The sequence below is a fragment of the Pseudomonas sp. MWU13-3659 genome, from assembly GCF_023757525.1.
Taxonomy (GTDB): domain Bacteria; phylum Pseudomonadota; class Gammaproteobacteria; order Pseudomonadales; family Pseudomonadaceae; genus Aquipseudomonas; species Aquipseudomonas entomophila_E.
In genome coordinates this window covers 1-115,343 of sequence record NZ_JAMSHW010000003.1, presented here as the reverse complement: position 1 = coordinate 115,343, position 115,343 = coordinate 1, and the positions used below count along the sequence as shown (strand labels likewise).

Here is a 115,343-nt window from a genome sequence, read left to right as displayed (position 1 = left end):
GCTACGACTACAACTTCGCCGCCCTGGGCATCCCCGGGCTGACGGCGACGGTGCGCTATATCACTGGCAACAACGTCGACACGGGGCAGGGTTTCGAGGGCAAGGACCGTGAGCGCGACATCGACCTGGGCTACGCGGTGCAGAGCGGGGTGCTCAAGGGGCTGGGGATCCGGGTGAGGAACGCCATGGCGCGGTCGAACTACCGCAGCGATATCGATGAGAACCGCTTGATCCTGGTGTACACCTGGCAGCTGTTCTGATCCGCTCGGCCCTGCTCGCCGGCTCGCCGGCGAAAGGGCCTTCACGGTTTACCGCGGCTCCCCTCGCGCCCCATCCCCTCCGAGCCGCTGTCATCCATCCCCGGCAAGTCACGCCCATCGTTCTGCCGCGCCGCGGGGTTGTCCGGGTCGCCGCCCTGGATCCGTGGGTCGGTATCCCGTGGCATGGGCTTTTCGATGGGGTTGAGGGTGCTGTCCACGCCGGGCTGCGGCGCCGGGCTGTGGGGGTCGTCCGGGTAGGTGGTGCCGGTCCCGACCGCCAGGGCCAGCGGGGAGGCGAGCAGGGCGGCCAGCAGGAAGTAGGGTTTCATCGGGGCAGGCTCCTGTACAACAGCAAGAAAAAGGCCCTGCCAGCGCAGGGCCTCGGTCTCACTTGGGCCACATCCGTGTCGATAAGGTGCGATCACCCCGATGAACGGTCAGACCACCATCGACAGCAGCATGATGAAGATGATGCCGACCACCGAGAGGATGGTCTCCATCATGCTCCAGGTCTTGAAGGTTTCGGCCACGGTCATGTTGAAGTACTGCTTGACCAGCCAGAACCCGGCGTCGTTGACGTGGGACAGGATCAGCGAGCCGGCCCCGGTGGCCAGCACCAGCAGCTCACGGTTCACGCCGGGGACCAGGTCGATCACGGGGGCGACGATGCCGGCGCCGGTGATGGTGGCCACGGTGGCGGAACCGGTGGCGATACGGATCACCGCCGCCACCAACCAGGCCAGCAGGATCGGCGAGATCTCTGCCTGCACCGCCATCTGCCCGATCACGTTGCCCACGCCGGTGTCCACCAGCATCTGCTTGAAGCCGCCGCCGGCACCGACGATCAGCACGATCGCGGCGGTGGGCGCCAGGCTCTGGTCGAGCATCTTCATGATCTGCTGGCGATTGAAACCGCGCGCCGAGCCGAAGGTGTAGAAGGCCAGCAGCAGGGCGGCGAGCAGGGCGGTGATCGGGTGGCCGATCAGGTCCATCCACTGGCGGACGATATGCTCGGCCGGCAGCACCACGTCGGCGAAGGTCTTGAGCAGCATCAGCGCCACCGGCAGCAGCACGGTGAGCAGGGTTACGCTGAAGCTCGGCAGGTTGTTCTGGTTCGACTCGCGGGCGATCTGGTCCATCAGTTCCTGCGAGGGGTTGCCGGGGATGTAGCGCGAGATGAAATTACCGAACAAGGGGCCGGCGATCACCGCGGTAGGCAGGGCCACCAACAGGCCGTAGAAGATGGTCTTGCCAATGTCGGCGTGGAAGATGCCGATGGCCAGCAGCGGGCCCGGGTGCGGCGGCACCAGGCCGTGCACCACGGACAGGCCGGCCAGCAGCGGGATGCCGATCTTCACCAGCGACACACCGGAACGGCGGGCGACGATGAACACCAGCGGGATCAGCAGCACGAAGCCGATCTCGAAGAACAGCGGGATGCCCACCAGGAACGCGGCGAACATCATGGCCCAGTGCACTTTCTGTTTGCCGAAGGCGCGGATCAGGGTCTGGGCGATCTGGTCGGCGCCGCCGGAGTCGGCCATCAGCTTGCCGAGCATGGTGCCCAGGGCCAGGACGATGCCGACGAAGCCGAGCACGCCGCCGAAGCCGTCCTGGAACGACTTCATCACCTTGGCCACCGGCATGCCGGAGGTCAGGCCGAGAAAGCCCGCGGCCAGGGTGAGGGCGACGAAGGGGTGGACCTTGAAATGGGTGATCAGCAGGATCAGCCCGACGATGGTGACCATCGCGTCGAGCAGCAGGTAGGTATCAGTAGCCAGTCCGAACATGGTTCGTAAGCCTCGGTCTTGTCGTTGTTGTTTTGGTGTTGCTTGCAGGTTCAGCGTCAGCTGGGGTCAGTCATCAAGACAGCGCTGTCTTTGGTGAGCCGGAAAACCACCGGGTCAGGCGGTTCGCGCCAGGGGCCGCTCACCGCAAGGCTTTAGCCAGGCATCCACGGCCTCGGCCAGGGCCGCGACCGGGCGGGTAGCGTCCAGGGCCAGGGTCAGCGGCTCACCATGCGGGGCCTCCAATGCGGCGAACTGGCTTTCGATCAGGCTGGCGGGCATGAAATGGCCGGGGCGGGCGAGCACGCGTTTTTCCGCTTCCTGGGGGGTGAGTTCGAGGAACACGAAGCCCAGGGTCGGCACGGCAGTACGCAGCGTGTCGCGGTAGCGGCGCTTGAGCGCGGAGCAGGTCAGGATGGGGCGTTCGCCGGCAGCGATGGTGGCCTGCAGTTCCTCGCCCAGGCGTACCAGCCAGCCAGCACGGTCGTTGTCATCCAGGGGGATGCCGGCACTCATCTTGCGGATGTTCTCGGCGGGGTGGAAGGCATCGCCTTCGATCAGGCGACCGCCGCTGTGGGCGGCAATGGCGGCACCGATCGAGCTTTTGCCGCAACCAGCCACGCCCATGACCACGAGTGCGGACAGGGAAGGGTTCATCTGTACCTCCTGCTGGGTGAGATAGCGCTGTCTTGGTGATGACGGGTCTAGCCCGCCAGCGCCACCCTCCCGGGTGTTATTGATCTTGTCCTAGGCAGTATGGACGCATCGCACACGGCTGCTACCAAGATTGCATTGCCTGCGTCCTGAGACAGCGCTACCTTAGTGACCGTTCCCTATTCCTGCAAGTAGTAAAATTACAACACTCATGTCTCGCATCGGCTCGCGCACCACTGGTCGTCCCACCCTGGCGGAAGTCGCCAGGCTTTCCGGGGTTTCCCCCATCACCGCCTCCCGCGCCTTGCGCGGCGTCAGCACGGTTGCGCCTGAGCTGGTGGAGAAGGTCAAGGCCGCCGCGGCCAGCCTGGGCTATGTCGCCAACCCTGCGGCACGGGCCCTGGCCTCGGCGCGCAGCCAGTCGGTGGTGGTGTTGATTCCGTCGCTCTCCAACCAGTTGTTCATCGATACCCTTGAGGCGATTCACGAGGTGATGCGCCCGCGCGGGCTGGAAGTGCTGATCGGCAACTATCACTACGATGTTGCCGAGGAAGAGAACCTGATCCGCAACTACCTCGCCTATCAGCCCTGCGGCATGTTGTTGACCGGCTTCGACCGCAGCGAGGCGTCGCGGCAGATGCTGGCCGCCAGTGGCGTGCCATGCGTGCACATGATGGAACTGGGTGGCGGGCAGGACGCGCTGTCGGTGGGGTTTTCCCAGCATGAGGCCGGGCGCGCCGCTGCGCGTCACCTGATCGAGCGTGGCCGGCGGCGCCTTGCGTTCATCGCCGCCCAGCTTGACCCGCGGGTGATGCAGCGGGCCGAAGGTTTCCGCCAGGCCCTGGCCGATGCCGGCCTGCAGGCACCGGAGCTCGAGGTGCTGGACCCGCTGCCGTCGTCGATCGGGCTGGGCGGGGCCTTGTTCAGCCAGTTGTTGGCCCGGGCGCCGGACGTGGATGGCATCTTCTTCTGCAACGACGACCTTGCCCAGGGCGCCGTGCTGCAAGCTTTGCGCGAAGGCATCGAAGTGCCTCGCCGGGTAGCGATGGTCGGCTTCAACGACCTGCCGGCCTCGGCCTACATGGTGCCGCCACTGACTTCGATTCGTACTCCGCGTGCCGCCGTCGGCCGAGGGGCCGCACAGGCACTGCTGGCGTTGCTCGACGGCAAGCGGGTAGGGGTTGAGCAGCAGGACATGGGGTTCGAGCTGGTGGTGCGGGAGAGTTCTTGAGGCAGGGCGGTGATGGCAAAGATTTGGCTCGATTTCTGTAGGGGCGGCTTAAGCCGCGATCACCCGCGAAGCGAGTACCAGGCACCGCGTTGTCTGCATCGCGGCTGAAGCCGCTCCTGCAAAGCGATCTCCAAACCGCCCCATCGGATAAACGGCCACAAATGCTTAATCCCAAAGTGATAGCAATTCGCTTGCACGGCTAAAACGCCGATCTATGCTCAGGAACATCCCGTGGACACAAGGAGTCCTGGCCCATGTTCGAGTACCATCGCAAGTCCGATCTGGTCGAGATCCAACGCGCCCGCCAGGCCCTGGCCGGCATGGAAGCGAAGCTTGCCGCGATCAGCCGTTCCATGGCCATGATCGAGTTTGCCCCCGACGGCACCATCCTCGATGCCAACGACCATTTCTGCCAGACGATGGGCTATAACGCCGACGAGATTCGCGGCAAGCACCACCGGTTGTTCTGCGACCCGACCTACGCCAAGAGCGCCGAATACCAGCAGCTGTGGCGCGAGCTGGGCCAGGGCAAGGCCATCAGCGGCACCTTCGAGCGCCTGGACAAGGCTGGGCGCGAGGTGTGGCTGGAGGCCAGCTACATGCCGGTGCTCGATGAGCGGCAGCAGGTCACCAGCGTGATCAAGGTGGCCTCCGACATCACCCGCCATGTGATCGAGGAGCACGAGAGCGAAAGCCTGCTCAAGGCCATCGGCCGCTCCATGGCGGTGGTCGAGTTCACCCCGGCCGGGCGGGTGATCAAGGCCAACCAGAATTTCCTCGACACCATGGGCTATCGCCTGGAGGAGGTGGTGGGGCGCCACCACGGGCTGTTCTGCCTGCCCCACGAGCGCGAGTCGGCGCAGTACCGTGATTTCTGGGCCTCGCTCAATCGCGGCGAATATCACTCGCACCGTTTCGAGCGCGTCAACAAGCAAGGCCAGACGGTCTACCTGGAAGCCTCCTACAACCCGATCTTCGACAACAAGGGCCGGCTGTACAAAGTCGTCAAGTTCGCCAGCGATATCACCCACCAGGTCAGCACCCAGCAGACCGCCGCCGACGCCGCCCACGCCAGCTCCGTGCAAACCGACGCCTGTGCGCGCAAGGGCACCCAGGTGGTGCAGCAGACAGTGGCGGTGATCGAGCAGATTTCCGCCGAGCTCAACGAGGCTGCGCGTAGCATCGATGCGGTAAGCAAGCAGTCCGAGGTGATCGGGCAGATCGTCCTGACCATCCGCGGCATTGCCGACCAGACCAACCTGCTGGCGCTCAACGCGGCGATCGAAGCAGCGCGTGCCGGTGACCACGGGCGTGGTTTCGCGGTGGTAGCGGACGAGGTGCGCAGCCTGGCCGCGCGCACCAGCAAGGCGACCCTGGAAATCGTCGACGTGGTTCGGCAGAACCACGACCTGTCACTGACCGCGGTCGCCAGTATGCAGTCGAGCCTGACCCGCACCGGGCGGGGCGTGGAGCTGGCCAATGAGGCCGGCACGGTGATCATGGAGATCCAGCAGGGCTCGCGTCACGTGGTGGATGCCATCAGCCAGATCAGCTCGACCCTGCAATTGCACTGAGGCCTTGGCGCAGTTCGCGCTCCAGGCTTTGCAGGCTGTCGCGCAGCCGTTCGAGCGCCGGGTCGAGGGGCTGTTGCCGGGCAATGGCCTGCTCGAGCGCTTCACAGTCCTGAACCACGGTCCTGACCTTGAGCATCCTGGCGCCACCCTTGATCCGGTGTACCAGTGGCGCCAGGGTCGCCGGTTCAGGGGTCGCCCCCAGGGCAAGCAGTGCCTGCAGGTCTTCGCCATTGCTCTGGGCCAGTTGCTGGAGCAGGCTGCGGGTCAGTTGCGCATCGTCCTGGGTCAGGTGGCGCAATTGCTGAAGGTCGAACCCACTGGCGCGAGCCTGGACGTTGGGTTGTGTGGGCGTATTGGCGCTGGCGTGAATCAGGCCCGCCTTGAGTGCCTGCAGGCCGATGGGCTTGAACAGGCATTCGTTCATGCCGCTTTCCAGGCAGCGTTGCCGCTCCTCGGCCTGGGCATTGGCCGTGACGCCGATGATACGGCAAGCGGGCAGCTTGCCTTCACGTTCCAGCCCACGAATCCGGCGGGTCAGCTCATGGCCATCCATCACGGGCATGCTGCAGTCGGTGATCACCACATCGAAGTGGTTTGCCTGCCATAGCGCCAGAGCTGCCTCGCCTTGGTCGGCCAGCGCGACACGGTGGCCGAGCGAACGCAGCTGTTTGTCGAGCAGCAGCAGGTTGGCGGGATAGTCGTCCACTACCAGCACATGCAGCGGGCCGCTGCCGGACGTGGACACGGTGACTGCCGCTGACTCGATGGGCGGGGCGTCGGCGGTTGCCAGGCTGAGGTGGACATCGACCTGGGTGCCCAGGCCCTCGATGCTCTGCAGGGTAAGCTCGCCGCCCATCAATGCACACAGGTTGCGGCTGATCACCAGCCCCAGCCCAGCACCCTGTCGGGTCTGTTGGTCCCCCACCTGGGAGAAGGCGCTGAACAACCGAGCCTGGTCGCTGGCGCTGATACCCTTGCCGGTATCCTTCACCTGCAACGCCACCTGCAGGCCATGCTTGCTGGAGGCGCTCGTTGTCAGGGTGACATCGATCTGACCCTGGTCGGTGAACTTGATCGCATTGCTCAACAGGTTCGACAGCACCTGTTTGAAGCGCAAGGGGTCGACGGTCACCCAGCAGGGCCTGTCAGGCAGGGTCGCGCGCAGCTGAATACCTTTGATCCGTGCGTTGCCCTCGAATACCCGCACGGTGGCCTTGACCAGGCCGGTCAAGTCGGTGGCCACCGCTTGCAAGGTCATGTGCCCGGATTCGATGCGTGAGATATCGAGCACATCGCCGATCAGGTCGAGCAGGCCGATTGCCGACCCGTGGGCGGTTTCCAGCGCCTGGGTATCGCTGCGGCCTCGACGGCTGTCTTCCAGGGCCAATTCAAGCAGGCCGATCACTGCGTTCATCGGGGTGCGGATCTCGTGGCTCATCACTGCCAGGAAAGTACTTTTCGCCTGGCTGGCCAGCTCTGCATCGTTCTTCGCCTGGCGCAACTGTTCGAGCAGACCACGGCTGAGCGCAAGCTGCTGCTGCAAGGCGCGTTCGGCGTCGGTTCGCTGGCGGATCAGCTTGCGCAGGTAGGTGTTCCAGAACACCACGCCCGCCAGCAGCACGCCTGCCAGCACCAGCACCTGGAGGGCCAGTGTGCGGTAGTTGCGCCAGGGGCTGTCACTGACCACGGCATTGGTGCGCCAGCGGGTGACCAGTTGTTCCTGCTCGTCGGGGGGGATGCTCAGCAGGGCTTTGTCGAGGATGCCCTGCAGTTGGGGCAGCGCGGGATTCACGGCAAAGGCGGCAAGTGCTGGTTCATCGCCTTGAAGCCCGGCGACCCGCAGGCGGCCCTTGAACACCTGGTTGATGAAATAGACCGCGTTGATTTGCGAGCTCAGCGCCACATCGGCATCGCCGTTGGCCACGGCCTCCATCAGTTGCAGTGGGTTCTCCGCTTCGAACACACGCACGCCGGGCGCGTCATGCAGCAGTTGCTCGGTCAGCGGAGAGCCTCGCAACAGGGCAACGCGCTGGCCGCGCAAAGGTTGCGTCGCAGGCAGCGGCGCGGCGTCCTGGCGCATCACCAGGACGCGTGGGCTGATCATGTAGGGGCGGGTGTAGCGAAGGCGTTCGGCGCGGTGGTTGCCGTAACCGATGGCGCCGATCATGTCGACCTTGCCCTGGGTGGTGGCGTCGACCATATCCTCGAAGGACTCGGACTCGACGAACTGGAAGTTCAGGCCGGTGCGCAGGCTGATCCGTTCCAGCAGGTCGAGGGCAATGCCGCGAGGCTGCTGCTGGCTGTCGGTGAAGCTCAAGGGGGCCAGGGTCGTGTTGATCATCACCCGAATGGTCGGGTGGGTGGCGATCCAGCCGCGCTCCTCGGCGGTGAGCGCGTCCAGCCGGCGGTCGAGCAACAGGCTGGTGCTGCCGCTGGTCCAGCGTCGCAAGATGTTCAGGCGCTCACTGTCGGCGACACGGTTCAGGGCTGTATCCACCAGGTGCAGCAAGCGTGTGTTGTCGCGCGCCAGGGCAAAGGCGAAGGTGCTGACTGGCACTTTGACGAAGTGATCGACCTTGACCATGCCCTGGAAGCCTTTGCCGATCATGTAGTCGCTGCTGATCGCGTCGCCCAGGTAGGCGTCGGCCTGGCCCAGCGCCACCGCGGCAATACCGGCCAGGGTGGAGCGATAGAGCGTGACCTGGGCCTGGGGGTACAGTTGCTGCACGGCCTGCAGTGGCAGGTAATGGTCGACCATGGCCAGCTTGCGCCCGGCCAGGGTATGGTCCTCGCCGAGGGGGGAGCGTTGGCGCGACACGATCACCGCCAGGTCGTCGGCATAGGGCTGGCTGAGGGCGAGCTCGGCATCGTTGGCCTCGAAGGCATTGGAGGTGCCCAGCAAGTCGATCTCGCCGCGCCGCAATGCGGCGATGGCCTGCGCGCGATTGGCGTAGCGGCGGATCTCGATGGGAGTGCCCAGTTGTTCGGCGATCAGGCCGGCGTAGTCGGCGCTGAGGCCTTCGTAGTCGGCCTGGCTGGTGTTGATGTCGAAGGGGGGGTAGTCGGGGCGTGAACTGCCGAGCACCAGGGCCTTGCGCGTATCGAGCCACTGACGGTCAGGCGCGTCGAGGGTCAGTGGCGGCGCGGCGCTCAGCGCACGCGCCAGCAGGTGGCGGCTTTCACCAGAGGGCTGTGCCGAGGCTGGGAGCGGTAACAGCGCGGCCAGCAACAGGCACAGCAGGGTGCGCCTGATCATTGGTCAGACCACGTTGTTGCGTTTGGCCAGGTCGACCATTTCCACCAATGACTCGGCCTTGAGTTTCTCCAGGATCCGGCCACGGTAGGTGCTGATGGTCTTGGCGCTGAGGTTCATCTGCTCGCCGATCAGCTTGTTGCTTTGCCCGGCGCAGAGGCGGCGCAGCACTTCCATCTCGCGGTTGGACAGGCTGCCCAGGCGCTCGTTCTCGCTGTCCAGGGTGTTGGCGTTTACTGCCATCTGTGGAAAGGTCGAGTAGCCTTTCACCAGTGCCTTGAGGGCGAAGACCAGGGCGTCGAGGTCCTCGTCCTTGTTGACGAAGGCGCTGATGCCGGCATCCATGCAGCGGCGTACGTACAGGTCGGCGGGTTGGCCGGTGAGGACCATGATCCGCGGCGCGGGCTCGAGCAGTTTGAGGCGCTTGATCACTTCCATGCCATCAAGGTCGGGCAGGCCAATGTCGAGAATCACCACCTCTGCCTTGGTGTCAGCGGCAAGGCGCGCAGCGTCCTTGCCTTTTCCAGTCTCCCCGACCACGGTGAACCGCTCGCCTTGGAGCAGCATGCGCACGGCCAGCCGGACAATATGATGGTCATCGACCAACAGCACGGATGTCATGGGTAACTCCTGTTGAGATGGACCCGCTTCCTGTTTCTGGTCGAATGTCGGTTCGCGGGTCAGCTGTAGGCAGCGCGCACCTTACGGGGATTCAGGTTCCTTGGTAATAGGCGAGTATAGGTGTGTTGAATATGCGCAGCTGTTTTGTTGAAAAGTCCTACAACGAAGGCTGGGGCACACCTTCGTTGAGGCTGTCTGGGAAGGGGGTTACGCGCAAGCTGCGTGCTTTTTGACCACCCGTAGGGTGGAGGCTGGGTTGTTGCCCAGCGCCTTGCCGGTGCGGGTTGGTCGCGAGACGAGCTGGCCGCCGCAGTTCGGGCACTGGTTGTGGAAGTGCTGCTCATTGCACGCGCGGCAGAACGTGCATTCGAAGGAGCAGATCAGGGCGTCCGGGCTCTCGGCCGGCAGGTCACTGTTGCAGCATTCGCAGTTGGGGCGCAGTTCGAGCATGATGGGGATTCCGGTATGCGTGGAAAGCCCCAGTGTGCTACGGCGCGAGGCGAGAGGGCAATCGGCTCACGGGCCAGGTCGGTAGAGGTGGGCGTGCCCGGCGCGGTAAAGGGCCGAATCGGCGAAGGGGGCATCCCCCAGTACATGGCCGACGAGGATCAGCGCGGTGCGCCGGAAGCCTTTGGCCGCCACTCGCTCGACGATGTCCGCCAGGGTGCCCCTGGCCCAGTCCTGGTCTGGCCAGGTGGCGCGGTGCACTACCGCGACAGGGCAGTCGGCACCGTAGTGGGGCAGCAGCTCGGTGACGATACGGGCGAGGTGCTTGACCCCCAGATGGATGGCCAAGGTGCTGCCGTGCCGGGCCAGGTCGGCCAACTGCTCCCCGGGAGGCATCGGCGAGCTGTCGCCGTAGCGGGTGAGAATCACGGTTTGCGCCACGTTGGGCAGGGTCAGTTCGCAACCGAGCAGGGCGGCGCTGGCAGCCGTCGCGGTCACGCCGGGAATGATCTGGTAATCGATGCCCAGTTCGCGCAGGTGGCGAATCTGTTCGCCGATGGCGCCGTACAGGCTGGGATCGCCACTGTGTACCCGGGCCACATCGTGCCCGTCGGCGTGGGCCTGGCGCATGGCCTCGACAATCTGCTCCAGGTGCAGCTCGGCGCTGTTGATCACGGTCTGGGCGGTGTGCCCTTCGAGCACCGCAGGGGGCACCAGGGAGCCGGCATAGATGATCACCGGGCACTGGCGAATCAGGCGCTGGCCTTTCACCGTGATCAGTTCCGGGTCGCCGGGGCCGGCGCCGATGAAGTAGACCGTCATGGGGATTCCTTGCAGGTGAAAGGGCGGATTATCCGCCGATGGCCAGGGCCAGGGTAGCGCCGGCCAGGGTCTGTCTCGGGATATGCAGGCGTGGCGGCGTGAACGCCTGGCCGGCCAGGGCCAGTGCCGCGCTTTCGGCGACGCCCCAGCAGCCGGTCTGGGCGTAGGCGGCGGCGGAGCGCTGGGTGAGTTGCGCTTCGAAACCGAGCAGGTGCGGGGCATCGAAACAGATGAACGGCAACCCCAGGCGTTCTGCCAAGGCCAGCAGGCCGGGCTCGCGCGCCTTGGGCGTGATGCTGGCGATGCCGCGCAGGCAGGAAAGCGGCAGGGCATTCTGGCTCAAGGTCTGGCGCAGCAGCACCGACAACGTTTCGACCGGGCAGCCGCGACGGCAGCCAAAGCCGGCGTACAACGCCGGCTGAGCGGGATGCAGGGACATCAAGCGTGGCTGGAGCGACGGTAGAGCCAGGCGCTGAGTAGCCCCAGCGCCAGCCAGAAGGCGGCATTGGTGAGCCAGGAGGCGATCTTGAACTGCGCCTCAAGGGCTTCCGGCGCCAGGCTCTCATGCACGGGCGGTTGCGGCGCGCCGATGACATGGGGGATGACCAGCAGGGCGACGCCGATCACCTTGAACAGCCAGTGACGGGCGAATACCAGCAGCGCCAGGCCTGCGGCAGTGGCGGCGGCGGTGCCGACCCACCAGGTCTGCCGTTGGCCCAGGTCGGCGGCTGCGGTACCGGGCAGTTCGGGCGGCAGGCCCAGGGTCGGCGCCAGGCAGAACACGGCGAAGCCGGCCAGGCCCCAGAGCGCGCCGGTGCTGACGCGGCCAGGCTCGCGCAGGCTGTACAGTGCGGCCAAGACCAGGGCGAAGCCTATCGCGACCACCAGGTTGCCGCCTGTGGTAGACAGCACACGCTGCCAGCCGTCCTCCGGTGCCCAGGCTTCGGCGTTGTGCTCATGTTCGTGGGGCGTGGCGGCCTCGCCATGCTCGTGGTGTTCGGCGGCGGGGGCGGCGTTCTCGTAGGTTTCCGCCTGAAGAATCAAGGGGGCCACCCAAACGCTTTGCAGGAGGGTCAGCAGCAGGGCAGCCAGCAGCCCGCTGAAGCCCGCGGTACGGGCGATGCGCGTGATCATGCGGGCGTACTCAGTGGCAGGGGAAGGCGGCGCTGTGGCGGGTGTCGTGCGCGGCGTTGTGCACCGCTTCGATGTGCGAGAAACCGGCGAAGTAGACCAGGCACAGGCCGAGCAGGCTGGCGCCGACGGCGACGATCATGCGCTGGCTGAGGCTGACGGGGGTGGCGATGCTGTGTTTCGTGCTGGTGATGGGCATGACGCGTTCCTCTGCTGTTGCTTTTGTCGGGCATTGGGGCAACGGGCAAGCGCGGCGACCCCGGACGAAGCTCGCCCAGGTATGCGACAGCGCCCGCCCACCGCGGGGTGTTCATGTGGTGTCAGGCCGGTCTCCGGGCTGGCGAGGTGGAGCAGGGCTCCGTTGTTGGCGTCACCTTCCCATGCCGAGTCGACGGGCACAGTGGTCAAGACGCTTCACTCGCTTACCGTTGCGGGGGCAGCACCGGCATTGTCCGGCCTCTAGTAGAGAGAGGCGTGACGCACCGGTTTCCCGTTTCACCCCAAGGGGGCACCTGAACGCAATGCGCTAGCAAATCATGGGGCGAACCATTGCGTCAATGGCGGCGGCGGTTGACCGCAAGCCAGGCTCTGCGTAGCCTTGCCGCTTCGAGGTTCTCCGGCGTTGGCCGGAGCTAAGACGGGAACGCGGTCGATGCCGCGGCTGCCCCCGCAACTGTAGGCACTGGAACGGATCGGCACAGCCACTGCGCACGCGCGGGAAGGCGCCATCCCGCTGGCAATCCTGCCGGCACAGTGCGAGCCAGGAGACCTGCCTCGCGACGTTTTCGACTTTCAACCGGGCGGGGTGATCCGGTGGCGAACCAGCCAGGCCGACAGGGCCCGTGGCTATCGTCCTGCATGCCCGCGCCACAGCCGCCAAGGGCACCGCGACATGAAAACACTGGCCAAGCTCCCCGTCACCATCGTTACCGGCTTCCTCGGCTCGGGCAAGACCACCTTGCTCCGCCATATGCTCGACAACGCCCAGGGCCGCCGCATCGCGGTGATCGTCAACGAGTTCGGCGAACTGGGCATCGATGGCGAAATTCTCAAGCAGTGCAGCATCGGTTGCAGCGAGGAAGAGGCCAATGGCCGCGTCTATGAGCTGGCCAACGGTTGCCTGTGCTGCACCGTCCAGGAAGAGTTCTTCCCGGTGATGCGCGAGCTGGTGGCCCGCCGTGGCGACCTGGACCACATCCTTATCGAGACCAGCGGCCTGGCGTTGCCCAAACCGTTGGTCCAGGCCTTCCAGTGGCCGGAAATCCGCAATGCCTGCACCGTCGACGCGGTGATCACCGTGGTCGACAGCCCGGCCGTGGCCGCAGGCACCTTCGCCGCGTATCCGGACCAAGTCGATGCCCAGCGTAAGCTCGACCCCAACCTCGACCACGAGTCACCCCTGCACGAACTGTTCGCCGACCAGCTGGCCAGCGCCGACCTGGTGGTGCTGAACAAGGCCGACCTGATCGACGCCGAGGGCCTGGCCAAGGTCCGTAAAGAGGTGGCCGAGGAACTGCCGCCAGCGGTCAAGGTGATCGAGGCCAGCAGCGGTCGCCTGCCGCTGGAGGTGCTGTTGGGCGTGGGGGCCGAGTCCGAGGCGCATATCGATGGCCGCCGCACCCACCACGACTCGCATCACGATGGCGATGACCACGACGACCATGACCACGACGCCTTCGACTCCATCTCCATCGACCTGCCCGAAGCCGACGAGAGCCTGCTGCTCGACGCCCTCACGCAACTGGTCACCGAGTTCGGCATCCTGCGCGCCAAGGGCTTCGCCGCCATCCCCGGCAAGCCGATGCGCCTGCTGATCCAGGGCGTGGGCACCCGCTTCGACAAGCACTTCGACCGCGCCTGGCGCAGCGAGGAGCCGCGCATCACCCGCCTGGTGCTGATCGGCCAGGACCTCGACGCCGCGCAACTGGAGGCGCGCCTGCGCCAGGCCCTGGGCGCCTGACCCATGCACCTGCTGCGGACCCAGCCCGGCGGCTTCGTGCCGGACGACAGCATCGCCGACCTCGGCCAGACCCCCGCCGAGCTGGTGATCCTCTGCAGCGGTGATTCGCACCTGGCACTGCTCGCCGAAACCGCCGAGCAGTTGCCGGAGGACTTCCCCAGCCTGCGCCTGGCCAACCCCATGCAGGTGCAGAACCATGCCTCGGTCGACCTCTATGTCGACGAGGTGCTGCGTCACGCCAAGGTGATTCTGGTCTCGCTGCACGGTGGCGTCGGCTATTGGCGCTATGGTGTCGAGCAACTGGTGGAACTGGCCAACCGAGGCGTGCAACTGATCCTGGTGCCCGGCGATGACCGTCCCGATCCGGAACTGACCGACCTGGGCACGGTGCGCGGCGAGCAAGCCGAGCGGCTCTGGCACTACCTGCGCCAGGGCGGCAAGGCCAACGCCGTCAACCTGTTCAACTGCCTGGCCAGCCTATGGCTCGGGCGTGACTACCCGTGGCATGAGCCGCAACCGTTGCCGCGCACTGCGGTGTACCACCCAGGCAAGGTCAGCGCGGTGCTGGAGGACTGGTACGCTGAGTGGAACCCGGCGTTCCCGGTGGCACCATTGCTGTTCTATCGTTCGCACCTGCAAGCCGCCAATACGGCTTTCATCGATGTGTTCTGCCAGCGCCTGCAAGCCTGCGGCCTGAACCCATTGCCGATCGCCGTGGCCAGCCTCAAGGAGCGTGCTTGCCTCGATCAGGTTGAAAGCTGGCTCGACGAGGTCGAGGCCGAAGTGGTGATCAATACCACCGGTTTCGCCTTGTCCAGCCCCGAACAACCCAACCTGCGCCCGCTGCGCCGCGACGTGCCGGTGTTGCAGGCGATCTGCGCCCAGGACAACCAGCCTGCCTGGGAACAGAGCGAGCAGGGCTTGGGCGCCCGCGACCTGGCCATGCATATCGCCTTGCCGGAACTGGATGGGCGCATCATCACCCGGCCGGTCAGCTTCAAGGACCTGGCCTGGCGCAGCGAGCGCAGCCAGTCCGATGTGGTCTGCTACCGGGCCCACCCCGAACGCATGGACTTCGTCGCCGAGCTGGCGCGGCGCTGGGTGGAGCTGGCACGCCTGGACAACCAGGAAAAGCGCATCGCCCTGGTACTGGCCAACTATCCGACCCGCGATGGACGTATCGGCAACGGTGTCGGCCTGGACACCCCAGGCGCTGCCTTGAACATTCTCCAGGCTCTGCAGGCACAGGGCTATCCGGTGGCCGGCCTGCCGGGCAGCGGCACCGAGCTGATCCACCAACTGCTCGGTGGGGTGACCAACGACCTCGACCACCTGGACCAGCGCCCCTGCGCCCAGAGCCTGAGCCTGGCGGACTACCAGATTGCCTTCGGCGCATTGCCCGAGGCGAACCAGCGCGCTGTGCGCGAGCGCTGGGGGCCACCCGAACAGGACCCGATGTTCCGCTCGGGGCGCATGATGGTCGCCGGGCTGCGCTATGGCCTGACCTTCGTCGGCATCCAGCCGGCCCGAGGCTACCAGGTCGACCCCAGCGCGGTGTACCACGACCCGGACCTGGTGCCGCCCCATGGCTATCTGGCATTCCACTTCTGGCTGCGCAACGGCTACGCGGCCGACGCGGTGATCCATGTCGGCAAGCACGGCAACCTGGAGTGGCTGCCGGGCAAGGGCGTGGGCCTGTCCAATGAATGCTGGCCGGATGCGTTGCTCGGCCCGCTGCCGAACATCTACCCGTTCATCGTCAACGACCCGGGCGAGGGCGCCCAGGCCAAGCGGCGTACCCAGGCGGTGATCATCGACCACCTGATGCCGCCGCTGACCCGCGCCGAAACCTACGGCCCGTTGCGGCATCTGGAACAGTTGGCGGATGAGTACTATGAGGCCCAGTTGCTCGACCCACGCCGTGCCCGCGAGCTGCAGCGCGACATCCTGGAACTGGTCAAGGCCAACCATATCGACCGCGAGTTGCAACTTGAAGGGCAACTGGACGACGCCGCGGTATGGCTGCCACGTCTGGACACCTACCTGTGCGACCTGAAGGAATCGCAGATCCGCGATGGCCTGCATGTGTTCGGCCAGTCACCCCAGGGGCGCTTGCGCAGCGACACCTTGCTGGCGCTATTGCGGGTCGAGCGGGGGGACGGCAAGGGTGGCAACGCCAGCCTGATCCGCGCCCTGGCCAAGGCGCTGGCGCTGGGCTTCGACCCGCTCGATTGCGACCTGGGCCAGGCCTGGGAAGGGTCGCGCCCGGCATTGTTGCAGGCCTGTGATCCCGGGTTGTGGCGCACCCAGGGCGACACCCGCGAGCGACTGGAACTGCTGGCGGTCACCTTGATCGAGCAAGCGCTGGCGGGCGAGGCCGGCTTGCCGGATGCACCGTGCTGGCAGCCTGTGCGGGAAGTGCTGCGCGCCCTGTGCGAAGAGGTCGCGCCCAACCTGGACGCATGCGGCGGCGCCGAGATCGATGGCCTGCTGGCCGCCCTGGCCGGACGTTTCGTGCCTGCCGGCCCCAGTGGCGCGCCCAGCCGTGGGCGGCTTGATGTACTGCCGACCGGGCGCAACTTCTATACCGTCGATGTGCGCAACCTGCCGACCACCACGGCCTGGCGCCTGGGCTTCGCCTCGGCCAACCTGATCCTCGAACGCCACCTGCAGGATCACGGCGACCACCTGCGCCAGCTGGGGCTGTCGGTGTGGGGCACGGCGACAATGCGCACCGGTGGCGACGACATCGCCCAGGCCATGGCGCTGATGGGCGTGCGCCCGGTGTGGGCGACGGGCAGCCAGCGGGTGGACGACTTCGAGATCCTGCCGCTGAGCTTGCTCGACCGCCCGCGGGTCGACGTGACCTTGCGCGTTTCGGGCTTCTTCCGCGATGCCTTCGGCAACCTGATCCGCCTGTTCGACGCGGCGGTGCAGGCGGTGGCCGCGCTGGACGAGCCGGACGATCTCAACCCGCTGGCCGCCCGCGTGCGAACCGAACGAGAAAAACTGCTGAATGACGGCGTGGACGCCGAGCAGGCCGCCCGCCAGGCTGGCTGGCGGGTGTTCGGCGCCAAGCCCGGTGCCTACGGCGCGGGCGTGCAGAACGCCATCGACGGGCGCCTGTGGCACAGCCGCGACGACCTGGCCGAGGTCTACCTCAACCACGGTGGCTACGCCTATGGCGCCAGCGACGAGGGCACCCCGGCCCGCGCCCAGTTCGCCCAGCGCCTCAGCCAGGTGCAGGCGGTGCTGCAGAACCAGGACAACCACGAGCACGACCTGCTCGACTCCAACGACTACTACCAGTTCCAGGGCGGCATGCTGGCCGCCGCCGAGATCCTGGCCGGCAGCGCCCGGGCCAGTTATCACGGTGATCACAGCCAGGCCGACCGGCCGCGCATCCGCACCTTGAAGGAAGAGCTGAACCGGGTGATTCGCGCCCGCGCCCTCAACCCCAAGTGGATCGACGGCGCCAAGCGCCATGGCTATAAAGGTGCGTTCGAGCTGGCCGCGACGGTGGACAACCTGTTTGCCTTCGACGCCACCACCCATCTGATCGACGACCATCATTACCAGGGCCTGGCCGACGCCTATGTGCTCGACCCGGCCACCCGTGACTTCATGCGTGAGCACAACCCCGAGGCCCTGCGTGACCTCACCGAACGCCTGCTGGAAGCCCAGCAGCGGGGGCTGTGGCAGGAGCCGGGCGACTACCGCGACAGCCTTGAGCAGCAGTTGCTCGACGGCGAGGAAGACAACTGAACATGAGCGAACCCGTGCAATTCCCCCTGGCGGCCGTGGTCGGTGCCGACGAACTCAAGCTGGCCCTGTGCCTGACGGCCATCGACCCGAAGATCGGCGGCGTGCTGATCGAAGGCCCGCGCGGCATGGCCAAGAGCACCCTGGCCCGCGGCCTGGCCGACCTGCTTGGTGATGGGCCGTTCGTGACCTTGCCGCTGGGCGCGACCGAGGAGCGCCTGGTCGGCACCCTCGACCTGGATGCCGCCCTGGGCCAGGGCCAGGCGCGCTTCTCGCCGGGGGTGCTGGCCCATGCCGACGGCGGCGTGCTGTACGTCGACGAGGTCAACCTGTTGCCCGACCCGCTGGTGGACCTGCTGCTGGACGTGGCCGCCAGCGGCACCAACCGTGTCGAGCGCGATGGCATCTCCCATCGCCATGCCGCCCGTTTCGTGCTGATCGGCACCATGAACCCGGAAGAAGGTGAGTTGCGTCCGCAGTTGCTCGACCGTTTCGGCCTCAATGTCGCCCTCGACGGCTTGCCGGCACCCGACGCCCGGCAGCAGATCATCCGTCGACGCCTGGCGTTCGACAGCGACCCCGAGGCATTCTGCGCCGAGTGGGCGCAAGCGCAGGCACAACTGCGTGAGCGCTGTCACGCTGCGCGCGAGCAATTGGCTTCGATTCCCCTGGATGACCAGGCCCTGGCCTGGATCACCGAACGCTGTTTTGCTGCCGGCGTCGATGGCCTGCGTGCGGACCTGGTTTGGCTGCGCGCTGCCCGGGCCCATGCGGCCTGGCGCGGCAGCGCGGCCATCGAGGAAGCGGATGTCGAGGCGGTGGCCGAGTTCGCCTTGCGTCACCGACGGCGCGCCGATGCACAACAACCGGCGCCGGCCGGCGCCGCTGAGCCGTCGCGGGGGCAGGAGCGTGAACAAGGGCAGGGCGACTGGGGGGCATTGCCGCCACAGCCGGTGGCCGGCGGTGCGCGGCGCGAGGTGCCGAACTGGGCAAAAAAGCCCTGAGCATCCGCCCGCGCGACACCCAGGCGGCGGATGCCAGGCCCCGCGCAGGTCAGCTGAAGGGGGCATCCCGTGGCCGCCCGCGCGTGGCCAATGGCGGGCGAGTCGCCTGGTTGCCCACATTGCTCAAGGGCCTGCCTCGTCAGCGTCAGGATCTCTGCTGGCAGCAACGTCAGGCCGACGGGCCCGCGTTGTGGCTGGTGATCGTCGACGCGTCGGCCTCGACTCGCCGCCATCAGGCGCTGGCCCAGGCCAAGGGGCTGCTGGCCGAGCTGTTCGACCAGGCCTACCGGCAACGGGCGCGCCTGGCGCTGCTCACCGCAAGCGGCAACCGGCCACACTGGCAGCGCCACGGCCTCAAGGCCTCGGCAGCGTTGCAACCGTGGCTGCAAGGGCTGGGGGCGGGGGGGGGCACACCCTTGTTCGCCGCGCTGGAGGAGGCGCGCCACTGGTTGCTGGCACGACGCAAACGCCTGCCGCAAGAAGTGCAACGCTGCCTGGTACTGACCGACGGTCGGTTGCGTCAGTGGGCCACGCCACAGCCATTGCCGTGCGCCACTTTATTGGTGGACATGGAACTGGCGGCTGTACGCGTGGGGCGGGCGCGGCAACTTGCCGAACAACTACAGGCCGAATATCGGCATATAGACACGTTCACGCAGATCAATTAAGTGGGGTGTGCGCGACAGTATGTCGCACCCGCAAGAAAGTTATAAAACGGCCATGCGGGAATTGCACAAGTGCGCGAACTGCGCGCACCGGTGTTTATTTCGGCATCGACCAGGGTTGCAGGTCGTAACCCTTCTGGCACAGTTCCGCGCGTACTTCCTCGATCAGGCTGGCCCATTGCGCCGGGTCGGAATACACCCGCGAGGAGACTTGCTTGGCGCCGATTCGGGTGCTGGTCCGGTCGATCACCGCCAGGCTCAGCTCGCCCGTGCCGTTGGGGGCATCCCAGGCGACGCACTGGAAGGGTTCGAAGGCGTGGTCGGCGATCAGCAGTGCTTCGTTGACACGGAGCGGGGCATTCATGGTTCGGTCTCTCTATGGTCCCAAACAGCGAAATATAGGTTCCGCGGTGTTATGCCAGGCAAGGGTACAGCGCGGGGTTATTCGTACTGATGCTCCAGATCAGGGTTGGAGTCACACGGCGCTTGAAAATATTTTATAGAAGTCCCGTTATCCGTTTATCCGCGTCGCCGGATGTGACGTCGATAGTTAGCGATAATTCCAAGGTGTGACGCAGTGTTACGGCTGGGCTGACCAACGGTAGTGGGGGCTGTCAAGTTCGTTGCTACTGTTAAGTCGGGCGTCGCAAAGTACTGTTTCTTCGGAAAAAACCATTATGTGGCGCCAAGGAATGGTCATGCCTGAATCTGCATCCCAGCGCCGTTTGCTGATCGTCGACCCGTGCGACGAGTGTCACCAGCTGCTTCCGGGCCTGCGCGACATCGGCTGGGAAGTGCGCAGCAGTGTCCTCGACACCGCCCTGGAGCACCCATGCGATGTGGGCGTGCTGCGCTTGCAGGCGCAACACCTGCGTCACCCCGACGCGGTCAAGGACATGATCAAGCGCAGCAACACCGAGTGGATCGCCGTGCTCAGCGCCGAGGAACTGCGCATGCAGAACGTCGGCGATTTCGTCTGTGAATGGTTTTTCGACTTCCACACGCTGCCGTTCGACGTGTCGCGGGTCCAGGTCACGCTCGGGCGGGCCTTTGGCATGGCGCGCTTGCGCGGCAAGGGCGCCATGCACCTTGACGAACCCCAACACGAATTGCTGGGCGAAAGCCGGCCCATCCGCGAACTGCGCAAATTGCTCGGCAAGCTCGCGCCGACCGAATCCCCGGTGTTGATCCGTGGCGAAAGCGGTACGGGCAAGGAGCTGGTGGCGCGAACCCTGCACCGGCAGTCGCAGCGCTGCGACCAGCCCTTCATCGCGATCAATTGCGGCGCCATCCCCGAGCACTTGATCCAGTCCGAGCTGTTCGGCCATGAGAAGGGTGCGTTCACCGGAGCCCACCAGCGCAAGGTGGGGCGTATCGAGGCGGCCAATGGCGGCACCCTGTTCCTCGACGAAATCGGCGACCTGCCCTTGGAACTGCAGGCCAATCTGCTGCGCTTTCTGCAGGAGAAGCACATCGAGCGGGTGGGCTCCAACCAGCCGATCCCCGTGGATGTGCGGGTCCTGGCGGCGACCCATGTGGACCTGGAGAAAGCCATCGAGCAAGGGCGTTTTCGCGAAGACCTGTACTACCGGCTCAACGTCCTGCAAGTGGTGACCGCGCCGCTGCGTGACCGGCACGGCGACATGCCGATGCTCGCCAGCCATTTCGCCGACTTCTACAGCCTGGAAACCGGCCGGCGTGCGCGCTCGTTCAGTGACAGCGCGCTGGCCGCCATGGGCCGGCATGACTGGCCAGGCAATGTGCGCGAGCTGGCCAACCGGGTGCGGCGTGGCCTGGTGCTGGCCGAGGGGCGGCAGATCGAGGCGAAGGACCTGGGGTTGCACGAGGTTCGCGAGTTGGAGCAACCGTTGGGAACGCTCGAAGATTACAAGCAAAGGGCCGAGCGGCAGGCGCTTTGCGATGTGCTCAACCGCCACAGCAACAACCTCAGCGTAGCGGCCAGGGTGCTTGGGGTTTCGCGGCCGACCTTCTATCGGTTGCTGCACAAACATCAGATTCGCTGACGAAACCCTGTAGGAGCCGGCTTGCCGGCGAACCCGGCGACGCGGTGGATGGCACCGGCATTGCCGGTGTTCGCCGGCAAGCCGGCTCCTACAAGGGATTGCATTCAACGCCAGGGAAATTTCAGCTCCCAGCGCCAGGCATGGGCCACGATCTGCTCCAGTGAATCGAACTGTGGTGTCCAGCCGAGCACCTGCCTTGCCTTGCCGGCATCGGCCACCAGCCTGGGCGGGTCGCCAGGGCGGCGGGGCGCATCGCTGATATCGATCGGCCGCCCCGTCACATGGCGTGCGGCATCGATCACCTGCTGCACCGAGAAACCCTGGCCATTGCCGAGGTTGAACGCCGTGCTCGCGCCACCGGCGACCAAGTAGTCCACCGCCAGGGCATGGGCCGAGGCCAGGTCGGCGACATGCACATAGTCGCGAATACAGGTGCCATCCGGGGTGTCGTAGTCACGCCCGTATACCGTGATGGCCGGGCGTCTGCCCGCGGCGGCCTGCAGGATCAGCGGGATCAGGTGGGTCTCGGGTTCGTGGCACTCGCCCAATTGCCCCTCCGGGTCCGCGCCAGCGGCATTGAAATAGCGCAGGCACACCGACCTCAGGCCATAGGCACGGTCGAAATCCGCAAGCAGTTGCTCGACCATCCATTTGCTGCGCCCGTAGGGGTTGATCGGTGCCTTGGGGTGTTCTTCATCGATGGGCGTTGCCATCGGGTCGCCATACACGGCCGCCGTGGAGGAGAACACCAGTTTATCGATGCCAGCCCGCACCATGGCCTGGAGCAGCGTCAGGGTGGCCGCAACGTTGTTCTGGTAGTACTTGCCGGGGTCCGCGACGGATTCGCCCACCTGGATGTACGAGGCGAAGTGGAACACGGCGTCGAAGCGGTACTCGGCGAGCAGCGTGTCCAATGCGTGGACATTGGCGATGTCCAGTTGCACCCAGTGGATCCCCGGACGGGTGGGCGCCGTGTCCGCCACTACCACCTGATGGTTGGCCCACAACAGGTGCTTGACCATGTGCGAACCGATATAGCCTGCACCGCCGACAACCAGAAAATTCATGCAAACCTCCTGGATTCCTTTGCCTGTGCAACCTTCCCTGACGCGCGCTGGGAGCGGTGGCTTGTCGGCGGGCCCGATCACAGGCTGCCAGAACAGGTCTGTTGTGACTCTAGATGGCTATTTCAGGAACAGCCAATTGGTCATCCGCTGGCCGTCGAGGCGCAGGTTGTAGCGGCCATCCTTGTAAGTCACAGGGAGCTCGCTCTGCTTGCCGGCAGCGTCGCGGCTGTAGAGCTTCAGACCCTGGACAGCCTTGATGGACAGCGTGCCTTCGAGGGGTTCGACATGGAAAGGCGTCTTGTCGTCCGCCTTGGGCACCGCCCGGCTGCCCAGCGAAACCAGCAGGCTACGAGATTGAGCGAGGGGCTTGGCATCCAGGCTCTGCACCACGACGCTGGCATAAGGGGTTTTCAGCTGTACCTGGATATCCCTCAGGTTGACCGACTGGCCGCCAAGCCAACCAGTGGCCGCCTGGGTCAGGGGCGTGTCGATTATATAGAGCCCTTGCTGCCAGTTGCGCTTGAGCTCGCCGGTGTCGGTGATCGCCTCGGTGGCGTTGGCGTCGATCAGTGACTGGTCGGGGTCGCGCAGCACCTTGGCATCGGCCGGTATCGTGCTGGGTTGCAGCCAGGGCAGAACGGGCGTGGCGGGCATGGCGACCTGCAGTCGTCCTTTGGTCATGGCGGTGCGCAGCAACGCTGAGTTGGCGGGGGTGATCTCCTGGCCGAACAGCATGTTCGATGGCGGCGCGAAGACATAACGGGTACGTGCCGCCTGCACGTCGCCTCGACGGTAAAGCAACGCGGCGGCGGGGAGGGTGGCGAGCATGGCCGGGTCGTTGTAGGCGTGCCAGTTGTCGGCCGTACGCCAGCCTTCGGTCAAGGCCTGCTGGCTGTAGGCGTACTGCATCAGCGCATCCCAGCCCTGGTGCCGGGCGGTCGCCGCCACATACAGCGGCAGCGAGTGGCGGTCGGGGGTGGGGAAGGGCTCGGCGTTCCATTCGGTGACCGTCAGCGGCATGCCGACCACCTGGGCGGCGGCAATCCAGTTGATCATGCCGTCGCTGGTCAGAGGGTTCCTGTCGAGCTGGCCGGCGCCGCCATAGCTGTGCGCATCGATCACGTCGCCGGCGGTCAGCGCCGGCAGGGCGCTCAGGCCGTTGCCGCCCCAGGTGCTGGTGGTGACGATCGGCACCTTCACCCCCAGGCCGCGCAGGTGCTTGATCATGTCGACGTTGAAACGGTGCTCCAGGTCATTGAGGAACAGTTTCGAGGGGCCATGTTCCCAGGCGTGCCAGATAGTCTCCGTGGGCAGTTGGTTGCGCAGCGCGAACACTTTGGCGTCGTCCATGTAGAGTTTGCTGTGCTTGGGTACGTTCTTGTCTTCGAGCAGGGCATTGCCAAAGTGTTGGGTGATGTCGTTCTCGTTGGTGATCAGCATCGCGGCGATCGCCGGATCATCCTTGTAGGCGAGGCCGGTGTAGGTGTTCACGTGGGTCAGGTACTGCTCGGCGAAACGCTTCATCGCTTGCTGGATGGTCGGGTTTACATAGGCATAGCCTTTGAGATCGATTGCCCGGTCGCCCCTGGCCACTTCGTCGAAGCCATAGATCCGGTCGGCGGCGGCGAGAGGGCGCTGTACGTGCAGGTCGAGCCAGACATAGACCCCTTCCTCCTTCAGGCACTTGATCCACCAGTCGATCTTGCGCAGCGATTCGGCGCTCAGTTGCTGGGTGTCGCGCAGGGCGTTGACGTCGCCGAAGATGTTCGGGCTGACCCAGGGGGAATCGTGGTGGTGGATGCGCACGAGGTTGAAGCCCAGTGCCGACAGGCGCTTGGCCTGTTGCCTGATCTCGTCGTCAGGGGTCTTGAAGATCGCATAGGCCGACAGGTTGGTGCCCCAGAAACGGGCCGGGGTGTTGTCGGCGAACACCAGCTGCTCGCCGGCGGCCTTGACGAAGCCACGCTTGCCGGCCGGTTTTTCCGCCTCGTTGAGGAACGACAAGTCGACCGGCGAGGTACGCCAGTCGAGCTGGTCGTCCGGCCAGCGCGTGGGGTCGGCCAGGCCGAAGCGTTCAGTCGGTGTCGGCCCAAGGGTGATGTCGCCGCTGACTTCGAGGGTGGCCTTGATCTGCTGCCTGCCGGGCAGGATCGGGTCCTGATAGAAAAAAGCCCGCACTTCGTTGGTGTTGCCGCGTTCGAAATACACCCTGGCCAGCGCTGGTTCGAAGCGCATTTCGATACGCCGCGCCCGCCCATTGCCGCCCCAGGCCCAGCCACGGTTGTCGGGCAGCAGCACCGGGGCGCCCATTTCCCCGTCGATCAGCGCCTGGTCGAACTGGAAGGTGATACCGCCGCCCATGACATTCGCCTTGCGGCTGCGGGCGTTCAGGTCGAAATTCCAGGTCAGGGTATTTGCAGAGGTCTTGCGGATGTCGGCTGAAAGATCGAAATCAAGGTCTTTATTCTTGCCTTGGAGCAGGTAGTCATAAGCTCCGTTGACCTTGAACGACGTGTAGAAGCTTGTCCAACTCCATTCCTTGGCCCAGAAGTCGAACTTGGATGCCATGGTCGGCCCGCCACCCCGTGTGAGGGCCGGCAGGCCATTGCGCTCGTCGACGCTGACGTTCCAGGCCGCCGCCCAGCCCGCCAATGGCAGCAACACCAGGCCAGCGCATGCCGATATCCCTATGAAGCGGCGCAGAAAACCTCGTGTCATGGCGTTTACCTGGGTTGAAGGCCTGCATTGGAGATCAAGGTGTCCTGAGCGTAGCGCTGTTGGCGGACCATCTGGATGTAGGCCACGCCCAGTCCGCCCACCGACCAGTACACCGTGGGGATGACGGTGATGCTGCTGACGGTGAAGATGATCACCATGATGCCGATCAGCGTTGCCAGCAATGCCCGCCCGAGTTGTCGTCGCGGGTCATCCTTGTCCGGGAAGGCGTGCATGGATTTACGGATGCCGACCAGAATGACCACGAAGAACGCCACGAACAGCGCCAGGCCCACCAGGCCGACCCTGAGCGCCAGGTTCACGTAGGTGTTGACGATGTCGATGATGCCGTCACCCTGGATCATCGATTGCATTTCCGGGGTGTTGCGAAAATCGAACGAGCCGAACAGCGGGTTGCGCTGGATGACGATCCACGAGTTGTCCAGCAGACGTTCGCGGTAGGTGATGTTTTCTTTTTCGATATTGCCGATGAACGGTAGCAGGTCGAGCACCTTCTGGCCGCCGGGCACCACCGTGAGCAGGGGCAGGGCCAACACGCCGGCCATGCCCAGCAGCATCAGGCGCTTGATGGCGTTCCTGCCGGTGGCGATGAACGTCACCAGGATGATCCCCGCGCCGATCCACGGGCCACGCGACAGTGGCGCGACCAGGCCGGCCGCCAGCAGCAAGGCACCCAGGGCGCGCTGCATCCCGCTGCGCACGAAGCCCTGCACGAACAGGTACAGGCCGGCGGCCACGCTGATGACATAGCCCAGGGCGATGGCCTGGCCGGTGGTGGCGCTGGCCCGCAACGAGCCGCCGCGGCTGAGGTAGCTGGACATCTCCCAACGCACGCCCATGGCATCGAGCAAGGCGTCATAGAGCAGCCAGTGGCGCAGGAACTCGGCCACCCCGATCAGCGCCAGGACGAACGAGGCGAGCACGAAGGCCAGCAGGGCGTCCTTGAAATCCTGAAGGGTCTTGAGCGCGCGGCTGGCCACGTAGTACGGCAGGACCACGTCGACATACAGGTAGAGCGCCTGGCGCAGGGTGTCGGTGAGGGTGGTGTCACGCAGGTACAGCAAGGCCAGGAGCACGACGCCCGCCAGCAGCAGCTTGTCCGGCCACAGCCGCCCCAGGCGCACGGTGTCGCCCTGGCGGCTGAGGCTCAGCGCCGCCGGCAGCAGGATGCACAGGCTCAGCAGGCGCAGGTGGTTGAGGTCGAGCAGGTAGTTGATGACGCCGAAGCCCGGAATCTGTACTGAAGCTGGCGGAATGAGAAACAACAGCATGAAGAACAGCGCCATGGTGTTGCGCTCGCGCCTTCCGGCCAAGTACATGACCAGCGCCGCGGCGGCGGCATACACCCAGAAGCTGAACGAGAAGAATGCCACCAGCGTCAGGGCGAACCACAGGTTGCGCCGCCGCTTGAAGTCGCTGTAGGGGATCAGGTCTGCTGCCGGGCGGCGGGCGAGCGTGAAAACGACGCCGGCGGCAAACAGGATGACGATCAACGCACGAATATGTTCAGGCATTGGCGGTGTTCACCTATCCGGTGGTGGACGACGGCTAGCATCATGGCTGATTGAAACTATAGTGACTTCTAGCCATCCAGTCAGGGATCGAACTCATGCCGTCAGTTGAAGCGTCTGCATCGGGGAGCCTTCGTAGGCGGGCGTTAGGGGCCGGGGCCTGGAATGTGTTCTCCCTGGTCGCCTCACAGGTGATGCGCCTGGGCGGCAACCTGATCATGGCTCGGCTGCTGTTGCCGGAGATGTTCGGGATCATGGTCATCGCCACCACTGTCTCGGTGCTCCTGCACCTGCTGTCCGACGTCGGCCTGCGCCAGAACATCATCCAGAGCCCGCGCGGCGACGACCCGCTGTTCCTCAACACGGCCTGGACCGTGCAGATCATCCGCGGCTTCATCCTGTTCGTCCTGACCTTGCTGCTGGCGCTGGGCGCGTGGCTGTCCCAGCTGGCCAATCTGTGGCCGGCGGGTTCCACCTACGCGGCGCCGGAGTTGCCCATGATCCTGGCGGTCACCGGCCTGTCGGCGATCATCTACGGGTTGCAGTCGACCAATATCGACGTCGCCTTGCGCACGTTCCAGCAGAAGCGCGTGGTGATGGTGGAGCTGGGCTCGCAGCTCGTCGGGCTGATCACCATGCTGGTGCTGGGTTACTTCACCCGCTCCATCTGGTCGCTGGTGATCGCCGGCCTGGCCGGCGCCCTGGCGGGCACCTTGCTCGGGCACCTGGCGATCAAGGGGCCGGTTCACCGCCTGAAGTGGGACCGCGAGGCGCTGGCCGAGCTGGTGGTGTTCGGCCGCTGGATCCTGGTCTCGTCGATCGTCGGTGTGCTGGCGATGTACGGCGACCGCATGTGGTTCGGTGCCAGCATGACCACTGCGGAGCTGGGCGTGTACTCCATCGCGGTGCTGATTCTCGGCTCGCTGCAGACCGGCTTGCTGAAAGTGGTCGGCACGGTGGCGCTGCCGGCCTTCAGCGAGGCCACCCGGTCTGGCGACAGTGAACGGCTGAAGGCGTTGTACCACCGTTCACGCCTGCTGGTGGACCTGGTGATGTTGTTCACCTGCGGCGCGTTCCTGACCGCGAGCCCCATGCTGATTGGCTGGTTGTACGACGAGCGCTACGCCGCTGCCGGGCCGATGCTGGCTATTCTGTCGTGGTCGTTCTTCACGTTGCGCTACACCCTGGCCCATCAGGTCTGGATTGCCCTGGGGCATACCAAGTACCAGGCCATGGACAACATCATCCGGATGGTCGCGCTGTGGGTCGGGTTACCGCTGTTGCTGGCCATCGGCGGCGTGAAGTACGCGATCTGGGGCGTTGCCTTGCACTCCTTCCCGACCCTGGTGCTGATCGTCTACGTCAATTGCAAACTGGGCATGTTCAACCTCAAGCGCGAACTCGTGGTGCTGCCGATGATTGCCGTCGGCGCAGCCTGCGGCGCGTTGGCGACGAGCTTCTTCAACTGGCTCTGAGACCATTTCGAGTGTTTCGGCGCAGGGGCGCCGGGGGCAGTGCCGCGCAGGCAGGGATCGAGGCGCGATGTGGGCACTGTGATTCACGCAGTCTATGGCATGGGGCTTGGATCATGGGGAAGTTTCAGTTCTGCACTCCGTCTTCTGGTCGTAGGGGCTTTATTCGTGGATGTGTCTTGCTGGGCGCGGGGGTGGCGGTATTGGGTACAGGGACGGTCGTTGGGCGCAAACCGGCTGAGCAAGGCGGCTTCGTCATCATCAACGGCTGGGTGTTGCCTTCTCAGTATTTTCGGGACGGGCAGGCATGATCAGGGACTATCAGACCGAGAAGGCGCTGCGCGGCGCCTATGATTTCTGCATCGTCGGTGGCGGACCGGCCGGCATCACGCTGGCCTTGCGCCTGGCCAAGGCCGGGTGGAGCGTGGTGCTGCTGGAGGCTGGCGGACAAACTTACTCGGACAGTTCGCAGACCTTCTACGACTGCTCCTCGACGGGCCTTGAACTCTACCCCCATGACACGCGCCTGCGCTTTCTCGGGGGGACTTCCAACCACTGGGCGGGCCGCTGCCGTCCGTTCGATGCAACCGACTTCAGCACCCCGCCCCAGGGGGGGCTGCCCGGCTGGCCCATTGCCTATGCCGAGGTCGAACGCTACCTGCCCGCGGCGATGGACATCGTCGACATCGGGCAAGGCGCGGACTTCCGGGCGGTGAATGCCGACCTCGGCGGCGGTGAGTTCAACGCCGACCGCTTCCTGCTCAGCCCACCCACACGGTTTGCCCAGAAGTACGACACCGAGCTCAAGGAAACACCGGGGCTGGATGTCTTCATCAACTGCAACTGCGTCGACCTGCAGTTCGACAAGGCCAGCGGCGGCCTGGCTTCGGTGGTGGTGTCCGATTACGAGCGGCGCCGAGAGCGGGTAGTGGCCAAGCATTTCGTGCTGGCGATGGGTGCCATCGAGAACGCCCGGCAACTGCTCAACAGCGGTTCGCTGTCGGCGGCCGGCATCGTCAACAAGGACGGGATGGTCGGGCGTTGCCTGATGGACCACCTGAACATCGAGATCGGCACGTTCATTCTCAAGGAAGGCCAGGATACCGGCCTGCGCTCGTACTACACCACCGATGCTTTCGCCGACAAATACCGCTCGGGCAAGGGCAATGTGTCCGCCGCGGTGATGTCCGAAGTCAGGACCTACGGCAGGACCGCCGAGGTCAAGGACTTCCTGGAAAACCTGGCCTGTGAATGGGGTGTCGCCGGCAAGATCGACTTCATCGCCAAGTTCAGCTGCCCGGGCGATGGCATTTTCGGCACCATGATCGAGCAGTTCCCCAACCCGCAGAGCCGTATCACCCTGCGCGATGAGAAGGACGCGCTGGGGGTGGCCAAGGTCAATGTCAACTGGGCGTTGGCCCCCGAGGACCGGCACACCATCAAGTGCATCGGCACCGAACTGGCCAAGCAGTTCGCCGATAGCGACCTGGGCTTCGTCAAGCTCAATGATTTCGTCTACGACACCAGCCTCCCGCTCAAGCTCGAGCCCCATGCCCACCACATGGGCACCACGCGCATGGCCGCCAGTGCCGAGCATGGCGTGGTCGACAGCAACTGCAAGGTGTTCGGCGTCAACAACCTGTACGTCGCCGGCAGCAGCATCTTCGCCCGGGGTGCCGCGGCCAACCCGACCATGCCCCTGCTGCAGTTCGCCGTGCGCCTGGCGGATCACCTGAATGAACGGATGAAGTCGATGAACGGCGTGGTCGTCGCCAAATGAGGGCAAGGGCAGGGCGGTAACCGTAATACCGTGGTTGAAACGGTTCGTGGGCGGCAAGGTCGACATCGGTAGTAACAGGCCCCATTCGCCTCAGGAACACTCCAGGATCGAAAGACTCGCGAGGTGTGCACTATGTTCGGATGGATACGCAGGGCGGTGGCCTACTACGCCAACAAGACCGGCCGGGCGGGCGGGACCTACAAGAAACTGTGCAACCCCAATGCGCAGGATTGGGGGGCCTACCAGACCCGCTGGGGCAAGTTCTACTCGGTGGGGCACAACGTCCATATCAACCCCGGCTGCAACGTCACCGACCCGACCCTGGTGCGCCTGGGCAGCAATGTCGGCCTGTCGGACTGCACATTGATCGGGCACGACAGCGTGGTCGCGCTGATCGAGTACGCCCGCGGCAAGCACCTGGACTCGGTGGGCTACATCGACATCAAGGACAACTGCTACATCGGCCATGGCGCGATCATCATGCCCCGGGTCACCATCGGCCCCGACGCCATCGTGGCCGCAGGCTCCGTGGTCACCAAGGACGTGCCGCCCAACAGCGTGGTCGGTGGCAACCCGGCGAAATTCATCTGCACCATGGACCAGTTGATCGAGCGGGTGGAGGCACGCTGCGCCGCCTACCCCTGGATCCACCTGGTCAGCGAGCGCAAGGGCGGCTACGACCCTGAGCTGGAGCCGCTGCTGGCGGCGGCCAGGCGCGAGTACTTCTTCGGGGAGGGCAGCAATGGATAGCAAGCCCGTCGATGTGATGGTGGTCAACTTCAACACCGCATCGCTGTTGCAACCGATGTTCGATGCGTTGCGCCAGGCCGGTGGCGAGACACTGGCCAAGTACCTGGTGGTGGACAACGCCTCGGTGGACGACTCGGTGGAACGCATGAAGCGGGTCTGCCCCGAAGCCGTGTTGCTGAGCAACACGCAGAACGTCGGCTTCGGCCGGGCCAACAATCAATTGCTCGATTACCTGCAAGGCCGCTATGCGTTGCTGCTCAATACCGATGCTTTCGTGGCCGCCGACTCACTCGCCAAAACCCTCGAGTACATGGATGAGCATCCGGACTGCGGCGTGCTGGGCGTGCGCCTGGTCGGGCGCGAGGGCGACCTGCAGCCGTGCTGCCGCTACTTTCCGACGCCATTGAACGTGTTCGTCGCGCGCACCGGGCTCGGGCGCTTTTTCCCCGGCCTGAAGATGGTCGACGAGATGGCCTGGGACCACGACGCGGTGCGTGAGTGCGACTGGTTGCCCGGCTGCTTCTACCTGGTCCGGCGGGAGGTGCTTGACCAGGTGGGGCTGTTCGACCCGCGCTACTTCCTCTACTACGAAGAGGTCGACCACTGCAAACGGGTCAAGGAAGCGGGCTGGAAGGTGGTGTTCTACCCCTACACCACGGTCGTGCACATCGGTGGTGAAAGCTCCAAGTCGGTGGCCGAGCTGGAGGCGGCCAGCCGGCAGATCAGCGCCTACCAGATCGAGAGCGAGCTGCTGTACTTCCGCAAGCACCACGGTGTGTCGGGGCTGGTCCTGCACATGGCGCTGGTGTGCCTGGGCGACCTGGTGCTGGCCCTCAAGGCCTTGCTCAAAGGGCGCGGCTGGGCCGCGATCCAGGCCTGCTGGCGGCACAACCAGGCCACCTGGTCGTTGTTGCGCAAGACCCGTTACGCCACTCAACCCACCCGCTAGGTGAAGCCATGTTCGAGAACATTCGCGCGGACTTGCGAGCATATGGAGGCGACTGGGGTGCCCAAGGGTTCTGGGTGATGCTGGTCTATCGTTTCGGGCGCTGGCGCTACGGCGTGCGCCCGGCGTTGCTGCGCAAGCTGCTGTCGTTCATCTACAAGGTGCTGTTCAAGCTGGTGCAGATCCTCACCGGCATCGAGCTGCCGTGCGAAGTGGAGGTCGGCCGCAACTTCGTCATCGACCATTTCGGCGGCATCGTCATCAGCGGCTACGCCCGCTTCGGCGACGACTGCCGGATTCGCAACGGTGTGGTGGTGGGCCTGAAGAATGTCGAGCGCCCCATCGCGCCGGTGTTCGGCAACAACGTCGACATCGGCACCGGGGCCAAGGTGCTGGGTGAAATCCACATTGGCAACAACGTGGTGATCGGCGCCAACGCCGTGGTGCTGACCGATGTACCGGACAACTCGATCGCCGTCGGTGTGCCGGCGACCATCAAGACCCGGGCGCGCCACGACGCCGTGCAATGCCCGTGAGTGTGCCGACGGGGCGTGGTGATAGAGGGAATTTTCCATTCAAGGCAATTGAGTGAGGCCCAGGGTGACAGGCATTGGAGTGGTGGTGATCGGCCGCAATGAAGGCCTTCGTCTTGAACGCTGCCTGGCGTCGGTGCGGGAGGCGGCGGACCAGATCGTCTACGTCGACTCCGGCTCCACCGATGGCTCGGTGGCGATGGCGCGCCGGCAAGGGGTCGACGTGCTGGCGCTGGACTTGACCATCCCCTTTACCGCGGCGCGTGCGCGCAACGAAGGCTTCACCCTGTTGCAACGCCTGCTGCCGGGCATGCGCCATGTGCAGTTTGTCGATGGCGACTGTGAGGTGGTGGCTGGCTGGTTGCCTGAAGCGCAAGGCTTTCTCGATGCACACCCGCAGGTTGCGGTGGTGTGTGGCCGGCGCCGCGAGCGCTACCCGCAGCATTCGGTCTACAACCTGTTGTGCGACCTGGAATGGGACACGCCACTGGGGGAGACCAAGGCTTGCGGTGGCGATGCGCTGATGCGGGTGGACGCCTTCAGCGCGGTCCACGGCTATCGCCCGGACCTGATCGCCGGTGAAGAGCCCGAATTGTGCATTCGTCTGCGTGCCAGTGGCTGGAAGATCTGGCGGCTCGACCAGGAAATGACCCTGCATGATGCCGCCATGACCCGTTTTGGCCAGTGGTGGCGGCGCAGCCTGCGCGCCGGGTATGCGTTCGCCGAAGGGGCCTCCCTGCATGGTGGGCCGCCCGAGCGGCATTGGCGGCGCGAAGCGCGGCGTGCCTGGATCTGGGGCCTGGGGCTGCCGTTGGCGATCGGGGTGGCGAGCCTGGCGCTGGGGGGCTGGGGTTTGCTGTTGTTGCTGGTCTACCCGCTGCAAGCCGCGCGCCTGGCACGCCGGGGTGGCAGGTCCGCTCGCGAGAACTGGTTGCAGGCCGTGTTCCTGGTGCTGGGGAAGTTTCCGGAGATGCTCGGGCAGGTCAAGTTCATGATGAACAGGTTCACTACCGGCAAGCCGGTATTGATCGAGTACAAGTGAGAGGCCTATGTACTTCAGAGCGATCGTGAAGAGTGTGCTCACCGTGCAACCCGGGTTTGCGCTGCGGGCACTGAAAAACAAGCTCAAGCTGCTGGTGCTGATGGTCAGGGAGTGGCCGGCCTTGCGCGCGTTCTTGCAGCGCATGTCCGGCGCCCTGGGTGCCGAGCGTTTCGCCCGGCTGGGCCTTGACTGCGTCGGGGTCGTGCAATGGCCTTACATCAGCAAGGACTGGGATGCCCAGGAGCGCTTCGACGCCCTGGCCTCGCACTATGAAGTGGTCACCCGGCACTTCCCCGCGCTGGTGCTGCTGGGGCGCGAAGAGCGGCTGGCCCTGTGCGACCTTTCCCGCTATTCCCCGGCCTGCTCGTTGCTGCTGGACCGGGCGATCTGGTTCAAGCGCGAAGGGGAGCTGGTGCTGAACCTGTTCCAGGGCGACCTGCGCGTGGCCTCGCTGGCGTTCACCCTGCGCCGCACGGACAACGTGCTGAACCTGTTCATCGGCGCGGTCCAGGGCATCCACAAAGGCATCGACAGCGAGACCTCGCTGAACATCTACCGCGACCTGACCAAGGACTTCGAGGGGCTGCGGCCGCGAAGCCTGCTGATCGAGGTCGTCAAGTGCATCGCCAGGACGCTTGGCGCCGTGCACATCTATGCCGTTGGCGACGCCCACCGGCATCACCGTCACGCTTATTTCGGTGCCGAGAAAGCCCATGACCTGGCGGCCAACTACGACGTGATCTGGGAGGAGCATGGCGCGACGCCCTCTACGCGCGAGGACTTCTTCAGCCTTCCGCTGGCGGCCGCGCAACGTTCGCCTGATGACATCCCACCGAAAAAACGGGCGATGTATCGCCGGCGCCAGGCCTTGCTGGACGATGTCTTCAGCCATGTCGAGGCCGTGCTGTCGGGAAACCGGATGGACCCCCACCGGCAACGCCTGGGGCAGGTCCTGGCTGAACAGGAGAAGGGGCCTGCGCCGCAACCTGGGTGGTTCAAGGCGAAATTGGCGGCGCTCGTTCGGCAGTTTCAGACCGAACCACGGCCTGACCAGCGATTCATCGCCTACCTGCGCAAGGCTGGGCTGTATTCCACGTTGAGAAAAGCCTGGCGCGAGTTGCTCAAGCAAGGGCCGGGCGTGTTGTGGAAGCCACCGGACATCAAGCGCAAGAGCCTGGCGCTGGACACGCCGCGGGTCGCGGCGCGTGAACTGTTTCCGCGGGAGGTACTGCTGCTGGTCGAAGTCGAACCGGTGGCGCTCGCAAAGTCACGGCCTGGGCAGATCCGGCAACTGCTCGAAGGGCTTGGCTACCGGTGCCGGGTGCTTGACTGGCGCAACCACGTGCATTGCCTGAATGCCCTGCAGACCAGTGGGGCGGTGATTCTGCATCGCGTGCCCGCCAGCCCGCAGGTGCTGCTGCTGCTCGATGAAGCCCGGCGGCTCGAGGTGATGTCCTGCTGGGACAGCGACGAACTGACCTTCGACCCCCAGGCCTATCGACGGGCGCACGACATGGCCGGGCTGAGCGCGGAGGCCGTCGATCGGCTCATGGTGGCCGTGGCGCTGCACCGGCAGGCGCTGCTGTCCTGCGACCAGGCGCTCGCCTCGACAGCAGAGCTTGCGTTGGCCATGAAAGAGGCGGGTGCTCGCCAGGTCACGCTGGTCGAGGCGGGTACCGGCGACCGGGAAACGGAGCAGGTCAGGCGCCTGTTCCCGATACCCGCGGCCGCGCCTGGCAGGCGTGTGCTGTCCGCCAATATCTTCTTCGCCCCCCGCAGCTTCGGCGGTGCCACTGTCGTCGCCGAGCAGATGGTGCGGCTGATGGGCGAGATGTCCGCCTGGCAGTCGTTCATCTTCACCTCGCTGCCGGTGTCCGAGGTCACGCCCTACGGGCTTCTCAGGTACGAGGCACACGGGGCACCGGTCATCGGTGTGGGGTTGCCCGAGACGCGCTCGCCCCACGAGGACTTCGAGAACCCCGCGACCGTCGCGGTGTTCGAGCAGGTGCTCGCCTGCGTGGCGCCGGATATCGTCCACCTGCACTCCATCCAGGGGCTGGGGGCGCTGCTGGCCAACAGTTGCCGCAAGGCCGGCGTGCCGTTCGTGGTAACCCTGCATGACGCCTGGTGGATCTGCGGTCGCCAGTTCATGATCGACAAACACGGGCAGTACTGCGGGCAGACCACCATCCAGGGCGACGTGTGTGCCCGTTGTGTCGACGACCCGCCCCTGAACGCCTACCGCCAGCGCTTCCTCGCCGACACGCTGAAAACGGCCAACCTGCTGCTGGCGCCGAGCACATTCGCCCGGAACCTGTATATCGCCAATGGTTTTGACGCCGGCAAGATCCGCATCAACCGCAACGGCATCCTCGCGCCTGCGGCCGACTACCTGAAACACCCTGGGCAGATGCTGCGCTTCGGTTTTGTCGGCGGCAACTCGTCCATCAAGGGGATCAACCTGATCACCCGCGCATTTGCTTCGCTGGAGCGTTCCGACTATGAGTTGAAAGTGGTCGACAACTTGCTGCACCTGGGTTTTCGCTCGTTCAACCGGCACAGCGTGAAGATTCCGGGCACCGTCAGCATCATCCCCGGCTACACCCAGGCGGATATCGATGCGTTCTTTTCCGGCATCGATGTGCTGCTGTTCCCTACCCAGTGGAAAGAAACCTTCGGCCTGGCGATACGCGAGGCGCTGGTGCGGGATGTCTGGGTGGTCAGCACCGACGCCGGGGGCACGGTGGAGGATATCGTCGACGGCGTGAACGGTACCATCATTCCCTTGAGTTCGGATGAGCGCTACCTGCGCGAGGTGCTCGACGACATTCTCGACCACCCGCAGCGCTATGTGCAGCATCGCAACCGTTTCAAGGACGGCATCACCTTGTGCAGTGACCAGGCCCTGGAGCTCCAGGGGATCTACCAGGATGTCGTCCATGTGAGTGAACCGGCCGGCCAGCCATCGTCGGCCATCGACAGCCTGAAGTAGCAAAGGCCTGTCATTCGAGGACGCAGGGATCGTTTCGGGGGCTTATGCGCATCGCTTACTTCATCAACCAGTACCCCAAGGTCAGCCACAGTTTCATTCGCCGGGAAATCCTGGCGCTGGAGCGCCAGGGCTTCGAGATCCAGCGCATCGCCTTGCGCGGCTGGGACGCCGAGCTGCAGGACGGCGAAGACCTGGTGGAGCGGGACAGGACCCGCTACATCCTGCAAGACGGCCTGCGCGGGTTGCTGGCGCCTACGTGGCAACTGCTGAGGGCGCAACCCCGGCGCTTTCTTGCCGCGCTGCGCCTGGCCTTGCGCACGGGGCGCCGGGCCGACCGGCCCTGGCCCTACCATCTGGTGTACCTGGCCGAGGCGTGCCGCCTGGTGCAATGGTTGCAGGCCGCTGGCGCCGAGCATGTGCACGCGCATTTCGGCACCAACTCGGCCGAAGTGGTGATGCTGGCCAACGCCCTCGGTGGCCCGGGCTACAGCTTTACCGTGCACGGGCCGGAAGAGTTCGACAAGCCGCAGTTCCTGCACATGGGCGAGAAGGTCCGGCGCGCGGCCTTTGTCGCGGCGGTCAGCTCCTACGGGCGCAGCCAGCTGTATCGTTGGGTGGCCCATGAGCATTGGGCCAAGGTGAAGGTGGTGCATTGCGGCCTGGAGCGCAGTTTTCACGAGGTCGACGCCGTCGCCGTGCCTGCGGCCCCGCGCCTGGTGTGCGTGGGGCGGTTGTGCGAGCAGAAGGGCCAGTTGTTGTTGCTCGAAGCTGCCCGGATCCTGGCGGAACAGGCGTTGGCGTTCGAGCTGGTGCTGGCAGGGGACGGTGAAATGCGCGCCGAGATCGAGGCCCTCGTCCTTCGTTACGGGTTGCAGGGCAAGGTACGTATTACCGGCTGGATCAGCAGCGCTCAGGTTCGCGAGGAGATCCTGGCGGCTCGGGCCTTGGTGCTGCCGAGTTTCGCCGAGGGCCTGCCAGTGGTGATCATGGAGGCGATGGCCTTGCGCCGCCCGGTGTTGACCACCTACGTGGCGGGCATTCCCGAACTGGTGCGCCAGGGCGACAACGGCTGGTTGTTTCCCGCCGGCGCCGTGCAGGAACTGGCCGCAGCCATGGCTGACTGCCTGGCGCAACCCGAAGCGGTGTTGCAGCGCATGGGCGAGGCGGCCTACCAGCGCGTGCTGCAACGCCATGATATCGACACCGAGGCGGCCAGGTTGGCCGGCCACTTCAGGGCGCCCGCATGATGACTCTACTGGCGTGGTTGCTCATGGTGGTCACGATCGCACTGCTCTTGCCAGTGCTGGTGCTGGTTGCCCAGGTGCTGCTGGCCTGCTTGCCTGCACGCACGCTGCCGACGACGGCAGGGGCACGCGGGCAGGTGGCCGTGCTGGTACCGGCCCACGACGAGTCGACGATTATCCGTTCGACCCTGGCGAGCCTCCTGCCGCAATTGCAGGCGGGCGATCGGCTGTTGGTGGTGGCCGACAACTGTACCGACGACACCGCGCAGCTGGCCCGCGCCGCCGGTGCGCAGGTGGTGGAGCGCCAGGACGCGCAGCGGCGTGGCAAGGGCTACGCCCTGGACTTCGGTGTCCGTCACCTGGCGCAGCAACCGCCTGAGGTGGTGATCGTCATCGACGCCGATTGCCAGGTGGGCGAGGGCGCCATCGACCAGATGGCCCGCTGCTGCCTGGCCAGCGCCCGACCGGTGCAGGCTCTCTACCTGATGCATGCGCCGGCCGGCGCCGGGCTCAAGGTGCAGATCGCCGCGTTCGCCTGGCGGGTGAAGAACCTGGTGCGCCCGCGTGGCTGGGCGCGGCTGGGGCTGCCGTGCCAGCTGATGGGCTCGGGCATGGCCTTCGCCTGGCGGGACCTGGCCACCATCGATCTCGCCAGCGGGCATCTGGTCGAGGACCTGAAGCTGGGCCTGGACCTGTGTCGCGCAGGCAAGCCGCCGCTGTTCTGCCAGGCGGCCCAGGTCGACAGCCAGTTCCCCGGCAGCGACGAAGGCCTGGCCAACCAGCGCAAGCGCTGGGAGCACGGTCACCTGGGTGTACTGTTTGGCGAGGCCCCCCGATTGCTGGCCGGGGCGGTGGGGCAGCGCAATGTAGGCTTGCTGGCCTTGGCCCTGGACCTGCTGGTACCACCGCTGGCGCTGCTGGTGCTGGCACTGACCGCCTGTTTCTGCCTCACCTGGCTGGTCTTCGCGCTGTCTGGCCTGCTGCTGCCCGCGCTTATCTGCAGTGGCGCCCTGGCACTGCTGGGCGTGGCGGTGCTGCTGGCCTGGGGGCGGTTCGCCCGTGAGCTGATTCCGTTTTCGACGCTGCTGTATGCGCCGTTCTACGCGATGAGGAAAATTCCCCTGTACCTGGGCTTCCTGGTCAGGCGCCAGGTCGATTGGGTGCGTTCGAAACGGGATGACAGCTGATGGACAGGCAGGCGTGGCGCATCCGTTGGAAGAGGCTCGTGGAAAGACTGCACGTGGTTGGCGACCCGGCGGCCGAGCAGCGGCTGATCGAGCGGTTGTCCCGGCCCGACAAGACGACCGTGCTGGCGTTCGTCAACGCCCATGCCATGAACCTGGTGACTCACAATGCCGAATTCGGCCAGGCGCTGGTGGTGGCCGATGTGTTGCTGCGCGACGGCTCCGGCATGGCGATCCTGCTTCGCCAGCTGGGCCTGGAGCCCGGCCTCAACATGAATGGCACCGACTTCATTCCCAAGCTCCTGGCCGCGTACAAGGGGCGGCGGGTGGCCTTCTGGGGCACGCGCGAACCGTATCTCGGGCAGGCGGTGAGCCGCAGCGTGGAATGCTTCGGCACCCAGCCGGTCTCGGTCTGTGACGGTTTTGCCGAACTCGACAATTATCTGCGGCTTGCCCGTGAAACCCGGCCCGAGCTGATTGTGCTGGGGATGGGCATGCCCAAGCAGGAGGCGCTGGCCGCCGCGCTGGCCGCCAGTGGCCAGCCTTGCGTGGTGGTGTGCGGCGGGGCGATCCTGGATTTTCTTGGCGGTAAGGTAGAACGGGCGCCGCAGTGGCTGCGAAGACTGGGCGGTGAGTGGGTGTTCCGCCTGGCCAGGGAGCCCAGGCGCCTGTTCATGCGCTATGTGGTGGGCAATCCGTTGTTTTTGCTGCGTGCGGTGTTGCTGCGCAAAACGGTGGCAAAGGGCGCATGAAGAACAGGCATCGCGTCGCCTGCATCGCGGCTGAAGCCGCTCCTACGGGGGGGATGTCCGGATGTACTGCACCACACTGATGGCCTGGCGCTGCTACAGTGATATCAGACCTGCACCCGTGAACCGTCAACATGGAATCGCGTACGCCGTCGTATCAGTCCTGTGGGGGATAGGTACCTGAAGGCGCGCCGAAGGGGTTATGAACATCATGGGAACATCCCGCCGCCGCCTGCTTGCGGCACGTGTCATCGCACACCCTCGCTTTGTATTGCACAGGTCGCTGGCTGATCGCCCGGCGTGAAAGACAGGCATTTGCTCACTCACTTTTCGATGAGGCCTGACCATGGTGTTCGAACCCCGCAGCAGTCGCTCCTTGCTCCAGCGCAGAAGCAGCGTCAGCAACGCCATCCAGGCCGGCCTGGATGGCATCGCCGTGACTGGCGTGGCCTGGTACCTGATCTACGATCAATTCGGTTTCATCACCTCCGACTACGTGATCATGCTGCTGTTGCTGATCGGGGCGTTGGCGGTGATCTACGATCACTACGGCATCTACCGCAGCAACGTCGGGCTGACGCGCAAGGCCTTCCGCTTGTTCAAGGCGTGGTCGGCGACGTTTTGCTTCCTGGCGGTGATGGCGTTCCTCACCAAGCAGAGCGAGCAGTATTCGCGGATGCTGGTGGGGCAGTTGTTCGTCATCGGTTATGCAGTGCAGCTGTTCCTGCATATCGCCGTGCGCGAGGTGCAGAAGCGCTACATGGCGCATGCCTCCAGGCCGGAGAACGTGCTGATCATCGGCGCCGGCGACCTGGCCGAGTTCCTGTACCTCAAGATCAGCAACAACCCCTGGCTGGGTGAGCGGGTCGTCGGTTGCGTGCTGGTCGACGACGGCAACGCCGCCGACAACGAGGCCCCGCAGATCAAGTCGCGCCTGCCGGTGCTGGGGCACATCAGCGAACTCGACGGCATCGTTGCGCAAAACGCGATCAGGACGGTGTACCTGGTCACGCCGCTGGGCGGCTCCGATGTGATCAACGACGTGTACATGAAGCTGCTCGACAAGTGCATTGCCGTGAACTGGGTGCCGGACATCTTCTCTTTGCGCCTGATCAACCACAGCGTGCGCGAGATCGCCGGGATTCCCGTGCTGACCCTGTCGGAAACCCCGCTGACCGGGATGAGCCTGTTCCTGAAGAACCTTGAAGACCGAGTATTGGCGGCGATGATCCTGCTGTGCGCCTCACCGGTATTGCTCGCGCTGGCCGCGATCATCAAGTTCGACAGCCCCGGGCCGGTATTCTTCAGGCAAGAGCGCACCGGATGGACCGGGGAGTCGTTCCGCATCTGGAAGTTCAGGAGCATGCACGTGCACCAGCCGCAGGACGGTGTGGTCAAGCAGGCGCAGAAGAACGACCCACGGCTGACCCGGATCGGGGCGTTCATCCGCCGTACCAGCCTGGACGAACTGCCGCAGCTGTTCAACGTGCTGACCGGCGAGATGTCCCTGGTGGGGCCGCGCCCCCATGCGTTGCAGCACGACACCCTGTACTCCCAGGACATCGTCGACTACTTCGCCCGCCACAACATCAAGCCCGGCATGACCGGCCTGGCCCAGGTGCGTGGATATCGAGGTGAAACCAAGGACATCGCGCAGATGATCCAACGCGTGGATTCGGACATCGAGTACATCAACAACTGGTCGCTGTGGCTCGATTTCGTGATCCTGGTGCGCACGCTCAATGCGTTTACCGGCAAGCAGGCTTACTGAGTCGCCCAAGGGGGTGAACAGAGATCGCGGGGCGGATGCCTGGGGGAGGGGTAGAAGCCAGCGACCTGTCGAGCCTGTGCGTTCAAGGTGCGGGCACTGTCGCTGTGCTCATCGCCCAGTGGCAGGCCGTCATAGCTCAACTGGGCGTTGGACCAGTAATTGATACGCAGGCACGGCTCGTCGGTGTCGCAGGCATAGGACATCACCGAGCGCCATCTGCCCGGCCAGCGCTTGCCGTAGGCGTGGGAGCGCGGGTCAGCCTCCCGGTAATCGTCACGATCATGGCGGGCACCCAGCATATGCCCCAGTTCGTGGGCCGGGGTGAGGTTGGCCAGACCGTGGGCGTTGACCACGGCGAAAGCCTGCTCTCGCGTGGCACCGGAGTAGGCGATGCCCTGGTTGGCAGGGTGCACGGCCAACAGCATCACCACATCGGCAAGTGTTTGCGCGCGCCGGGCATTGGCTGGCTGCCCCAGTTCGTCGTCGGTGGCGTCCTCCAGCTTCTGTCGCATCTCGCGAAAACCCATGCCTGTCGGCTCACGCCAAGGTAACGCGAATATGCCGGCACTTTCGACGCGCATGGCGATGCCGCTGTTACGCAGGCCGACATTGGCCATGGCCAGAGCGTTCGCCGTGCTGGCGCGCAGGTCGCCCAATTGTTCCTGCGCGCTTCGTGTGGCCAGCGTCAGTACGCGCACCACCGGGATATCCATTGATGCCGCAGCGTCCCGCTGGCGCGGCAGCAAGGGAGGCGCCCTGCCGGTCAGCTGTCGGTGATGGGGGCTTGCATGGTCTGGCTGCGGGACGCTGGCAAGCAGGACGTGACTGCCGTCGGCCAGCGGCTCGATGCGGTACCGCTCGCCATCGAGGGTGGCCATGGCGACCAGCGCCTGGCCATGGCGTGTCAGGTAGACGCTGTTGAACTCGTCGAGTATTCCGTGTGACGTGCTGCCAACCCAGGTGAACAGCTCCGGGGTTTCGCACAGGATCTGGTACCGGTGGTAGGTCTGGATACGTCCGTCGGGCATGCGGAACGTGAGGGCCTCGCGACTTGGCTCCACCTGCTCGATATGTAACGCGATCGGCCACAGGCGCGGTGGCCGTGATCGGCCTTCCAGGGCTTGCCACACCGGGTCGGCGGCGTTGCGCGCCAGTGTGGTTTGCGATTCAGGCTGCAGGCTGAACAACGGCACGACCAACGCCGCATGGCTGGCGAGGACGGGCCAGAGCGCCAGAAGTGCCACCAGCGCGCTGTGCCCAAGCCTGCGTTTGAACCCCAGCATCACGTGCCCCGATTCGTTGCCACTCTCGAGGTGAAATTACGAGCCTCAAGGGAACGTCGCTACTGGCAAAACTGCCAGGTGGCGCAGCGCGGTGCTTCCCAGGACATTGCACCGGGGATCCAGTGCGGGCCACTCACTCGCAAGACATCGGGGAGAGGAGCAGGCAACGAAACACCTAGAGCGGTTGGGTAACTTCGGACAACGGGTGCACAGTGCGAAAACCTTGCGCCTCCTCAACCAACCAGTCATGCACCGCCCGCGCCCCCGGCTGGCTCAGCCCACCCGGCTGGTACAGCAGCACATAGCGCTTGTGGTTGGCGATCGGCACCCCAAACGGCACGATCAGCGCGCCACGTTCCAGTTCGTCGTTGAGCAGCGTGCGCCGGGCGATGGCCACGCCAACCCCGGCGATGGCCGCCTCGATGGTCAGGTGGTTGCGGTTGAAGGTATGCCCCCGGCGCACGTCCAGCCCCTGCGCGCCGATACCTTCCAGGTAGAACTCCCATTCGGCGTATTCCGAACTGCCGCGCCAGGCGGTGATGTCGTGCAGCAGCGGGTAGTGCACCAGGTCCGCCGGCCCGTGCAGGGGCGGGCGGCCGCGCAGCAGGGCGGGCGAGCACACCGGGAATATCTGTTCGTCCAGCAAAGGGGTGGAGAGCATGCCCGGGTAGCTGCCGTCGTTGAGGTCGATGGCCAGGTCGAAGTCTTCCGGGTGCAGAGCCTGGTTGCTGTCCTCGGCCACCAGGCGCAGCGCGATGTCCGGGTAGCGCTGCTGGAAGCGTGGCAGGCGTGGCGTCAGCCATTTGGCCAGGAACGAGGGGATCGAGCGCAGGCGCAGGGTGCCGCGGATCTCGCCGGCATCCAGGCGCAGCAATTCCGCTTCGATGCCGCCGTAGGCCTCGGCCACGGTCTGCGCCAGGCGCTGGCCTTCGGCGGTCAGCTCGACACCTCGGGCGCGGCGCAGGAACAGGCGAAAGCCCAGGCGCTCTTCGAGCAAGCGCATCTGTTGGCTGACCGCGCCGGGGGTGATGTGCAGCTCTTCGGCGCAGCGAGTGAACGACAGGTGCCGCGCGGCGCAGGAGAACACATGCAGCCAGACGAACACCTGGCCATTGAGGGATCCTTTCATCGTTTAGTACTGCTAAAGGCTTGTGTAGGAAGTTTCGTTGGTCATGACGACCTTGGCGAGGCAGTATCGCGCAAATTCGCAATACCGCTCAATTTTTCCAGACAGCCGTGACGCATTGTCCATTGTGATCACGGCCAGGCATTAGCATGGCTATCAGTATTTTCGACCTTTTCAAGATTGGCATCGGCCCCTCCAGCTCCCACACCGTCGGCCCCATGCGCGCGGCGGCGACCTTCGCCCAGGCCCTGCGCGAGCGTGGCTGGCTGACCCGCGTGACGCGGGTCGAGGTGCGCCTGTACGGTTCGCTCTCGGCCACCGGTGTCGGCCACGCGACTGACCGGGCCTGCCTGCTGGGGCTGATGGGACAGTGGCCGGACCGCATCGACCCGCACAGCATCGAGTCGCGCATCGACCAGGTCATGAAGGAACAGAACCTGATGCTCGACGGCAGCCACCCGGTCGAGTTCCAGTATGCCCGTGACATGCGCCTGCTCGACGAAGACCTGGCCTATCACCCCAACGCGATGACCCTGGAATGCTTCGACGGTCAGGCCAGCCTGTTCAGCCAGACCTATTTTTCCGTGGGCGGTGGCTTCATCGTCGAGCAAGGCGAGATCGACGCACCCGAGGCGAACGCTGGCCAGGTGGAATTGCCTTATGAGTTCTCCAGCGGCGCCGAGTTGCTGGCCCTGTGCAAGGCCCACAACCTGAGCGTCAGCCAACTGATGATGGCCAATGAATGTGCCTGGCGCCCAGAGCATGAAGTGCGCGGGGGGCTGCTGAAGATCTGGGGCGCGATGCGCGAGTGCGTCGACAACGGCCTGCGCAACGAAGGCATCCTGCCCGGCGGGCTCAACGTCAAGCGTCGCGCCGCGCGCCTGCATCGCAGCCTGCAGGAGCTGGGCAAGCCCAACGTGATCGGCACGACGCTGAGCGCCATGGAGTGGGTCAACCTGTTCGCCCTGGCGGTCAACGAAGAAAACGCCGCCGGCGGGCGCATGGTCACCGCACCCACCAATGGCGCGGCGGGGATCATCCCGGCCGTGTTGCACTACTACATGAAGTTCAACCCTGGTGCCTGCGACGACGACGTAGTGGCGTTCCTCCTGGCGGCGGCCTCGGTGGGCATTCTGTGCAAGAAGAACGCGTCGATTTCCGGCGCCGAGGTTGGTTGCCAGGGCGAGGTCGGTTCGGCGTGCTCGATGGCGGCGGCGGGCCTGGCTGAATTGCTGGGGGCGACCCCGCCGCAATTGGAAAACGCTGCCGAAATCGCCCTGGAGCATAACCTGGGGCTGACCTGCGACCCGGTGGGTGGGTTGGTCCAGATCCCTTGCATCGAGCGCAATGCCATCGCCGCGGTGAAGGCGATCAATGCGGTACAGATGGCCCTGCGCGGCGATGGCGAGCACTTCATTTCCCTCGACCGGGTGATCCGCACCATGCGCGACACTGGCGCCGACATGCATGCCAACTACAAGGAAACCTCGCGCGGTGGCCTGGCGGTCGCCTTCGTCGAGTGTTGAGCCAGAGCCGCGCCGACACCTATCGTGTTGCCCGGTTCGCCGGCAAGCCGGCTCCTACAGGGATTGGGCGTTACCGCCGCCACCCTGTAGGAGCCAGCCTTGCTGGCGAACACCGGCAACTCCGGTGCCAGGCGCTGTGAAACTCTTCAATCCTCCAGCGCCGTCCTCAGCACCGCACTCAGGTGCCGGCGCTGGCTCTTTTCATGCTCCAGCAGCACCATCCGGCGGGTCAGCTGCGGCTCGCCGAAGGGCTGCACGGTGGCGGCCGGCAGGCGTTCCAGGTCCTCGTCGGCCATCGGAATGATCGCCACCCCCAGGCCCATGGCCGCCATGCGTGCCAAGGCTTCCTGGCTGTCCAGCTCCATCTGTTCGCTGACCTGCACATGCTGGCGGCGCAGTTCCTGTTCGATCTGCCGGCCGGCCCAGGCGCGCTTGTCGAAGCGCAGGAAGGGTTGTCCGGCCAGCAATTGCGCCACCGTCTGTCCAGCCAACGCCGGGCTGGCGATGGCCCAGAAGCGGTCCTCGAACAGCGGGGTGTAACTGAGGCACTGCGGATAGGGGCTGACCGGTTCGGTGGTGATCGCGGCATCCAGCTCGCCGTCCTCGACGCGCCGGGCCAGTTCCGCCGACATGCCCGACACCACGCTGATGTGCAGGTGCGGGTGATGGGCCTTGATCCACACCAACGCCTTGGGCAGGCGCCGGGCCAGCACGGTGTGGATCGCGCCGATGCGCAGGCGCCCGCGCAGGCCCGGGCCATTGGCCAGGGTGTCGGCGAGTTCTTCATAGGCGGTGAGGATGGTTTCGGCGCGAGCCACGGCCAGTTGCCCGGCTTCGGTCAGCACGACCTGCCGGCGGCTGCGGTCGAACAGGGCGACCTGCAGTTCGTCCTCAAGGGTCTTGATGTGCAGGCTCACCGCCGACGGTGTCAGGCTCAGCAGGTCGGCGGCGCGGGCGAAGGTGCCATGACGGGCGATGGTCACCAGGGTACGCAGGGCTTTGAGGGACACGCGGGGGAGGCTCCGGGCTGCACGGGTCGTGGCCGATTGTCCGGTTCGCCTCCGTGGCTGGCAAGCCCGTTTGCGGCGTCAGCGCTTCGGGCGGCCATAGGCCTGGCTGATCCGGTCGATCACCATGGCCAGCGCGACGATGGCCAGCCCGGCCTCCATGCCCTGGCCGACATTGAGCGTCTGGATACCGGCCAGCACATCTTCGCCCAACCCCCGGGCGCCGATCATCGACGCCACCACCACCATCGACAGGGCCATCATCACCGACTGGTTGAGCCCGGCCATGATGCTCGGCAGGGCCAGGGGCAGGGCGATGCGCCACAGCCGCTGCCAGCGACTGGCGCCCAGGCCGTGGGCGGCTTGCAGCAAGGAAGGTTCGATCTGCGCCAGGCCCAGCTCAGTCAGGCGCACCAGCGGCGGCAGGGCGTAGATCAGGGTGGCGAACACTGCGGGCACCTTGCCCAGGCCGAACAGCATCAGCACCGGGATCAGGTAGACGAAGGCCGGCAGGGTCTGCATCGCGTCCAGCACCGGCAGCAGCAGGCGCCGGGCCAGCGGCCGGGTAGCCAGCAGGATACCCAGGGGCACGCCGACCAGCACGCACAGGCTGGTGCTGACCAGCACCAGGGCGAGGGTCTGCAACAGCTTGTCCCACAGCCCCAGTACGCCGATCAGGGCCAGCAGCAGCGTCAGCACCACGGCCCGCGCCAGGCTGCGGCTGGCGTGCCAGGCCAGCAACCCCACCAGCAGCAGTAACAGCCACCAGGGCAACAGGCGCAGCAGGTTCTCCAGCGCCACCAGCACTTGCAGCAACTGCTCGGAGACACCACGCAGGTAGTCGCCGTAGTGCAGCACCAGCCAGTCGACCAGGCGGTTGACCCAGGGGGCGAAGGAGAATTGCAGGGCTTCGGGGAAGCCACCGCTCACAGGGCGGCCTCGACCTTGGCGGCACTGTCGGCCGGCAGCCAGGCCTTCCACACTTCAGGGTGGTTACGCAGGAAGGTGAGCGCCGCTTCACGGGGCGGCTGGCGTGACTCGCTCATCCGCGCCAGGGCCTTGTTCAGCGGGTCGATGGGCAAATCAACCTTTTCGAACAGGGCGACCAGCTCGGGATGGGTGTCGTGGAACGCCTTCGACACGCCAATCGAAAGCTTGGCCGGCAACGAGCGGCAGCCCTGCGGGTTGGGGTTGGCGGCATCGGTGAGGGTAGCCCAGGCGGCGGCGTCGAACGGCGGCTCTTCCAGGCGCACCAGTTCGTATCGGCCCATCAGCGGGGTCGGGCTCCAGTAGTAGAACAGCACCGGCTTGCCCAGGCGGATCTGCGCCGCGATCTCGGCATCGAGGGCGGCGCCGGAGCCGCTGCGGAAATTGTTGTACAGGCCGTCCAGGCCATAGGCCTTGAGTTTCTGGCTGTTGACGGTTTCGGAGGTCCAGCCGCTGGGGCTGTTGAGGAAGCGGCCCTTGTCAGGAGCCTCGGGGTCCTTGAAAACCTCTGGGTAGCGCTTGAGATCCGCGACGCTGCGCAGGTCGGGCGCCAGTGCCTTGAGGTCGCGCGCGGCATCGCCCTTGATCACATAGGCCGGCACCCACCAGCCTTCCTCGGCGTTCTTCACCGTGTCGCCCAGGGCGAACACCTGGCCGGCCTGTTCGGCCTTGACCCAGGCCGGGCTGCGGCCGGCCCATTCCTCGGCGATCACCTGCAGGTCGTTGCGGGCCAGGGCCACCTCCATGCTGACGGTGCTGCCGGGAAGGGTGTCGGTGGCATAGCCATAACCGTGCTCGACGATGAGGCGCAGGATCTCGGTGGTCAGCGCGCCGCTATCCCAACCGATGGCACCGAAGTGGATGGGGGCCGGTTGCTCGGCGGCTGCGGCGGAGTCGGTGGTGGCCAGGCCCAGGGCGAGCAGCAGGCCGGCCAGCAGGGTGGGGATCTTCTTCATCGGGGCCTCGTCGATTGCCGTTCCGTGGGTAGGGGCAAAGTGTAGACGACGACATCTGAGCCCTGTCGCGCGGCCTGCTTGGGTCGTGTTCTTCGGGGTTTACGCTTACCTCTGTAGGAGCGGCCTTGTGCCGCGAAAGGGCCGCAAAGCGGCCCCGGCAATCTTTGCTTAGCACTGAGTCCTGGGGCCGCTACGCAGCCCTTTCGCGGCACAAGGCCGCTCCTACAGGGGAGGCACCGATCCAGAGGCTGGGACGGTCCCTGTGGGAGGGTTATCCAGCGTACTGCAAGGCCCGGCTGCGCCCTTGCTGCTTGGCCTGATACAGGGCGTGGTCGGCCATCGACAGCAGCCGTGAGAGGTCGCATTGCTGCGCGGGCTGGCTGGCAATGCCGATGCTTACGCCCAGCACACCAGGCTCCAGCAGTGGCAAGGCGGCGAATGCCGCGCAGATCCGCCGCGCAACGTGCTCGGCCGCCGCTTCGTCGCCACCCGGCAGCAGGCAGGCGAACTCTTCGCCGCCAATCCGCGCTAACAGGTCGCCCTGGCGCAGGTGGCGACGGGCTTCCTCGGCGAACGCCAGCAACACCTGGTCGCCCTTGGGGTGGCCGTATTGGTCATTGATGCGCTTGAAATGATCCAGGTCGCACAGCAGCAAGGCCACCGGCGCCCGATGGGCCGCGCAGTCGTGCAGCAGGTGGGTGCCGTGCTCCATGAACGCCCTGCGGTTGCCGATACCCGTCAGTGGGTCGCTGTAGGCGGCGGCGCGCAACTGCACTTCGGCGCGCTCGCGAACCATGGCCAGGGTGACATAGGAAATACCGATGGCGAACAGCATCGATTCGAACAGGATGAAGGCGAAGAAGCCCGGCTGCCTGCCCTGGTCGGCGATGGCCTGGTCCAGGGCGGCGCCGTCGTCGATCAACAGGCGTGCGAAATACACCGCGCCGTGCAGCCCGGTCAGGATCAGCGCCGGGGTGTACGACACCGGCAGGTGGACCCGTGGGCGGTACAGTTCGCGGATGCACAGGCCGGTGTAGAACAGGGTCAGCAGCGAGTAGGCCTGCACCCGCAGGCCAAGGGTGGCGTAAAAGCCCGGCCACAAGCTGAACAGCCACCAGAGCACGGCGCCGGCGAATACCAGCGGCCAATGTGCAGTGCGCCCGCCGAACACGCGCATGGCGGTCCAGCCCAGGCCTGCGCCGATCAGCAGGACGATGTTGCCCAGCACCAGCGCCAGGTAGTCCAGCCCCAGGCCGCGCAGGGCATTCAGGCTGACGCCGAGGGTGCAGGTCAGCAGCATCGCCCCCAGGTAGCCCAGGCTCGGGTCGCCGGCGCAGCGGCGCCAGGCGTGCAGGGTCAGGCTGCCCATCAGGGCGAAGATGAACACGGCGACCAGCATCAGGGTCGGCAGGCTAAGCGGCACGGTGCAAGGCTCTCGGGGTAAACGGCGCATGCTAAGCCAGGCTTGTGGCCATTTGCCAGCTTGCTCAATGGATACTTGAGGCCAGTTCGAAGATCGGCATGTACATCAGGATCACGATCAGCCCGATCAGCAGGCCGATGAAGGTCATCAGCAGCGGCTCGAACAGTTTGACGAACCACTCCACCCAGCGGCCGATTTCCTGGTCGTGGAAGTCCGCGCAGCGTTCCAGCATCTCGCCCAGGTTGCCCGATTGCTCACCCGCGCGCAGCAGGCGCAAGGCCACCGGCGTCACCAGTTGCCCGGTTGCCAGCGCGTCGGACAGGGGCAGGCCTTCGGCGACACGGCGGCTGGCATGCTCCAGGCCATCGGCTGCGGCGCTGCCGAGCAGCCCGCGGGCCATGCCCAGGGCGGTGAGAATCGGGATGCCGCCCTGCAGCAGGATCCCCAGCGAGCGATAGAAACGCGCCAGCTCATACATCACCAGGCGCCGGTGCAGGGCCGGGATCCGTCGCGACTGGCGGCTGGCCCAGCGGCGCACGGCGGGATGGCGACGCATAGCGACCAGCATCGCGATACCACCGAGGGCGCCGAGGCCCAGGGGCAGTTGCTGGGCATGCAGGAACAAGCCGATCTGCATCAGCACCCGCGACAGCCAGGGCAACTCGGTGCCCATGCCCTCGAACACCAGGCTGAACCTCGGCACCACGTAGCCCAGCAGGAACAGCACCACGCCACCGCCCACCAGCAACAGCAGCAATGGATAGACCGAGGCGCCGACCAGTTTCTGCCGCACCAGGTCCAGGCGTTGGCGATAACCGATGTAGCGGGCCAGGGCATCCCCCAGCGCGCCGGTGCGTTCACTGGACTGCACCAGGGCCACGTAGAGGCTGGGGAACACCTGTGGTTGCCGGGCAAGGGCCTGGGACAGCGAGCGGCCTTCGTAGAGTTGGCGCACCAGCAGCTCCAGTGGCTTGCGCGTGGTGCCGGCGCTGGCCTTTTCGGTCAGGCTTTCCAGGGCGTCTATCAGGGGCAGGCCGGCGTTGAGCAGGGTGGCCAGTTCCTGGCTGAACAGCACCAGGTCGAAGGCCGCCGCGCGGCGCCAGGGCAGGGCGCGCAGGCCCAGCCCCTGGCCGCGCACGCTGAGCACGCGCAAGCCCTGGTCCTGGGCCTGGCGTCGGGCCTGTTCGATGTCTTCGGCTTCCACCTGCAACTGCACCACGCCCTGGCTGCCCAGGGCCTTGAGTCGAAAGCGCATGGCTTGGGCCCTCACTGCCAACTGGTGATCTCGGCGTTTTCCCCGTCACCCCCGGGCTGGCCGTCCTTGCCCATCGACAGCAGGTCGTATTCGCCGCCGTTCTCGCCCGGTTGCCGGTAGAGGTAGGCGCGGCCCCATGGGTCCTGGGGCACAGCTTTCTGCAGGTAGGGGCCGGACCAGCGAGCCTCGCCGCTGGGCGCAACCACCAGGGCCTGCAGGCCCTGCTCACTGCTGGGGTAGTGGCCGACTTCGAGGCGATACAGGTCCAGCGCCTTGCCCAGGCCTTCGATCTGCGCCCGCGCCACCTTCGCTTCGGAGCGGCCTAGCTGGCTGAAGTACTTGGGCGCGACGATGCCGGCCAAAAGACCGAGCACCACCAGCACCACCAGCAGTTCGAGCAGGGTGAAACCACGTTGGGCGAAATGTCTGCGCTGCATGGGGGAACCCTCCGTTGCGTGTGCAGTGGGCTCATGCAACTGCCGTGCACGTCTGCGCCGGGCCCTTGCGCCATGCGGGATGGCAAGCGGCACGCGGCTTGCGTCGTCACTGCGGGCCCGGGGTTTTCCGGGGCATTTCCCCCACATCGGGGGCCACGGTGGGAGGCGATCGACATGCGTGGACTGATTCTGGGATTGACCGGGCTGCTGGCGCTGGGCGCCCAGGCCGATGTGTATGTCTCCAGCGACGGCAAGGGTGGTTACGTGCTGTCCAACGTGCACCGGCCGGGGCGGCACTATGAGCGGGTGATCAGCGAAACGGGCACGGGGCCGGTCGATGCACAGCTGGTCACCGGGCGCCCCTACGCCGACCTGGTGGCCGCCGCCGCGCTGGCCAACGATGTGCCGCAGGCGTTGTTGCATGCGTTGATCAAGGCCGAGTCCGGCTACAACCCCAAGGCGCGCTCGGCCAAGGGCGCGGGTGGGTTGATGCAGTTGATGCCGGACACTGCCAGGGAACTGGGGGTGAAGGATGTGCTGGACCCGCAGTCCAATCTGCAGGGCGGCGCGCGTTATCTGAAGCGCATGCTGACGCTGTTCGACAACGACATCACCCTGGCGGTGGCGGCCTATAACGCCGGGCCGGAAGCGGTGCTCAGCCGTGGCAAGGTAGTGCCCCCGTTTGCCGAGACCCGGCGCTATGTGCCGACGGTGTTGCGTGACTACCGACTATTGCGAGGGTTGGCGGCAGACGCGCCCTTGTAGGAGCCGGCTTGCCGGCGAACACCGGCAAAGCCGGTGCCCATCAACGCGTTGCCGGGTTCGCCGGCAAGCCGGCTCCTACAGGAGGGCATCAGAGCATCGCCAGGCGCTGCTTGCGCGTTGGCGGCGGGAACGCCTGGTCGATCGCTTGCAGGTCTGCGTCGTCCAGCGCCAGTGCTCCGGCCGCCGCGTTCAAGCGCACATGCTCGGGCTTCACCGCCTTGGGAATGGCGATCACCCCATCGTCACGCGTCACCCACGCCAGGCTGACCTGCGCCGGCGTCGCCCCATGGCGCTCGGCGATTTCCCCCAACACCGGGTGGCGCAGCAAGCGCCCGGCCTGGGCCAAGGGGCAATAGGCCATGGTTGGTAGCTGTTGTTGTCGGCTCCATGGCAGCAGGTCGAACTCGATGCCGCGCTCGGCCGGGTTGTACAGCACCTGGTTGGTGGCGCAGGCGGGGCTGTCCAGCTCGCGCAGGTCATCGAGGTCGAAGTTGGAGACGCCCCAGCGGCGGATCTTGCCCTGCTCGACCAGGCGCTCGAAGGCTTCCACCGTTTCTTCCAACGGGTACTGTCCGCGCCAGTGCAACAGGTACAGGTCGATGCAGTCGGTGCCCAGGCGCTTGAGGCTGCGCTCACAGGCTTCAGGTACACCGCGCCGGCTGGCGTTGTGCGGATACACTTTGCTGACCAGGAACACCTGGTCGCGGCGCCCGGCGATGGCCTGGCCGACCACCCGCTCGGCACCGCCCTCGGCGTACATCTCGGCGGTATCGATCAGGGTCAGGCCGAGCTCGATCCCCTGTTGCAGCGCCGCTACCTCGGCGGCTTTGTGGCCTGGATCCTCGCCCATGTACCAGGTGCCCTGGCCAATGGTCGGCACGCGGGAGCCCGCCAGATTCACGTATCGCATGTCACCTCCTGTGGAAGGGTATGGGTCAGCAGTACATCGAGCAGGGCCTCGGCGGCTTTCGACAGCTTGTGGTCGCTCAGGGCGATCACGCCGATGCGCCGCTCGATGGTGGGTTCGACCAGCGCCACACAGCGCGCGCCGAGCTCCTGCATCTGCTCGATGCACAGCGCCGGCACGGCGCTTACGCCCAGGCCGCTGGCGACCATGCGGCCGACAGTCGACAGCTGGTGGCTTTCGAAGGCCACCGCGAGCTTGCCATGGTTGGCGGCCAGGTGTTGCTCCAGCAGCAGGCGCACGGCGGAGGGCCGCTGCAGGGCGATGAAGTCCTGGGCCAGCAGTTCCTGCCAGCGCACCTGGGGCTGGCGGGCGAGGGGCGAGTCGGCGGGCACCACGGCGACGAAACGGTCCATGTACAGCGGATGAAAGCGCAACGCCTCGCTGCGCTCGGGCTCGAAGCCGATGCCCAACTCGACGCGGCGGTGGCGCACCAGCTCCAGCACCTGCTCGTTGATCACGTCGTGCACGGTGACGTTGACCTTGGGGTAGCGCTGGCGAAACACCTTGAGCGACTGCGGCAGCAGGTTGCCGGCGAAGGCCGGCATGGCCGCCACCGACACTCGGCCCAGTTGCAGGGTGAAGCGCTGGCGCAGCAGTTCTTCGGTGTCGTCCCAGTCGGCCAGCAGGCGCCGGGCCAGGGGCAGCAGCACCTCGCCCTCGGGGGTCAGGCTGACGCTGCGGGTGGTGCGGGTGAGCAGGGCGCCGCCGAGGTTGTCCTCCAGCGCCTTGATGGTCAGGCTCAGGGCCGGTTGCGAGACGTGCAGGTGTTCGCCGGCCTGGGCGAAGCTCTGGTACTTGGCCACGGTGACGAAAGCACGCAGCTGCTTGACGTTCATGACAGGCTTGCCCTTTGTTTTGCAAAAGTTATCAATCGATGACGAAAACAAAATTAACAAATCAGTCGTCTACAGTGAAGATGACCGCACGGTTCCAACAACTACAAAAGGCGACTGAGCATGGCCGGACTGGACAAGCGTGTAGCAACTTATGAAGAGGCCCTGGCAGGCCTGACCGACGACATGACGGTACTGGCCGGCGGATTCGGCCTGTGCGGCATCCCTGAGAACCTCATCGCCGAGATCAAGCGCCGTGGCGTCAAGGGCCTGACCGTGGTCTCCAACAACTGCGGCGTCGACGGTTTCGGTTTGGGCGTGCTGCTCGAGGACCGGCAGATCCGCAAGATGGTTGCCTCGTACGTGGGCGAGAACGCCGAGTTCGAGCGCCAGCTGCTCAGCGGCGAGCTGGAAGTGGTACTGACCCCGCAAGGCACCCTGGCCGAGAAGATGCGCGCCGGTGGTGCTGGCATCCCGGCCTTCTACACCGCCACCGGCTACGGCACCCCGGTCGCCGAAGGCAAGGAAGTGCGCGAGTTCAAGGGCCGCAAGTACATCCTCGAAGAGTCGATCACCGGCGACTTCGCCATCGTCAAGGGCTGGAAGGCCGACCACTACGGCAACGTGATTTACCGCAACACCGCGCAGAACTTCAACCCGCTGGCCGCCACCGCCGGCAAGATCACCGTGGTCGAGGTCGAGGAGATCGTCGAGCCCGGCGTGCTGCTGCCCAGCGAGATCCACACCCCGGGCATCTACGTCGACCGGATCATCGTCGGCACCTTCGAGAAGCGCATCGAGAAGCGCACCGTCAAGGCCTGAGCGCCAACCTCAAGAACAACAAAGAGATCCTGACCATGGCATTGACCCGCGAACAAATGGCCCAACGCGTCGCCCGTGAACTGAAGGACGGCTACTACGTCAACCTCGGTATCGGCATCCCCACCCTGGTGGCCAACTACGTCCCCGCCGACATGGACGTGATGCTGCAATCGGAAAACGGCCTGCTGGGCATGGGCGAGTTCCCCACCGAGAGCACGATCGACGCCGACATGATCAACGCCGGCAAGCAGACCGTCACCGCCCGCCGTGGCGCGTCGATCTTCGACTCGGCGCAGTCCTTCGCGATGATCCGCGGCGGTCACGTCGACCTCACTGTGCTGGGGGCCTTCGAGGTGGACGTGGAAGGCAACATCGCCTCGTGGATGATCCCCGGCAAGCTGGTCAAGGGCATGGGCGGCGCCATGGACCTGGTGGCCGGCGCCGACAACATCATCGTCACCATGACCCACGCCTCGAAGGACGGCGAGTCCAAGTTGCTGCCGCGTTGCAGCCTGCCGCTGACCGGTGCCGGCTGCATCCGCAAGGTGCTGACCGACCTGGCTTACCTGGAGATCGACAACGGCGCGTTCATCCTGCGCGAGACCGCGCCGGGGGTGAGTGTCGAGGAGATCATCGAGAAGACTGCCGGCAAGCTGATCGTGCCGGATGATGTGAAGGAAATGACGTTCTGATGGTGTAGGTGTCTCGTAAACCCCGTGGCGGTGCCTCGGGGTTTTTTATTTCGTGCTGGTGGGCAGGTGCAGGGCTACAGCTTTGTAGCGTTCTCGAGATCGAGCGCCGCCCGCACGGCGCTCGGTCTCATGGGCACTGCAAAACCTTCGTCGAACACCCCTAACGCGGCGCATTGATCAACGCACCCGCCCGCTGATAATCATGGGGCACCCCGATATCGATAAACCGCCCCGATGCCTCGAACCCCAGCACATTCAACCCGCTGTCCAGCCACTGCGGCAGCAACTGCTCCTCCAACGACGCCGCTTGCCCGGCACGGTGAGCGAGGTACTCCAGGCATGCCCGACGCATCCAGTAGACCCCGCCGTTGACCCATGCCCCCGCATCGGCGCGGGTATGGGCAAAGGCCAGGACGTGACCGCTGTCATCGAGGGTGATGCCTGTGTACCGCCGGGGTTCCCCACTGCGATAGAGCGCCAGGCAGCAGTCTGCGTGGTGCTGCTCGGCGTACTGCTGAAGCGTGGCCAGGTCCAGGGTGAACCAGGTGTCGCCATTGAGCAGCAGGAAGTTCTTGTCGGCCTCCGTCAGGTGTTCGAGCGCCATCAGCAACCCGCCACCTGTGCCCAAGGGCTGCGGCTCCCTTGCATAGTTCAGCGCGGCGCCACGGTAAAAATCGCCGAAGTGCTCGATGATTGCTTCGTGGCGGTAACCGACCGAGAGCACGAAGCGCTCGATGCCCTGGTCGATCCAGTAGTCGAACAGATACTCCAGGAACGGCCGCCCGGCGACAGGCGCCATCGGTTTGGGTACATCGCTGACCACGCTGCGCAAGCGTGTGCCCAGGCCTCCGGCCAGAACCACCGCGGTACGTATGGACATGTCTTGGGCTCCTGTATCAGAAGGCACTGGGCTGGTAGCGCATCAGTTGGCTGCCGGACGGCTCGAACCGGAAGGGCACATGGACAAGGTCGCGCAGGCTTTCGCGGACCTGGGCTTGCCGCTCGGGTTTGACGAACAACAGCATGAAACCGCCACCGCCGGCCCCCAGCAGCTTGCCGCCAATGGCGCCCGACGACCGGGCGATGGTGTAGAGGTGGTCGATGTCTTGGTTGCTGACCTGGTTCGACAGGTTCTTCTTCAGCAGCCAGCTGCAATGCAGCAACTCGCCAAAGGCCTCCAGCGGCCCTGGGCCCTGGAGAATGGCGAGTGCCTCGTCGACCATGGCATGGAGTCGGGTCAGCTCAGCGAGACGGTTGCCCAGGTTGTCGATCTTCGACTGGGCAATCTTGGCCGCGATCCTGGAAAAACCGGTGAAGAACAGCATCAGGTGATCTTGCAGCGCCACGAGTCGAGGCCTTGGCACATCGGCCGGGGTAACGGTGAAACCGCCATCGCCGCGCAGGAAGTCGATCCGGTTGAAGCCACCAATCGCGGCGGCGATCTGGTCCTGGGAGCCGACGCTTTCGCCGATGACCTGCTGTTCCACATGCTGGGCCAGCCTGGCGAGCGCTTCACGGGCGATGGCGTGGCCCTGCAGGGCCTTCAATGCGTGCAGCAGGCCGACGGTGAAGGAGGAACTGGAGCCCATGCCCGAGCGGGCCGGCAGGTCGCCGTCGACATGGATCTCCAGGCCGTCTTCGCAGCCCAGGTACTGCAAAACCGCGCGCACCGCGGGGTGTTCGATCTCGCGGGGGTGCATCACGTTCTCGATCCGTGAATAGGCAATCCGGAACCGGTGTTCGAAAAACGGCGGCAAGTGGCGGCAGCTGATATAGCAATACTTGTCGATGGCGGTGGACAGTACCGCGCCGCCATGGGCTTTGTACCAGGCGGGATAATCCGTGCCGCCGCCAAAGAACGAAATACGATAAGGCGTGCGGGTAATGATCACAGGCGAGCAACTCCCAATATACAACTGTGTATGTGGGGGCGTGATTCATTGTGCGGCCGGCTCACAATGCAAGCGCCATCCATTGCTGTCTTTTACTTAAGCGAGTTCCCTGCCTAAGTGATGAACTTATCGTGTTGGTGATATATAAAAAGCACTAGTCATTATGAAGTTTGTCTGCAAGTTGATGGCGCGCTGAATGCCCAGCTTAGCAGGGCTGATAGCCCTTTCTGGCGCCGTTTGTCGGCAGGGTTTTTGCGGCTTCCCCTGTGTTGGACAAATATTGCAGCGCTGAAAACCAGTGCTATCGTAGAACTTCACCGCGCGCCTGGCAGGCAGGAAGTTTTCGGGTTCGAGGCTAGGGAAGCGTCAAGTTCTTGGTCCCATGGACAAGCAGGGAAGTAGGGGCGTTCGGTCATGACTGATAATATTCAGTTTATTCAGCTTCAAAGTGCCTGTAGTGATCCGGTGACACATGCCGAACTACCGCGTGCTATTTACGTCGAATTGACAGACCGCTGTAACCTGGTCTGCCCGATGTGTCGCTGCAGCCCGGTCAAGGGCAATATCCTGCCGCTGCCGATGTTCAAGGAAATGGCCGCCGCGCTGTTTCCCACCGCCGAATTCGTCGACCTGCGGGGTTGGGGCGAAAGCACCATCGTGCCTGGTTTTCTCGACTACCTGGACGTGGCGCTGGGTTATCCGGTCAAGCTCAAGCTGATTACCAACGCGGTGGTGCGCAAACCACACCTGTGGCAGCGCCTGGGGCACGAGGGCATCACCGTCGGCGTTTCGTTCGATGCCGCCACGGCGCCGCTGTTTCGCGAATTGCGTGGCGGCGCCGACCTCGAGCAGGTGCTGGCCAACCTGCGCCTGCTCACCGAGGCCCAGCGAGAGGCCGGCCATGATCCGGCGGAAAAGCTCTACCTGTGCGTGACCGTCAGCGGGCGCAACCTCGATGAACTGGCGGGCATCCTCGAACTGGGTATGGGGCTGGGGGTGCGCCGGTTCAAGTTCGAACCGCTGTGGGCGCCCGACGAAGATCCCAACCGCCTGGAGTTCCATACCGAGAAGGTCGCCACGGTGATGGCCCGGCTCGGTCAGCTGCAACGCCAGCACCACCTGCAACTCGAGCTGTCGGCGGCGCTGTCCGCGGCCAGCATCCAGCACCACGCCGTGCACAAGGTCTGCATTCACCCCTGGCAATACCTCTACATCAACAGCCGTGGGCGCCTGGGTTTCTGCGACCACCTCAACGGCCGCGACGAGTTCACCTTCGGCGACTGGCAGCAGGGCGGTTTCGCGGCCTTCTGGAATGGCCCCGAAATGCGCCAGTTGCGCGCCGAGCATCACCAGCGCCTGGGCGGGCCGGCCATCAAGCAGTGCGCCGATTGCAACTGGTGCTACGAGCGCCGCTACATGGACCTGGAAGACTGGCTGGAGCCTGAGTGGGCCAACTACAGGGTGACCCTATGAACCTTCGCGACATGACCCTCGATCCGCCCTGGCTGGCGAACTTCTACGACCCGGCCTTGTTCGATGCCAGCGCCGGGGACGCCGACTCCGCCAACACCATCGCCTGGTACCGCGAGCAACTGCGCGGGCCGGCGCGCCAGGTGCTGGACATCGGTTGCGGCACCGGGCGCCTGGCCCTGCCGCTGCTGGAAGATGGCCACCGGGTGCACGGGGTGGACATCAGCGAGGCGATGCTGGGCTATCTTGCCGCCAAGGCCGGGGGCCTCGCACCACAGGTCCGGGCCCGTTTGAGCTGGGCCCGCGGCAGTGTGCTCGACGAACCCCTGCGGGGGACTTTCGACGCCCTGGTGACCGCCGATGATTTCGTGACCCATTTCGACCTCGACCAGTTGCAATGCTTCATGGTGATCGCCCATGCCGCGCTGCGCCCCGGCGGCCAGTTGCTGACCGATATGCGTGAACGCTCGGCGGTCCGCCTTGCTTCGGCTGCTGCCCCCTTCCCCAAGCCGATGCAGAGCCACGGCCTGTCGGGAGGCATCGCCAGTGAGCAGGGGCCGTTGCATGTGGCGATGATGGGGTGGGAGGAATACGACCCCGAAAGCCGCTGGCTGGTCAGCCACCAGCTGTACAGTTTCATCGATAGCCAGGGACGCGAAGCACGGCGTGACTGGAAGACCATCCGCCAGCGCAACCACAGCAATGCCGAACTGGTCGAAGCCGCGCAACGGGCGGGCTTCGCGGTCGAACGCATCACCGGGCGCGACCTTGAAGGCGTGCCGGGTGAACAGGGCGGGTTCTTTCAGTTGGTGCGCCCATGAAGCCCGCGCTGGAGCTGATCTGGGTGGTGCCTTCGCTGGCCAGCTTGGGCGGCAGTGAATACGCGGCCGTGACCTTTGCCCGGCTGGTGGCTGGCGACGGCCATCGTCTGCGCTTGCTCACCGGGCCTGACGTACACCCGGCGTGGCGGGCCCTGTTGCAGGTCGAGGGCCTGAACGTGGTTCAGGACGCGGATGGCGGCGCGACGGCCATGGCCGACACGCTGGCGCGTCTGCTGGTGGAGCGGCCCGCCGACCTGATCCAGTTCATGCCCATCGAAGCCCATTGCCTGGCGTGGCTGGACCGGCGCACGGCGGTGCCGGTCATCGGTTGGGAACCCACCGACCTGAGCCCCCGCTGCTGGTGGCTGCCGAACACGTTGAGACAACGCCTGCATGAGCTCGACGGGCTGTTGGTGCTCAACCCCGATGCCGCCATTCACGCCCACGAACACTACGCCTACCGTGGGAGTGTCAGCGTACTGGCCAACACCTTGCTCAGTGTCCCCGCCAAGGTTTCGGCGCGCCGTGAGTCGGGGCAGGTGGTGGGGTGCATTTCGCGCTTGTCGGCGGAAAAGGGCCTGGAGTTCCTGCTGGCGGCGTTCGCCTTGCTGCTGGAGCGTTGCCCACGCGCCACCTTGCGCCTCTGGGGCGAAGGCGAAGACCAGGAGCGCCTGGAAAATCTGGCGCGGATGCTGGGCATCGAGGCATCGGTGGATTTTGCCGGCGGCTTCGAACCTTTCGGCGGCATCGATGACGTGGCGGCCAGTGCCGATGTGTTCGTGCTCAGCTCACTGTTCGAAGGCGCGCCGGTCGCGCTTCTGGAACTGGCCGCCAGGGGCCGGCCGCTGGTGGCCTCGGCGACCAGCGGTGCGCGCTGGGTGTGCGGGCAGGCGTATCCGTGGCTGACGGCGGTCGGCGACACCCGCGCCATGGCCGATGCCTTGGCGCAGGCACTGAATGGCCAGGGCCGGAAGATACTGGGCGAGCAGTTGCGCGAGCGTTTCGAGCAGCAGTTCGCCCCAGCCCGGGCGCTGGCCACCCTGAACGCGGCCTACGCCCGTGCGCTGGCGGCAGGCCCGCGGCCATGAGCAGCCGGGGGGAAGCCTGGCTGCTGTCGCCCCACTGCGACGACATCGCCTATTCGATGGCGGGGCGCTTGCTCGGCGGGGCGGAGCGAGGGCAGGGCATACGCCTGCTGACGATCTTTTCCCAGAGCCGTTTCGCCCCATACGCGCCGAGGCTGAATACCCAGGCGCAGATTTCCCGCTGGCGCCAGGCTGAGGAAGCCCGTTTCTGCACCGCGCTGCACCTGGCCCACGAGTGCCTGGACCTGGCCGAAGCCCCGCTGCGCGGCTATCCCGATGTCGATTCGCTGTTCGTCGATGACGGCGCGGTGCCTGAAGATCCGGTGCTCGAACGCCTGGAACAGCGGCTGCGCCAGCGCCTGGAGCAGGCCCGACCGGCCAGGGTCTATGCGCCACTGGGGATAGGCGGGCATGTCGACCACCTGCTCACGCGCCGGGCCGCGCAGCGGGTGTTCGCCGACGTCTGCCCGCTGCTGTTCTATGAAGACCTGCCCTATGCCGGCGAACTGTCGGCAGATGCCCTGGCACAGCAGCTGGCGCGCACCACCCAGGGCTTGCGGCCACTGCTCACGCCGTTGGCTGACTGGCTGCCGGAAAAACTCAGGCACCTGGCCGGTTATGCCTCCCAGGTGGCGGAAAAAGACCTGGCCTCGGTGGCAACCCATGCTCATTTGATCGGAGGTGAACGTGTCTGGACCCTTGGCTGATATCTGTATCCTGACCTTCGCCGTGGACCGCCCGCAGGCGTTGGCGCGCTGTATCGCCAGTGTCGCCGCGCAGCAGGGCGGCCTGCGTGTCGAGCATCGCATCCTGTCCGAGCGGGCCATGGCACTGCGGGCGCATCCAGCCTTGGTGGGGTGGCGGGAGTGGGTGGTGTGGCAGCCGCTCGAAGGGCAGCCGTTCCAAGGTGCTTCTTCGCAGCGCATGGCACGCCTGCGGGCCGCGGCGCTGGCCCAGGTGGAGCAGCCGCTGGTGGCGTTCCTCGATGATGACAATGCGCTCGAACCCGAGCATCTGCAGACTCTCTGCCAGTGCCTGGAAGACCCACAGTTGCAGGCGGCCCATGCCTGGCGCCAGGTGCTCAACCCGGACGGCACGCCGTTCCCGTTCACCCACTACCCCTGGCACGACGACCCGGTGGTGGCCGACAGGATGTACCGCTGGGGCCTGGCCCACGGTGTGTTCAGCCCCGGCAGCCCGGTGATGCGCGACGGGGTGCGCGGCCCCGAGGAGCCCGACAGCTGCGCCACGGTGGACATGAACGAATGGCTGTTCCGCACCGAGTGCTTGCGCGGCCTGGGCTTCGACGAACGCTTCAGCCAGCGCGAAGTGGACCTGCGGGTCGGTGAAGACGACAAGCTGTTCCAGCGGGTGCGCGAGCGAGGGGTGAAGTTCGCCTGCTCGGAGCGCGCCACCGTGCGTTATTACCTGGGTGGCGTGTCCAACCTGCGCCAGACCAGCGGCCCGACCCAGGCCAGCGCCGGGGCCCACCCATGAGTGGCCTGGCATTGTTCGGTGGCACTCCGGTGCACAGCCAGGCCTGGCCACAATGGCCGCAGTCCACGGTGAAAAGCGAACGCGCCCTGCTCACGGTGATGCGCAGCGGGCGTTGGTCGGTCAGCGGCCTGGAGACCGACGGCAGCCCGACCTGGGACCAGCGCTTCGCCGAGGCCTTTGCCCAGTACAACGGCGTGCGCCACTGCGTGCCCACGGCCAACGGCACCAGTGCCCTGATGGCGGCCATGCAGGCCCTGGGCATCGGCGCCGGGGACGAGGTGATCGTCCCGGGGCTGACCTGGGTGGCCTGCGCCAGCGCGGTACTGGCGATCAACGCGGTGCCGGTCATCGTCGACATCGACCCCCACTCACTGTGCCTCGACCCCCATGCAGTGGAGGCGGCGATCAGCCCGCGCACCCGGGCGATCATGGTGGTGCACCTGTACAACGCCATCGCCGACCTGGATGCGCTGCTGCCGATGGCCCGCCGCCACGGCCTGCACCTGATCGAGGATTGCGCCCAGGCCCATGGCGCCCAGTGGCGCGGGCGGCATGTGGGGACGCTCGGTGCGGTCGGCACCTTCAGCATGCAGAACGGCAAGGTGCTGACCAGCGGCGAGGGCGGTGCCTGCATCTGCGACGACCCTGACCTGGCCGCGCGTATCTTTCGCCTGCGCGCGGACGGTCGGCAACGGGTTACCGAGGCGGTGCCACCGGGCTACATGACGCTGGAGGAGGGCGGCCAGGGCTTTGCCCAGAACGCCTGCCTCAGCGAGCCCCAGGCGGCGATCCTGCTCAGCCGCCTGGAAGACCTGGACCATGAAAACGCCCAGCGCGCCCGCCAGGCCCAGCGCTTGCGCCTGTTCCTCCAGGAAATCGGCGGGTTCGCCTTCCAGCAGAGCGCCGAAGGCACCGAGCGGACCACCTTGTACCACTTTCCGGTACGCCTGGAGGGCCCTGAGTTCGAGGGTGTGCCGGTAGAGCAGGTGTGCCGGGCGCTGTCCGCCGAACTGGGTTGCTGGGTGCACCCGCCTTATCCGCCGATGGACGCATTCGCGGTGCTTGCGCGCGGCCACTCCCAGCGCCTGTTGACGGCCCCGCGGGTGCCGCAACCACTGCTGTGCGCCCAGGCCGCACATCGCCAGCACGTGATGCTGGCCCATTGGTTGTTCCTCGCCGACGACCAGGCGATGGTCCATGTCGCGCAGGCGTTCGCCAAGGTCAAGGAACACGCGCACGAACTGCGTGCGGGTCAAGGAGAAGGGCTATGAATTCGCTTCTGCAGGATATACCGGCGCGGCGTTCTACCCAGGAACAGCCGGTCCGCGCCCTGGACTTCCGCTTCGGCGAGCAGCGCATGGAAATGTTGCTGGGCTACCGCTTCACCGAGCAGATTGCCCAGCGGGTCAGCGAGCAGGCCGCACACATTCTGCTGGTGGCCGATCGACGGGTCTACGAACTGTGGGGGGCGCCGTTGCTCGCCGCCCTGCAACGCCACCTGCCGGTGACCTGCCTGCTGGTGGACGCGATCGAGGCGGCCAAGACCCTCGGCGTGTTGCAGGGCCTGCTCGACCAGGCCGTGGCCGGTGGCGCGACCCGGCGTTCCGTGGTGGTGGCGTTCGGTGGCGGCCTTACCGGCAACCTGGCCGGCATGCTGGCCGGGTTGCTGTACCGCGGCATTCGCCTGGTGCACATCCCGACCACGTTGCTGGCGATGTCCGATTCGGTGCTGTCGCAGAAGCAGGCGGTCAACGGCAGCGCGGCGAAGAACATGTACGGCCTGTACCACCCGGCAAGCCTGTGTTGTGTCGATGTGCAGTACCTGCAGAGCCTGCCAGCGCCGGCGTTCTCCGCCGGGGTGGTGGAGTTGTGCAAGAACGGCTTGGCCTTCGACGCCGCGACGGTGCCGGCGCTCGAGCGCCTGGCGGCGGACACCTCGCCGGCCGGCTGGATCGAGTTGGTGCAGTTGGGGATCCAGGCCAAGCAGCAACTGCTGCTGGACGACCCGCTGGAGCACGAACTGGGCGTGGTGCTGGAGTACGGGCACACCGTCGGCCATGCCCTGGAGCTGGAGACCGGCACCCTGACCCACGGCCACGCCGTCGGCCTGGGGATGCTGGTGGCCGCTGCCATCGCGCGGGAGCGTGGCTGGCTCAGCGAACAGGAAGAACACCTGCATGCCCAGCTGCTGCGACGCTGCGCTGCGCCTCTGGGCCTGGATTGCCCGCCGTCGTTCGACCGGGTCATGGCGCGCATCCGCCAGGACAACAAGCGCGGGCGCATTCGCCTGAACGCCGGGCACTACCCCTTCGTGCTGTTGCGCGGCATCGGCCAGCCGGCCATGAGCCAGGGCCAGCCGCTGGTGGGGGTGGACGAAGGCGAGATTCGCCGGGCCTACGCCAAGTTGCAGGCGGGCTACTACACCGCGTTGCGCGTTGCCGAGTAAACCTTCCCGACCACCGCTCGCGATAAGGAATGTCGTGATGCCCGAACCGAGTTTCAACCTGGCCTGGGTGGATGAAGCCCGCCTGGCCGCTGCCATCGACCAGGCCAACCGCGAGCAGCGGCCGCTGTACCTGATCGTGCTCGCCACCAAGCCGTGCTACATCAAGCTGGCCAGCCTGGTGCTGGCCTGCGAGGCGCTGCGGTTGCCGTTCCTGCTGATCGACACCGGCCAGCACTACGACCCGGTACTGACCCAGGCCAGGGAGGAGCTGGGTTATGAGCACCTGTTGGCGGTGAGTTTCGGCATCCGTGGCTCATTGCTGGGGCGCACCGCGCAACTGGCGCTGGCCATCGAATGCCTCGATGCCCGGCTCAAGGCCGGTGGGCTGCGCCAGAGCGCGGTGCCGCTGGTGTCCGGGGACACCGCCACGGCGGCGCTGTTCGCCCAGTTCTGGTACCTGGCCCATGGCGCGCGCAGCGTGCACGTCGAGGCCGGGCTGCGCAGCTACGGTCCTGATCGCGCTGCCTGGGCGAACCTGCAGGACCTGGCCGAGCAACGCCAGCTGCGCTGGCAGCGGTTTTACGAAGAGCCCTTCCCGGAAGGGGTCTGCACCACCCTGGCCAGTGTGGTCGGCGACCTGCTGCTGGCCCCGGTGGAGCGCAATGTCGAGCACCTGCTGCGCGAGGGCTACCCGCTGCCACAGCTGCGCCAGGTCGGCTCGCTGAGCAGCGACGCGGTGCGCCTGGCCTTGCCACGGGCTGCACGCAGTCAGTTGTTCAGCCTTTACCCGGAACTGGCCCAGGGCCGCTGGCTGCGGGTGGACCTGCACCGGCGCGAGAACATGACCGCCCAGGCCTTGCAGGCGGTGTTGCAGGGGCTGGGGCGGCTGGCCATCGACGGTGTGCAAGTGGTGCTGGTGCGCACCAACGCCCTCGACGGCGCACTGGTCCAGCATCAGCTCGCCGGCCTGCTGCACGACGTCCGGCTCAAAGGCGTGGTGGTCCAGCCGATGTGGCCGCACTACACCGATGTCATCCACTTCCTGACCTCTGGCCATTGCCTGGCGCTGTACACCGACAGCGGCGGCCTGCAAGAGGAGGCCACAGTGCTGGGCGTGCCTTGCCTGACCTGCCGGTTGAGCACCGACCGCCCGGAAACCGTGCTCGACGCGCAGAGCAACCTGCTGCTGCCGCCGCTGTCGGCGGCGTTCGTCCATCGGCACCTGCGCGATGTGCTGGCGCGCCCGGTGGCCGAGGCCTGGCCAGGCTTGCAGCGCGGCCGCACGCTCTATGGCCAGGCCGTGGGGCAGGGCATCGCCGAACTGCTCAAGGTGTACGAGGCACCCGCCGTGCTGGCGGGCGCCCAGGCACAGTACCTGCCGCGGGTGCAAGCGTGAACCGCCCGGCGCAGGTCACCAGCGCCAAGGCTGCGTCTGCGCACCTCTGTGGTGGGCTGGGCAGTGGCATGGGCGATCTGCGGCCCTGGCTGTCGCCCATGAGCCAAGCTCTGGGGCTTGAGGCCGATCAACTACCTTCCACCGCGCACAGTCACACACTGTGGTGTGGTGAGCTGCTCAACCGCGCCCAGTTTCAGGGCTGGCTGGGTCTGGCGGGGCAGCCACACACCGACGGCGAGCTGCTGACCCTGGCGTTCCTGGCCTGGGGCGAAGTGGCGACCCTGAACCGGATCAACGGCAAGTTCGCCCTGGCGCACTGGAGCGCCGGGCAGCAGCGACTGGTCCTGGCCTGCGACCGTACCACGCAGTTCACGGTGTTCTACGGCCGACTGAATGAACACTGGTTGTTCAGCAGCGACTTCGGCGCCTTCCGCCCGTTGCACCGGCAACTGGACGTCGACCGGCAGACGCTGGCGCTGTTCGTGCGTTACGGTTTTGTCCCGGCGCCGCATACCTTCTACCGGCAGGTGCGCAAGCTGCAGCCCGGCCACTGGGTGTCGCTGTCGGCCCACGACGCCGGTGAAGTGGCGCAACAGCCCTATGCGTCTTCATCCTGGGCATACCTGCCGACCACCCAGCGCAAGCCCATCGAGGCAGGGACCGCCACCCAGGCCTTCGAGCGCCATCTGCTGGCGGCTGTCGAATCCCGGCTGGATGGCTCCACGGCTGGCGCCTTCATGTCCAGTGGGTTTGATTCGACCTTGGGCGCGGCGCTGCTGCAGAAAATCCAGGGCAAGCCCATCCATACGTTCACCGCAGGCTTCCAGGGCATGCATTGCAACGAGGCCCCGGACGCTGCGGCCATTGCCCGGCACCTGGGGACCCTGCACCACGAGATCCGGCTCGATGACGCGGCGCTGGCAGGCGTGGTGCCTGACATCCCCAATACCTATGGCGAACCCCTGGCCGACTCGTCGCAACTGCCTTCGATGTTGCTGGCCCGCGCCGCCAGCGAGTACGTCGACACAGTGTTCGCCGGCGATGGCGCCGATTGCGTGCTGGGCGAGTACGCCCAACGCCTGGACATGTACCGCAGCGTGCTCCGTGCACGCCGCTTGCCGCCTTGGGGCAGGGCTGCGCTGGGCCGTGGTCTGGAGCTGGCCGAACGGTGCTCGACGCCGCTTGCTACAGGCCTGGCCCGTTGGCTCGGTCGACGCCTGGCGTTGGACGACCCCGGCCGTGATGCTTTCGAGGACGTGCGGGGCGTGCTGGCTGCCAATGGCCTGGGGCAGGTTGAGCGCGTGCTCGGCGCTCGGGTGCTGGACCCCGGGCGGCTGGTGCTTGGCGAAGGCTGGCTGGATATTCCCTGGCCGGGTACCGGTGCCGAGCCACCCAGATTGTCGGTGTTGCTCGACCAGTTGGTGCAGGTGCAAGGGGAAATCCTCATCGCACCAGTGACGCAAAAGACCATCTGTGCCTGCGACCACGCCGGCCTGCGGGTGGCCATGCCGTTTCTCGACGGGGCGCTGCTGGACTTCGCCAGGGGCTTGCCCCACCACCTCAAGCACCGCAAGCACACCTCCAAGTGGCTGCTGCGCCAAGTGGCCTACCAATACATCCCCAGGGCTCTGCTCGAGCGCAAGAAGCTGGGCTTCAGCATCTGGGTAAGCCCACTGCTGCGCCACCACCTGCGCGACTGGGCCGAGCACCTGCTGGCGCCAGGTCGCCTGCGCGACGAAGGTTTCTTCGACGTGGCCCAGGTGCGTTGGGAATGGACGCGGTTGCTGCACCATGGCGAGCACTTCAGGGAAGAGCGGCTGTGGTCGGTGCTGATGTTTCAACAATGGCTCGACACCAGCCGGGCCTTCAGCTTGCGGGGGAACGGATGAGCGCGATACGAACGGCCTTGATCGGCTGCGGCACGGTGTGTGACTGGCACCTGGAAGAGCTGGACAAGCTCAGGGACCTGTTCGACGTGTGTTGCCTGTGCGACAGCGTGCCGGGCAAGGCCCAGGCGCTGGCGCAGAAGTGGCGGGTAACGGGCTGGACCGAGGACTTCCAGCAAGTGCTGGACGACCCGCTGATCGAGTGTGTGTGGATCCTGACGCCACCGTTCAACCACGCCGAACTCGCCATCGCGGCACTGCGGGCCAACAAGCACGTGTTCTGCGAAAAGCCCCTGGCCAAGACCTCGGCGCAATGCCAGGAGGTGGTGCGGGTGGCCGAGGACAGCCAGCGGGTGTTCCTGCTGGGCTACCCGATGCGCTTTTCCGCCGATGCGGGCAACCTGCGCAAGGTCGTGCAAAGCGGTGTGCTGGGTCGCCCGGTGGTGTTCCGGGATGTCTGGGCGGTGTGCAAGGGCGCCGACAGCCCGGCCATCCACGATGCCGAACTGGGCGGCGGGGTGGTGTTCGAACACACCCACTGGCTGGACTTCGTGACCTGGATGTTCGGCCCGGCACGCAAGGTCTACGCCTCAACCCGCAAGCTCAAGCTGGGGCCGACCAGCGCCCACGACACGGTGATCGCGGTGATCGATTTCGTCTCCGGCGACCAGGCGCTGTGGTCGGAGTCCTGGGCCGCCAGCGGCCTGGGCTGGGAGCCTTTGTGCGTGGGGCGGGCCGGGATCCGCCCGACCTTCGACGTGGTCGGCGAGCAGGGCGTGCTGCAGTTCCCCAACGCCCGGGGCGAGAAGGTCTTGAGCCTGTATCGCTATGACCGGCCCGAGCAGCCAGCTGGCACCTGGACCTGGCAGCACGACTGGGGCACCAACGACGACGCCTTCCCCAACGAGCACCGCCACCTGTACGCCTGCATCCGCCATGGCACACCACCGGTGTGCCAGGCCCGCGACGGCCTGCGCGCGGTGCAGCTGGCCGAAGCCATTCTCGAATCCAGCCGCAGCGGCCAGCCGGTGTTGCTGCAGCCATAGCCGATCAACAGGGAGGGGATAGCGTGCAGCAGTTCAATCAGATCGTATCGGTCAATTTCCAGGGCGTGGTGGTGGTGTTCGGCCGCGAAGTGGCGGGCAAGCAGGCCATCTACTTCGATGTGCTCGGCCAGGATGTCGACAGCGACGACGATGATCTCGACTGGTCGGGCTTCACCGCGGTGACCTTCACCGAACAGGTGCGCCAGGTGGGTATGAGCATCATCGCCGTGGATTGCGACGCCTCGACCCTGGTGCCGTCGCTGGCGCCGTTTCGGGTGGTGACCGACCAGAAGTACATCTCGGTCATCCAGCAGTCCATGAGCGGCACCCTGTACGTGAACCGTTTTCGCCTGCTGAAGAACAAGTCGGGCACCGACCAGAAGACCACCGACTACGAGCTGTCACCGGCATGGGAAGTCCGCTACGCCCGCAGCCACAAGGAAGACGTGCCCGCCGACAAGTCCGACAAGCAGGACTTCCTCGACCCCGACGGCCAACCTTTCCTGGAACCCTCCCTCGAACTGTCGATGATCACCGGCGTGACCGACGGCCATTTCGACGCGCTGCTGCTGCCGATCGCCGGCAGCGAAAGTTTCGCCTGGCAGTTCCTGGCCCTGGATGCCAGCGCTACTTCGGTCAAACTGTTCAATTTCCCCGCCACCGACAATGGCCTGTTCGACGTGGCCGGCAAACCCGTGGGCAGCGACCTGCGCATCCAGCCGGACAGCGTCTTCGGCGTGGCCAAGGCCGGTACAAGCACCGCGCTGCCGATCACCTCGGCGCCCCGCGCGGTGACCTATGTCAAGCATGAGAAGGTGGTGCAGCCCGACGGTTCGAGCATCGGCGTGCGCCGCGCCACCCGGGTGATGATCACCCTGACGGTCGCCGACGGCACCGTCACCCTGGACTCGGCCATTGGTGTGAACGGCACCATGGCCAACCTCTCGGGGGTGATCGTCACCTCCAACATCGTCCCGGCCGAATTCGACCTGCGCTTCGATGGCGTGTCCAGTCTCAACCTGCTGCCGCCCACCAGCGGCGCTAACCCACTGGCGATCAAGGGGCCGTTCGAGATCGGCCTGATGCTGGCGCCGGGGGTCAAGGGCGACGGGCTGAAGGTGCTGGGCGGGGCGCCCCAGGCCGAGGAGAAGACCCTCGCGCCCTATGTCTCGATCGTCGACGGCGACAAGCTCGAAGTGGGCTTTGGCAATGGCAGCGCGCGGGTCAGTTGCCGCACCCTGCACCAGGTACTGTTCAACGATGTGTGGAGCGACCTGCACATTCGCTACGCGGGCAAGGGCGACAACCCCTTCACCCTGACGGTGAACGACGCGCCGGTACCGCTCACGCCCTGCAGCACCACGGCCGAGCCCAGCGGCACGGCCATGGCGCTGGTGGCGGCGGACAACAACGGCTTCGTCGGCGCGTTGAAGCGCCTCGTCATCACGGTGGCGGGCACCGCCGCGGTGCAACTGGACTGCAACAGCGTCAACTACAGCGACACCCCCCCGACCACGCTCAACCAGGCCGCCTCGGGGGTGAAAGTGACGGTGCAGGGCGCGCGCCTGGAACCCTCGGCCTCGCCGGTCAACAGCGACATGAGCGGTGAGTTCTACATCGATGCCATGGGCCTGACCTACTACGCGGGCCTTGCCGGGTTCATTCGCCCGAACGCGGCCACCTGCCTGATCGATGGTTCCGACGGCCTGCTGCACCTGTATTACCCCGGCGATGACAACCTGCTGACCGTGGCGCAGTTCTCCACCCAGTCGGCGCGCGCCACCTTCACCGTCGACTGGACCACGCAATGGGGCAGCAGCGGGGCCAGGGCGGCGGCGCTGGAGCTGCCCGCGACTTCGGTGGCGCTGTACCGTGGCGTGAGCTGCGAGCACTGGGCGCCGGTGGCCGCACGGCTGCTGGTGGCCCCGGATACCACCCAGAGCGGCTTCGTCAACTTCGTCGCCCACCGGGTCGGCACCTACATGAACAGCACGCGTATCACGGTCGCCGCCTCCAGCGTGTCCGAGTTGCTCTGCGACATCCATGTGGAGGCCTCGCAAAGCGTCGGCACGGAAACCTGGCGGGGCCTGCCACGGGATATCGCACAGCTGACGCAGATCTGGAACGGCGCTGCCTCCAACAACCCGGACGACCCCCAGGTGCTCGACCAGTCCAAGCCCTATTTCGACTACGCGGGCAGCGCGCCTGCGGTGCTGGTGCCCACCGGCACGGGCGGCAACGGCAGCTTCTTCCTGCTGACCTCGGTGCCGCAGTTGCCGGTCACGCTGGCCTCGGTGGCGGTCGCTGCCGGGGCCACCGATGAATTCGTGGTGGTCGACATCACCCTGGCAGCGCCGCCGCGCTGGCCGGCCAGCGCCACCCTCAACCAGCACTGGCCCGCCGTGCCGGCGACGCCGCGTACCTTGCTCGACGTGTTCGCCGGCAAGGCGCCGCACTACGACTACAGCGCGGTGACCACCGCCGGTAGCCGCGCCTATGGGCTGCCCCTGAGCCTGGCGCGCTCCGACGAGCAGGTCAGCCATGTGCTGGTGTTCGTGCGCGACGAGCAGAAGGACTTCGCGGTGACGGTCAGTGCCGCCGCGCAGCCGCTGCTGTGCAACGTGCTCATCTGCGGCGTCAGCCTGCCTGACGTACCCCGCGAGCAGGCCGGGTTCGTCAAGGTGCTCAATGGTGACGCGGCCGGCTATGCCTACCCCAGCGGCTACCAGACCGGCCTGGCGACCTTGATCTACGCCTTGGGCAATGGCTTGAGCGCCGACGTGGTCGACACCCCGGCACCCGCGCCCGAAGGCGGCGCGTTCGCCTATGCCGGGTTGCTGCGCGTGCTGTTCCAGGGGCAAAGCTACGATGCGCCCGGGATGGCCACCCAGGCCTTGACCAGTGCGGCGGTCATCCAGGGCGCGCGGCTGGCGTTCAATGGCCGGGACGACGCCATTCGCGGCTCGATGCTGTTCGGTGCGCTGGTCGACGCACCGCCCACCGACGGTGGAGTAGGGCGGCTGACCAACACCTCGGTGCACTCGGGCGGTATCGCCCCGGTACTGACGCCCGGGGTCAACGGCGGCTGGATGCCGCTGCCTCCCAGCTTCAGCCTCGACCTGAACCCGCCGAGCAAGAGCAACTACGTGGCGTTCAATGTCGACAAGGCGTTCTCGCCCTCGGACCAGCTGGCGATCACCGACGACCTGACTGTGGAGGCCTGGCTGGCCCTGAGCGACAGCCGCATCAACCCGTCGTCGCGGGCGCTGTCCTATAACGTCATCGGCAATCGCAAGCACCCGGACCTGCCGGTGCAATACATGATCGGCGCACGGCAAGGGCCGGGGCTGGAGATGAGCGACAGCACCTACGTGACCCGTGCCTTCAACTTCAAGCCACCGGCGTTGTCCTTGCAGGTCTATGTCTACCTGCCGCAGAGCGGCCTGAGCGGCACGCTGCTGTCGGTCTCGCAGGTACGCGGCAGCGACCAGTACGTGCAATTGGCGGTGGACGAGTACGGCAAGGCGGTGTTCACCTTCCTGGAAGACAAGGGCGAGGTGAAGACGGCTCAGCCGCTGCCGGTGGGGGCCTGGACCTGCCTCACCGCGGTGGTGGAGCTGGCCGGGCAGGGGCAGGTGACCCTCAAGCTGTCGGTCAACGCCGGGGCGCCGGTCAAGGCCACGGCCAGCAACAGTTTTAGCGGCGACCTCGGTGCTTTGATGCTGGGCAGCAACCAGGGCGGCAGCCTGCCGGCCCGGGTCAACGGCGTGGCGTTCTGGCAGCGGGCGCTGAGCGACAGCCAGATGCAGAACAGCTTCAGCCAAGGCTTCGCCGACACCGACTCGATGCTCGGCATCCGCTGGAACCTGGCCGAAGGCAGCGGCATCGTCATCACCAACTCGGCCGCCACCGGCATCGAGTACGACGCCACGCTGATCAACCCCGCCAGCCCCGCCTGGAGCGCGCAGGGGGCGTTCCAGGTACCCTATGCCGGGCGCAACGAGCTGGTGCTGACCTCCAACCGCATCCTCAAGGGCTGGACCCATGTCGCGCTGGCCTCGCGCCAGGGGCACGGGCTGAGGCTGCTGGCCAGCAACTACGGCAAGGTCAGTGACGGCGACGCCTTCAACCCCTCCAGCACCTTCGCCCTGGAAGCCTGGATCGCGCCGTCGGCGTTGAACCGCAAGCAGGTCCTGCTGGAGAAGAACGGCAGCTATTCGCTGTACATCAACACCCTCGGCCAGGTGTGCCTGACCGTGCAGTTGCAGATGGACCCGCCCAAGTACGACGACCCACCCGTCAACTTCACCCATGAGGTGAAGTTCGCCATCACGGCCGGAGTGACCACCTACGTGGCGCTGAACTTCAGCACCGGCACCGTGGCCAACGACAACGGCAGCAAGGAGTACGTGGCGCAGAAGTACTACGTGCGGGCCGGGCTGTACCTCAACGGTGTCCAGGTTGCCGAGCAGATGCGCAACGACCTGGCGCGCCCGGCGACGGTACGCACGCAAACGTCTTCGTTTTACCTCGGGGTCAACGATGACCTCACGTTCAACTACGAGGGACTGATCTCCCACGTGCGGGTGTGGAACCGCACCCTGGCCACCGACCAGATCGCCCAGACCTACGCCCTGCGTCTCACACCAGCCTCCACCGATGGCCTGGTGGCCGCCTGGGACTTCGACGAAATGGCCGGCACCAACGCCAAGGACCTCACCGGCAACAACACCCTGGTACTGAGCAGCAACCAGCTGTGGACCATCTGGCAGGACGTGGCCCAGGCCAGCCTGGTGGTCAACGGCCGTGGCAGCCTGCCGCTGCGCCTGACGGTGGCCGATGTCGGCGGCTACCAGGACAGCCAGTTCACCTTCGGCGGCGCCCGCCAGGGGACGACGCTGACGCTGCCCTACAGCGGCCGCATCGACGATGTGCGGCTGTTCTCCACGCGCCTGACCGAGCAGCAGATCCGCGAAAGCATGAACAAGGCGCTGACCGGTGGCGAGGAGCACCTGGCCGCCTACTGGCGCATTGAGGCCGGCTCCGGCCCGACGCTGTTCGATTTCACCGGCTACGGCAACAACGGCACCCTGACCCCGGCCGCCAGCCCACCGCAGTGGAGCAGTGCCGCGGCGCCGATCCAGAACGAGGCGCAATACGTGGTCAATACCCTGGGCGGCACGCCGGACTACTACGTCGCGCGGATCCAGGGCCAGCCGTCGGTGATCGAGTACGCCAGCGCCGAGAAGGACGCCTACGGCAAGATCTTCAGCGTGATGAAACGCGGTTACTTCTACCAGAGCAGTGACGGCGTGACGGCGCTGGAGGTGGGCTACAAGGTCGGTGACCTCGACACCTTGTTCGTCGGCCAGGTGCAGAGCAAGCCGACCATCATCGGCTTCATCGAAGGCGGCCCACCGCTGCCCAGCGAAAACCAGACCCTGGCCTACTGGGTCGGCGACATGGGCGGCCCGGCGTCGGACTACGCCTCGGCCTGCTCGGTCACCTACCAGGAGAGCGAAAGCAAGAGCTGGACCTTCACCGGCAACAAGACCTCGACCTTCAATGGTGAGTTCAACCTCAAGGGCGGCCTGTACCAGAAGAGCAAGAGCGATGTGTCGGTGGGCCTGGGCGCCGAGGCCGAGACCATGGTGCTGGAAACCACCATCACCGGCGGCGCCAAGATGGTGCTGTCGGGCAACCTGGGCGACGGCCTGGAAGTGTCGCAGAACCATTCCAGCAGCGTCAGCCTGGCCACCTCGATGACCCCCACCGGCAATTGGGAGGCAGCCAACGCGGTACTCAACCTGACGGTGGGGCGGCGCTACATCCAGAACAACGTCGGCATAGCCCTGGTCAAGTCGTCCACCGCCGACCTCTACATGCAGGCGCTCAAGGGTACCCAGACCCCCGTCGGCTACGTGCTGGCGCCGAACACCACGATCCCGGTGGACACCAACATCATCGATTTCCCGATCAACCCGCGCTATGTGAAGAACGGCACCCTGGACGGCAAGGTCGGCCTGGTCAACGACCCGGACTACCCCGAGGCCAACGATGAGCGCGGCAGCTACTTCAAGCCGCTCGAAGCCTACGACACCAAGCGCAAGATCGAGAAGCAGGAGCAGCAGCTCAAGGCCTACTACGACCAGTTCGACGTCAAGAAGTACCGCACGGTGGCGGCCATGGACAACCTGCGCGACAAGCTCAGGTCCAACCAGTTCTACGACTTCGCCAACCAGCGCAACCTGCGCAGCCTCTACAACAACTACGTGTGGACGGCGGCGGGGGGGTTGCACAAGGAAGAACACAGCTTCGCCAACAGCTACAGCGAAACCTACACCGGCACCAGCAGCCTGACCTTCGCCGCGGGCCTTGAGTTCAAGGCCGACATCGGCACGCCGTTCGGCGGCTACTACATTGAGGCCGACACCCTGCTCGGTAACACCTGGACCATGACCGCGACCAAGGCCGAGGCGCTGTCCAACGGCTTCGCCCTGAGCTGCAGCGTCAGCCCGACCAACTTCCTGCCCGCGCCGATCCTCACCCAGGAGGGCGGCAACCTGAAGTTCAGCGGCTACGGCGCCAACGCCGCGCCAGGCAAGGTCGACGCCTACCGCTACATGTCGTTCCTGCTGGCGCCGGCCGCCGACAACTTCAGCGTATTGGCGCAGGTGGTGGACCAGAACTGGCTCAACAATTCCACCAGCGCCTCGGCCGCCGCCATGCGCGAGGCCATGAACAACCCAAGCGAGCCGTGGCGGGTGATGTACCGCACCACCTATGTCAGCCGGGTGCCGGCGGCGTTCCAGCCGGTCAAGGCCGACACCAACGCACCCAACATCACGCCCCCGGCCAACCTGCCGTCCAACCACTGGCTGGTGAGCGTGATCGACAAGCAACTGGACAAGACCGACCCGACTCGCCTGGAGATCGGGACGGCGATCGACACGGTGCTGGGGAGCCCCAGCGCCGGCCCAGGCCTGCTCAAGGACCTGATCCCCTGGTGGGCCGCCTTCTACACGGCGGCCAAGGTTTACGGGAGTGACGAGTTTCTCGAACTGGCCGAACTGCGGGTCGACTTGCTGAACTACATGGCCAGCAAGTACGAAGCAGAGCACTACCGCACCAGCTGACCCACAACCCACGTAAAGGAGCTACGAACATGGCAGATACAAGCTTTGCGGTGACCGGCATCTTCTCCGGCCTGCAGATCGTCTCGACCGGCATCGGCGGGCTGGTCAACGTCGCCTCGAGCGTCTCGGCGCAGACCGGCTACGCCATTGCCCGCCAGCAGACCTCCGACGGCACGCCGTACACCTTGCTCACCGCCGCGAACACGCAGGCAGTGAACGACCCGGCCAGCCTGGTGGTCAGTGCCCAGTACGCGCAGATCGTCACCTTCGCCGAACTGGACCTGGAGGTGCGCTACACCGACATCCCGGCGGACACGCAAGTGTCGGTGGACGCCACCAACCCCAAGCTCGCGGTCTCGCGCCAGGACATCGCCGGCACCAGCCTGCTGGGCAAGCAGAGCAAGAAGCAGGAAGCCTTCGAGATGGACCTGAGCCTCAAACTGTGGGTGGCCAAGCCCGAGCAGCTCAAGACCACGTCGTCGATCACCCTGAGCCTGTCGAGCATCGATGGCAGCTCGGGTGGGCCGGTGAAGAAGACCCTGCTGCAGAAGGTGCAGATCAACCTGTCGAAATAACCCCTGCAAGGAGCACGCAACATGGCTACTGAAACCTGGAGCGGCATCGTCGTGCGCGCGACCCTGTCGGAAAACGGCACGGTACCGCGCAGCGCCTCGTCGTCCTCGCCCGACATCATCCTCGCCGGCAAGGAACCGCTGGCCGTCCCCTCGGTACTGACCGACCCGGCCAACTACAACAACGGCTACGACAACAAGCTGTACATCGGCTTGCCCAACTACCTCTACGTGCGTGGCAAGAACTACACCGCCGGTGACCTGGCGGGGTACTGGAACCTGTTCTGGGCCACCCCCAACATCCTGCTGTACCCGTACCTGTGGGAAGGCAACCAGCTGAAGACCTCGGGGGGCGACAAGAACCCGCCGTTCGCCATCAAGGCCGGGGCCATCGGCGCGTCCCTCGACTGCTTCACCTGGGTGCCGCCAGACACCTCCGACCACTACTGCATGATCGCGGTGGCCAGCACCCCGGACCACCCCAACCCGCTGAAGGGCGTGACCAACATCACCGACCTGGCGGACGTGCTTTCGAAGAACGCCAACATTGCCCAGCGCAACGTGCAGATGGTGCGTGGCGACCTGCCGCAAGTGGTCAGCACCGCCGGCTACAACCAGGGGGACGAGGGGGCGCTGGTGGACCTGGCGGTGGTGTTCGAGAACATCCCCAAAGGCACCAAGTACACCATTTCCTCGGGCACGCCGCTCAATGGCAAGACCCTCAGCCACTCCGACAACAACACCCTGGACAACGACTTCAAGTACGCTTGGGTCGGCCAGGACATCCCTGCCAACTGGCAGACGCTGTTCACCTTCACGCTTTCGTTCGGCAGCGACTGGTCGGGAATCCCGGCGGGCAAGAAGCCCAAGGTGACCATCCGCGGCGAGCTGGTACAAGGCTCCGCAGACCGGCTGTATCACAACCCGGCGGCGTACTTTGCCGACCCGCATCCGCACACCCGCGCGGTGCGCCTGGATGCGACGGGGGGGCCGGTGAAGCTGATCGTGGCGGGCAGTGTCACCACGCTTTACACCGACATCGGGCCTAAATAGCCGTTGTAGCGTCCGTGAAATCGAGCGCCGCGAGAGCGGCGCCCGACCGCAACACATTCCTTGCGTCAAGCTAATACTTTAGTCGTAGCCCCTCGGTTCAAGGAGGCCCCCAACCACGCCCCCTTATAGACTCGCCCGGTAATCCGACAATCCAACAAGAAAAGGACATTACCGTGGCCGCTGAAATCCAAGACAGCCGCTCCGCCCGCTTTGCCCTGCGTTGCTCGAACTGGGCCGAACGCTGGTTCCCCGACTCCTGGGTGTTCGCCGCCCTCGCCGTGATGCTGGTGTGCCTCGGCGCCCTGGCCATGGGCGGCAAGCCCACCGACACCGCCAAGGCCTTTGGCGACGGTTTCTGGAGCCTGATTCCCTTCACCATGCAGATGGCCTTCGTGGTCATCGGCGGCTACGTGGTGGCCAGCTCGCCACCCGCGGCGCGGCTGATCGACCGCCTGGCGCGGCTACCGAGCAACGGCCGCTCGGCGGTGTGCTGGGTGGCGCTGATCTCGATGCTCGCCTCGTTGCTCAACTGGGGCCTGTCGCTGGTGTTCGGCGGCCTGCTGGTGCGCGCCCTGGCCCGTCGTACCGACCTGAAGATGGACTACCGCGCCGCCGGTGCCGCCGCCTATCTCGGTTTGGGTGCGGTATGGGCATTGGGCCTGTCGTCGTCGGCCGCGCAGTTGCAGGCCAACCCGGCCAGCCTGCCGCCGTCGATCCTGGCCATCACCGGGGTGATCCCGTTCACCGAGACCATCTTCCTCTGGCAGTCCGGGGTGATGCTGGCGGCGCTGGTGATCGTCTCGCTGATCGTCGCCTACGCCACCGCCCCCGGCCCGAACAGCGCCCGCAGCGCCCAGGACTGCGGCGTCGACCCGAGCTTCAGCGCGCCACCCTCGCCACAGCGCACCCGCCCGGGCGAGTGGCTGGAATACAGCCCGGTCCTGATCCTGCTGCTGGTGGCCCTGGCCGCCGGCTGGCTGTACCAGGAGTTCGCCACCAAGCCTGCGATCACCGCGATCTCCGGGCTGAACACCTACAACCTGCTGTTCATCATGCTGGGTGCGCTGTTGCACTGGCGCCCGCGCAGCTTCCTCGACGCTGTGGCCCGCGCCGTGCCGACCACCACCGGGGTGCTGATCCAGTTCCCGCTGTACGGTTCGATTGCGGCCATTCTCACCCAGGTCAAAGGCGTCGATGAACAGACCCTGGCCCACCATATCTCGCTGTTCTTCACCCAGATCGCCACCCACGACACCTACGCACTGCTGATGGGGGTGTATTCGGCGGTGCTGGGCTTCTTCATCCCGTCCGGTGGCGGTAAGTGGATCATCGAGGCGCCGTACGTGATGCTGGTGGCCAACGACCTGCAGTACCACCTGGGCTGGGCGGTGCAGATCTACAACGCCGCCGAGGCGCTGCCGAACCTGATCAACCCGTTCTACATGCTGCCGCTGCTGGGGGTGCTGGGGTTGAAGGCACGCGACCTGATCGGCTTCTCGTTCGTGCAACTGCTGGTGCATGTGCCGTTGGTGCTGGTGTTGCTGTGGGCGTTGGGCACCACCTTGCAGTACGTGCCGCCTGTGATGCCCTGACAACTGTTTTCGCTGGCACCGGCGTTGCCGGTGTTCGCCAGCAAGGCTGGCTCCTACGGATTGAACGCATCCCCTCGTAGGAGCCAGCGTTGCTGGCGAAAGCGGCCGTAAGACCACAGCATGACTTCCTTCTTGTCATGATTCGATAATAATTCGCATTCGCGAATCGTTCTCCTATGGCTGCCTCTCTTTGGCAGCCAAGGACACCCTTCGAATCGAACAAGGAGACAGGCAGCGATGTTCGCGCCCATCAGCCGTTCCATGACCCTCACCCTGGGGCTGTGCGCCACCGTCATCGGCCCATTTGCGCAAGCCGAAGAAATCGAACCCAAGTCCAGCGACGGCGTGCTGGAACTCGGCTCCACCGAAATCCTCGCCCAGGGCCTGGGCAGCACCACGGAACACACCGGCTCCTACACCACCGGCAGCATGAGCGCGGCCACGCGCCTGAACCTGTCGATCAAGGAAACCCCACAGTCGGTGTCGGTGCTGACCCGCCAGCAGCTCGACGACTTCCGGCTCGACTCGCTGTCCGAGGCCATGGCCCATGTCACCGGCGTCACTGTGCAACGCAACGACTCCGAACGGCCGACCTATTTCTCCCGTGGCTACGCGATCAACAACTTCCAGATCGACGGGATGCTCAACACCTTCTCCGGGCTCAAGTCCGACGCCGACACCATCATCTACGACCGCATCGAAGTGGTGCGCGGCGCCACCGGCCTGACCACCGGCGCCGGCGACCCGTCCGGGACCATCGCCATGGTGCGCAAGCGCCCGACCGCCCAGTTGGAGGTGCGCACCGGCCTCAGCGCGGGCAGCTACGACAACTACCGCGGCTATGTCGACGTCGGCGGGCCGCTGGGCTGGGAAGGGCGCCTGCGTGGGCGCACGGTGCTGGCCTACCGCGACAGCAAGTCCTACATGGACAAGTACGCCAGCCAGCGCGAGGTGGCCTACGGCATTCTCGAAGCCGACCTCACCGACAGTACCGTGCTCGCCGTGGGCTACGACTACCAGAACAAGCATGTGCAGGGCGCCTCCTGGGGCACCGTGCCGTACTGGAACGCCGACGGCGGCAAGGCCCACATGGCGCGCTCGACCAACCTGACCGCGCCCTGGTCGTCCTGGCCGCTGAAGGACCAGACGCTGTTCGCCACCCTCGACCAGCACCTGGGCGAAGACTGGCTGCTCAAGGCTGCCTACACCCACCGCCAGAGCGACACCGACGGCAAGATGTACTACGGCGGCAACGGCTTCCCCGCGGCCGATCGCAGCGGCATGAACGCCTGGACGGCGCACTTTGCCGGGGTGGAGAAGATGGACGCGCTGGACCTGAACCTGGCCGGGCCTTACCAACTGCTCGGGCGCAGCCATGACTTCATGATCGGCTACGGTGTTTCGCAATTGCGCAACACCGAGCCGGCCTTTACCGGCCGTACCGACCCCAAGGGCTACACCAAGATCGCGGACTGGAAGTACATGGGCGCCATCCCCAAGTTCAGCGACCGCGACAGCGGCCTGGATGCGTCGCGCTCATACACCCGGCAGAAGGCCGGCTACCTCGCCACCCGCCTGAACCCCACCGACCGCCTTCACGTGGTGCTGGGCAGCCGCTACGGCAGTTGGGAGAGCGAGAGCAAGAGCTGGAGCTACGACGCCAACCTCGCACTGACCCGTTCGAGCGTCAGCAAGCAGACCCAGAACGACCAGTGGACCCCGTATGCCGGCGTGCTCTACGACCTCACCGAGCAGTACACCCTGTATGCCAGCTACACCGACATCTTCAACCCGCAGACACGCAAGGACGTTAATGACAGGTTCCTCGAACCCATCGTCGGCAAGGTTTATGAAATCGGCCTGAAGGGCAGCCTGTTCGACGACCGCGCCAACCTCAGCACGGCCGTCTACCGCAGCAAGCAGGACAACGTGCCGGAGATCGACGACTCGGTGCCGCTCGGGCCTAACGGCCAGCAGTACTACAAGTCCGGCGGCAAGGGTGTGGTGGTGGAGGGTTTCGAGGCGGAGCTGGCGGGGGAGGTGATGCCGGGCTGGCAGATGAGCCTGGGCTACAGCTACAGCCATGCGGCCAATGGCGACAAGACCCGCAAGAACACCGAACAGCCGATGAACCTGGTGCGTTTCTCCAGCACCTACCAGTTGCTGCCGCAGTTGACGGTGGGCGGCACGCTCGATTGGCAGAGCGACATCTACGGCAACGGCCGACGGCCGATCGGGCGTGACAGCAACGGCAACATCGTCACCACCCCGGACCGCATGACCCAGGATGCCTACGCCCTGGTCGGGCTGATGGGGCGCTACCAGTTCGATGAGCACCTGTCGGCGTCGGTCAACGTGAAGAACCTGTTCGACCAGCACTATTACAACAATGTCGGGTTCTACAACGGCGTCTACATGGGCGAGCCGCGGACGGTGATGGTCAGCCTGGATTGGAAGCTGTAGCCGTAGTCGACAAGTAGATGGAGGGCACCTGTTCGACCAGCCAGACACCATTGTCCGCCTGATAGAACGCGAATCCAGCCTCGCGCATGCGTTGGGTATCGATACTGAGCAACACCGGTTGACCATAGCGTTTGCCCACCGCAAGCGCAGTCTGTGGATCTTCACTCAGGTGCACATGGTGGCGGCTGCCTGGGATCAGCCCCTGCGCTTCGATGGAAGCCATGAAGCGGCTGGCGGTACCATGGTAGAGCAGGGCAGGTGGCGTCTTGGCGAGGTGGCTGACCTGCACCTGGGCCGTGCTGTGGCCCTGGGCCGCGCGGATGCGCAGGCCATCGTCGGAGAGGGTGAAGCGCTTCTTGTCGCTGGTCTCGACCACTTCACGCAGTGTCGGCAGGTCGAAGTCGTGGCCTTGGGCGCGGGCGCCCTGGATGAGTGCCTGAGTGTCGGCCCAGCCGTCGCGGTCGAGGGGCAGGCCGATGGATTCTGGGGCGTGGCGCAGGATGTAGCTGAGGAACTTGCTGAGGGTGTCGCGTTGTTTCTGGTTCATGGGAAAGGTCCTTTTCCGTTGTTTTCGGGTCTTTGTCTTTGGGGCGGCATTCTCCCTATCTGCCAGCAGGACTACAAGGTTGCCATTCGAGGTGTTTGACGGGAGTGGTGCGGCGCCCATGAGATCGAGCGCCGCGCGGGCGGCGCTCGATCTTGAGCGCGCTGCAAGGCTTGCGACTTGCACCTGGCCGCCACCACGCGATATCTGTAACAAACCTTTCGTTGTTTCCTGGTTCTGAACGCCGATATCGCGCCAAAAAGTCGGAATTTCCCTATTCCATGTAGTCCATTTCCGAAGCATGCTTTTGCCGCCCTCCAGCCCTTGCCCCAGGCCAATTCAGCGGCCGGTTTTGACAGACCGTCGATTGTTGTCCACGTGTGCATACGCTCAATGGCGGCTGTACGTGCGGGCACCTTGTGTGCGCCGAGTGCCAACGATCTCGGTCTGTCAACCCGCGTACAGCTGCCACCCGACTGTTTGACAGCAGCTCAGCTGACCGTTCAACCCACAACTATTGTTGGAGTACGAGCATGCTGAAGATTGTCCCCGATCCACCTTCCCCCCAAGACCACGCCCACTTCCTCGAAGACACCCTGGTGCGCGCCCTCGAGTACGCCTTCTGCACACTCACGGTCGCCAACCAGGCCGTGCAGCTGAAACCCAGGTCACCCGGTGCGATCCTGATGCTGGCCGCTGCCCACGAAATGGAGGCGGTGCGCACGTTGCTGGAGTCCGCCCTGGCCCAGGTGCAGCATTCGGCCCAAGCGCCGAGCGAACCACCCACGCTGCACTGAGGGAGATCGACCATGACCACGGATAATGGCAATACCCCCGTTACCCCCGGCAAGACTCGCTTCTACCAGGGCGAGGGCAAGAACGCCCAACCGCTGTTCTGCATCGAGCCCGGCATTCCCTGCCAGCATGCCCGCGAGCAGGCGTCCGAACTGATGGACTACGTGCGCCACCTGACCCTGGTCGGGGTGATGGACGAAGACCCGCGGATGGTCTGGGCCGCGCACTACCTCAGCGCCCTGGCCAAGGCACTGATGGACGACGCGGAGCTGGGCATGGCGCACTGACCCTCGGCGTTCAACAGGGCGACTGCAGCAACAGGTAGTCGCCCTCTTCGGAAGTTCCGGCACCTACCTGGGCGAAACCACACGTGTCATAGAACGCCAGCGCCCCAGCGTTGCACGCCAGGCACTTGAGCCGGTAGCAGGTGCCGGGCCAGCCGGGCAGGGCGGCCAGCAGGGCGCGGCCGATGCCCTGGCGGGCGTGGCTGTCGGCGATGTACAGGTGGTGGATGAAGTGGTCCGGCGACCAGACCGAGATGAAACCGACACAAAGACCGTCGATTTCGGCCAGCAGAATCTGCTCGCCTTCGGTCTGCGTATCGAAGTCCATCAACTGGAATTGCTCGCTTTGCTGCCAGGTAAAGGTTACCTGGCGACTGCGCAGGAACAGCTCGCGCAAAGCGGCTCGGTCTTTGGGCGTGGCAAGCCGGATGCAGGGGGAAGCGGGTTCGCACGCGGCGGGATTGGGTTTACGCGACATGGGCGGCCCATCATGAAGTGAGGACGGCCCGATACTAGCAGGCTGGTTCCTGTTTGCCGGCAAGGGCGGCGCGAGAGGTACAACACATACCCTGTAGGAGCCAGCTTTGCTGGCGAACGCAAGGCGTAGCCTTGCTGGCCTACATCGTGTCGTACCCTTCGCCAGCAAGGCTGGCGCCTACAGTTCGGCGCCGCACGGTATTAACCGTGCGGCGCCGGTTCTTTCCCCGTCGTGCCCGCATACCGGACCTTCAGGTGCCCCTGGTCGTCCAGCAGGTACGCATCCATCACCTCGCGCACCACCGGCCCCGCCACCCGGCCACCGGCCTCACCGTTCTCGATCATCACCGCCACCACCATCGCCGGGTGCTCGGCCGGCGCAAAGCCGACGAACAGGGCATTGTCACGGTGGCGCTCGAGGGTCTTGTCACGGTTGTAGCGTTCCCCCTGCTTGATCGCCACCACCTGCGCCGTGCCACTCTTGCCGGCGATGCGGTATTGGGCACCAGCGGCGGCGGCGCGGGCGATGCCGCGCGGGTCGTGCATGACCATCTGCATGCCCTGGCTGACCTGGTCCCAGGCGCGACGGTCGTGGAGCACGATGTCCGGCATCGGGTTGGGGTCGATGGGCGCCTGGCCGCCGACGGTCATCGCCAGGTGCGGGCGGTGCCAGGCACCCTTGCTCGCCAGCAGGCTGGTGGCCTGGGCCAGCTGCAGCGGGGTGACCTGCATGTAGCCCTGGCCGATGCCGAGGATCAGCGTCTCGCCGGGGAACCACGCCTGGCGCCGGGTGGCGCGCTTCCAGGCCTGTGACGGCATCAGCCCGGGCGCCTCTTCGAACATGTCCAGCGAGACCTTCTGGCCCAGGCCGAACTCGGCCATGTAGTCGTGCAGGCGGTCGATGCCCAGCTTGTGCGCCAGGTCGTAGAAGTAGGTGTCGTTGGAACGCATGATCGCGGTGTACATGTCCACCCAGCCATCACCGGTGCGGTTCCAGTTGCGGTACTTGTGGTCGTAGTTGGGCAGCTCGTAGTAACCGGGGTCGAACACCCGGTTGCCCGGGGTGATCACGCCGCTGTCAAGGCCGGCGATGGCCACCTCCGGCTTGACCGTCGAACCGGGGGCGTACAGGCCGCGCAGCACGCGGTTGAACAGCGGCCGGTCGATGGAGTCGCGCAAGGCCGAGTACTGCTTGTAGCTGATGCCCTTGACGAACAGGTTGGGGTCGAAGCTGGGGTTGCTGACCATGGCCAGCACGTCGCCGTTGGCCGGGTCCAGCACCACCACCGCGCCACGGCGGTCGCCCAGGGCCTTTTCGGCGGCCTGCTGCAGGTGGGCGTCGAGGCTCAGCACGATATCCTTGCCCGGCACCGGGTCGTGGTGGCGCAGCACGCGCATCACCCGGCCCTGGGCGTTGGTCTCGACTTCCTCGTAGCCCACCTGGCCATGCAGTTCGTTCTCGTAGAAGCGCTCGACACCGGTCTTGCCGATCGACTGGGTGCCGCGGTACGCGGTGCTGTCGAGGGTCTTGGCTTCTTTCTCGTTGATCCGCCCGACATAGCCCACCGAATGGGCGAAGTGCTCGGCCAGCGGGTACTCGCGGATGAACTGCGGCGCCACGTCCAGGCCGGGCAGGCGGAACTGGTTGACGGCGATCAGGGCGATCTGTTCCTCGGTCAGGCCGACCATCAGGGTCACCGGCTCGAACGGCTTGCGGCCACGGCGCAGGTCCTTGTCGAACTGGTGGCGGTCGTCTTCGCCCAGGCCAAGGATCTGCGTGAGGGTGTCCAGCACCTTGGCCGAGTCGCCGGTGCGCTCGCGGGTCATGGTCAGGTCGAAACTGGGTTTGTTGGTCGCCAGCACCACGCCGTTGCGGTCGTAGATCAGGCCGCGCTCGGGCGGGATGGGCAGCACGTGCACGCGGTTGTTTTCCGACACCGCCGACTGCTGGTCGTGCTGCAGTACCTGGAGCACGTACAGCCGGCCCACCAGCACCGCCACCAGGCTCATCACCAGGACGGCGCAGGCCAGCAGCCGGCGGTTGACCAGGCTCTTTTCCTTTTCGTGGTCCTTGAGGGGGATGGGTTGTGGCATGGGGGCTCTTGAGGTTGTGCGGGGCTCGCTCCTACGGGGCGCGCGTTGTCCGGGGCGGCGATGCTACGCAAGCAGGGGGGCGGGCTCAAGGCGAGCACCGGCAATGGAGAGGGCGTTGAGCAACCGCGTACCCAGCCACTGGGCGTTTGCGCAGTTGATGAAGATTCTTTCATCTGCCGGTGAGGTGACCCCGGCAGTTGCTCGTAGCCGCCACACGATAGGAGGAGGGGTATGGGTCGACTGCTTATCGGTTGTTTTGCAGATGCGGGCAGGTTGAATAGAATAGTGGCGCTTTGATATGCCTGTTGCGGAGCACGAAACAACGAGTACTGGACATGAATGGATCTCAACAATTTGCAATCGTTGCCCTGCTGGTCGCCCTGGTCACGGTTTACCTGGGTGTCACGACCCAGTCGCTGATGGTCGGGTTGCTGTTGGCCTGTGTAAGCTGCGCCATCCTGCTCATATTGCGGCCACTGCTCATGCCTGCTGGCTATGGTGTCAACAAGATTCGAATGGCGAGCCTGCTGGGCGTGCTGGCGCTCGCCGGCGTGTGGGGAGGCTGGAGCCGCGTTCTCGATAGCGTGCTGCAGGGGCTGGTTTCAAGTACCTGGATCGCAAAAAATACGCCGTTCCTGGCGTCGCTGAAATTTTCCCAGGAGCCGTCACTTTCCATTGTGATTTTCGTGGCTGTGGTGGTGATAGCGATCAATTACTTCATGCGTGAAAAGACCATCGACAGCGTGCATCCAGGGACCCTCGACAAGGACTTTCCGGAGGAAGGCTTCAGGAAGAAATTGCTGTCGTTCTGCTCCGTGCTTGACCGCCACTTGGTTCACCTCGACCTGCAAAGCAACTGGAGCCCCGAGTACTACACGGAGCTGAAGGCGGAAGTCGAGATCCTTTCCAGTTACGGAAAGGTAAAAAGCAAGAAGGTATTGAACCTGCAGACGGCGATCACCATGGACCGCACGTCACAAGCCTTTTTGTTGCTGGGCGTCCCAGGTTCCGGAAAAAGTGTCGCGCTGAGGAAGTTGGCCGGTGACATGCTGCGCGAGGCCAAGACCTCCGGGCGTATTCCGATCTATGTCAACCTGCGAGAGTGGCGGGCGAAAGACGGCGGGATACTGCCTGCCGAGGATGTGACGGTCGAAGGCCTGACAGAATTTATCATCAAAAGTCTGACGGCGCGCGGAGACCGGCACTGCGCGGGGTTCGTCAATGATTACTTCCTCAAGCTGTGGCGCCATGGGCGGCTATTTTTCATCTTTGACTCTTTCGATGAAATGCCCAATCTGCTGGATGCCGGAGAGGACTCCGAGATTTTGGCGGAACTGTCGACGGTCCTTTCGAAATTCATATCCAGCAGCCCCAACTCTCGTGGCGTGCTCGCCTCCCGTGTATTCAGAAGCCCGTCGCACTATTACCAGGCGCAGAAAGTGCTTGAGATCCGACCACTGTCCGAGGTCTCGATCGCTGAAGCTCTGGAACGCTTTCCCCATGTCTCCGAGGCTTTGAAAGCCGAGATTTTCAGCACGCGAAGCGATCTGGTTCCTTTGGCGAGAAACCCATTTCTGATGACATTGCTGGGGGAGTGGGTCAGCGAGAAAGCGCTGTTGCCTAAAAGCCAGGCCGAGATCTACGAGTTCTATCTGCGGCGCTGCCTCGAGTCGTGCAAGGAGAGGCTGGAGGAAGCCAGCCTGAGTGTCGACGACGTGCTGGAGGTGGCCAGGAAAATTGCCTATGCCGTGTTCACCTCACCTTCGTTGGGTCTGGAAGCACCGGTTTCGGCACTGGACAAATGCCTGCCAAATGATCATGTGGAAACCGTGGTCGAACTCTTGAACTACGCAAGGATTGCCCGCGTCAGTGACGGTCCGCAGCGGTCGTTCGCGTTCGTTCATCGCCGCTTCCTGGAGTACTTTGTCACCCTGAGCCTGCTGGAAAATGCTTGCGATGTGCCAGTCGACCACATCCCGACGGACTCCCGCGGCCGGGATGCGTTGGTGCTGTATGCCCAGCACTGCTCCGATGCCGAGGCGCAACGGCTCGCCGAGTTGTGCTGGTCGGAAGTGGAGACCCACTTCGATAATCCTAAAGCCCGCATGCGCGCGATTCACTGCTTGCGATTCATTGTCGAGGCATTCTGCTCCAGAAAAACCGCACTCGTCTCAGTGACAGCGTCATTGGAAAAATTTATCGCACAACATACTGTTATCGACGGCGAAATTATTCTGGCAAAGATATGCCTTGAAGGCACAGGCTTGATATCCGAGAAAGAGTCTGTTCCGGTACTGACCAAGGCTATACAGGTTGCAGATGTGTGGCTGCAAGAGACAGCATTCCGTGCATGCCGGGTACTTCCTCGTTTGGCGTCCCCACTCGAGGACAGTATCGTCAAGTATGTGAAAAAAATTCCGCTTATAGATTTTCTCGCGTCGTATCGCGGGCTGTCGAGAAGCCTGCTACTTTCCGACTCTATGAAACATGTTCATGGGGTGGTGCGCCTCCGCTGGCTCAACTGCTGGCTCGCCTTGCTTGGAGGGGGATTGATTGCGGTTGCGAGCCCACAGATCATTGTTAACTGCCTGCTCATCAGTGCAGTTTCAGGTGCTATTTATTTCTATACGATGCAAGACGGTCGAATTAATCAGACGTATGGCGGCTCATCCCTTGCCGCACTGTTCGACAGTTCAATAAAGATTTTCCGGATTTACTTATTTATGTTTGGTGTGGCAAGCGGACTGCGAATTTTTGGAAGTCCTGCGCAGGCTGTGCCGTCGGCCCAACCGTTGGCGGTGTTAGACGGCCTTGGTGGCGTTGCCAGTGTCGAAGTAGCGCTTACCTTGTTTTTCCTGGATGTTCGACAGCTGTTTCCAGACTTCTGGGGGTTACCAGGTACCCAGCATTGGCTGGCACCACTGATTGTGCTGTTTGCTGCAGTCATGGTGTTGGACTGGTTGTCCGTGGCCGATGGCATCAGGTTTGGGCTTAAAATGCTCAAGCCGAAAAACTGGGATTACTCGTTCCTCGTGTTCATGCTCTTGCTTTCGTGTGCAGGTTTACTTATGGTTTGGGTCGTGGTGGAAAATGATCTGGGTCTTTGGTTTGGGTATTCCCTTGCCGCTCTGGCCGGCTTCGTGTTGCTGGCGGGCTTGACAGCTAAGATGATCTGGCTATTTGAATTTGCCAAGGACTACAGGTACATCAAGGCCCATGTAATTAGGGCACCGCTGAGTCGATCCACTATTTGCCAAGCCCTGAATGCATTGCGCACTCAGCGTGGCAAGTTGAAATACATTCGAAACTTGGATGCCGCACGCGCGGAACCCTCGGGAGATTGGCCGGAGGGTTTCAAACTTAGGGTTGGCGGTGGCGCCGCGCTGTCTCAACTGGCACGGTTGGAAGCGAGGTGGCTTCGTCTAGAGCGATAGGTGTTGTTCGCACCTGCTAGAATCTGCCCCACATTGTCGTGCTCGAAGTCAGGACCTCTTCGATCGGACATGTTCCGGCACAGCAGGTAAAAGCAAGCGCCAGGCAAGATTCGATCTTCGCCTGGCGCTGTTGCTTCCAGCGTTACCCGAGCACGCTTCAGAAGTCCACGGTGGCGGACAGCTCGTAGGTGCGCGGCGCCCCCAGCCCCAGGCTGGCGGTCAGCGGCACGCCCCAGTAGTCCTTGTCGGTCAGGTTGGAGATGTTGGCGCGGAAGGTCACCGGCTTGCTGGCGATCTGCATGGCATAGCGGGCGCCCACGTCGAAGATCGTGTAGCCGGGGATCGACAGGCTGTTGTCGGCGCTGATGTACTGCTTGGACAGCGATGTCATGTTACCCGTCAAGGTCAGCCCTTCCACCACCGGGGTGTCCCACTCCATGCCCAGCTTGCCCTGCAGCTTGGGGATGGCGGTGGCGGTCTTGCCTTCGTTGACACCGCCTGCGGCCTTGGTCACCTCGGGGTCGACATAGGCTACGCCGCCCATCAGACGCACGTCCGGCAGCGGGGCGCCGAAGAACATCCACTCGACGCCGCGGTTGCGTTGCTCACCGCCGAACGAATAGACGTTGGTGGCCGGGTCGGTGTAGCTGTTCGGGCGCTTGATCTCGTACAGCGCCAAGGTGTGGCTGAAGGTGCCCAGGTCCAGCTTCAGGCCGACTTCCTTCTGCTTGGACTTGAAGGGCGCGAACACCTGGCCGGCGTTGGCGGTGTTCACCGGGGCGATGGCGCCCTTGCTCAGGCCTTCGATGTAGTTGGCGTAGAGCGAAAGCTCGTCGGTCACCTTGAACAGGATCGCGCCGGCCGGGGTGGTGGCGTGGGTGTCGTAGCCGGGCTTGTTGCGCACGCCGGTGGCAACGTTGTAGGTGTCGGTGACCACTTCCTGGCGACGCACGCCGGCGGTCAGCTGCAGGCGGCCGTCGAATACCGACATCGTGTCGGCGATACCGTAGCTTTTCAGGTCGTTCTCGATGTGGGTGATCTGCGGGAAGGCCTGCGGCACCTTCGGCCCCCACACCGGGTGGTAGATGTTGGTCACCCAGTTGCCACCCGGCACCGAACGGCGCCCGTAGTCCTTTTGTTTGTCGCTGTATTCGGTCGCGTTCACCGACCATTGGTGGTTGATGCCGAAGGTGTCGAAGTGGCCACGCAAGCCCACCTCGGCGGAGGTCTTCTCGATCTCCATCTTCAGCTGGCCCATGGAGGTGCTGAGGTCGCCGGCGTTGTTGATCACCGTGGCGACCATGGCGCCGCTGTACTTGTAGTCGGTCTTGCTGGTGCCGATGGCGCCGTAGGCCAGCAACTGGTCGGTCAGCTCATACTCGCCTCGCAGGATCACGCCCTTGTCCTTGGTCTCGACATAGGCCCAGTCGGGGTTGAGCAGGGTGTCGGACTTCGGTGGCTTGGGCACCGCCACACCGGGTGCCAGGCCCAGGCCACGGTTCTGGCCGCGGATATGGTCGTCGGCGTCGAACAGGTCGACCGACAGTTTTGCGCGTTCGCCGCGCCAGTCCAGGGCCAGGGACGACAGCACATTGCGCTTGGACTGGTCTTCGGTGCTGGTGTCGCCATCGCGGTACACGCCGTTGAAGCGCACGCCGAACTGGTTGCCTTCACCGAAGCGCCGGCCCACGTCGACATGGCCGCCGAACTGGGCGTCCGACTCGTAGGTAGCAGTCAGGCGGGTCAGTGGTGTGTCGCCAGCGCGCTTGGGGATCAGGTTGACGATACCGCCCACCGAGCCGCCGGGCGGCATGCCGTTGAGCAGCGCCGACGGGCCCTTGAGCACTTCGATGCGTTCGTACATCTCGGGCGAGGCGCGGTAGTAGGGCGCCATGCCGAACAGGCCGTCGACGGTCATGTCGCTGACGCTGGTCTGGAAGCCGCGGATCGAATAGTTCTCGCTGAAGGTACCTTTCAGGCCGTTGCTGAACACCGACGGGTCGGTGGCGGCGATCACGTCGGTGATGTCCTTGGCCTGGCGGTCCTGGATGTAGGTGTCGGTGTAGCTGACCGTGCTGAACGGGGTCTCCATGAAGTCCTTGTTGCCTAGCAGGCCGACACGTCCGCCCGTGGCGACCTGGCCGCCGGCATAGGCCGGTGGCAGGTTGTCGGCGCCGTCGGTGCTGCTTTCGATGCGGGTTTCATCCAGCTCCAGGCTGGCCGGCTTGCCGGCCTCGGCCGCGGTCACTGCCAGCGGGGCACCACCCAGGCCCAGCAATAGGGCCATGTGCACGGCGACGCAGGTGTGGTTCAGGGAGAACTGTGGCGCGACAGGGGTGAGGCGTCGTGAAGTACAACGTTCCGACATGCTGGCTTCCTTTCGATTCGGAGGTAGTGAAGGCATTCACTAGGGTTTCCGAACCAAAGTGTGAATACCTCAATGATAATCATTTTTATTTATTGCGCCGCCGTGGGGGCGCATTGCTTGTAGGAGCCGGCTTGCCGGCGAACCAGGCAACACGGTGGATGGCACCGGCGCCGCCGGTGTTCGCCGGCAAGCCGGCTCCTACAGGGAGGGACCTCAGCCTCGGTAGCCCAGCATCACTTCATCCGCCATACGGTCCAGGCACGTCACGCTGGCGGTGCACAGGTACCAGGTCTGCGCATCGACGAAGACCACCCGGCCGTTGTTCCAGGCCTTGGTCTTGCGCAGCAGCGGGTTGTCCAGGGTCTGCAGGTCGAGCGCGGGGCGGCGTTCCATCACGGCGGTGCGGTCGATGACATAGAGGATGTCGGGGTCGGCCTGCTGGATGAATTCGTTGGAGATCGGCTGGCCATGCAGGCCGGCCTCGATATCGGTGCTGGCCGGTTTCACCCCCAGGGTGTCGAAGACGAAGCCGTAACGTGACTTCACGCCATAGGAGGTGAAGGCGCCATTGTTGTGCAGCACGATCAGCGCTTTCTCAGGCCGCCCTTCGGTCACCTTGCGGGCCTGTTCGACCTTGGCATCCATTTGCGCCACCTTCTGCTGGGCCAGCGCTTCCTTGCCGAAGATGCGCCCCAAGGTGGTGAGGTGCTGCTTGGCGGCGTCGATGAAGTTGCCGTGCTTGTTGTTGAGGTCGACATCGTCGTACACGGTTGGCGCGATCTGGCTCAGCTCGGCGTAGTTCTGCGCCTGCAACGGCGAGATCAGGATCAGGTCGGGCTTGAGCGCGTGCAGGCGCTCGAGGTTGGGCTGGGTGGTGGTGCCGACGTCGGCCACGGCCGGGTCGTCGCGGTATTTGCTCAGGAAGCTGGCCACATAGTCCTTGGCGATGCCCGCCACCGGCGCACCGAGCTGGTCGAGGCTGTCCAGCTCGCTCATGTCGAACGCCACCACGCGCTGGGGCAGCTTGTCGATAACCGTGGTGCCCAGCGGGTGCTCGATGCTCACGGGCTGGTAGGGCGCCGTCGAGGCTTGCGCCTGCGCGGGCGCTTGCGCCGTAGGTTTGTCGCAACCCTGCAGCGCCGTGGCGATGGCGAAGGCGAGCAGGGTGGCGGTGATCCGTTTTCCGCGGGCGTTGGTCATATCAGTTCCCTTGATGGCGATGGATTGAAGTAGTTGCAGACGAAACCCCGCTCGCTGCGCAGGATCTCGAAGTCCAGGTCGAACAGCTCGCCCAGGCGCCGCTCGTTGACCACCTCGGCCACCGAGCCCTGGCAGTGCACGGCGCCGCGCTTCATGGCGACGATGTAGTCGGAATAGTTGGCGGCAAAATTGATGTCGTGGACTACCAGGATCACCGTGCGCCCCTGCTCGTCGCACAGCCGGCGCAGGGCGCGCATGATCAGCACGGCGTGCTTCATGTCGAGGTTGTTCAGCGGCTCGTCCAGCAGCAGGTAGTCGGTCTGCTGGGCGATGGTCATGGCCAGGAACGCCATCTGCCGTTGGCCGCCACTGAGCTCGTCGATGTAGGACCGGCGCAGGTCCTCCAGCGACAGGAAGGCGATGGCCTCGTCGATGGCCTGGTGGTCTTCGGCGGTGAGGTTGCCGCGGCTGTAGGGGAAGCGGCCGAAAGCCACCAACTCCTCGACGGTCAGGCGCAGGTTGAAGTCCGGGGCCTGGCGCAGGGTGGCCACGCGCTTGGCGTAGTCGCGGATGGCGATCGACGCGATGTCGCGCCCGCCGATGCTCAGCTCACCGTGGGTGGCGGTCTGCAGCCGTGCGATCAGCATCAGCAGGGTGGTCTTGCCGGCGCCGTTGGGGCCGATCAACGAGGTCACCTTGCCCTGGGGAAACCGCACGCTGACATCGCGCAGTATCGGCTTGTCGCCGTAGGACTTGTGAACATGGCTGAGGGAGATCATGCGGTGCCTCGTGTGCGAACCATCAGCGCGAGGAAGTACACGCCACAGACCAGGTTGATCAGGATGCTGACGGAGGTGTTGTAGTTGAACAGCTGCTCGACCAGGTACTGGGCGACGATGAACAGGGCGATGGCGATGGCGCTTGCCATCGGCAGCGTGACCCGGTGGCGATGGGTGCGGGCCAGGGTGTAGGTGATGTTGGCGACGAACACACCCATGAACGCGGTCGGCCCGACCAGGCTGGTGGACAGCGCCACCAGCAGCGCGATCAGCGCCAGTTGCAGGCGCACGCTGCGCGGATGGTCGACCCCGAGGGAGATCGCCTGGTCACGCCCCAGCGCCAGCACATCGAGCACCGGCAAGGTGCGCCAGGCGACCAGGCCCACGGCCGCCACCAGCGCGGCCGCCACCATCACCTGCGCCGGTTGGGCCTTGTTGAACGAGGCGTAGTTGAAGCCCTGGAAGATGGAAAACTCGCCGGGGCTGATCTTCAGCTGGATGAACTGGGTGAAGGTGGTGATCACCATGCTCAGCACCAGCCCCAGCAACAGCAGCAGGTAGACGTTATTGTGCCCGTCGCGGAACAGCCAGCGGTGGATCAGCCACGAGTACAGCAGCATCAGCAGGATCGACAGCGCCATGTTGCCACCGCGCCCCAGCAGCACCAGGCTCTGGGTGCCGAGGAACAGGATCAGCAGCGCCTGGAACAGCAGGTAGATGGCCTCGTAGCCCATCACTGCGGGGGTCAGGATGCGGTTGCCGGTGAGCGTCTGGAACACCACCGAGGCATAGGCCACGCAGACCCCGGCCACGCCCATGGCCGCCAGGCGGGTGAGGCGCCTGGGGATTACCCAGGCAAAGTCCAGGCCGGAACCCAGCAGCAGGAAGCCCAGCGACAGGGCCAGCACCAGTAGCCACAGGCCACGGCGGATCAGTGTGTCGCTCATGGCTTGCTCCTCATCAGCAGGACGAGGAACAACACGCCGCCCACGCTGCCGGCGGTCATGCCGATGGGCACCTCGAAGGGATAGATCAGCAGGCGCCCGACGATGTCGCAGGCCAGCAGCAACGAGGCGCCGCACAGGGCGACGATGGGCAGGGTGCGCTGCAGGTTCTCGCCGTAATAGATCGCCACCAGGTTGGGGATCACCAGCCCGACGAAGGGTATCGCGCCCACGGTGATCACCGTGGCGGACACCGTCAGCGCCACCAGCAGCAGGCCCAGCGCGGTGTTGGCGGCATAGTTCAGGCCCAGGCTGCTGGCCATGCCTTCACCCATGCCCAGCACGGTGAAGCGCTGGGCAAACACATAGGCCAGCGCCACGATCGGCAGGATCAGGTAGATGATCTCGTAGTTGCCCTGGACGACCTTGGAAAAGTCCCCCAAAAGCCAGCCCTGCATGCTCTGCAGGACGTTGTGCCGGAAGGCGTAGAACTCGGCGATGGCGCTGAGCACGCTGCCGTACATCAGGCCGATCACCGGCACCAGCACGGTGTTCTTGAAGCGGATGCGGCGGATGATCGCCACGTACAGCAGGCTGCAGGCGAAGCAGAACACCAGGGCAACGCTCATCTTGATGAAGGTGCCAGCGGCCGGCAGGGTGGTCAGGGCCACCAGGATGCCCAGCTTCGCCGCGTCCAGGCCTCCGGAGGTGCCCGGCTCGACGAAGCGGTTGCGCACGATCTGCTGCAGGATCACCCCGCACACCGCCAGGCCCACGCCGGTCAGCACCAGGGCGGCCAGGCGCGGCAGGCGGCTGGCGGTCAACGTCAGCCAGGCATCCTCGGAGAAGTTCAGCAGGTCGCTCCAGGCCACCTGCTTGACCCCGACCATCAGCGACAGGCCGCACAGCACCACGAACAGCAGGACAAGAGAGGCAATGCGCTTCAAGCAGTGCCCTCGCTGACCGGCTCCGCGGCGATCCGCCAGCCCTTGGCCGCGCGGCGCTGGGCCAGGAAGTGCGCGTACAGGCCGGGTGTTTCGCTCAGTTGCGCGGGTGTGCCTTGCTCGGCGATGCGGCCGTTGTCGAGCACCACGATGTGATCGGCCATGGCCACCGTCGACAGCTGATGGGCGATCACGATCAGCGTGCGTTTGCCGCGCAGGCGCGCCAGCGCCTCGGCGATTGCCGCCTGGTTCTCCACATCCAGTGCCGCAGTGGCTTCGTCCACCAGCAGGATCGGCGCGTCCTTGATCAGTGCCCGGGCGATGGAGATGCGTTGGCGCTCGCCGCCGGACAGCCGTGCGCCGCCTTCGCCGACCGGCGTGTCCAGGCCTTGCGGCAGGCGCTCGATGATCTCCAGCACGCCTGCTGCGCGCGCGGCTTCCAGCACCTCGGCATCCGTGGCATCGGCTTTGCCGATGCGGATGTTGTCGGCGATGCTGCCCTGGAACAGGTAGGCGTCCTGGAAGATCTGGCTGATCTGCGCCGCCAGTTGCCCGGCGGACATCTGCCGCACATCCACGCCGCCGACCTTGAGGCTGCCCTGGGTGACATCGAAGAAGCGCGCAATCAGCCGCACCAGCGTGGTCTTGCCGGAGCCTGAGGCACCGACCAGCGCCGTCATGCTGCCCGGGGCGATCTTCAAGCTGACCTGGCGCAGCACCTCAGGCTGATCGTCGGCATAGCGGAAGCTCACGCCGTCCAGATCGACCCCGGCATGGCCTGGCGCGGTCGGCTGCTGGGCCTGTGGCAACGGCTTGACCGCGAACAGCTCGCGCAGCACCCCCAGCTGGCTGCGCGCGCCGCGCAGCACCTCGCTGTAGCTGGCCACTTCCAGCAGCGGGTCGATGAAGCGGCTGACCAGCAACAGCGCCAGGACCACCGGAATCAACGCGCTGGCCGGCAAGCCGGCGCCCCACAGTTCGCCCAGCCACGCCACGCAGCCGACCAGCAGGGCAGCGAACGCGGCCTGCACCGTCCAGGTGTTGAACACCACCGACATCGCCGAAACCTGAATCAGGCGCTTGGCCGACTGCTGCTGGCGGGCGATGGCCTGTTCGAGGAAGCGCGTGCCGCCGTCGGCGCCATTGAAGGCGCGCAGCACCGACTGGGCCTGGGCGAACTCGACCATGCGCTGGCTGGTACGCGCGGTGTCGGCGTGGAAGCCTTCGTCGGCGCGTTGGCCGAGGCGTGCGGTCAGCGCGAACAGGCCGAACAGCAGGGGAAGGGTGAACAGGGCGATCAGGCCCACCTGCAGGTTCAGGACGAACAGCGCCACCACCACCACGAACGGCGTGATCACCCCAGTGATCAACGGCGTGAAGACATGGGCCGGCAACTGCGCCACGGTCATCATGCCTTGCGCGGTGACATGGTTCAGGCGCGCGGTGTTCTGGGCGTCGAACCAGCCGACCGGCAGTTGCGCGACGTGGTCGCCGAGGCGATGCCGGCCACCCTGCAGCACGGCAACGCCGACCCGGATGCCGGCCTTTTCGACCACACGACGCAGCGCCCAGCACGCCAGCGAGGCGGCCAGCAGCACGCCCAACCAGCCCATGGCCCCTGGCACATCACCTGCCAGCAAGTGGCCGAGCACTGGCAGCACGCTGAGAATGGTCAGCCCGCACAGCAGCCCGTAGACCAGCGCCTTGACCAGATAGCGATGCAGCACCGGGGCGTCATCGCCGAGCAGTTCGATCAGGGTCTTCAGCATGGCGCCTGTTCCTGTTCCAGGGTTTGTTGGTAGCCGCCCAGTGCCCACAGGCGAGCGTAGTGGCCGTTGCGCGCCAGTAGCTGCGTGTGGTCGCCCTGTTCGAGGATGCGGCCGTTGTCGAGCACGATGATCTGGTCGGCGTGCATCACCGTGTCCAGGCGGTGGGCGATGACCAGCAAGGTGCGCTGGCGGGCGAAGCGCGACAGTGCCTGCTGGATCTGCACTTCGTTCTCGGCGTCGGCGGCGGCGGTGGCTTCGTCCAGCACCAGCACCGCAGGGTCGAGCAGCACCGCCCGGGCGATGCTCACCCGTTGCAGTTCGCCGCCGGAGAGTTGCACGTCCTCACCGACCACCGAGTCGTAGCCGCGGGGCAGGGCGAGGATGCGCTGGTGGATATTGGCGGTGCGTGCCGCCTGTTCGATCTCTTCCTGGCTGGCCGAGGGCCGGCCCAGGGCGATGTTGTCGCGCAAGCTGGCATGGATCAGGCGCACCTCCTGCAGGACGAAGCCGATATGCCGGTACAGCTGGGCGGTGTCGAGCTGGCGCAGGTCGACGCCATCCAGGGTGATGCGCCCATGGGTGGGGTCGAAGAAGCGCAGCAGCAGGCGCGCCAGGGTTGACTTGCCGGCACCGGACGCGCCGACGATGGCCGTGACGGTGCCGGGTTCGAGGGTGAGGTTGATGTCATCGAGCACCGGGGTGTCGCCGTCATAGCTGTAGCCCAGGTGTTCGAAGCGAATCCCGGCGTCTTTCGCCAGCGTCTGGCCGTTGTGCGTCGGGGCTTCCAGCAGCGGCGTGCGCAGCAGGCCGTCCACCCGCTGCGCCGCGCTGGTGGCGGCATGCAGGTCGTGGGTGATGTAGCTCATCAGCAGCAGCGGCGCGCACATGCCCGGCGCGACCAGGGCGAAGGGCAGGATGTCCACCGGGCGGATCCAGCCCAGGTAGGTGAACAGGGTGCCGAAGGCCAGCACCACGCCCAGCACCGCCACCGGGGTGACCAGCGCGTGGGCATTGGCCATGGCACTGACCAGTGGCCGGGTGAAGTCGGTGAAGGCGGCGGCGAAACCATCGACCGCCTCGCGGTAGCTGCCATGGGCCTTGCCCTCGATACCGAAGGCCTTGACCACCGGGATGCCGTTGACGAACTCGACCACCGCGTTGTTGATGCGCCCCATGTGCGCGCCGAACGCTTGCATGTTGGCGCCGCTGGCCTTGGTGGCCCTGGACACGAACAGGAAGAACAGCGGGAACGGCAGCAGCGAGACGATCGCCATGCGCCAGTCCATGGCGAACAGGTACAGCACCGTGGTCACCACCGCGCCCCAGGTGCGGCCGAGGGTGGTGTAGTAGTGCGCGGTGAGGCTGTGCAGGGTGTTCACGTCGTCCTGCATCGCCTGCTTGACCTCGCCCGAGGCGCGGCTGGTGAACCAGCCCAGCGGCACCTTGGCCAGGCGCTGGGTGATGGCCAGGCGCAACTGGCGGGTAATCCGGTTGTCGGCCAGGTGGGCGAGGGTCTCGCCCAAAGAGATGAGGATCATGCCGACGAACAGGGCGCCGAGGCTGAGGCCCAGCACTTGCCAGACGCTGGCCTGGATCTGTGCCCAGGGCGCGACGCCGTCACCTTGGCCCAGCGCCAGCTGGCCGATATGGGCGACCCCGGCCAGGGGTACCAGGGTGAGCATCGTGCCGACAGCCGCCAGGCTGCCGGCGACGATCAGCCGGCCGCGGATCGGCCGCAGTACCTCGGACACCGGGTTGCTGGCGGCGGTGTGCTCCTTGCTCGCATCGTTGGCGCTCATTCCATCTCCTATGGAAGCAAACGTGACTCTTGCTGTGGCTGCGGTTCGCCGGCAAGCCGGCTCCTACAGAGGGCAGCGCCGAACCTGTAGGAGCCGGCTTGCCGGCGAACAGCGCGTGCATATATGTATTCCGAACGGTCGCGGAAAACCCTCAATGGGTTTCACGCAGTTGTGCTGGAGAAAACGGTGAGCAACTGCGCAAGGCCGAGGCGATGTACTTCTCCACCGACGACACCGACACCTTTAGCTCGGCGGCGATCTCGCGGTGGGCCATGCCGTTGAGCTTGTGCAGCAACAGCGCCCGGCGGCTGTTGGCGGACTGGCGCTGCAAGGCGGCATCGACTTCGACCAGCGCCTCCAGGGCCAGGGCGCGGATCTCCTCGGAAGGGGCCAGGGCTTCGTCGCGCTGCATGAGTTCGTCGAGGTAGCGGGCCTCGAGCTGGCGCCGCCGGTACAGGTCGATCACCTTGCCGTTGGCGATCTGCGCCAGGTGGCGGCGGCAATCCTGCGCCGCAGGCACGCAGCCCTTGTTCAGTAGGATGAGGCAGATGTCGTGGGCCAGGTCGGCGGCGTCGCAGGCATTGCCCAGCTTGCGCCGCAGCAGGTTGCACAGCCAGCCATGATGGTCGACATACAACTGTTCCAGTTGTTGTCGGAGTGCGAACGATCCCTTGTCCACGAACTTCTCCAATACCGCACGAGCAAACAGATTTTTGACTAATGATAATTACTACGATTAGCATCGAAAGCATACGATGTTGATCAGGCACATGCAATGCAGCCTGAAGCCGTTGATCCAGCGCCCGGCATCGCCGGGCGCGACTCCAGGACCGAGGATCGGTCTGTCTGCCCGAATACGGGTTGTACTGTTTGACAAGGCGGAGCAATTCCATGATGGAACTCAATTCAGGCGCGCAGTCCCAGCGACCTGTCAGCGAATTCGAAGAACATGCCTGGCTGCTGCAGCAGCAATTCCCCGAGCGGGTGCTCAAGCACTTCAGCGCCTGGCGGCTGGGCGAGGATATCGACCTGGCCAGGCTGCAACAGGCGATCGCTACCGTGGTCGCCAGCCTGCCGGCGCTCAATGCCCGCTATCGCTTCAATGACGACGGTGATGTGCAGAAGGTTCACGACCGTGATCCGCAGACCTGCATCGGTGAGCTGACCGTCAACTCCGATGCGCAAGCCAGCGAACGGCTGCTGGCCTTGCAGGCGCAGCCCTGGGACGCCGAAAGCCAGGCGCCGCTGACGGCGCTGGTCATCCGTGGCGGGCAGGCGCCGATCCTGGCCTTCGTATTGCATCAGGTGCTCGACCAGACCTGCCGCGAGGACGACCTCTACCGCCTGACCATGGATGCCTACGCCGGGCGCTCGGTCGGCGCGCCGCATCTGCCCTGGCTGCAGCGCCAGGCGGCAGGCGATCAACCCGGCGCTGTGGCGGCCACTGGGCCAGTGAGCAACGACGTTGACGTCACCGGGCTCATTCTCGACGAGTTCCGCCGTGCCCTGGGCGTGGCGAACATGACGGCGCAGGATGACTTCTTCGACCTGGGTGGCCACTCGCTGCTGGCCACGCGGATCATCGGCAAGCTGTCGAGCAACCATGGCATCGAGGTGCGCTTCAACGACTTCTTCAGCGCGCCGAGCGCCGCCGCGCTGGCCGCGCGTGCGCAGGTGCAAGGGCGCAAGGAGGGGGCTGACGCCGCCGTGCCGGATGACCTGCAGCGCGCACCGTTTGCCCTGGCCCAGGCGTCCCTCGGCCGGGCCTACGCCGCGTTCGAGTTCGGCACCATCTTCAACCTGCCGTTCGCCATGACCTTCCTCGACCCGGTGGACGAGGTGGTGTTCGAGCAGGCGTTCAGCGACCTGGTGAAGCGCCACGCCAGCCTGCGCACCACCTTCCATTTCGAAGGCGACGAAGCCTGGCAGCAGCTGGTGCCGGTCAACCAGCTGGGCCAGTACAAGTGGTTCTGGCCCAGCCGTGAAAGTGCCGGGGCGAACCTGGCCAGCGAAGCCGGGCATCGCTTCGACCTGTCCCGGGAGCTGCCGATGCGCGTGCGCTTCTTCCGTGATCCGCACAGCCAGCAGCAGTCCCTGTCGTTGCTGGTCAACCACATGGCCATCGATGAGTGGTCGCTCAACGTGATGATGGAAGACCTGGCTCGCGCCTACCTCGCGCGCGCCCAGGACCAGTTGCCACGCTGGGAGGCGGCCGTGCCGTCGTTCCACCAGTACGCGGTGAAGGAGCTGGCCCGTGGCATCAACCAGCAACACCTGGCCTACTGGACCGACATGCTGCGTGATGCCACTCGGGGCCTGGCCCTGCCGGCCATCGGCGAACAGGGCGGTGCGCCGACGGCTGAGGCGTCCACCCGCGCGCAGTGGTTCGAGATCAAGCCCGACCAGGCCATGGTCGACTTCCTGCACGGCTTCGCCCGGCAGAACGACTCGTCGCTGTTCGGGGTGATCTACACCGCCATCGCCCTGGCCCTGCACAAGGTCGGCAACCTCTCCGACCTGGTGATCGGCACTTCGGCCTCGGGGCGTACCGACCCCGCGTACTACGAGACGGTCGGCTACTTCACCACCATGGTGGCGCACCGCGTGCAGTTCGAACCGCGCCAGAGCGTGGGGGCGTTGATCGAGGGTGTCAGCCGCCTGATCAACGACTCCATGGCCTATGCCGACGTGCCGATGGAGCATATCCAGCAGGCCCTGGGCATGAGCCCGGCGGATGGATTGCTATTTGACGTGTACGTGCAGATCCACGCCAACAACGCCTTGAACGGCGCCCTGGCCACGCCCGATGCGGGGAGCATCCGTTATCGGCAGATCGACCCGGAGAAGAACGAGTCGATGTTCGGCATCCAGTTCGAGATCATGGACAACATGATCGATGGCCAGCGCGTACTGCGCCTGGTGGTCACCTATCGCACCGATCGCTACAGCGCGCAGCAGATGGCGCGGGTGACCGAGGCTATCGAGGGGGTGTTTGCCCTGTACGCTGGTGTCGGTGGGGCGGCGATGGCGGTCGAGGACGTGCGGGTTTAAGAACGCAGGGGGCTGCGTTGCAGCCCCTTTCGCGGCACAAGGCCGCTCCTACAGGGGACCGCAATTCCCTGTAGGAGCGGCCTTGTGCCGCGAAAGGGCCGCAGGGCGGCCCCGGTTGTCTGCAATCACTCCTCATGCATGCCATAGCGCTGGAACGCCGAACGCTTCGGCAGGCGGTAATGCGGCCGCCCCAGCAACTGGTTGACGATGCTCGCATTGCGGATCGCGGCAATCCCCAGGTCCGGCGAGCCAACCCCATGCTGGAAGATCTCGGCGTTCTGCACGAAGATCCGCCCGGCGCCCTGGTCGCAGCGTTGCGCGGTGAAGTCCTCCCGAACGATGCAGTCGCCGTGCTCGTCGGTCGCCAGCACGTCACCCTTGAGCCGTTCGAACCACGCTGGCCAGGCATGCCCATAGCCCGTCGCGGCAACGATCGCATCGGCCTCGAAGGCGCTGGTCTGGTCCAGCTCGCGATGGCGATAGTCGATACGTAGCCGGCCATCGACCTCCGCGACTCGCTCCACTTCGCAGTTGGACAGCAGCGTAAGGCCGGTGTCGGCGCCACCGACGGAACGCTCGTAGATCAGGTCGTAGATATCGCCGATGGTCGAGAAGCTGATGCCCTTGTACAGCAGCCCTTGCCCGGCGACGATCTCGCGGCGCCGCTCCCGTGGCAGGCTGTGGAAGTACTCCATGTAGGAGGGGGTGAAGCACTCCTGGCCCAGCTTGGAGTACTCCATCGGGTGGAACCCCTGGGAGCGGGTGATCCAGCGAATTGACGCGCCCGCCGCGACCCGTTCCGGGGTCAGCTCGTTGAGCAGCGCCAGCACGCATTCCGCCGCACTCTGCCCCGAACCGATCACCGTCACCTGCTTGCACTGGGCCAGCTGTGCCTGGCGCTTGGCGAATTCGGCCGAATGCAGGATCGGCGCCGTGCTCTTGACCTGCGCCCAGCGCGGCAGCAGCGGCGAGGTGCCCACGCCCACCGACAGGTGCTGGCTGTAGTACTGGCGCTTGTAGCCGGACAGCGACTGGCTCTCGACCAGGAAACGCCCGGCGTTGGCGTCGTAGCGCACATCGCAGACCTCCTCGCCGAAATGGCAGCTCGCCAGTTGCTGCGAAGCCCAGCGGCAGTAGTGGTCGTACTCGCGGCGCGGCACCTGGAAGTTGTCGTAGTAGTAGAACTGGTACAGGCGCTCGTGCTGGTGCAGGTAGTTCAGGTAGCTGAGCTGGTGCGTCGGGTCGGCCATGGTCACCAGGTCGGCGAGAAACGGCACCTGCAACGTAGTGCCCGGCAGGATCAACCCTTCGTGCCAACGAAACTCCACCTTGCGGTCAAGGAAGACACCGCTCACGCCAGGATGCTTGGCGAGCAGCGCGGCAAGGCCCAGGTTGAACGGGCCGATACCGATGCCAGCGATATCCACAGTGGGTAAGTCCTTCATCCGATCCATCTCCTTTGGTCCAGCAGTTCAAGAAGGCGCGGCCAGCGTTGCCGGCGCCGCGCCCTGATTCGTATCGAGTGTTTCAGCCGAGCAAGCGCTCGACGTCCTGGGCGTTGCGGCAGCGCAGCAGCTGGCCGGGCGAGAGCGACACGCCGAACTGCGCCTGCAACTGGGCCGCGACGGCTTTCAGGTGCGGGGGGCGCAAGCCGAGGCTGATGAAGTCCACCGCGCTGTCGGTCCCGGCATCGGCTGGGTGGCCCAGCACCTGCAGGTAGACCGCCAGCACCTTGTCCCGCACCGAGGCGGTGGCCGGCGCGCTCAGCAGTTCACGGGCCCGGCGACGATCCGGCTTGCCGTTCTGCGACAGCGGCAATGCGGTGACGCCGAGCAGGCGGGTGGGTACATGGGAGTGGGGCAGGTGCTGGCGCGCGTAGTCGCGCAGCTCGGCCATGCTCGGCTCACCCGCCTGTGGGTCGCAGACATACAACGCGCCGAGGCACACCTCGCCCAGGCGCTGTTCGCCGTAGTCGACCACCAGCACATGGCGCAAGGCCGGGTGCTGGTTGAGCGCCATCTCGATGTCCGGCAGCGAAACCCGCACCCCGCGCACTTTCACGTAGCCATTGACGCGGCTGTCGAACAGCAAGGTGCCGTCGGCGCGGTAGCGTCCGCAATCGCCCGTGCGGAAGGCGCGCACGGGCTGACCGTGTTCGTCGTCCACGGTGATGAAGTCGCTTTGCTGCAACGTGCCGTCCAGCAGGTAACCCAGCGCCAGGTTGGCCCCGGCCGTGTGGATACGGCCCACCACGCCCACCGGGCAATGCCGGCCCTGGGCGTCGAGCACGAAATAGCGGTTGCCGGGCAACGGTCGGCCATAGGGGATCAGCGCGCGGTCGTCGGCATCGATCTCATGCCAGATGCTCCAGATGGTGGTCTCGGTCGGCCCGCCCAGGGAGATCAGCCTGGCCTGTGGCAGCAACTCGCGCAGCCCGGCGATCACCGCCGGCTTGATGTAGTCGCCGCCCTGGGCGATCAGGCGCAGGCTCTGCAAGTGTTGTTCGCCACGGCAGGCCAGGAGCATTTCCAGGATCGCCGGTACCGAGCACCACAGGGTGACCTTGTGTTCCGCAACCAGCTGGTTCCAGCGCAGCGCGTCCTTGTCTTCGCCGGGAGCCGGCAACACCAGGGTGGCGCCAGCGGCCAGGCTGCCGAACACATCGAAAACCGACATGTCGTGGTGCAGCGGGGTGACCGACAGGAACACATCGCGCTCGGTCACCTGCCATTCGTTCAGCGTGCTGCCGATCACGTTGGCCGTGGCGCGGTTGTTCAGCACCACGCATTTCGGCTTGCCGGTGGTGCCTGAGGTGTAGAGGTAGTACCCCGGCGCTTCGTTCAGTGACAGATCGGCCAGGTGGCGGGGCGCCGCCGCAGGCGTGGCGAGCAGGGCCGCGCTGGTGGTGCAGGGCTGCTCGAGTGCTTCGGCCTCGGCGAGCACCACCAGGTCCGGGTGGCAGTTCTCCAGCAGGTAGTGACGCCGTTCGGCCGGGGCCGCCACGTCGATCGGCACCCAGATCACCCCGGTCAAGGCACAGGCCAGGGTCAGCATCGTATGTTCCGGGCTGCGTGGCAGGCAGATGGCGACCACCTGGCCCTGGCCGATGCCACGGGTGCCCAGCGCGGCGATGATCCGCGCCACGCCGTCGCCGAGCTCGCTGTAGCTGAGCCGTCGCTCACCGCTGATCAGGGCGGTCTTGTGGTTGCCGGGCGTGAACAGGTGGTCGGCGATCCGGGCCAGGTAGCCGTCGCGGCAGGCCGCCTCTACGGGGCTGTTCAGGCGATAGTGGTCGGTGGCGATGAGGGCTGCGGGCGCGACAGTGAATTCGCCAGCGCTGGCGATCTGCCCGATGGCCCGCGCCAGCGTGCCCAGGAAGTCGCTGACCAGCGCCGGGGCGAGCACCTCGCGGGCGTAGTCGATGTCCAGTTGCAGCGCGCCGTCGGCGTCGGCCCAGAAGCGGATGTCCATGGCCACTTGCGGCGTCTGGGTCAGCCCGCCCTGCAGGCGCATGGCGCTGTCGGAGGGCGCCACCGGCCAGGAGAAGCCGTTGGTGATCACCACCGGCAGCACCGGGCCGGGGCCGTGCCGCTCGAACAGCTGGCGCGCCAGGTCGACACCGGAGTAGGCCAGGTGCTGCAAGCCTTCCAATACATCCACCTGGAGCCCGGCCGCGCGTTCGGCGAAGCTGTCGGCGGCGCTGTTCCAGTTGATCGCGAGGAAGCTGGAACGGTTGGCGAAGGCCGCATCGCTGGGCGGGGCCACCGGGACCGCCACGCACAGGCCGCCTTCGCTGACCCAGTGCGACAGCACTTCGAGGATCACCGCCATCAACGTGGTGTTCTTGAACAGCCGTTGGCGTGCGCCGACGGTGTAGAACTTCTTGAATGTCTCACGGGGCACGACCAGGCTTTGTCGCTCGTAACGGGCGACGCCGGCCTGGTCCAGGGGCATGCTCCAGGGCAGGCGAGGGGCGCCGTCCACGGCGGCCAGCTTGGCGTTCCAGTAGGCAGCGTCGGCTGTGCGTTGTTCGGCCTGGTCCGCCGCCGCGGGGGTGTCGGCCTGGGGCGTTTCGTCCAGCTGGCCTTCGAACAGTTCCACCAGCAGCGTGGCGATGGAACGGCCATCGAGGATCAGTGCGTCGAGGCGCACGAATACCACCAACTCGCCGTGCGCCAGGTGGAACACGGTGACGTTCCAGGGCGAGCGGTCCAGCGGCGAGAGGGCGTGGGCGTAGTCCTCACGGCGTGCGTCGATAACGCCTAGGGCTTCACCCAGCGGCAGGTGGCCGAGGTCGACTTCATCCAGGTTCAGGCGCACCTCGTCACTGACGTATTGCACGCGCTTGTCGGCATCGATGCGGGTGCGCAGGCTCGGGTGACGGCGCACCATCGCGTCCAGTCGGCTGCGCAGCACGGCGCTGTCCATCACCCCGCGGTATTCGCGGAACTCCTGCATGGCCACGCCGCCCAAGGGCATCTGCGTGGTGCGGCCCAGCAGGTAGGCCTGTTGCAGTGGGTTGAGCGGGCGCTTTTCCGGTGCGCGGGGCAGCGGTCGATCCAGTGTGGCGGGTTGGCGGGCAACCTCGCTGGCCAGGTCGACGAAGCGCTCGAACAACTGCGTCACCCAGGCCTCGGGCAGGGCATCGAGGCGGACATCCCAGTTGATCAGGATGCCGCCGTCGGCGCAGGCGATCTGCGCATCCAGGGCGACCTGCGGGCCTTGCGAGATCAGCCAGCCCAACGGGCCGAAGGCGTTCTTCACGCGCGGTGAAAAGAGTTCCTTGCCGGGCATGTCCAGCGCCGCAGTGAACACCACCGGGGCCAGCTGCGGCGTGCCGTGGTGGCGCGACAGGTCGCGCATCAGGTTCACCCCGGGATAGGCGCTGTGTTCGAGGCACGCCGCCATGCCCTTGGCCAGCTGGTCGCACAGGGCCGCGATATCGGCTGCGGCATCGAGATCGACATCGACGATCAGCACATTGGCGAACTCGCCGACGATGTGCTCGACGCCGTCGATCAGCGGTGTGCGCCAGAAGCTGGGCACGTTGAGACGGAACTGGCGGTCGCCGGTCTGGGCGCCCAGCGCGGTGGCGAACAGCCCGAGCATCAGGGTCGACAAGGTCACCCTGCGTTGGCGAGCCAGTTGCCTGAGTGCCTGGTGCTGACCGGCGTCGAGCCAGGTGGTCAGGCGCTGGCTGTGGGCCTGGGCGGGTTGCTCATCGAGCAGGGGCAGGGTAGGGGCCGGCGCGATGCTGTCGAGGCGGGCGCGCCACCAGTGGCGGTCACGTTCCTGGGTGGTTTTCAAGGCCGGGTCGGCACGCACGGCGTCCCACCAGTCGAAGAAACTCGGCGGGGTGGCGGCAGGCGCGTCCGGGGTCTCGTAGCAGCGCGCCAGGTCTTCCATCAACACGCGCAGGCTCGAAGGGTCGATGGCGATCATGTCGCTGTCGACATGCAGGCGTGAACGTTCGCCATCCAGCTGGCTGACACTGAAGCGTGCCGCGTAGCCGTGGCGCAGGTCCAGCTGCTGGTGGGTCCAGGCTTCACGCTTGCGCAGCAGGTGCTGCGCGACTTCCGGTTCTGCCAGGCCACGCAGGTCGTCGACCTCCAGGCGCGGCGACTGGTCCAGTGGCGCAAGGCCTTGCAGCCCGTCCTGGTCGATGCGCAGGCGCAGCATCGGGTGCAGCTGGGAAACCTGTTCGAGCGCTGCGCGCAGCCGCTCCAGGTCAATGGCGTGGCCATCGAACTCGGCGTACAGATGAGCTGAAACTTTCCCTAAAGCCGCATGAGCAGTGCGCCCGATCCAACAGGCCGCTTGCATTGAAGTTAACTCTCTCATGGGTCACTCGTATCGCGTGATTGACAAGTCCAGAAATATGGCGCCTCCTATTAAAGATGATAATGATTAAGATTAATATCATTATTTCTTTCGAATAAGCAGGAGGCTTAACCGAGATGAGAGCGAGTACGCTCATGACGACTGGCATGGATGAAGAGCAGGTCGCCGACCGTTCCATAGCCTTTTCCTTTACCTCGGGTGACCGAGAACTGGTCGTCAACGGTGCGTTGCAACGCATCGAAACCCCGGCCGTCGGTGGCGAAGACGCCGGCAGCCTGTTGCAGAAGACCCTCGCCCACGCCTTCGAACAGGCGCGCCGGGCAGGGCAGGCCAACCCCCTCGTGGTCGGCGCCATCCCCTTCGATCCCAACGAACCTTCCTGCCTGTACATTGCCCGCGACTCGCACTGGCGTGCGCGTGGGGCAACCGAAGCGGGCGGTGAACTGCCGGCGTTGCTCGAGCAGAAGCCGATCCCCGAAGAGGATGCGTTCAAGCGCTCTGTGGAGCACGCCATCGTCAACTTCCGCCACAGCGATGTACGCAAGGCGGTGTTGTCGGTACAGCGCGAACTGGTGTTCGCGGAGGCGGTCGATGTCGATGTGCTGCAGCGCAACCTGCGCGCGCAGAACCCCAGCGGCTATCACTTCCGTGTGCCCCTGGCCGATGGCGCCACGCTGCTTGGGGTCAGCCCCGAGTTGCTGGTGCGCAAGGAAGGCGCGAACTTCATCTCCAACCCGCTGGCCGGCTCGGCCAGGCGCATGGCCGACCCCGAGGCCGACAAGCGCAACGCCGACTGGCTGGTGGCGTCGGAGAAGGACCATTACGAACACGGCTTCGTCACCCAGGACATCGCCGCTCGGGTCGGCGAGCTGTGCACCCGTCTCGACGTGCCGCAACGCCCGTCGCTGATCAGCACCCCGGCGCTGTGGCACCTGTCCACGCGCATCGAAGGCAATCTGATCGACCCACAGGTGACGGCACTGCAACTGGCCTGCCGCCTGCACCCGACCCCGGCGGTGTGCGGCTTCCCCACCGAGCGGGCGCGGCGCCTGATCCGCTTCGTCGAGCCTGCCGAGCGCGGCCAGTTCACCGGCATGGTGGGGTGGTGCGACGCCGAAGGCAACGGCGAATGGGTGGTGACCATCCGTTGCGGCACCGTCAAGCACAACCGTGTCCGGCTGTTCGCCGGCGCCGGCATCGTCGAAGCCTCGCAACCGGCGGCGGAATGGGCGGAAGTCCAGACCAAGCTCGGCACCATGCTGCGCGCCTGCGGACAGGCACATTAACCAAGGACGTTCGAACACCATGACCATCGAATTCACGGACTGGCCACAGGACCGTGCGCAGCGCTATCGCGACGCCGGCTACTGGATCGACCAGCCGCTCACCGAGATGCTCCACTCACGTTGCCAGGCGCAACCGCAAGCCGTGGCAATCATCTGCGGGGAACGTCGCTTCACCTATGGCGAGCTCGACACCCTGTCCTCGAACCTGGCCTCGCGCCTGGCCGAGCAGGGCCTTGGCCAGGGCGACACGGCCCTGGTGCAACTGCCCAACGTGGCGGAGTTCTACATCGTCCTGTTTGCCTTGCTCAAGGCCGGGATCGTGCCGCTCAACGCATTGTTCAGCCATCGTCGGCTGGAGTTGACCGCCTACGCCAAACAGATCGTGCCCAAGCTGCTGATTGCTTCCCGCGAGCACGAAGTGTTCCGCGATGACACTTATGTAGAGGTTTTCGCCGAAGTCGGCGCGGCGCCCAAGGTGACGTTGCTGCTGGGTGAGTCGGCTCCGACCGCCAACCTGGCGCAGTGGATCGATACCCCTGGCAGCCAGTCGGTGGCATACGCCCCCACGGCGGCGGACCAGGTGGCGCTGTTCCAACTGTCTGGTGGCAGCACCGGGATCCCCAAGCTGATCCCGCGCACCCACAACGACTACCACTACAATGCCCGCGCCTGCGCCGAAGTCTGCGCACTCAACGCCCATACCCGTTTCCTCTGCGCGGTGCCGGCGGCCCACAACTTCCTGCTCAGCTCGCCCGGCGCACTGGGCGTGTTCCATGCCGGTGGCTGCGTGGTCATGGCCGCCAGCCCCGAGCCGTTGAGCTGCTTCGCGCTGGTCGAGCGCCATGAGGTCAACACCGTCGCGTTGGTCCCAAGCGCTGTCGCCTTGTGGTTGCAGGCCGCGCCGGATCATCGCGACAAGCTGCAATCGCTGGCCTACCTGCAAGTGGGCGGCGCGGTGTTCGCCGATTCGCTGGCGCGCCAGGTCCCCGGTGTGCTGGGCTGCAAGCTGCAGCAGGTGTTCGGCATGGCCGAGGGGTTGATCAACTACACCCGCCTGGACGACAGCGACGAGCAGATCTTCACCACCCAGGGCCGCCCCGTCAGCCCGGATGATGAAATCAAGATCGTCGACGAGCAGGGTGTGCCCGTGGCCCCCGGCGAGCCGGGCATGCTCGCCACTCGCGGCCCCTATACCTTCTGCGGCTACTACAAGGCCCCCGAGCAGAACGCCAGCGCCTTCGACGCCGAGGGTTTCTACTACTCCGGCGACCTGGTGGTGCTCACCCCCAGTGGCGACCTGCGCGTGGTCGGCCGGATCAAGGACCAGATCAACCGCGGCGGCGAGAAGGTCGCCTCGGAAGAGATCGAGAACCTGCTGGTGCTGCACCCGGAAGTCACCCACGCCGGCCTGGTGGCCATGCCCGACGAGGCGCTGGGTGAGAAGAGCTGCGCCTTCGTCGTCTCGCGCAACCCCAGCCTCAAGGCCCCGGCCATTCGCCGCCACCTGCTGGAGCTAGGCATCGCCGAGTACAAGCTGCCCGACCGCATCCGCCTGATCGAGGCCATGCCGCTGACCGCAGTGGGCAAGATCGACAAGAAGCAGTTGCGCCATCTGGTGAGCGTGGAGAACACCCGCGCCTGGCTGCAGACCCGTCTGCGCCAGTTGATCGAGGACAGCGAGGAACTGGACCCGGAAGAGAACCTGATCTTCTACGGCCTCGACTCGCTGCAGGTCATGAAGCTGGCCGCCGAGCTCAAGGCGCGCGGCATCGAGGTGAGCTTCGAAGAGCTGGCCAGCACGCCGACCCTGGCCAGCTGGTGGGCATTGGTGGAGGCGCGCCAGAAAGCCGCCTGATGTATCGCGGGCCGTGCTGTGCAGGGCGCGGCCCGCCAAGTCAATTTAAAAGGAGTTGGATATGACTTTGTCTTCTGCCGACCAGGCCCGGCTGGATCAATTCTGGGAGCACTGCCTGAAAAACCAGTACTTCAACATCGGCTACCCGGAAAACGCCGATTTCAACTACGCCCAGCTGCACCGCTTCCTGCGGTTCTCCATCAACAACTGCGGCGACTGGGCCGAGCCCGGCAACTACCTGCTCAACTCGTTCGACTTCGAGAAGGACGTGATGGCGTACTTCGCCGAACTGTTCAGCATTCCTCTCGAAGAAAGCTGGGGCTATGTCACCAATGGCGGCACCGAGGGCAACATGTTCGGTTGCTACCTGGCGCGGGAACTGTTCCCCACCGGCACCCTGTACTACTCGAAGGACACCCACTATTCGGTGGCCAAGATCGTCAAGCTGCTGCGTATCAACTGCCGCGCGGTGGAGTCGCTGCCCAACGGCGAGATCGACTACGACGACCTGCTGGCGAAAATCGCCGCCGACCAGGAGCAGCACCCGATCATCTTCGTCAATGTCGGTACGACCATGCGTGGCGCGATCGACAATATCGCGACCATCCAGCAGCGCCTGGAGGAGGTCGGGATCGCCCGCGAGGACTATTACCTGCACGCCGACGCGGCGCTCAGCGGCATGATCCTGCCCTTCGTCGATAACCCGCAGCCGTTCAACTTCGCCGACGGCGTCGACTCGATCTGCGTTTCCGGGCACAAGATGATCGGCTCGCCGATCCCCTGCGGCATCGTCGTGGCCAAGCGCGAGAACGTCGAGCGCATCTCGGTGGACGTGGACTATATCCGCGCCAACGACAAGACCATCAGCGGCTCGCGCAACGGCCACACGCCGATGATGATGTGGGCCGCGCTGCGCAGCCACTCGCCGGCACAGTGGCGGCGGCGCGTGCGGCACAGCCTGAACAGCGCGCAGTACGCGGTCGACCGCCTGCAGGCCGCCGGCATCGACGCCTGGCGCCACGACAACTCGATCACCGTGGTATTCCCGTGCCCGTCGCCGCGCATTGCCCGCAAGTATTGCCTGGCCACCTCCGGTGACACCGCGCACCTGATCACCACCCCGCATCATCAGGACAAGAGCATGATCGATGCCCTGATCGACGAGGTGATCGCCGAGCACCAACCCCAGGAATGGCGAGCCGGCCTCGGGCTGGTGGGCCTGGACGGCGTGCCCCCGGAGCGCGTCGCCGACCCGCATTTCGATGTGATCTGACCTTTTCCCTTTTGCTGATTCGAGACCCTTTCATGCTGCAACCTAAAACCCCTGAAGCCTGCACCAGCCTCACCGACATTCGCGCCGGCATCGATTTTCACGACCGGCAGATCTTCGAGGCGCTGGTCAAGCGCCTTGGTTACGTCAAGGCCGCGGTGCAGTTCAAGGCCAACGAACAGGCCATCCCCGCCCCGGAGCGTGTCGCCGCGATGCTCCAGGAGCGCCTCGAATGGGCTGCCAGAGAAGGCTTCGACGCGCAGTTCATCGAGCAGCTGTACACGCTGATCATTCACTGGAACATCGACCAGCAGATCCAGCACTGGCGTTCGATTCATGGCGAGAAGGCCTGATCGACAAGGGGGAACGAGCAACGCTTGAAGCAGGATTGCAAGCGCTATAGCGGGGCAAGGCCGCTCCCACATGGGTTGCGCCTTGCCGCACCTGTAGGAGCCGGCTTTGCCGGCGAACACCGGCAAAGCCGGTGCCAAGCCCCGCAGAGCCTGCTTCACGGCGAGCGTTGTAGGAGTGCCCGGCGCAGATGCCTGTAAGCGAGAGGTGCATGGCGCGGTACCGGAAGTGCCACGGGGTTGCAAGCGTGCAGGGTTGCCCTGACCCCATTGGTCGAAACCCGGCCGGTCACCCCGAACGACGGGAGGTCGCATTCCAACGTGCATACCTGATACGCACCGCGCCGGCATTTCAGGTTGAAGCGGATCACGAAGTCCTCATCGACAATCACCGCCCCCTCGCGCCAGTCATCCCAGAAGTAGACCTGCAAGGCGCGACCCGCCAGGCAGCGACGGATAACGCTCGTCAGCCTGATCCCCGGCGCGAAGTCGAAGCCATCGCCCAGATCCTGGCTGGCCTGGAAGTAGCGCTTGTACCCCAGCTGGACGCGGCGTTGACCATGCATCAGCCAAAACACCCGCTCCCAGAAATGGAAGTCGTTGCACTCACCTACCAAGTCGAAGCCAGCCGTGGCCAGGGTGTCGGCGGCGAAGTCCGGGAGCCCAAGGGTCGCCGCCCGCGGAATCTGGCCTGCCTTCAAGTAGCCGGCGAGCAGGGCGAAAGCGTCGCAGCGGACCGTCATTGCGGCTCGAGCCCTTGGGCGGCGCGCCTGGCAGCCTTTTCCCGAGCCAGGTCCATTCTCAGCTGATATTGGTAACGCGCGGTCTCCACGACGTCCTCGTCTTCGTCATGCATGAGGCGTTCGAGAATGGGCAGCGGGGTTTTCTTGTTGACGGCGATCCGCGTTCGCACGTCGCTGCTCACATCACGCGACAAGCGTTCGAACAGTTCCGGCGACAGCTTGCGCTTTTCAGCGACAAAGGTCCTGAGCCTTTCACCGAAATTGCACAGGTGCTCCAGGATCTCCAAGGGGACGGTCTTGTTGTGGATCACCCACTGGCGATAGTCGGGGTATTTATCGATGACCTCGTACCAGACGCTGAGCGGGACTTCTTCCCAGGCGGAACGGTCGTATTCGCTTTTGAGGCGGCTGCTGCGCAGGCGGATGAATTCTTCAGCGTCGTCGATCATGAGGGTTGCTCTTTGGGGGAATTGGCGCTCAGGTGTTTGGCGGGGGGAAATTAGCGTGTGCGGTGAAAAATGAGAAACGCCCAGGGCTTCAGCCGCTTCCATACAGCCTTCATTCGAGGTTGCCGTGTTCGAAATGAAAGTGTGCTTGCGAGGCGGACGAAAATTTCTGGATAAAGGCCGGGGGGCTTTTTCGCTCTTGATACGGAAGTCCCCGTTTTCGATTGCCCATTCGTAGACTGAAATGCACGCGGGGTATCGAGTAAACACACCGCTAAGCGAATGCGCTTTTATCCATTTTTCTGCGTCGGCGTACGCCGAGAAGACGGCAGACGGAAACCTACCCTCTACACCAGTAAAAATCCAAACGGAGTTAATGATAAATGCTCAGTGGCTGATTGAGTGTAGGGGCACCGAACGGGCAGTACCCCGGGCCTTGCAATGTCTTGCCCAAGCAGTTTGGCCGTGTTTATCGGCCAGCTCCATCGGTGTACCGAAGTGAACGCAGTGGTACCTGAAACCGCGTCGAGCGGTTGTGGTTCACCTCGACATACCGCAGCGAGACCTAGCCAAGGTTTTGTTTGAGTAAGATATAATCTGGTTACCTGCTCCGATAAATTAACAGGGCTTTTCAGATGGTCTTAGGGAGCTTTTCATGTTAATTGAATTGCTTTGGTGATTTGGATTTTTAGATTCTCTATGGTTTTTGCTGTTCCATGATACACAGGGTTCTCCCAGTCATGATTTTTGACTAGCACTACATGGAATTTTCCCTTGATGCTAAAAGAAGGGCGCCACCCCACATCTAGGATCAAGTTTCCAGGAAACTCAACTTGCAGCATGTCTTCTTTGAGGTCGTCTATATGGGACTCGAACGGTTGTGATTCTTCAATATTGAAATCGTTAAAGGTAATGTTGCCTGCCTTGGCAGAGAAATCAATTTCAATCATTTTGTTAGCCTCTTGTACTCAGCTAGTGAGATTGGGTGTCCGTGAATGGTGCCTCCACTTTCCTCAACCCGCATCCATCTACTTTCTTTGCCTTCGCTAGCGCCTATCACTTATCCTAAATCTTTGACCTTCCAAGACTTCCCATTGGTAACTGGCTGCCCGTCTCTGTGAACCGATCTTTCCAGAGCCTCAATGTCTGTTCCTGGCTTGTATTTTGCTGGGCCTTTTTTTGTGGACTTTACTATGTCTTTCCATGATGAGTTTTTTGGGGCTACATGTTTGTAACCATGAGGGGTCCATTCTGGCTCTTTATCTGGGCAGCAATTTTTCTGCAGCCCTAATGGATCGACCCATCCAAGCGGGTTTGGAGCATATTCAAATAAGTTGAGTCCGCCCGAATAGCTAATAGGATCTTGGCAGATGAAGCGGGCGGCTTTCGGATCATAGTAGCGATAGCGATTGTAGTGCAGCCCGGTCTCATGATCGTGGTATTGGCCCTGGAAACGCAGGGGGTTGCCCAGCCCCTGCTGTTTGGCCCACGCCGAACGTTCCTCACGCACTTCCCCCCAGGCCTTGTACTGCCCGGCCCAGGCAATCTGGCCCTGCTCATCAGTCAGCTCCATCGGCGTACCGAGGTGGTCGCACTGATACCAGGCAATCGCCTCGAACGCCTGTGGTTTTACCTCGGTGTGCCACAGCGGATCCTGATCGAAG

Annotated in this window: 89 protein-coding genes, 4 pseudogenes and 2 riboswitches (1 of these 95 running past the window's edge); of the genes and pseudogenes, 48 read left to right on the top strand and 45 right to left on the bottom strand. The window is 65.2% G+C overall.

All coding sequences use genetic code 11. From position 1 onward, the window contains the following. A protein-coding gene (locus tag NGM28_RS05570) for an OprD family porin (RefSeq protein ID WP_252089021.1) crosses the window boundary here: on the top strand, window positions 1–260 show its end. The gene continues 991 nt to the left of window position 1, outside the view; the window shows 260 of its 1,251 coding nt (coding positions 992–1,251); its start codon lies beyond the left edge, outside the window; its stop codon occupies window positions 258–260. A 41-nt stretch (window positions 261–301) separates the two neighbouring features. Here NGM28_RS05570 and NGM28_RS05565 read toward each other — a convergent pair whose 3' ends face one another. The 3 genes from NGM28_RS05565 to NGM28_RS05555 form a co-directional block, all read right to left on the bottom strand. Then, window positions 302–589: a hypothetical protein gene (locus NGM28_RS05565; RefSeq protein ID WP_252089019.1), complete on the bottom strand. Its 288-nt coding sequence runs from the start codon at window positions 587–589 to the stop codon at window positions 302–304. A 108-nt stretch (window positions 590–697) separates the two neighbouring features. Further along, window positions 698–2,050, bottom strand: a complete 1,353-nt coding sequence (locus NGM28_RS05560) for a GntP family permease (protein WP_011533627.1) — start codon at window positions 2,048–2,050, stop codon at window positions 698–700. A gap of 114 nt (window positions 2,051–2,164) precedes the next feature. Then, a complete protein-coding gene (locus NGM28_RS05555) occupies window positions 2,165–2,704 on the bottom strand; it encodes a gluconokinase (RefSeq protein ID WP_240065725.1) in 540 nt (179 codons plus the stop codon). Between the two features lie 208 nt (window positions 2,705–2,912). Here NGM28_RS05555 and gntR point away from each other — a divergent pair, with 208 nt between their 5' ends. The 3 genes and pseudogenes from gntR to NGM28_RS28915 all read left to right on the top strand — a co-directional run bounded on the left by gntR (window position 2,913) and on the right by NGM28_RS28915 (window position 5,506). After that, the gene (gene gntR / locus NGM28_RS05550) at window positions 2,913–3,932 is read left to right on the top strand and encodes an HTH-type transcriptional regulator GntR (protein ID WP_240065724.1); all 1,020 of its coding nucleotides are present in this window, start codon (window positions 2,913–2,915) and stop codon (window positions 3,930–3,932) included. A 254-nt stretch (window positions 3,933–4,186) separates the two neighbouring features. Beyond that, window positions 4,187–4,969: pseudogene (locus NGM28_RS28920) on the top strand (PAS domain-containing protein); the annotation flags it as partial. 42 nt (window positions 4,970–5,011) lie between these two features. Beyond that, window positions 5,012–5,506: a methyl-accepting chemotaxis protein gene (locus NGM28_RS28915; RefSeq protein ID WP_373694308.1), complete on the top strand. Its 495-nt coding sequence runs from the start codon at window positions 5,012–5,014 to the stop codon at window positions 5,504–5,506. Here NGM28_RS28915 and NGM28_RS05540 read toward each other — a convergent pair. The 7 genes from NGM28_RS05540 to NGM28_RS05510 all read right to left on the bottom strand — a co-directional run bounded on the left by NGM28_RS05540 (window position 5,481) and on the right by NGM28_RS05510 (window position 11,979). Next, on the bottom strand, window positions 5,481–8,759 hold the full coding sequence (locus tag NGM28_RS05540; protein WP_502943832.1) for a transporter substrate-binding domain-containing protein: 3,279 nt from the start codon (window positions 8,757–8,759) through the stop codon (window positions 5,481–5,483). The two genes, NGM28_RS28915 and NGM28_RS05540, sit on opposite strands and share 26 nt — an antisense overlap. 6 nt (window positions 8,760–8,765) lie before the next feature. Beyond that, on the bottom strand, window positions 8,766–9,380 hold the full coding sequence (locus NGM28_RS05535) for a response regulator transcription factor (RefSeq protein ID WP_252089016.1): 615 nt from the start codon (window positions 9,378–9,380) through the stop codon (window positions 8,766–8,768). Between the two features lie 207 nt (window positions 9,381–9,587). Further along, entirely contained in the window at window positions 9,588–9,830 is a 243-nt protein-coding gene (locus NGM28_RS05530) for a DUF1272 domain-containing protein (RefSeq protein WP_240065720.1), read from the bottom strand. A gap of 66 nt (window positions 9,831–9,896) precedes the next feature. Continuing rightward, window positions 9,897–10,649, bottom strand: coding sequence for a precorrin-4 C(11)-methyltransferase (gene cobM / locus NGM28_RS05525; RefSeq protein ID WP_252089014.1), 753 nt, complete (start codon window positions 10,647–10,649; stop codon window positions 9,897–9,899). Between the two features lie 28 nt (window positions 10,650–10,677). Beyond that, complete coding sequence (locus NGM28_RS05520; protein ID WP_240065718.1) at window positions 10,678–11,088, bottom strand: cobalamin biosynthesis protein; 411 nt, start codon at window positions 11,086–11,088, stop codon at window positions 10,678–10,680. Continuing rightward, window positions 11,088–11,783 (bottom strand): CbtA family protein, encoded by a 696-nt coding sequence (locus tag NGM28_RS05515; RefSeq protein WP_252089012.1) that lies wholly within the window; start codon window positions 11,781–11,783, stop codon window positions 11,088–11,090. Before NGM28_RS05515 ends, NGM28_RS05520 begins: the two co-directional genes overlap by 1 nt. Before the next feature lie 10 nt (window positions 11,784–11,793). Continuing rightward, on the bottom strand, window positions 11,794–11,979 hold the full coding sequence (locus tag NGM28_RS05510; RefSeq protein WP_011533637.1) for a CbtB domain-containing protein: 186 nt from the start codon (window positions 11,977–11,979) through the stop codon (window positions 11,794–11,796). A gap of 107 nt (window positions 11,980–12,086) precedes the next feature. Then, a riboswitch (cobalamin riboswitch) is annotated at window positions 12,087–12,311 on the bottom strand. A gap of 61 nt (window positions 12,312–12,372) precedes the next feature. Next, a riboswitch (cobalamin riboswitch) is annotated at window positions 12,373–12,571 on the top strand. A gap of 101 nt (window positions 12,572–12,672) precedes the next feature. Here NGM28_RS05510 and cobW point away from each other — a divergent pair. The 4 genes from cobW to NGM28_RS05490 all read left to right on the top strand — a co-directional run bounded on the left by cobW (window position 12,673) and on the right by NGM28_RS05490 (window position 19,174). Further along, window positions 12,673–13,740, top strand: a complete 1,068-nt coding sequence (gene cobW, locus NGM28_RS05505; protein WP_240065716.1) for a cobalamin biosynthesis protein CobW — start codon at window positions 12,673–12,675, stop codon at window positions 13,738–13,740. Between the two features lie 3 nt (window positions 13,741–13,743). Beyond that, the gene (gene cobN / locus NGM28_RS05500; RefSeq protein WP_252089010.1) at window positions 13,744–17,505 is read left to right on the top strand and encodes a cobaltochelatase subunit CobN; all 3,762 of its coding nucleotides are present in this window, start codon (window positions 13,744–13,746) and stop codon (window positions 17,503–17,505) included. Between the two features lie 2 nt (window positions 17,506–17,507). Continuing rightward, window positions 17,508–18,506: a magnesium chelatase ATPase subunit I gene (locus NGM28_RS05495; RefSeq protein WP_252089008.1), complete on the top strand. Its 999-nt coding sequence runs from the start codon at window positions 17,508–17,510 to the stop codon at window positions 18,504–18,506. A gap of 83 nt (window positions 18,507–18,589) precedes the next feature. Then, window positions 18,590–19,174: a vWA domain-containing protein gene (locus tag NGM28_RS05490; protein ID WP_252089006.1), complete on the top strand. Its 585-nt coding sequence runs from the start codon at window positions 18,590–18,592 to the stop codon at window positions 19,172–19,174. Between the two features lie 94 nt (window positions 19,175–19,268). Here NGM28_RS05490 and NGM28_RS05485 read toward each other — a convergent pair whose 3' ends face one another. Next, a complete protein-coding gene (locus NGM28_RS05485; RefSeq protein WP_011533642.1) occupies window positions 19,269–19,535 on the bottom strand; it encodes a hypothetical protein in 267 nt (88 codons plus the stop codon). Between the two features lie 334 nt (window positions 19,536–19,869). On the opposite strand from NGM28_RS05485, the gene NGM28_RS05480 reads away from it, so the two are divergent. Further along, a complete protein-coding gene (locus NGM28_RS05480; RefSeq protein WP_252089004.1) occupies window positions 19,870–21,195 on the top strand; it encodes a sigma-54 dependent transcriptional regulator in 1,326 nt (441 codons plus the stop codon). Between the two features lie 104 nt (window positions 21,196–21,299). Here NGM28_RS05480 and galE read toward each other — a convergent pair whose 3' ends face one another. The 3 genes from galE to NGM28_RS05465 all read right to left on the bottom strand — a co-directional run bounded on the left by galE (window position 21,300) and on the right by NGM28_RS05465 (window position 26,512). Next, window positions 21,300–22,262, bottom strand: a complete 963-nt coding sequence (gene galE / locus NGM28_RS05475) for a UDP-glucose 4-epimerase GalE (RefSeq protein ID WP_252089002.1) — start codon at window positions 22,260–22,262, stop codon at window positions 21,300–21,302. 117 nt (window positions 22,263–22,379) lie between these two features. Then, the gene (locus NGM28_RS05470) at window positions 22,380–24,980 is read right to left on the bottom strand and encodes a glycoside hydrolase 5 family protein (RefSeq protein ID WP_252089000.1); all 2,601 of its coding nucleotides are present in this window, start codon (window positions 24,978–24,980) and stop codon (window positions 22,380–22,382) included. A gap of 5 nt (window positions 24,981–24,985) precedes the next feature. Then, window positions 24,986–26,512: an O-antigen ligase family protein gene (locus tag NGM28_RS05465; protein WP_252088998.1), complete on the bottom strand. Its 1,527-nt coding sequence runs from the start codon at window positions 26,510–26,512 to the stop codon at window positions 24,986–24,988. Window positions 26,513–26,607: 95 nt separating this feature from the next. Between NGM28_RS05465 and NGM28_RS05460 the strand changes: the two genes are divergently transcribed. The 12 genes and pseudogenes from NGM28_RS05460 to NGM28_RS05410 all read left to right on the top strand — a co-directional run bounded on the left by NGM28_RS05460 (window position 26,608) and on the right by NGM28_RS05410 (window position 40,972). Further along, the gene (locus tag NGM28_RS05460) at window positions 26,608–27,984 is read left to right on the top strand and encodes an oligosaccharide flippase family protein (protein WP_240065994.1); all 1,377 of its coding nucleotides are present in this window, start codon (window positions 26,608–26,610) and stop codon (window positions 27,982–27,984) included. Between the two features lie 304 nt (window positions 27,985–28,288). Next, window positions 28,289–29,761: an FAD-dependent oxidoreductase gene (locus tag NGM28_RS05455; RefSeq protein ID WP_252088996.1), complete on the top strand. Its 1,473-nt coding sequence runs from the start codon at window positions 28,289–28,291 to the stop codon at window positions 29,759–29,761. A gap of 132 nt (window positions 29,762–29,893) precedes the next feature. Further along, entirely contained in the window at window positions 29,894–30,511 is a 618-nt protein-coding gene (locus NGM28_RS05450) for an acyltransferase (protein ID WP_044488742.1), read from the top strand. Continuing rightward, window positions 30,504–31,460, top strand: a complete 957-nt coding sequence (locus NGM28_RS05445; protein WP_252088994.1) for a glycosyltransferase family 2 protein — start codon at window positions 30,504–30,506, stop codon at window positions 31,458–31,460. Before NGM28_RS05450 ends, NGM28_RS05445 begins: the two co-directional genes overlap by 8 nt. Before the next feature lie 8 nt (window positions 31,461–31,468). Further along, window positions 31,469–31,993: a serine O-acetyltransferase gene (locus tag NGM28_RS05440; RefSeq protein ID WP_252088991.1), complete on the top strand. Its 525-nt coding sequence runs from the start codon at window positions 31,469–31,471 to the stop codon at window positions 31,991–31,993. Between the two features lie 64 nt (window positions 31,994–32,057). Further along, complete coding sequence (locus tag NGM28_RS05435) at window positions 32,058–33,032, top strand: glycosyltransferase family 2 protein (RefSeq protein WP_240065998.1); 975 nt, start codon at window positions 32,058–32,060, stop codon at window positions 33,030–33,032. A 7-nt stretch (window positions 33,033–33,039) separates the two neighbouring features. Then, window positions 33,040–33,948, top strand: a pseudogene (locus NGM28_RS28800) (DUF535 family protein); the annotation flags it as partial. 3 nt (window positions 33,949–33,951) lie between these two features. Continuing rightward, window positions 33,952–36,024, top strand: a complete 2,073-nt coding sequence (locus tag NGM28_RS05430) for a glycosyltransferase family 4 protein (RefSeq protein WP_353620515.1) — start codon at window positions 33,952–33,954, stop codon at window positions 36,022–36,024. A gap of 44 nt (window positions 36,025–36,068) precedes the next feature. Beyond that, a complete protein-coding gene (locus tag NGM28_RS05425) occupies window positions 36,069–37,271 on the top strand; it encodes a glycosyltransferase (RefSeq protein WP_240066000.1) in 1,203 nt (400 codons plus the stop codon). Further along, window positions 37,268–38,455 carry a glycosyltransferase family 2 protein gene (locus tag NGM28_RS05420; protein WP_252088988.1) on the top strand — a complete coding sequence of 396 codons (1,188 nt, stop codon included), beginning with the start codon at window positions 37,268–37,270 and terminating at the stop codon, window positions 38,453–38,455. Before NGM28_RS05425 ends, NGM28_RS05420 begins: the two co-directional genes overlap by 4 nt. Continuing rightward, a complete protein-coding gene (locus NGM28_RS05415) occupies window positions 38,455–39,204 on the top strand; it encodes a WecB/TagA/CpsF family glycosyltransferase (protein ID WP_252088986.1) in 750 nt (249 codons plus the stop codon). Before NGM28_RS05420 ends, NGM28_RS05415 begins: the two co-directional genes overlap by 1 nt. 343 nt (window positions 39,205–39,547) lie before the next feature. Beyond that, window positions 39,548–40,972, top strand: coding sequence for an undecaprenyl-phosphate glucose phosphotransferase (locus NGM28_RS05410; RefSeq protein WP_252088984.1), 1,425 nt, complete (start codon window positions 39,548–39,550; stop codon window positions 40,970–40,972). Here NGM28_RS05410 and NGM28_RS05405 read toward each other — a convergent pair. Further along, entirely contained in the window at window positions 40,966–42,255 is a 1,290-nt protein-coding gene (locus NGM28_RS05405) for a M12 family metallo-peptidase (protein ID WP_252088982.1), read from the bottom strand. The two genes, NGM28_RS05410 and NGM28_RS05405, sit on opposite strands and share 7 nt — an antisense overlap. Before the next feature lie 175 nt (window positions 42,256–42,430). Beyond that, a complete protein-coding gene (locus NGM28_RS05400; protein ID WP_240066005.1) occupies window positions 42,431–43,384 on the bottom strand; it encodes a LysR substrate-binding domain-containing protein in 954 nt (317 codons plus the stop codon). 146 nt (window positions 43,385–43,530) lie between these two features. On the opposite strand from NGM28_RS05400, the gene NGM28_RS05395 reads away from it, so the two are divergent. Continuing rightward, window positions 43,531–44,907 carry an L-serine ammonia-lyase gene (locus NGM28_RS05395; RefSeq protein WP_252088980.1) on the top strand — a complete coding sequence of 459 codons (1,377 nt, stop codon included), beginning with the start codon at window positions 43,531–43,533 and terminating at the stop codon, window positions 44,905–44,907. A gap of 146 nt (window positions 44,908–45,053) precedes the next feature. Here NGM28_RS05395 and NGM28_RS05390 read toward each other — a convergent pair whose 3' ends face one another. The 6 genes from NGM28_RS05390 to gspG form a co-directional block, all read right to left on the bottom strand. Continuing rightward, entirely contained in the window at window positions 45,054–45,917 is an 864-nt protein-coding gene (locus tag NGM28_RS05390; protein ID WP_252088978.1) for a LysR family transcriptional regulator, read from the bottom strand. 78 nt (window positions 45,918–45,995) lie between these two features. Next, complete coding sequence (locus NGM28_RS05385) at window positions 45,996–46,844, bottom strand: ABC transporter permease (RefSeq protein WP_252088977.1); 849 nt, start codon at window positions 46,842–46,844, stop codon at window positions 45,996–45,998. Then, window positions 46,841–47,857: an ABC transporter substrate-binding protein gene (locus NGM28_RS05380; RefSeq protein WP_240066009.1), complete on the bottom strand. Its 1,017-nt coding sequence runs from the start codon at window positions 47,855–47,857 to the stop codon at window positions 46,841–46,843. The genes NGM28_RS05385 and NGM28_RS05380 overlap by 4 nt, the downstream gene beginning before the upstream one ends. Window positions 47,858–48,128: 271 nt before the next feature. Next, window positions 48,129–49,280, bottom strand: coding sequence for a GGDEF domain-containing protein (locus NGM28_RS05375; RefSeq protein ID WP_252088976.1), 1,152 nt, complete (start codon window positions 49,278–49,280; stop codon window positions 48,129–48,131). A gap of 64 nt (window positions 49,281–49,344) precedes the next feature. After that, window positions 49,345–50,535 carry a type II secretion system F family protein gene (locus tag NGM28_RS05370; protein WP_252088975.1) on the bottom strand — a complete coding sequence of 397 codons (1,191 nt, stop codon included), beginning with the start codon at window positions 50,533–50,535 and terminating at the stop codon, window positions 49,345–49,347. A gap of 11 nt (window positions 50,536–50,546) precedes the next feature. Next, window positions 50,547–50,972: a type II secretion system major pseudopilin GspG gene (gene gspG, locus NGM28_RS05365; RefSeq protein ID WP_240066012.1), complete on the bottom strand. Its 426-nt coding sequence runs from the start codon at window positions 50,970–50,972 to the stop codon at window positions 50,547–50,549. Between the two features lie 174 nt (window positions 50,973–51,146). Between gspG and NGM28_RS05360 the strand changes: the two genes are divergently transcribed. Further along, on the top strand, window positions 51,147–51,737 hold the full coding sequence (locus NGM28_RS05360) for a lytic transglycosylase domain-containing protein (RefSeq protein WP_252088974.1): 591 nt from the start codon (window positions 51,147–51,149) through the stop codon (window positions 51,735–51,737). A gap of 88 nt (window positions 51,738–51,825) precedes the next feature. Here NGM28_RS05360 and NGM28_RS05355 read toward each other — a convergent pair whose 3' ends face one another. Together NGM28_RS05355 and NGM28_RS05350 are read right to left on the bottom strand one after the other, a co-directional pair. Beyond that, on the bottom strand, window positions 51,826–52,647 hold the full coding sequence (locus NGM28_RS05355) for an aldo/keto reductase (RefSeq protein ID WP_252088973.1): 822 nt from the start codon (window positions 52,645–52,647) through the stop codon (window positions 51,826–51,828). Continuing rightward, a complete protein-coding gene (locus tag NGM28_RS05350) occupies window positions 52,635–53,540 on the bottom strand; it encodes a LysR family transcriptional regulator (RefSeq protein ID WP_240066015.1) in 906 nt (301 codons plus the stop codon). The genes NGM28_RS05355 and NGM28_RS05350 overlap by 13 nt, the downstream gene beginning before the upstream one ends. 120 nt (window positions 53,541–53,660) lie before the next feature. Here NGM28_RS05350 and NGM28_RS05345 point away from each other — a divergent pair, with 120 nt between their 5' ends. Both NGM28_RS05345 and NGM28_RS05340 read left to right on the top strand, forming a co-directional pair. Continuing rightward, window positions 53,661–54,359: a CoA transferase subunit A gene (locus NGM28_RS05345; RefSeq protein ID WP_240066016.1), complete on the top strand. Its 699-nt coding sequence runs from the start codon at window positions 53,661–53,663 to the stop codon at window positions 54,357–54,359. 35 nt (window positions 54,360–54,394) lie between these two features. Further along, a complete protein-coding gene (locus NGM28_RS05340; protein ID WP_213660865.1) occupies window positions 54,395–55,051 on the top strand; it encodes a CoA transferase subunit B in 657 nt (218 codons plus the stop codon). Window positions 55,052–55,211: 160 nt separating this feature from the next. Here NGM28_RS05340 and NGM28_RS05335 read toward each other — a convergent pair whose 3' ends face one another. Both NGM28_RS05335 and NGM28_RS05330 read right to left on the bottom strand, forming a co-directional pair. Beyond that, the gene (locus NGM28_RS05335) at window positions 55,212–55,931 is read right to left on the bottom strand and encodes a nucleotidyltransferase family protein (protein ID WP_252088972.1); all 720 of its coding nucleotides are present in this window, start codon (window positions 55,929–55,931) and stop codon (window positions 55,212–55,214) included. Between the two features lie 16 nt (window positions 55,932–55,947). After that, complete coding sequence (locus NGM28_RS05330; protein ID WP_252088970.1) at window positions 55,948–56,943, bottom strand: GHMP family kinase ATP-binding protein; 996 nt, start codon at window positions 56,941–56,943, stop codon at window positions 55,948–55,950. 414 nt (window positions 56,944–57,357) lie between these two features. Between NGM28_RS05330 and NGM28_RS05325 the strand changes: the two genes are divergently transcribed. The 15 genes from NGM28_RS05325 (at window position 57,358) to NGM28_RS05255 (ending at window position 81,406) form a co-directional block, all read left to right on the top strand. Further along, complete coding sequence (locus NGM28_RS05325; RefSeq protein ID WP_353620511.1) at window positions 57,358–58,416, top strand: SPASM domain-containing protein; 1,059 nt, start codon at window positions 57,358–57,360, stop codon at window positions 58,414–58,416. After that, window positions 58,413–59,234, top strand: coding sequence for a class I SAM-dependent methyltransferase (locus tag NGM28_RS05320; RefSeq protein ID WP_252088966.1), 822 nt, complete (start codon window positions 58,413–58,415; stop codon window positions 59,232–59,234). The genes NGM28_RS05325 and NGM28_RS05320 overlap by 4 nt, the downstream gene beginning before the upstream one ends. Further along, window positions 59,231–60,322 (top strand): glycosyltransferase, encoded by a 1,092-nt coding sequence (locus tag NGM28_RS05315; RefSeq protein ID WP_252088964.1) that lies wholly within the window; start codon window positions 59,231–59,233, stop codon window positions 60,320–60,322. Before NGM28_RS05320 ends, NGM28_RS05315 begins: the two co-directional genes overlap by 4 nt. Next, a complete protein-coding gene (locus NGM28_RS05310; RefSeq protein WP_252088963.1) occupies window positions 60,319–61,026 on the top strand; it encodes a PIG-L deacetylase family protein in 708 nt (235 codons plus the stop codon). Before NGM28_RS05315 ends, NGM28_RS05310 begins: the two co-directional genes overlap by 4 nt. Then, window positions 61,019–61,816, top strand: coding sequence for a glycosyltransferase family protein (locus NGM28_RS05305; RefSeq protein ID WP_240066023.1), 798 nt, complete (start codon window positions 61,019–61,021; stop codon window positions 61,814–61,816). The genes NGM28_RS05310 and NGM28_RS05305 overlap by 8 nt, the downstream gene beginning before the upstream one ends. After that, window positions 61,813–63,087 (top strand): DegT/DnrJ/EryC1/StrS family aminotransferase, encoded by a 1,275-nt coding sequence (locus NGM28_RS05300; protein ID WP_252088962.1) that lies wholly within the window; start codon window positions 61,813–61,815, stop codon window positions 63,085–63,087. The genes NGM28_RS05305 and NGM28_RS05300 overlap by 4 nt, the downstream gene beginning before the upstream one ends. Then, window positions 63,084–64,262: a 3-dehydroquinate synthase family protein gene (locus NGM28_RS05295; protein WP_240066025.1), complete on the top strand. Its 1,179-nt coding sequence runs from the start codon at window positions 63,084–63,086 to the stop codon at window positions 64,260–64,262. Before NGM28_RS05300 ends, NGM28_RS05295 begins: the two co-directional genes overlap by 4 nt. Before the next feature lie 37 nt (window positions 64,263–64,299). Further along, entirely contained in the window at window positions 64,300–65,658 is a 1,359-nt protein-coding gene (locus NGM28_RS05290; RefSeq protein WP_252088959.1) for a UDP-N-acetylglucosamine 2-epimerase, read from the top strand. Continuing rightward, complete coding sequence (locus tag NGM28_RS05285; RefSeq protein WP_252088957.1) at window positions 65,655–67,547, top strand: asparagine synthetase B family protein; 1,893 nt, start codon at window positions 65,655–65,657, stop codon at window positions 67,545–67,547. The genes NGM28_RS05290 and NGM28_RS05285 overlap by 4 nt, the downstream gene beginning before the upstream one ends. After that, window positions 67,544–68,590, top strand: a complete 1,047-nt coding sequence (locus NGM28_RS05280; RefSeq protein WP_252088955.1) for a Gfo/Idh/MocA family protein — start codon at window positions 67,544–67,546, stop codon at window positions 68,588–68,590. The genes NGM28_RS05285 and NGM28_RS05280 overlap by 4 nt, the downstream gene beginning before the upstream one ends. 23 nt (window positions 68,591–68,613) lie before the next feature. After that, window positions 68,614–75,726: a LamG-like jellyroll fold domain-containing protein gene (locus tag NGM28_RS28795; protein ID WP_252088953.1), complete on the top strand. Its 7,113-nt coding sequence runs from the start codon at window positions 68,614–68,616 to the stop codon at window positions 75,724–75,726. Between the two features lie 29 nt (window positions 75,727–75,755). Beyond that, a complete protein-coding gene (locus NGM28_RS05270; RefSeq protein WP_252088951.1) occupies window positions 75,756–76,301 on the top strand; it encodes a hypothetical protein in 546 nt (181 codons plus the stop codon). A gap of 21 nt (window positions 76,302–76,322) precedes the next feature. Further along, a complete protein-coding gene (locus NGM28_RS05265; protein WP_252088950.1) occupies window positions 76,323–77,351 on the top strand; it encodes a hypothetical protein in 1,029 nt (342 codons plus the stop codon). Window positions 77,352–77,524: 173 nt separating this feature from the next. Further along, the gene (locus NGM28_RS05260) at window positions 77,525–78,943 is read left to right on the top strand and encodes a short-chain fatty acid transporter (protein WP_240066032.1); all 1,419 of its coding nucleotides are present in this window, start codon (window positions 77,525–77,527) and stop codon (window positions 78,941–78,943) included. A gap of 237 nt (window positions 78,944–79,180) precedes the next feature. Next, window positions 79,181–81,406, top strand: a complete 2,226-nt coding sequence (locus tag NGM28_RS05255; RefSeq protein ID WP_252088948.1) for a TonB-dependent siderophore receptor — start codon at window positions 79,181–79,183, stop codon at window positions 81,404–81,406. Here the strand turns inward: NGM28_RS05255 and NGM28_RS05250 are convergent. Next, window positions 81,384–81,953, bottom strand: a complete 570-nt coding sequence (locus NGM28_RS05250) for an RNA 2'-phosphotransferase (RefSeq protein ID WP_252088945.1) — start codon at window positions 81,951–81,953, stop codon at window positions 81,384–81,386. The genes NGM28_RS05255 and NGM28_RS05250 overlap by 23 nt on opposite strands. Before the next feature lie 530 nt (window positions 81,954–82,483). Here NGM28_RS05250 and NGM28_RS05245 point away from each other — a divergent pair. Both NGM28_RS05245 and NGM28_RS05240 read left to right on the top strand, forming a co-directional pair. Further along, window positions 82,484–82,747, top strand: a complete 264-nt coding sequence (locus NGM28_RS05245) for a hypothetical protein (RefSeq protein WP_252088944.1) — start codon at window positions 82,484–82,486, stop codon at window positions 82,745–82,747. Between the two features lie 12 nt (window positions 82,748–82,759). Then, on the top strand, window positions 82,760–83,032 hold the full coding sequence (locus NGM28_RS05240; protein ID WP_011533689.1) for a DUF3077 domain-containing protein: 273 nt from the start codon (window positions 82,760–82,762) through the stop codon (window positions 83,030–83,032). Window positions 83,033–83,042: 10 nt separating this feature from the next. On the opposite strand, the gene NGM28_RS05235 is transcribed toward NGM28_RS05240, so the two are convergent. Next, complete coding sequence (locus NGM28_RS05235; protein ID WP_252088943.1) at window positions 83,043–83,426, bottom strand: GNAT family N-acetyltransferase; 384 nt, start codon at window positions 83,424–83,426, stop codon at window positions 83,043–83,045. A gap of 281 nt (window positions 83,427–83,707) precedes the next feature. Then, window positions 83,708–85,600, bottom strand: coding sequence for a penicillin-binding protein 2 (gene mrdA, locus NGM28_RS05230; RefSeq protein ID WP_252088941.1), 1,893 nt, complete (start codon window positions 85,598–85,600; stop codon window positions 83,708–83,710). A gap of 335 nt (window positions 85,601–85,935) precedes the next feature. Here mrdA and NGM28_RS05225 point away from each other — a divergent pair, with 335 nt between their 5' ends. Continuing rightward, window positions 85,936–89,034: an NACHT domain-containing protein gene (locus NGM28_RS05225; protein WP_252088940.1), complete on the top strand. Its 3,099-nt coding sequence runs from the start codon at window positions 85,936–85,938 to the stop codon at window positions 89,032–89,034. A gap of 157 nt (window positions 89,035–89,191) precedes the next feature. Here the strand turns inward: NGM28_RS05225 and NGM28_RS05220 are convergent, their stop codons facing one another. From NGM28_RS05220 to NGM28_RS05185, 8 genes are all read right to left on the bottom strand, one after another. After that, window positions 89,192–91,402, bottom strand: a complete 2,211-nt coding sequence (locus NGM28_RS05220) for a TonB-dependent receptor (RefSeq protein WP_252088939.1) — start codon at window positions 91,400–91,402, stop codon at window positions 89,192–89,194. 213 nt (window positions 91,403–91,615) lie between these two features. Then, window positions 91,616–92,602 carry a siderophore ABC transporter substrate-binding protein gene (locus NGM28_RS05215; RefSeq protein ID WP_252088938.1) on the bottom strand — a complete coding sequence of 329 codons (987 nt, stop codon included), beginning with the start codon at window positions 92,600–92,602 and terminating at the stop codon, window positions 91,616–91,618. Continuing rightward, on the bottom strand, window positions 92,599–93,381 hold the full coding sequence (locus tag NGM28_RS05210) for an iron ABC transporter ATP-binding protein (protein WP_252088937.1): 783 nt from the start codon (window positions 93,379–93,381) through the stop codon (window positions 92,599–92,601). Before NGM28_RS05210 ends, NGM28_RS05215 begins: the two co-directional genes overlap by 4 nt. After that, a complete protein-coding gene (locus tag NGM28_RS05205) occupies window positions 93,378–94,328 on the bottom strand; it encodes an iron chelate uptake ABC transporter family permease subunit (RefSeq protein ID WP_252088936.1) in 951 nt (316 codons plus the stop codon). The genes NGM28_RS05210 and NGM28_RS05205 overlap by 4 nt, the downstream gene beginning before the upstream one ends. Next, window positions 94,325–95,272 (bottom strand): ABC transporter permease, encoded by a 948-nt coding sequence (locus NGM28_RS05200; protein ID WP_286088921.1) that lies wholly within the window; start codon window positions 95,270–95,272, stop codon window positions 94,325–94,327. Before NGM28_RS05200 ends, NGM28_RS05205 begins: the two co-directional genes overlap by 4 nt. Further along, on the bottom strand, window positions 95,269–97,038 hold the full coding sequence (locus tag NGM28_RS05195; RefSeq protein WP_252088935.1) for an ABC transporter ATP-binding protein: 1,770 nt from the start codon (window positions 97,036–97,038) through the stop codon (window positions 95,269–95,271). Before NGM28_RS05195 ends, NGM28_RS05200 begins: the two co-directional genes overlap by 4 nt. Further along, window positions 97,032–98,837, bottom strand: a complete 1,806-nt coding sequence (locus NGM28_RS05190) for an ABC transporter ATP-binding protein (RefSeq protein ID WP_252088934.1) — start codon at window positions 98,835–98,837, stop codon at window positions 97,032–97,034. Before NGM28_RS05190 ends, NGM28_RS05195 begins: the two co-directional genes overlap by 7 nt. Before the next feature lie 151 nt (window positions 98,838–98,988). After that, window positions 98,989–99,516, bottom strand: coding sequence for a sigma-70 family RNA polymerase sigma factor (locus NGM28_RS05185; protein WP_252088933.1), 528 nt, complete (start codon window positions 99,514–99,516; stop codon window positions 98,989–98,991). 212 nt (window positions 99,517–99,728) lie between these two features. Between NGM28_RS05185 and NGM28_RS05180 the strand changes: the two genes are divergently transcribed. Next, entirely contained in the window at window positions 99,729–101,888 is a 2,160-nt protein-coding gene (locus NGM28_RS05180) for a condensation domain-containing protein (protein WP_252088932.1), read from the top strand. A gap of 125 nt (window positions 101,889–102,013) precedes the next feature. Here the strand turns inward: NGM28_RS05180 and basC are convergent, their stop codons facing one another. Together basC and NGM28_RS05170 are read right to left on the bottom strand one after the other, a co-directional pair. Beyond that, window positions 102,014–103,333 (bottom strand): putative histamine N-monooxygenase, encoded by a 1,320-nt coding sequence (basC, locus tag NGM28_RS05175; RefSeq protein WP_252088931.1) that lies wholly within the window; start codon window positions 103,331–103,333, stop codon window positions 102,014–102,016. Window positions 103,334–103,415: 82 nt separating this feature from the next. Continuing rightward, window positions 103,416–107,711, bottom strand: a complete 4,296-nt coding sequence (locus NGM28_RS05170; protein ID WP_252088930.1) for an amino acid adenylation domain-containing protein — start codon at window positions 107,709–107,711, stop codon at window positions 103,416–103,418. A gap of 134 nt (window positions 107,712–107,845) precedes the next feature. Here NGM28_RS05170 and NGM28_RS05165 point away from each other — a divergent pair, with 134 nt between their 5' ends. The 4 genes from NGM28_RS05165 (at window position 107,846) to NGM28_RS05150 (ending at window position 112,493) form a co-directional block, all read left to right on the top strand. Beyond that, a complete protein-coding gene (locus tag NGM28_RS05165; protein ID WP_430624219.1) occupies window positions 107,846–109,015 on the top strand; it encodes an isochorismate synthase in 1,170 nt (389 codons plus the stop codon). A 19-nt stretch (window positions 109,016–109,034) separates the two neighbouring features. Further along, on the top strand, window positions 109,035–110,870 hold the full coding sequence (locus tag NGM28_RS05160; protein ID WP_252088929.1) for a (2,3-dihydroxybenzoyl)adenylate synthase: 1,836 nt from the start codon (window positions 109,035–109,037) through the stop codon (window positions 110,868–110,870). A gap of 61 nt (window positions 110,871–110,931) precedes the next feature. After that, on the top strand, window positions 110,932–112,143 hold the full coding sequence (locus NGM28_RS05155) for a histidine decarboxylase (protein ID WP_252088928.1): 1,212 nt from the start codon (window positions 110,932–110,934) through the stop codon (window positions 112,141–112,143). A 32-nt stretch (window positions 112,144–112,175) separates the two neighbouring features. Then, window positions 112,176–112,493, top strand: a complete 318-nt coding sequence (locus NGM28_RS05150; protein ID WP_252088927.1) for an isochorismate lyase — start codon at window positions 112,176–112,178, stop codon at window positions 112,491–112,493. A gap of 155 nt (window positions 112,494–112,648) precedes the next feature. Here the strand turns inward: NGM28_RS05150 and NGM28_RS05145 are convergent, their stop codons facing one another. The 6 genes and pseudogenes from NGM28_RS05145 to NGM28_RS05130 all read right to left on the bottom strand — a co-directional run. Then, window positions 112,649–113,233 (bottom strand): hypothetical protein, encoded by a 585-nt coding sequence (locus NGM28_RS05145; protein ID WP_252088926.1) that lies wholly within the window; start codon window positions 113,231–113,233, stop codon window positions 112,649–112,651. After that, window positions 113,230–113,784 carry a hypothetical protein gene (locus NGM28_RS05140; RefSeq protein ID WP_252088925.1) on the bottom strand — a complete coding sequence of 185 codons (555 nt, stop codon included), beginning with the start codon at window positions 113,782–113,784 and terminating at the stop codon, window positions 113,230–113,232. The genes NGM28_RS05145 and NGM28_RS05140 overlap by 4 nt, the downstream gene beginning before the upstream one ends. Window positions 113,785–113,791: 7 nt before the next feature. Next, a pseudogene (locus tag NGM28_RS28910) lies at window positions 113,792–114,042 on the bottom strand (DUF7710 domain-containing protein). A gap of 24 nt (window positions 114,043–114,066) precedes the next feature. After that, window positions 114,067–114,186, bottom strand: a pseudogene (locus NGM28_RS28790) (hypothetical protein); the annotation flags it as partial. A 146-nt stretch (window positions 114,187–114,332) separates the two neighbouring features. Next, window positions 114,333–114,629 carry a hypothetical protein gene (locus tag NGM28_RS05135; RefSeq protein WP_252088924.1) on the bottom strand — a complete coding sequence of 99 codons (297 nt, stop codon included), beginning with the start codon at window positions 114,627–114,629 and terminating at the stop codon, window positions 114,333–114,335. Window positions 114,630–114,739: 110 nt separating this feature from the next. Beyond that, the coding region (locus NGM28_RS05130) for an RHS repeat domain-containing protein (RefSeq protein WP_252088923.1) at window positions 114,740–115,343 on the bottom strand (604 nt) is incomplete at its 5' end.

Coding starts and splice junctions, on each gene's coding strand:
- NGM28_RS05565 (WP_252089019.1), bottom strand. CDS start 589: ATGAAACCCTACTTCCTGCTGGCCGCCCTGCTCGCCTCCCCGCTGGCC.
- NGM28_RS05560 (WP_011533627.1), bottom strand. CDS start 2,050: ATGTTCGGACTGGCTACTGATACCTACCTGCTGCTCGACGCGATGGTC.
- NGM28_RS05555 (WP_240065725.1), bottom strand. CDS start 2,704: ATGAACCCTTCCCTGTCCGCACTCGTGGTCATGGGCGTGGCTGGTTGC.
- gntR (WP_240065724.1), top strand. CDS start 2,913: ATGTCTCGCATCGGCTCGCGCACCACTGGTCGTCCCACCCTGGCGGAA.
- NGM28_RS05535 (WP_252089016.1), bottom strand. CDS start 9,380: ATGACATCCGTGCTGTTGGTCGATGACCATCATATTGTCCGGCTGGCC.
- NGM28_RS05530 (WP_240065720.1), bottom strand. CDS start 9,830: ATGCTCGAACTGCGCCCCAACTGCGAATGCTGCAACAGTGACCTGCCG.
- cobM (WP_252089014.1), bottom strand. CDS start 10,649: ATGACGGTCTACTTCATCGGCGCCGGCCCCGGCGACCCGGAACTGATC.
- NGM28_RS05520 (WP_240065718.1), bottom strand. CDS start 11,088: ATGTCCCTGCATCCCGCTCAGCCGGCGTTGTACGCCGGCTTTGGCTGC.
- NGM28_RS05515 (WP_252089012.1), bottom strand. CDS start 11,783: ATGATCACGCGCATCGCCCGTACCGCGGGCTTCAGCGGGCTGCTGGCT.
- NGM28_RS05510 (WP_011533637.1), bottom strand. CDS start 11,979: ATGCCCATCACCAGCACGAAACACAGCATCGCCACCCCCGTCAGCCTC.
- cobW (WP_240065716.1), top strand. CDS start 12,673: ATGAAAACACTGGCCAAGCTCCCCGTCACCATCGTTACCGGCTTCCTC.
- cobN (WP_252089010.1), top strand. CDS start 13,744: ATGCACCTGCTGCGGACCCAGCCCGGCGGCTTCGTGCCGGACGACAGC.
- NGM28_RS05495 (WP_252089008.1), top strand. CDS start 17,508: ATGAGCGAACCCGTGCAATTCCCCCTGGCGGCCGTGGTCGGTGCCGAC.
- NGM28_RS05485 (WP_011533642.1), bottom strand. CDS start 19,535: ATGAATGCCCCGCTCCGTGTCAACGAAGCACTGCTGATCGCCGACCAC.
- NGM28_RS05480 (WP_252089004.1), top strand. CDS start 19,870: ATGCCTGAATCTGCATCCCAGCGCCGTTTGCTGATCGTCGACCCGTGC.
- galE (WP_252089002.1), bottom strand. CDS start 22,262: ATGAATTTTCTGGTTGTCGGCGGTGCAGGCTATATCGGTTCGCACATG.
- NGM28_RS05470 (WP_252089000.1), bottom strand. CDS start 24,980: ATGACACGAGGTTTTCTGCGCCGCTTCATAGGGATATCGGCATGCGCT.
- NGM28_RS05465 (WP_252088998.1), bottom strand. CDS start 26,512: ATGCCTGAACATATTCGTGCGTTGATCGTCATCCTGTTTGCCGCCGGC.
- NGM28_RS05460 (WP_240065994.1), top strand. CDS start 26,608: ATGCCGTCAGTTGAAGCGTCTGCATCGGGGAGCCTTCGTAGGCGGGCG.
- NGM28_RS05455 (WP_252088996.1), top strand. CDS start 28,289: ATGATCAGGGACTATCAGACCGAGAAGGCGCTGCGCGGCGCCTATGAT.
- NGM28_RS05450 (WP_044488742.1), top strand. CDS start 29,894: ATGTTCGGATGGATACGCAGGGCGGTGGCCTACTACGCCAACAAGACC.
- NGM28_RS05445 (WP_252088994.1), top strand. CDS start 30,504: ATGGATAGCAAGCCCGTCGATGTGATGGTGGTCAACTTCAACACCGCA.
- NGM28_RS05440 (WP_252088991.1), top strand. CDS start 31,469: ATGTTCGAGAACATTCGCGCGGACTTGCGAGCATATGGAGGCGACTGG.
- NGM28_RS05430 (WP_353620515.1), top strand. CDS start 33,952: ATGGACCCCCACCGGCAACGCCTGGGGCAGGTCCTGGCTGAACAGGAG.
- NGM28_RS05425 (WP_240066000.1), top strand. CDS start 36,069: ATGCGCATCGCTTACTTCATCAACCAGTACCCCAAGGTCAGCCACAGT.
- NGM28_RS05420 (WP_252088988.1), top strand. CDS start 37,268: ATGATGACTCTACTGGCGTGGTTGCTCATGGTGGTCACGATCGCACTG.
- NGM28_RS05415 (WP_252088986.1), top strand. CDS start 38,455: ATGGACAGGCAGGCGTGGCGCATCCGTTGGAAGAGGCTCGTGGAAAGA.
- NGM28_RS05410 (WP_252088984.1), top strand. CDS start 39,548: ATGGTGTTCGAACCCCGCAGCAGTCGCTCCTTGCTCCAGCGCAGAAGC.
- NGM28_RS05405 (WP_252088982.1), bottom strand. CDS start 42,255: ATGCTGGGGTTCAAACGCAGGCTTGGGCACAGCGCGCTGGTGGCACTT.
- NGM28_RS05400 (WP_240066005.1), bottom strand. CDS start 43,384: ATGAAAGGATCCCTCAATGGCCAGGTGTTCGTCTGGCTGCATGTGTTC.
- NGM28_RS05395 (WP_252088980.1), top strand. CDS start 43,531: ATGGCTATCAGTATTTTCGACCTTTTCAAGATTGGCATCGGCCCCTCC.
- NGM28_RS05380 (WP_240066009.1), bottom strand. CDS start 47,857: ATGAAGAAGATCCCCACCCTGCTGGCCGGCCTGCTGCTCGCCCTGGGC.
- NGM28_RS05370 (WP_252088975.1), bottom strand. CDS start 50,535: ATGCGCTTTCGACTCAAGGCCCTGGGCAGCCAGGGCGTGGTGCAGTTG.
- gspG (WP_240066012.1), bottom strand. CDS start 50,972: ATGCAGCGCAGACATTTCGCCCAACGTGGTTTCACCCTGCTCGAACTG.
- NGM28_RS05360 (WP_252088974.1), top strand. CDS start 51,147: ATGCGTGGACTGATTCTGGGATTGACCGGGCTGCTGGCGCTGGGCGCC.
- NGM28_RS05355 (WP_252088973.1), bottom strand. CDS start 52,647: ATGCGATACGTGAATCTGGCGGGCTCCCGCGTGCCGACCATTGGCCAG.
- NGM28_RS05350 (WP_240066015.1), bottom strand. CDS start 53,540: ATGAACGTCAAGCAGCTGCGTGCTTTCGTCACCGTGGCCAAGTACCAG.
- NGM28_RS05345 (WP_240066016.1), top strand. CDS start 53,661: ATGGCCGGACTGGACAAGCGTGTAGCAACTTATGAAGAGGCCCTGGCA.
- NGM28_RS05340 (WP_213660865.1), top strand. CDS start 54,395: ATGGCATTGACCCGCGAACAAATGGCCCAACGCGTCGCCCGTGAACTG.
- NGM28_RS05335 (WP_252088972.1), bottom strand. CDS start 55,931: ATGTCCATACGTACCGCGGTGGTTCTGGCCGGAGGCCTGGGCACACGC.
- NGM28_RS05325 (WP_353620511.1), top strand. CDS start 57,358: ATGACTGATAATATTCAGTTTATTCAGCTTCAAAGTGCCTGTAGTGAT.
- NGM28_RS05320 (WP_252088966.1), top strand. CDS start 58,413: ATGAACCTTCGCGACATGACCCTCGATCCGCCCTGGCTGGCGAACTTC.
- NGM28_RS05315 (WP_252088964.1), top strand. CDS start 59,231: ATGAAGCCCGCGCTGGAGCTGATCTGGGTGGTGCCTTCGCTGGCCAGC.
- NGM28_RS05310 (WP_252088963.1), top strand. CDS start 60,319: ATGAGCAGCCGGGGGGAAGCCTGGCTGCTGTCGCCCCACTGCGACGAC.
- NGM28_RS05300 (WP_252088962.1), top strand. CDS start 61,813: ATGAGTGGCCTGGCATTGTTCGGTGGCACTCCGGTGCACAGCCAGGCC.
- NGM28_RS05295 (WP_240066025.1), top strand. CDS start 63,084: ATGAATTCGCTTCTGCAGGATATACCGGCGCGGCGTTCTACCCAGGAA.
- NGM28_RS05290 (WP_252088959.1), top strand. CDS start 64,300: ATGCCCGAACCGAGTTTCAACCTGGCCTGGGTGGATGAAGCCCGCCTG.
- NGM28_RS05280 (WP_252088955.1), top strand. CDS start 67,544: ATGAGCGCGATACGAACGGCCTTGATCGGCTGCGGCACGGTGTGTGAC.
- NGM28_RS05270 (WP_252088951.1), top strand. CDS start 75,756: ATGGCAGATACAAGCTTTGCGGTGACCGGCATCTTCTCCGGCCTGCAG.
- NGM28_RS05265 (WP_252088950.1), top strand. CDS start 76,323: ATGGCTACTGAAACCTGGAGCGGCATCGTCGTGCGCGCGACCCTGTCG.
- NGM28_RS05255 (WP_252088948.1), top strand. CDS start 79,181: ATGTTCGCGCCCATCAGCCGTTCCATGACCCTCACCCTGGGGCTGTGC.
- NGM28_RS05250 (WP_252088945.1), bottom strand. CDS start 81,953: ATGAACCAGAAACAACGCGACACCCTCAGCAAGTTCCTCAGCTACATC.
- NGM28_RS05245 (WP_252088944.1), top strand. CDS start 82,484: ATGCTGAAGATTGTCCCCGATCCACCTTCCCCCCAAGACCACGCCCAC.
- NGM28_RS05240 (WP_011533689.1), top strand. CDS start 82,760: ATGACCACGGATAATGGCAATACCCCCGTTACCCCCGGCAAGACTCGC.
- mrdA (WP_252088941.1), bottom strand. CDS start 85,600: ATGCCACAACCCATCCCCCTCAAGGACCACGAAAAGGAAAAGAGCCTG.
- NGM28_RS05225 (WP_252088940.1), top strand. CDS start 85,936: ATGAATGGATCTCAACAATTTGCAATCGTTGCCCTGCTGGTCGCCCTG.
- NGM28_RS05220 (WP_252088939.1), bottom strand. CDS start 91,402: ATGTCGGAACGTTGTACTTCACGACGCCTCACCCCTGTCGCGCCACAG.
- NGM28_RS05215 (WP_252088938.1), bottom strand. CDS start 92,602: ATGACCAACGCCCGCGGAAAACGGATCACCGCCACCCTGCTCGCCTTC.
- NGM28_RS05210 (WP_252088937.1), bottom strand. CDS start 93,381: ATGATCTCCCTCAGCCATGTTCACAAGTCCTACGGCGACAAGCCGATA.
- NGM28_RS05205 (WP_252088936.1), bottom strand. CDS start 94,328: ATGAGCGACACACTGATCCGCCGTGGCCTGTGGCTACTGGTGCTGGCC.
- NGM28_RS05195 (WP_252088935.1), bottom strand. CDS start 97,038: ATGCTGAAGACCCTGATCGAACTGCTCGGCGATGACGCCCCGGTGCTG.
- NGM28_RS05190 (WP_252088934.1), bottom strand. CDS start 98,837: ATGAGCGCCAACGATGCGAGCAAGGAGCACACCGCCGCCAGCAACCCG.
- NGM28_RS05180 (WP_252088932.1), top strand. CDS start 99,729: ATGATGGAACTCAATTCAGGCGCGCAGTCCCAGCGACCTGTCAGCGAA.
- basC (WP_252088931.1), bottom strand. CDS start 103,333: ATGAAGGACTTACCCACTGTGGATATCGCTGGCATCGGTATCGGCCCG.
- NGM28_RS05170 (WP_252088930.1), bottom strand. CDS start 107,711: ATGCAAGCGGCCTGTTGGATCGGGCGCACTGCTCATGCGGCTTTAGGG.
- NGM28_RS05165 (WP_430624219.1), top strand. CDS start 107,846: ATGAGAGCGAGTACGCTCATGACGACTGGCATGGATGAAGAGCAGGTC.
- NGM28_RS05160 (WP_252088929.1), top strand. CDS start 109,035: ATGACCATCGAATTCACGGACTGGCCACAGGACCGTGCGCAGCGCTAT.
- NGM28_RS05155 (WP_252088928.1), top strand. CDS start 110,932: ATGACTTTGTCTTCTGCCGACCAGGCCCGGCTGGATCAATTCTGGGAG.
- NGM28_RS05150 (WP_252088927.1), top strand. CDS start 112,176: ATGCTGCAACCTAAAACCCCTGAAGCCTGCACCAGCCTCACCGACATT.
- NGM28_RS05145 (WP_252088926.1), bottom strand. CDS start 113,233: ATGACGGTCCGCTGCGACGCTTTCGCCCTGCTCGCCGGCTACTTGAAG.
- NGM28_RS05140 (WP_252088925.1), bottom strand. CDS start 113,784: ATGGAAGCGGCTGAAGCCCTGGGCGTTTCTCATTTTTCACCGCACACG.
- NGM28_RS05135 (WP_252088924.1), bottom strand. CDS start 114,629: ATGATTGAAATTGATTTCTCTGCCAAGGCAGGCAACATTACCTTTAAC.